The organism is Trinickia caryophylli, from assembly GCF_034424545.1.
GTDB classification, from domain to species: Bacteria; Pseudomonadota; Gammaproteobacteria; order Burkholderiales; family Burkholderiaceae; genus Trinickia; species Trinickia caryophylli.
Window position 1 is genome coordinate 805,675 of record NZ_CP139971.1, and the last position, 115,343, is coordinate 921,017.

At 64.4% G+C, this 115,343-nt stretch carries 90 protein-coding genes and 3 pseudogenes (2 of these 93 only partly in view); 36 read left to right on the forward strand and 57 right to left on the reverse strand.

Annotation, left to right across the window (positions count from 1 at the left end; all coding sequences use genetic code 11):
* The 7 genes and pseudogenes from U0034_RS29275 to bcpO form a co-directional block, all read right to left on the reverse strand.
* Positions 1-619: pseudogene (locus tag U0034_RS29275) on the reverse strand (cell surface protein); its annotated part reaches 347 nt to the left of the window's first position; the annotation flags it as partial.
* Positions 611-863: pseudogene (locus tag U0034_RS22820) on the reverse strand (IS5/IS1182 family transposase); the annotation flags it as partial. The pseudogenes U0034_RS22820 and U0034_RS29275, both read right to left, overlap by 9 nt.
* A gap of 413 nt (positions 864-1,276) precedes the next feature.
* Positions 1,277-1,399: pseudogene (locus U0034_RS29280) on the reverse strand (polymorphic toxin type 50 domain-containing protein); the annotation flags it as partial.
* 68 nt (positions 1,400-1,467) lie between these two features.
* A complete protein-coding gene (locus U0034_RS22825; RefSeq protein WP_199187131.1) occupies positions 1,468-1,761 on the reverse strand; it encodes a polymorphic toxin type 50 domain-containing protein in 294 nt (97 codons plus the stop codon).
* A 595-nt stretch (positions 1,762-2,356) separates the two neighbouring features.
* Complete coding sequence (locus U0034_RS22830; RefSeq protein ID WP_139831245.1) at positions 2,357-2,761, reverse strand: hypothetical protein; 405 nt, start codon at positions 2,759-2,761, stop codon at positions 2,357-2,359.
* Complete coding sequence (locus U0034_RS22835; protein ID WP_162801016.1) at positions 2,761-3,282, reverse strand: hypothetical protein; 522 nt, start codon at positions 3,280-3,282, stop codon at positions 2,761-2,763. The genes U0034_RS22830 and U0034_RS22835 overlap by 1 nt, the downstream gene beginning before the upstream one ends.
* Before the next feature lie 561 nt (positions 3,283-3,843).
* Positions 3,844-4,065, reverse strand: a complete 222-nt coding sequence (bcpO, locus tag U0034_RS22840) for a CDI system lipoprotein BcpO (RefSeq protein WP_085230874.1) — start codon at positions 4,063-4,065, stop codon at positions 3,844-3,846.
* Between the two features lie 329 nt (positions 4,066-4,394).
* Here bcpO and U0034_RS22845 point away from each other — a divergent pair.
* Positions 4,395-5,515 (forward strand): IS3 family transposase gene (locus U0034_RS22845; RefSeq protein WP_143795572.1). Its coding sequence is split into 2 segments (ribosomal slippage): positions 4,395-4,653 and positions 4,653-5,515, totalling 1,122 coding nucleotides; the frame shifts between segments, so codons are not numbered across the junction.
* Between the two features lie 10 nt (positions 5,516-5,525).
* On the opposite strand, the gene U0034_RS22850 is transcribed toward U0034_RS22845, so the two are convergent.
* From U0034_RS22850 to catA, 9 genes are all read right to left on the reverse strand, one after another.
* Positions 5,526-5,864, reverse strand: a complete 339-nt coding sequence (locus tag U0034_RS22850) for a hypothetical protein (RefSeq protein ID WP_139831206.1) — start codon at positions 5,862-5,864, stop codon at positions 5,526-5,528.
* 121 nt (positions 5,865-5,985) lie between these two features.
* Positions 5,986-6,342: a hypothetical protein gene (locus U0034_RS22855; RefSeq protein WP_085229611.1), complete on the reverse strand. Its 357-nt coding sequence runs from the start codon at positions 6,340-6,342 to the stop codon at positions 5,986-5,988.
* A 6-nt stretch (positions 6,343-6,348) separates the two neighbouring features.
* Positions 6,349-16,155 carry a hemagglutinin repeat-containing protein gene (locus tag U0034_RS22860; protein ID WP_085229612.1) on the reverse strand — a complete coding sequence of 3,269 codons (9,807 nt, stop codon included), beginning with the start codon at positions 16,153-16,155 and terminating at the stop codon, positions 6,349-6,351.
* A complete protein-coding gene (locus tag U0034_RS22865; protein WP_233212008.1) occupies positions 16,152-17,933 on the reverse strand; it encodes a ShlB/FhaC/HecB family hemolysin secretion/activation protein in 1,782 nt (593 codons plus the stop codon). Before U0034_RS22865 ends, U0034_RS22860 begins: the two co-directional genes overlap by 4 nt.
* Before the next feature lie 804 nt (positions 17,934-18,737).
* Positions 18,738-19,544, reverse strand: a complete 807-nt coding sequence (locus U0034_RS22870) for a 1,6-dihydroxycyclohexa-2,4-diene-1-carboxylate dehydrogenase (protein ID WP_085229614.1) — start codon at positions 19,542-19,544, stop codon at positions 18,738-18,740.
* Entirely contained in the window at positions 19,541-20,560 is a 1,020-nt protein-coding gene (gene benC / locus U0034_RS22875; protein ID WP_085229615.1) for a benzoate 1,2-dioxygenase electron transfer component BenC, read from the reverse strand. Before benC ends, U0034_RS22870 begins: the two co-directional genes overlap by 4 nt.
* Before the next feature lie 60 nt (positions 20,561-20,620).
* Positions 20,621-21,112 (reverse strand): benzoate 1,2-dioxygenase small subunit, encoded by a 492-nt coding sequence (gene benB / locus U0034_RS22880; protein WP_085229616.1) that lies wholly within the window; start codon positions 21,110-21,112, stop codon positions 20,621-20,623.
* On the reverse strand, positions 21,109-22,476 hold the full coding sequence (gene benA, locus U0034_RS22885) for a benzoate 1,2-dioxygenase large subunit (protein WP_085229617.1): 1,368 nt from the start codon (positions 22,474-22,476) through the stop codon (positions 21,109-21,111). Before benA ends, benB begins: the two co-directional genes overlap by 4 nt.
* Positions 22,477-22,511: 35 nt before the next feature.
* On the reverse strand, positions 22,512-23,432 hold the full coding sequence (gene catA, locus U0034_RS22890) for a catechol 1,2-dioxygenase (protein WP_085229618.1): 921 nt from the start codon (positions 23,430-23,432) through the stop codon (positions 22,512-22,514).
* 187 nt (positions 23,433-23,619) lie between these two features.
* Here catA and U0034_RS22895 point away from each other — a divergent pair, with 187 nt between their 5' ends.
* From U0034_RS22895 to catC, 3 genes are all read left to right on the forward strand, one after another.
* Entirely contained in the window at positions 23,620-24,537 is a 918-nt protein-coding gene (locus tag U0034_RS22895; protein ID WP_085229747.1) for a LysR family transcriptional regulator, read from the forward strand.
* Positions 24,538-24,687: 150 nt separating this feature from the next.
* Positions 24,688-25,842: a muconate/chloromuconate family cycloisomerase gene (locus tag U0034_RS22900; RefSeq protein ID WP_085229619.1), complete on the forward strand. Its 1,155-nt coding sequence runs from the start codon at positions 24,688-24,690 to the stop codon at positions 25,840-25,842.
* Positions 25,843-25,900: 58 nt separating this feature from the next.
* A complete protein-coding gene (gene catC, locus U0034_RS22905; RefSeq protein ID WP_085229620.1) occupies positions 25,901-26,179 on the forward strand; it encodes a muconolactone Delta-isomerase in 279 nt (92 codons plus the stop codon).
* Positions 26,180-26,199: 20 nt separating this feature from the next.
* On the opposite strand, the gene U0034_RS22910 is transcribed toward catC, so the two are convergent.
* The 9 genes from U0034_RS22910 to bcsB all read right to left on the reverse strand — a co-directional run bounded on the left by U0034_RS22910 (position 26,200) and on the right by bcsB (position 40,972).
* Positions 26,200-26,385 carry a hypothetical protein gene (locus U0034_RS22910; protein WP_085229621.1) on the reverse strand — a complete coding sequence of 62 codons (186 nt, stop codon included), beginning with the start codon at positions 26,383-26,385 and terminating at the stop codon, positions 26,200-26,202.
* The gene (gene bcsG / locus U0034_RS22915) at positions 26,382-27,935 is read right to left on the reverse strand and encodes a cellulose biosynthesis protein BcsG (protein ID WP_085229622.1); all 1,554 of its coding nucleotides are present in this window, start codon (positions 27,933-27,935) and stop codon (positions 26,382-26,384) included. Before bcsG ends, U0034_RS22910 begins: the two co-directional genes overlap by 4 nt.
* 62 nt (positions 27,936-27,997) lie before the next feature.
* A complete protein-coding gene (gene bcsA, locus U0034_RS22920) occupies positions 27,998-30,553 on the reverse strand; it encodes a UDP-forming cellulose synthase catalytic subunit (protein ID WP_085229748.1) in 2,556 nt (851 codons plus the stop codon).
* A 5-nt stretch (positions 30,554-30,558) separates the two neighbouring features.
* Positions 30,559-31,338, reverse strand: a complete 780-nt coding sequence (gene bcsQ, locus U0034_RS22925) for a cellulose biosynthesis protein BcsQ (RefSeq protein WP_085229623.1) — start codon at positions 31,336-31,338, stop codon at positions 30,559-30,561.
* Positions 31,335-31,544 (reverse strand): hypothetical protein, encoded by a 210-nt coding sequence (locus U0034_RS22930; protein WP_085229624.1) that lies wholly within the window; start codon positions 31,542-31,544, stop codon positions 31,335-31,337. The genes bcsQ and U0034_RS22930 overlap by 4 nt, the downstream gene beginning before the upstream one ends.
* Position 31,545: 1 nt before the next feature.
* The gene (gene bcsE / locus U0034_RS22935; protein WP_085229625.1) at positions 31,546-33,552 is read right to left on the reverse strand and encodes a cellulose biosynthesis protein BcsE; all 2,007 of its coding nucleotides are present in this window, start codon (positions 33,550-33,552) and stop codon (positions 31,546-31,548) included.
* Between the two features lie 86 nt (positions 33,553-33,638).
* Positions 33,639-37,538 (reverse strand): cellulose synthase subunit BcsC-related outer membrane protein, encoded by a 3,900-nt coding sequence (locus U0034_RS22940; protein WP_085229626.1) that lies wholly within the window; start codon positions 37,536-37,538, stop codon positions 33,639-33,641.
* Positions 37,517-38,737 (reverse strand): cellulose synthase complex periplasmic endoglucanase BcsZ, encoded by a 1,221-nt coding sequence (gene bcsZ, locus U0034_RS22945; RefSeq protein WP_085229627.1) that lies wholly within the window; start codon positions 38,735-38,737, stop codon positions 37,517-37,519. Before bcsZ ends, U0034_RS22940 begins: the two co-directional genes overlap by 22 nt.
* 3 nt (positions 38,738-38,740) lie before the next feature.
* Entirely contained in the window at positions 38,741-40,972 is a 2,232-nt protein-coding gene (bcsB, locus tag U0034_RS22950; protein WP_085229628.1) for a cellulose biosynthesis cyclic di-GMP-binding regulatory protein BcsB, read from the reverse strand.
* A 322-nt stretch (positions 40,973-41,294) separates the two neighbouring features.
* On the opposite strand from bcsB, the gene U0034_RS22955 reads away from it, so the two are divergent.
* The 7 genes from U0034_RS22955 to U0034_RS22985 all read left to right on the forward strand — a co-directional run bounded on the left by U0034_RS22955 (position 41,295) and on the right by U0034_RS22985 (position 47,537).
* Positions 41,295-41,726, forward strand: coding sequence for a diacylglycerol kinase (locus tag U0034_RS22955; RefSeq protein WP_085229629.1), 432 nt, complete (start codon positions 41,295-41,297; stop codon positions 41,724-41,726).
* A 413-nt stretch (positions 41,727-42,139) separates the two neighbouring features.
* A complete protein-coding gene (gene flhD / locus U0034_RS22960) occupies positions 42,140-42,460 on the forward strand; it encodes a flagellar transcriptional regulator FlhD (protein WP_085229630.1) in 321 nt (106 codons plus the stop codon).
* Positions 42,461-42,471: 11 nt separating this feature from the next.
* On the forward strand, positions 42,472-43,041 hold the full coding sequence (gene flhC, locus U0034_RS22965; protein WP_085229631.1) for a flagellar transcriptional regulator FlhC: 570 nt from the start codon (positions 42,472-42,474) through the stop codon (positions 43,039-43,041).
* A 324-nt stretch (positions 43,042-43,365) separates the two neighbouring features.
* Positions 43,366-44,361 carry a sugar ABC transporter substrate-binding protein gene (locus U0034_RS22970; RefSeq protein WP_085229632.1) on the forward strand — a complete coding sequence of 332 codons (996 nt, stop codon included), beginning with the start codon at positions 43,366-43,368 and terminating at the stop codon, positions 44,359-44,361.
* A gap of 78 nt (positions 44,362-44,439) precedes the next feature.
* Positions 44,440-45,438: an ABC transporter permease gene (locus tag U0034_RS22975; protein ID WP_085229633.1), complete on the forward strand. Its 999-nt coding sequence runs from the start codon at positions 44,440-44,442 to the stop codon at positions 45,436-45,438.
* A 28-nt stretch (positions 45,439-45,466) separates the two neighbouring features.
* On the forward strand, positions 45,467-46,261 hold the full coding sequence (locus U0034_RS22980; RefSeq protein ID WP_085229634.1) for an ATP-binding cassette domain-containing protein: 795 nt from the start codon (positions 45,467-45,469) through the stop codon (positions 46,259-46,261).
* Between the two features lie 67 nt (positions 46,262-46,328).
* On the forward strand, positions 46,329-47,537 hold the full coding sequence (locus U0034_RS22985) for an ROK family transcriptional regulator (RefSeq protein WP_085229635.1): 1,209 nt from the start codon (positions 46,329-46,331) through the stop codon (positions 47,535-47,537).
* A gap of 9 nt (positions 47,538-47,546) precedes the next feature.
* Here U0034_RS22985 and U0034_RS22990 read toward each other — a convergent pair whose 3' ends face one another.
* From U0034_RS22990 to U0034_RS23015, 6 genes are all read right to left on the reverse strand, one after another.
* Positions 47,547-48,068, reverse strand: coding sequence for an RES family NAD+ phosphorylase (locus U0034_RS22990; RefSeq protein ID WP_085229636.1), 522 nt, complete (start codon positions 48,066-48,068; stop codon positions 47,547-47,549).
* Positions 48,065-48,472, reverse strand: coding sequence for a DUF2384 domain-containing protein (locus tag U0034_RS22995; RefSeq protein ID WP_085229637.1), 408 nt, complete (start codon positions 48,470-48,472; stop codon positions 48,065-48,067). The genes U0034_RS22990 and U0034_RS22995 overlap by 4 nt, the downstream gene beginning before the upstream one ends.
* Before the next feature lie 176 nt (positions 48,473-48,648).
* Entirely contained in the window at positions 48,649-50,187 is a 1,539-nt protein-coding gene (locus U0034_RS23000) for an efflux transporter outer membrane subunit (RefSeq protein WP_085229638.1), read from the reverse strand.
* A 14-nt stretch (positions 50,188-50,201) separates the two neighbouring features.
* Positions 50,202-53,420, reverse strand: a complete 3,219-nt coding sequence (locus U0034_RS23005) for an efflux RND transporter permease subunit (RefSeq protein WP_085229639.1) — start codon at positions 53,418-53,420, stop codon at positions 50,202-50,204.
* A gap of 43 nt (positions 53,421-53,463) precedes the next feature.
* The gene (locus U0034_RS23010; protein WP_085229640.1) at positions 53,464-54,684 is read right to left on the reverse strand and encodes an efflux RND transporter periplasmic adaptor subunit; all 1,221 of its coding nucleotides are present in this window, start codon (positions 54,682-54,684) and stop codon (positions 53,464-53,466) included.
* Between the two features lie 42 nt (positions 54,685-54,726).
* A complete protein-coding gene (locus U0034_RS23015) occupies positions 54,727-55,575 on the reverse strand; it encodes an alpha/beta hydrolase (protein ID WP_085229641.1) in 849 nt (282 codons plus the stop codon).
* A gap of 181 nt (positions 55,576-55,756) precedes the next feature.
* Here U0034_RS23015 and U0034_RS23020 point away from each other — a divergent pair, with 181 nt between their 5' ends.
* Both U0034_RS23020 and U0034_RS23025 read left to right on the forward strand, forming a co-directional pair.
* A complete protein-coding gene (locus U0034_RS23020) occupies positions 55,757-56,761 on the forward strand; it encodes a LysR family transcriptional regulator (protein WP_085229642.1) in 1,005 nt (334 codons plus the stop codon).
* A 457-nt stretch (positions 56,762-57,218) separates the two neighbouring features.
* Complete coding sequence (locus U0034_RS23025) at positions 57,219-57,512, forward strand: DUF4148 domain-containing protein (RefSeq protein WP_085229643.1); 294 nt, start codon at positions 57,219-57,221, stop codon at positions 57,510-57,512.
* Positions 57,513-57,655: 143 nt separating this feature from the next.
* Here U0034_RS23025 and U0034_RS23030 read toward each other — a convergent pair whose 3' ends face one another.
* From U0034_RS23030 to U0034_RS23045, 4 genes are all read right to left on the reverse strand, one after another.
* On the reverse strand, positions 57,656-58,720 hold the full coding sequence (locus U0034_RS23030) for a purine-nucleoside phosphorylase (protein ID WP_085229644.1): 1,065 nt from the start codon (positions 58,718-58,720) through the stop codon (positions 57,656-57,658).
* Between the two features lie 298 nt (positions 58,721-59,018).
* Positions 59,019-59,423: an H-NS family nucleoid-associated regulatory protein gene (locus U0034_RS23035; protein WP_233212012.1), complete on the reverse strand. Its 405-nt coding sequence runs from the start codon at positions 59,421-59,423 to the stop codon at positions 59,019-59,021.
* A gap of 828 nt (positions 59,424-60,251) precedes the next feature.
* Positions 60,252-62,768: a mechanosensitive ion channel family protein gene (locus U0034_RS23040; RefSeq protein WP_085229646.1), complete on the reverse strand. Its 2,517-nt coding sequence runs from the start codon at positions 62,766-62,768 to the stop codon at positions 60,252-60,254.
* A 157-nt stretch (positions 62,769-62,925) separates the two neighbouring features.
* Entirely contained in the window at positions 62,926-67,788 is a 4,863-nt protein-coding gene (locus U0034_RS23045; protein WP_085229647.1) for an NAD-glutamate dehydrogenase, read from the reverse strand.
* A gap of 368 nt (positions 67,789-68,156) precedes the next feature.
* Between U0034_RS23045 and U0034_RS23050 the strand changes: the two genes are divergently transcribed.
* A complete protein-coding gene (locus U0034_RS23050) occupies positions 68,157-68,975 on the forward strand; it encodes an alpha/beta fold hydrolase (protein ID WP_085229648.1) in 819 nt (272 codons plus the stop codon).
* Here U0034_RS23050 and U0034_RS23055 read toward each other — a convergent pair.
* Both U0034_RS23055 and U0034_RS23060 read right to left on the reverse strand, forming a co-directional pair.
* Positions 68,962-69,735 carry an alpha/beta fold hydrolase gene (locus U0034_RS23055; protein ID WP_085229649.1) on the reverse strand — a complete coding sequence of 258 codons (774 nt, stop codon included), beginning with the start codon at positions 69,733-69,735 and terminating at the stop codon, positions 68,962-68,964. The genes U0034_RS23050 and U0034_RS23055 overlap by 14 nt on opposite strands.
* A complete protein-coding gene (locus tag U0034_RS23060; protein ID WP_085229650.1) occupies positions 69,732-70,772 on the reverse strand; it encodes a M14 family zinc carboxypeptidase in 1,041 nt (346 codons plus the stop codon). Before U0034_RS23060 ends, U0034_RS23055 begins: the two co-directional genes overlap by 4 nt.
* Positions 70,773-71,090: 318 nt before the next feature.
* On the opposite strand from U0034_RS23060, the gene U0034_RS23065 reads away from it, so the two are divergent.
* Positions 71,091-72,374: a 4-aminobutyrate--2-oxoglutarate transaminase gene (locus tag U0034_RS23065; RefSeq protein ID WP_085229749.1), complete on the forward strand. Its 1,284-nt coding sequence runs from the start codon at positions 71,091-71,093 to the stop codon at positions 72,372-72,374.
* Between the two features lie 25 nt (positions 72,375-72,399).
* A complete protein-coding gene (locus U0034_RS23070; protein WP_085229651.1) occupies positions 72,400-73,866 on the forward strand; it encodes an NAD-dependent succinate-semialdehyde dehydrogenase in 1,467 nt (488 codons plus the stop codon).
* Between the two features lie 152 nt (positions 73,867-74,018).
* Here U0034_RS23070 and U0034_RS23075 read toward each other — a convergent pair whose 3' ends face one another.
* The gene (locus U0034_RS23075) at positions 74,019-74,249 is read right to left on the reverse strand and encodes a hypothetical protein (protein WP_139831207.1); all 231 of its coding nucleotides are present in this window, start codon (positions 74,247-74,249) and stop codon (positions 74,019-74,021) included.
* Here U0034_RS23075 and U0034_RS23080 point away from each other — a divergent pair.
* The 4 genes from U0034_RS23080 to U0034_RS23095 all read left to right on the forward strand — a co-directional run bounded on the left by U0034_RS23080 (position 74,221) and on the right by U0034_RS23095 (position 77,403).
* Positions 74,221-75,003, forward strand: a complete 783-nt coding sequence (locus U0034_RS23080; RefSeq protein ID WP_085229652.1) for an ABC transporter substrate-binding protein — start codon at positions 74,221-74,223, stop codon at positions 75,001-75,003. The two genes, U0034_RS23075 and U0034_RS23080, sit on opposite strands and share 29 nt — an antisense overlap.
* A gap of 181 nt (positions 75,004-75,184) precedes the next feature.
* The gene (locus U0034_RS23085) at positions 75,185-76,300 is read left to right on the forward strand and encodes a M14 family metallopeptidase (protein WP_085229653.1); all 1,116 of its coding nucleotides are present in this window, start codon (positions 75,185-75,187) and stop codon (positions 76,298-76,300) included.
* Between the two features lie 262 nt (positions 76,301-76,562).
* Positions 76,563-76,817: a DUF2866 domain-containing protein gene (locus U0034_RS23090; RefSeq protein WP_085229750.1), complete on the forward strand. Its 255-nt coding sequence runs from the start codon at positions 76,563-76,565 to the stop codon at positions 76,815-76,817.
* Positions 76,818-77,019: 202 nt separating this feature from the next.
* Positions 77,020-77,403 carry a DUF6232 family protein gene (locus tag U0034_RS23095; protein WP_085229654.1) on the forward strand — a complete coding sequence of 128 codons (384 nt, stop codon included), beginning with the start codon at positions 77,020-77,022 and terminating at the stop codon, positions 77,401-77,403.
* Here U0034_RS23095 and U0034_RS23100 read toward each other — a convergent pair.
* Entirely contained in the window at positions 77,391-79,844 is a 2,454-nt protein-coding gene (locus tag U0034_RS23100; RefSeq protein ID WP_085229655.1) for a glycogen/starch/alpha-glucan phosphorylase, read from the reverse strand. The two genes, U0034_RS23095 and U0034_RS23100, sit on opposite strands and share 13 nt — an antisense overlap.
* 241 nt (positions 79,845-80,085) lie before the next feature.
* Here U0034_RS23100 and U0034_RS23105 point away from each other — a divergent pair, with 241 nt between their 5' ends.
* Positions 80,086-80,328, forward strand: a complete 243-nt coding sequence (locus U0034_RS23105) for a hypothetical protein (RefSeq protein ID WP_085229656.1) — start codon at positions 80,086-80,088, stop codon at positions 80,326-80,328.
* Positions 80,329-80,353: 25 nt separating this feature from the next.
* Here the strand turns inward: U0034_RS23105 and U0034_RS23110 are convergent, their stop codons facing one another.
* From U0034_RS23110 to U0034_RS23135, 6 genes are all read right to left on the reverse strand, one after another.
* Positions 80,354-81,076 (reverse strand): peptidoglycan DD-metalloendopeptidase family protein, encoded by a 723-nt coding sequence (locus U0034_RS23110; RefSeq protein ID WP_158243557.1) that lies wholly within the window; start codon positions 81,074-81,076, stop codon positions 80,354-80,356.
* A 311-nt stretch (positions 81,077-81,387) separates the two neighbouring features.
* Positions 81,388-81,735 (reverse strand): DUF4148 domain-containing protein, encoded by a 348-nt coding sequence (locus U0034_RS23115; RefSeq protein WP_085229658.1) that lies wholly within the window; start codon positions 81,733-81,735, stop codon positions 81,388-81,390.
* A 195-nt stretch (positions 81,736-81,930) separates the two neighbouring features.
* Positions 81,931-83,340 carry an NADP-dependent phosphogluconate dehydrogenase gene (gndA, locus tag U0034_RS23120; protein WP_085229659.1) on the reverse strand — a complete coding sequence of 470 codons (1,410 nt, stop codon included), beginning with the start codon at positions 83,338-83,340 and terminating at the stop codon, positions 81,931-81,933.
* A gap of 96 nt (positions 83,341-83,436) precedes the next feature.
* Positions 83,437-84,354, reverse strand: coding sequence for an NAD-dependent protein deacetylase (locus U0034_RS23125; RefSeq protein ID WP_085229660.1), 918 nt, complete (start codon positions 84,352-84,354; stop codon positions 83,437-83,439).
* Between the two features lie 159 nt (positions 84,355-84,513).
* Positions 84,514-85,176 (reverse strand): type IV pili methyl-accepting chemotaxis transducer N-terminal domain-containing protein, encoded by a 663-nt coding sequence (locus U0034_RS23130; protein WP_085229661.1) that lies wholly within the window; start codon positions 85,174-85,176, stop codon positions 84,514-84,516.
* Between the two features lie 384 nt (positions 85,177-85,560).
* On the reverse strand, positions 85,561-86,793 hold the full coding sequence (locus U0034_RS23135) for an NAD(P)/FAD-dependent oxidoreductase (protein WP_085229662.1): 1,233 nt from the start codon (positions 86,791-86,793) through the stop codon (positions 85,561-85,563).
* Positions 86,794-86,962: 169 nt separating this feature from the next.
* Between U0034_RS23135 and U0034_RS23140 the strand changes: the two genes are divergently transcribed.
* The 9 genes from U0034_RS23140 (at position 86,963) to U0034_RS23180 (ending at position 96,854) form a co-directional block, all read left to right on the forward strand.
* Positions 86,963-87,583 (forward strand): helix-turn-helix domain-containing protein, encoded by a 621-nt coding sequence (locus tag U0034_RS23140; RefSeq protein ID WP_085229663.1) that lies wholly within the window; start codon positions 86,963-86,965, stop codon positions 87,581-87,583.
* A 180-nt stretch (positions 87,584-87,763) separates the two neighbouring features.
* On the forward strand, positions 87,764-88,264 hold the full coding sequence (locus U0034_RS23145) for a (2Fe-2S)-binding protein (protein ID WP_085229664.1): 501 nt from the start codon (positions 87,764-87,766) through the stop codon (positions 88,262-88,264).
* 13 nt (positions 88,265-88,277) lie between these two features.
* On the forward strand, positions 88,278-90,677 hold the full coding sequence (locus U0034_RS23150; protein ID WP_085229665.1) for a xanthine dehydrogenase family protein molybdopterin-binding subunit: 2,400 nt from the start codon (positions 88,278-88,280) through the stop codon (positions 90,675-90,677).
* Between the two features lie 14 nt (positions 90,678-90,691).
* Complete coding sequence (locus tag U0034_RS23155; protein WP_085229666.1) at positions 90,692-91,492, forward strand: FAD binding domain-containing protein; 801 nt, start codon at positions 90,692-90,694, stop codon at positions 91,490-91,492.
* A 12-nt stretch (positions 91,493-91,504) separates the two neighbouring features.
* Complete coding sequence (locus U0034_RS23160; RefSeq protein ID WP_085229667.1) at positions 91,505-92,392, forward strand: AAA family ATPase; 888 nt, start codon at positions 91,505-91,507, stop codon at positions 92,390-92,392.
* 3 nt (positions 92,393-92,395) lie between these two features.
* Positions 92,396-93,670 carry a vWA domain-containing protein gene (locus U0034_RS23165; RefSeq protein WP_085229668.1) on the forward strand — a complete coding sequence of 425 codons (1,275 nt, stop codon included), beginning with the start codon at positions 92,396-92,398 and terminating at the stop codon, positions 93,668-93,670.
* On the forward strand, positions 93,657-94,226 hold the full coding sequence (locus U0034_RS23170; RefSeq protein WP_085229669.1) for a CoxG family protein: 570 nt from the start codon (positions 93,657-93,659) through the stop codon (positions 94,224-94,226). Before U0034_RS23165 ends, U0034_RS23170 begins: the two co-directional genes overlap by 14 nt.
* Complete coding sequence (locus tag U0034_RS23175) at positions 94,199-95,215, forward strand: XdhC family protein (protein ID WP_085229670.1); 1,017 nt, start codon at positions 94,199-94,201, stop codon at positions 95,213-95,215. Before U0034_RS23170 ends, U0034_RS23175 begins: the two co-directional genes overlap by 28 nt.
* Positions 95,216-95,405: 190 nt before the next feature.
* A complete protein-coding gene (locus U0034_RS23180) occupies positions 95,406-96,854 on the forward strand; it encodes a pyridoxal phosphate-dependent decarboxylase family protein (protein WP_085229671.1) in 1,449 nt (482 codons plus the stop codon).
* Between the two features lie 109 nt (positions 96,855-96,963).
* Here the strand turns inward: U0034_RS23180 and U0034_RS23185 are convergent, their stop codons facing one another.
* Positions 96,964-97,524, reverse strand: a complete 561-nt coding sequence (locus tag U0034_RS23185) for a TetR/AcrR family transcriptional regulator (RefSeq protein WP_085229672.1) — start codon at positions 97,522-97,524, stop codon at positions 96,964-96,966.
* 111 nt (positions 97,525-97,635) lie between these two features.
* Between U0034_RS23185 and U0034_RS23190 the strand changes: the two genes are divergently transcribed.
* Both U0034_RS23190 and U0034_RS23195 read left to right on the forward strand, forming a co-directional pair.
* Positions 97,636-98,430 carry an SDR family NAD(P)-dependent oxidoreductase gene (locus U0034_RS23190; protein WP_085229673.1) on the forward strand — a complete coding sequence of 265 codons (795 nt, stop codon included), beginning with the start codon at positions 97,636-97,638 and terminating at the stop codon, positions 98,428-98,430.
* 344 nt (positions 98,431-98,774) lie between these two features.
* Positions 98,775-100,013, forward strand: coding sequence for a DUF3103 family protein (locus tag U0034_RS23195; protein WP_085229674.1), 1,239 nt, complete (start codon positions 98,775-98,777; stop codon positions 100,011-100,013).
* A gap of 297 nt (positions 100,014-100,310) precedes the next feature.
* Here U0034_RS23195 and U0034_RS23200 read toward each other — a convergent pair whose 3' ends face one another.
* A complete protein-coding gene (locus tag U0034_RS23200) occupies positions 100,311-101,375 on the reverse strand; it encodes a fatty acid desaturase (protein ID WP_233212007.1) in 1,065 nt (354 codons plus the stop codon).
* Positions 101,376-101,569: 194 nt separating this feature from the next.
* The gene (locus U0034_RS23205) at positions 101,570-101,713 is read right to left on the reverse strand and encodes a hypothetical protein (protein ID WP_158243555.1); all 144 of its coding nucleotides are present in this window, start codon (positions 101,711-101,713) and stop codon (positions 101,570-101,572) included.
* A 245-nt stretch (positions 101,714-101,958) separates the two neighbouring features.
* Between U0034_RS23205 and U0034_RS23210 the strand changes: the two genes are divergently transcribed.
* The 4 genes from U0034_RS23210 (at position 101,959) to U0034_RS23225 (ending at position 105,657) form a co-directional block, all read left to right on the forward strand.
* Complete coding sequence (locus tag U0034_RS23210) at positions 101,959-102,501, forward strand: helix-turn-helix transcriptional regulator (RefSeq protein ID WP_085229677.1); 543 nt, start codon at positions 101,959-101,961, stop codon at positions 102,499-102,501.
* Positions 102,498-102,914, forward strand: a complete 417-nt coding sequence (locus U0034_RS23215; RefSeq protein WP_085229678.1) for a VOC family protein — start codon at positions 102,498-102,500, stop codon at positions 102,912-102,914. Before U0034_RS23210 ends, U0034_RS23215 begins: the two co-directional genes overlap by 4 nt.
* Positions 102,915-103,428: 514 nt before the next feature.
* On the forward strand, positions 103,429-105,102 hold the full coding sequence (locus tag U0034_RS23220; protein WP_085229679.1) for a methyl-accepting chemotaxis protein: 1,674 nt from the start codon (positions 103,429-103,431) through the stop codon (positions 105,100-105,102).
* A gap of 15 nt (positions 105,103-105,117) precedes the next feature.
* Positions 105,118-105,657 carry a chemotaxis protein CheW gene (locus U0034_RS23225; protein WP_085229680.1) on the forward strand — a complete coding sequence of 180 codons (540 nt, stop codon included), beginning with the start codon at positions 105,118-105,120 and terminating at the stop codon, positions 105,655-105,657.
* A gap of 256 nt (positions 105,658-105,913) precedes the next feature.
* On the opposite strand, the gene U0034_RS23230 is transcribed toward U0034_RS23225, so the two are convergent.
* The 9 genes from U0034_RS23230 to U0034_RS23270 all read right to left on the reverse strand — a co-directional run.
* Complete coding sequence (locus U0034_RS23230) at positions 105,914-106,990, reverse strand: protein-glutamate methylesterase/protein-glutamine glutaminase (RefSeq protein ID WP_085229681.1); 1,077 nt, start codon at positions 106,988-106,990, stop codon at positions 105,914-105,916.
* A 12-nt stretch (positions 106,991-107,002) separates the two neighbouring features.
* Positions 107,003-107,812: a CheR family methyltransferase gene (locus U0034_RS23235; RefSeq protein ID WP_085229682.1), complete on the reverse strand. Its 810-nt coding sequence runs from the start codon at positions 107,810-107,812 to the stop codon at positions 107,003-107,005.
* 82 nt (positions 107,813-107,894) lie between these two features.
* Positions 107,895-109,985 (reverse strand): chemotaxis protein CheA, encoded by a 2,091-nt coding sequence (locus U0034_RS23240; RefSeq protein ID WP_085229683.1) that lies wholly within the window; start codon positions 109,983-109,985, stop codon positions 107,895-107,897.
* A complete protein-coding gene (locus U0034_RS23245) occupies positions 109,982-110,305 on the reverse strand; it encodes an STAS domain-containing protein (protein ID WP_085229684.1) in 324 nt (107 codons plus the stop codon). Before U0034_RS23245 ends, U0034_RS23240 begins: the two co-directional genes overlap by 4 nt.
* A gap of 26 nt (positions 110,306-110,331) precedes the next feature.
* On the reverse strand, positions 110,332-110,700 hold the full coding sequence (locus tag U0034_RS23250) for a response regulator (protein ID WP_085229685.1): 369 nt from the start codon (positions 110,698-110,700) through the stop codon (positions 110,332-110,334).
* Between the two features lie 8 nt (positions 110,701-110,708).
* Complete coding sequence (locus U0034_RS23255) at positions 110,709-111,857, reverse strand: methyl-accepting chemotaxis protein (protein ID WP_085229751.1); 1,149 nt, start codon at positions 111,855-111,857, stop codon at positions 110,709-110,711.
* A 443-nt stretch (positions 111,858-112,300) separates the two neighbouring features.
* Complete coding sequence (locus U0034_RS23260; RefSeq protein ID WP_407702978.1) at positions 112,301-113,275, reverse strand: SphA family protein; 975 nt, start codon at positions 113,273-113,275, stop codon at positions 112,301-112,303.
* Between the two features lie 196 nt (positions 113,276-113,471).
* Entirely contained in the window at positions 113,472-114,239 is a 768-nt protein-coding gene (locus tag U0034_RS23265; protein ID WP_085229687.1) for a coniferyl-alcohol dehydrogenase, read from the reverse strand.
* A gap of 48 nt (positions 114,240-114,287) precedes the next feature.
* Positions 114,288-115,343, reverse strand: partial view of a benzaldehyde dehydrogenase gene (locus U0034_RS23270; protein ID WP_085229688.1) — the 3' portion only. Its footprint extends 423 nt past the window's final position; the window shows 1,056 of its 1,479 coding nt (coding positions 424-1,479); the start codon falls outside the window, past its right edge — the gene reads right to left on this strand; it ends in the stop codon at positions 114,288-114,290.

Genomic DNA, 115,343 nt, shown 5'->3' on the forward strand with positions numbered 1-115,343 from the left:
CTGCATCGAGCGCGTCATCCCGTTTCTTGTCCGCATAAGCACCGATGCCCTGCGCCACCGCCTGCCCTGCCGCCTGTGCCGCCTGCATCGTATCCGCCTGCTGCGACAGGATGTTCTGCACATCCGGCGTCTTCGACACCTTGCCGTTCGTATCGGTCGTATCCCGACTCAGGCTCGCAACGTCCTGCTGCTGATGCGACGAATCCGTCAGCGTGATCGTGCCCGCGCTCACCACACTGCGTGTCGTTGCGCTTTCGTCTCCACTTTCATTCTGGAACATCATCGGCGTCATACCACCCGAGCCACTCACCGACGATGGGCCCACCGCCTTTTGGCTCGGGCCAACTGAACCACCCGCGCTGAAACCACCGCTCGATGCGCTGTAATGCAAATGGTTTTGAATGTCGCTGTATGTCAACGTCGCGGTCGTCAGGCTGTTCTGCGACGCATCAGCCGTACTCTCGATCACCGCTCCCCTAAGATCGGTGTTGCCCTTCACCGTGATATCGAAGCCCCCCGCGCCGGCCTGAATACCCGCCTGCTCTTGCACCCCGGCATAGTTGCCGTCGGCATGACCATTTTGCGCGCTGAAGCTGGCGCCCGCGCCGCCTTGCTCCATCAGTTGGCGCTCTGAGCGAGTGCTGTAGAGCACTTGGATCAGCATGGCACCCACTTCTCCGGCGCGATGCTCGGCCGCCCACCTTGAATTCAGCCTCGTACATCCCGGCAAACAGCAGATCCATCGTCGTCAGTGCTTCGTTCGCCATCGTCCGGATCGAGCCCAATAGATGCGACTTCGGGGCGAACTCGTCCAGCTTGCGTATCGAAAACGAATTTTCGGTGAACGTGTCGGCGCCGCGCATGCTCTCCAGGAGCAAGTGAAAGGCATTCAATTAACGCTTCAGGGACCTTCCGCGATGACATGACCGTCGGTACTTCAACAGCCTGCCAAGCCATTACTTTAAAACCATTTATTTAAATTACTCCTTCCTCTCATAAACACGTAGACACAATAAGCGATCATAAAAAGGCTGCGGTGCATCGATCCGAATGCATTCCACATTGACCAACTCGTGATCAAAGTGCGACGCGAATTCGGACCCCACTTTCTCCATCGACCCTCGATCTTCGTCGGCTATATGCCCATCAAAAATCACTTGTACCGTTATATTTTCTTCCACGACAGAACAGCTCACCGCCCGGATATTCGAGCTGATGCACCCGAGAAGGGATGACTGTAGCGCAAGCAACAATCTAACTCTAAATTCATTACTCATTATGGCCTCCCGGGGACAACATGAACTCCATCCTTGCTATAGTGAATAATTCCGTTTGTTGTTGGCAACCTTTCGCCCGTGATCGGGTCAACATAGATCCCGATAACTGTTCCAAAGCTTACGCGCTCTCGATATCCCGGCTAACCAGGCGCAACATTGTTCGCCGGCTGCCCAGTTCCGGCATATTCATCTACAAGCTTTTGAGGATCAGGTACGACAACTCGCTTCGACCAGGAGTGAAGTTATTATGATCCGGCTGATGCTTACCCTGCTTGCCTGCATTAATTTCTGGCGTATCACTTCCCCCTCCATTTTCCGCAAACGTCGCATTACCCGGCTCGCGGCTCACTGTCCCCACCGAAGCATTCGCCACATGCCCCAACCCCGAATTTACCAGAACGGTGCCCCCGCTCGGCGTAAAAGGACCGCCGCCCTCGAAGAACAATATGCCACCCAACCCGTTCCTGATGCCCTGCAGGATCAAGTCCGTCCTCGACTGTGAGAGCTGGCTCGCGCTCCCGCCCTCCGCTGTCAGAAGGTCTGCATCCATTCCCGAGCTTTATGTCGGAAACGCTGCGGCTCCTTTATGCCGGAAACCCCGTGGCTCCCATATGGCGGAAGATTAGACGCGCATTGGCGCTGAGCGCGTAGCCCGTATCGGCAATACGCGCTGCAAACAGCAAGGAGTCCGCCATGACTCAGGTCAGTCAAGCCTCAGGTCAGTCAAGCCTGCCGCGTGATGGGGCACTCGAGCGACGGGTTCTGCCGATTTAAGGAACTGCACGGTCGAGGCGGGGAGGCCTCGCTGCAGGGCACCGCCAACCGCTGCTCAAGAACTGCGTAGACCCGCGGGTCGAGGCCGCCGAGGTCAAACTCACCTGGAATTTCCCGGCTACAGCCAGATCCGGATCGCAATGAAATCCTCAAACGGCATGCCCTGTCCGTTTCGCCGCAGGGGGACGGTAGCAGATGGCTGCCACGATCTGGAGACAATGCCCAAGCACCTGAAGGCGTTGGAAGTCAAATCCCCACAAGAGGGGCTGGTGCTGACCGAGGCATAGCTCGTTCGATTTTCGAATTTACTCAAACGCTAAGGCAAACACGTCGCCAGTTAATCGGCCATTCTTGTATTTATTTAACACAAGCTCGACTAGCTTTGCCGCCACAGTCACGGAACAAGCATCGTCAACGCCATCAATATAAAACGAGAAGACGGCCAAGGAGTTTTCAATTTCCCAAGAAACGAACATGTCATTGCTTGCCGAAAGCCAGAACTGAATATTTCTCACAGCACCCGACTTTATTTCGAACATCAACTTCTCTGTATCGATCACGAACTGCTCGCCTTCGCTCGACCAAGAGGTAATCCTCCCATTCCCCGGATTTGTAATCGACAGCCCTGCAGCAGTGAGGCAGCTCGCTACAAGCTCGAAAGTCAAATCGAGATCTTCAGGGATGGACACACGAAACATGCGAGATGCCATTATTCACTCCCAGAGAAAATCTTCACATTTCCCTCGCCAAGTATTTTGGTTGCTAGATTAATCGCGGACCGCGGCGTTCCTTCTGCGAAGTAGACTTGCGCCGACACGCCTCGCTGATTGGCAATAGCTTGATAGATTCGGAGCTCTTGCGCCAGTTTGCCAAGATTGTTTGCCTTCGCTGGTCCACCCACAGCAATCAAGTCGCCATTTCGCGCAACCACGTCGATGTCTGTCGACCCTATACCTGGAACAGCGACCTTTTCGCCGGAGGTCGAACCGTTGACAATATTGGCTACTTGTTCTTCACGCTCCTGTCCTGCTAAGCGCGCAGCGTCACCCGAAGCCTTGGGTCCCCCTCCTTGGGCGTCGCGACTCCCGCTGCTGAGCGTCGTATTTCCTGATGCATAACCTGCCACCTCCAACGAAACGTTTGCCGGCTGCCCCACCCCCGAATTTACCAGAACGGTGCGCCCGCTCGGACTGAACGGACCGCCGCCCTCGAAGAGGGATATGCCACCCAAACCGCACCTGACGCCCTGCAGGATCAGATCCGTCCTCGACTGTGAGAGTGGGCTCGTGCAACTCTGGCCGTGCCGGGCACCTGCTGCTCGAGCCATGAGGCAATCAATGCGCGGTGGACATCAAGCCCGGAGACAGTCGACCGAGCCCCGTGATGCACGGTATAGCGCCGCGGCGATCTCGGCGTCATCCGGTAACGGCGTATCGGGTTTAAGCCAGCCGCGTTGTTCGGCCAACGCCCGCAGTGCGGCGAGCTTTCGTCGGCCATGTAGCGACAGCGCGCCAGTTCACGCTCCGAACCCCGTGGCGCATACGCACGAGAACCTGTCGATATTGATGCACTCGATTCTCCGTCGGCCCATCACAGCCTCCTTTGGGGGGATCACCCCAACAAGCTGAGTCTGCAATGAGCATCACGATCGAGATGCTCGGCTCTTGCCCCGGCTCCTATATGTCGAAAACCGGCTGGCCCCTATATGCCGGAAACGAAGTGGCTCCTTTATGCCGGAAGTCCAGTGGATCCTATATGGCGGAAGATGACAAGCGCATTGCGCCACTTCGATCTATGGCTTTGGCGCCAGATGACCCGGCACCCAGATCCATTCGGAACCGCTCCATTTCCAATAGCCCATCACCCAGATCACGCTTGACCAGGACGGCAGTACCGGCTCCATTTCCGGCTTCCCGGGTGGACGCGGAGGTGCGTCGGGCGGCACCGACTCGCACGCGGGAAGAAATGCGAATATGACAACAGCCCCAAAAACCGACCATTTGGTTCTCTTCATCGTTATCTCAATGTCAATGACTTCGACCGATCACGTCTTAAACCATGCAACGGCCGGCCGGTCGACCAACTGCGAGAACTGCATTCAATCCTGCTGAGTGAATCTTCGCCGTCGTTCATGATTGCTCGGCCGGCGGTCACCCCAGCGCGGGGGCAAGCGCGTGACACTGCGCGACTCGCCCGACTACAGCATACCGACTTCGCCATCACCGTTCATGCCCTGGACGCAAGCCGCCGACCTCTGGCTCCACCGCGCAGGATTTGACCTGCCCCCATCAAACCGGGCCAGTCGGAACCTAGTAAAGTTCGTTTTCGGAGAGGAAGACGAACATGAAGAAGCGCTTTACGGAAGAACAAATCATCGGGTTTCTGAAGGAAGCCGAGGCCGGCATGCCGGTGAAGGAGCTGTGCAGGAAGCACGGCTTCAGTGACGCGTCGTTCTACACGTGGCGCGCGAAGTTCGGCGGCATGGAGGTGCCGGAAGCGCGCCGGTTGAAGGACCTGGAAGTCGAGAACGCGCGGCTGAAGAAGCTACTGGCCGAAGCGATGCTCGACATGGAAGCGCTGAAGGTGGTCGTCAAGGGAAAGCCCTGAGCCCACAAGCCAAGCGCGAGGCAGTGGCGGCGATTCGGGAGAAGGTCGACATCTCGGAGCGCCGTGCCTGCCGGCTTGTTGGGCTGTCTCGCAGCGTGTTGCATTACGAGTCGAAACCGGACCACGAGAACGAAGCGCTAACGGCGCGCCTGGTGGAACTGGCGCATGAGCGCCGGCGGTTCGGCTACCGGCGGCTGCATGCACTCGTGGAGCGCGAGGGCATTCACGCGAACCACAAGCGCGTGCCTCGCCTTTACCGTGAGGCTGGGCTGGCCGTGCGACGCCGTCGTCGGCGCCACGGCGTCATGATTGAACGTGAGCAGTTGGCTTTGCCGGGCGGTCCCAATGAGGTTTGGTCAATCGATTTCGTGATGGATGCGCTGTCGAACGGGCGGCGTCTGAAGTGCCTGACTATCGTCGATGACTTCACCAAGGAGTCTGTTGATATCGTCGTGGACCACGGCATGTCCGGCTTGTACGTCGCACGAGCGTTAGACCGGGCAGCACGTTTCCGGGGCTATCCCAAAGCGCTGCGAACGGACCAGGGACCGGAATTTACGAGCCGGGCGCTTGACCAATGGGCCTACGCCAGTGGCGTTACGTTGAAATTGATTCAACCGGGCAAGCCGACGCAGAATGCGTACATCGAATCGTTCAACGGCAAGTTCCGCGACGAATGCCTTAACGAGCATTGGTTCAAGAGCCTTGCACATGCCCGAGCGGTCATCGCGGCGTGGCGTCAGGACTACAACGAGGACCGGCCCCACAGCGCATTGAATTATCTTTCGCCAGCAGAGTTCGCGGCGAAACATCGGGCAACAGCGGATGCTCCTGCCACTTTCCAGGAGCTGGTTTAAAGGGACTTTGCTAGAAGCCGGTTGGCCCTACCGAAGGGGGCAGGTCAGCAGCACCCAATGCCCAAGCAGTCGCGATTCCTGGTGCGGCTCCGCCGAGAACCGTGAGACCCAGGCCCGCTGCTGCAACGTTGCCGGCACCAGGAACAGACTTGCCGCCAGGCATTGCCAGTTGCTCCGGCGTCGGCGATCCGTCTTTGTTCCCGAACATGAACGGATTGTTGTAGTACTGGTCTTTAGTGAACAGCCCGCCCGCGTTTTGCGTCAGGTACTGCGCCGCCGTCGCGTCGTAGCCAGTTCCTCCGCTCGCTGCTGCTGAATCAACTCTTATGTATCCGTTCGCAAGCAGCATGTTCTCCGCTTGGTCTTGCGTGATCTCCTTACCTATCGTTTTCTCATAAAACGCGGCGAAATCCTTGGCATGATCCTTCGCCCACTTCCGCTCATCCGGGTGGAGTTGCCGATTGTAAAGATCAGATCAACTTGAGAATCTTCAAGTCATGCTTGAATTGCTCAGCTTCTGCTTGTGGAACGCCTTGCAGGAGGTTGTCCAGGCCTTCCGCTAAGAATTGACCGGAGATCTTACCTCTCATGCTCTGCTCCGCCTCTGGATACCAGCCTCCCGATAGGACCAACTGAACAACACATAGCATTAAGTTCTCGACCTTGGACTCATACGTGCCCTCGAAGGCATAATCAACACTTCCAAGTACCTCCCGGTGAGACCATCCTCTCATGAGAGCATTGTCCCTGCAGGAATCAAAATAGGCATCAAGCGCCAACGCCTTGATGGTTTCATATGGAACTCGATCAACATTATCCTCAGTCATAGAGCTTCACCATTTGGTCGGCTTGATAACTCCACCATTATCCATCACATTAATCGTGATGTTTGGATATTTGGATTGGAACTGCTGAATCACGTTCGAACAGCTGGCGCAGGGCGCCCGTTCGGTAAGCAGATTGATAGTACCGCTAACCGAGGTGTTATCGCCAAGCTGCGCCGCGACGTTGTTCAATATCTTGGCCTCGGAATCAACGCTGCGGTTAAGAAGCACAGGATCATTCCCGCCCGTCCACACACTTGAACTACGGAATATTTCGGGAACTTGACCAACAAAGCCCAACGCCTTTTGAGCGTCTGTTGGGTTAGCGATTTGGCTGGACGCAGCCATTGTCGGTTGAACACCCGGAATGTTAATCTGCGCCACCCCCACATTGCCGCTGGTCTTCGCACTACCTGTCAGGGTCGCTCGCAAATCAGCAACCTGCTGAGTCAGACCGGATTGAATTTCCGCCTGCATGGCTTCTGCTGACTGCGGCACACCCCGCGCAGCAGCCTGCGCCGCCGCGTTATTGGCCGCGACAGTTCCGGCGGCTGCTCCCAGGTTGAGTCCAGCGTATGTCAGCGACGCTGCATATGGGCTCATTCCCAAACCTTGCAGCACCTGCTCCCCATATGTCGACGTCGGGCTACCGCTTACCATCTGCGTAAAGCCCGCCTTCGAGTAATCCAACGCCCCCGTAGCGGCTGTGGTAGCCAAGCCGCATGCAATGATCGTAGAACACCCCGCGCCAAGCGCTGCCACTGCGCTGGCTACGCCCGTCACGCCTTGTACCGCCCCAACGGTTCGGTACAAGATCTGATTGCGGTCATACCAATCATTAATACGGTCCGCTTTGCCATAACCGTCGAACGCGCCTGCATTCCTCAGCAACCCTTGCTCGTACGTGTAGCTCTGGCCTTCGTTCTGCAACCGCGTCAGAGCCGCCTTGTTTGGATCGTTGTCTGGCACACCATCCCCGCAATGCACCAACGCGCACTCGGCCGCAGCCAGCTTGTGTTGCTCCTCGGCGCTTTTACCGTCTTGCAGCTTCTTCAGCTTGTCCGATTCGCTTTGATGCAACTGCCGATTGTAAAGCTCATTATCAATCGCCGCCCCCGCACCAGCAAGCGCGCCGGACGACCCGCCACCCACGAGCGCCCCAGCCGCCGCACCGCCTGCGGTCGCCACAATCTCGTTCAGCGCATTACGCGCGGCAGATTGAGCACTCAACGGCAACTGGCTCACTGTCTGGTCGATGATCGGTTGCGCCAACGACTGCAACATATCTCCGGCCAACGAACCCGCGATCGCCCCACCAATATTCCCGCCCGAAAGCGCGGCCCCTATTGCCGCCACCGCTGCATGCAGCACATCTCGGCCCGCACCGCCCTCCCCGAACAGCGCCTTCATCTCCGGGCTGCTATTCGCGAGCTGCGTCGCCGCCTCCGCCACCGCGAAAGTGGCGACCTTACCGAACGCCTGCGCGAAGGCCATGTCGTTCTGAACCTTCTGCAGGTTGAACGTGTTCTGCACCGTCTGGTTCGCGTTCGCGGTATCACGCGACAGCCCCGCTGTACTATCCGTGCCGTTTTTCTCATCGGCCTTCACCACGATCGTCGCGGGGCTGACCGCTGCACGCGTGACGCCGCTCGCACTATCGCTCGTCTGAGCGAAACTCGGCCCACCTGAAGTCGAGAAACCTTCCGTCTTCCCAGAATACGACATCTTGTTCTGAATGTCGGTGAACCCGAGGCTGCCCGTCGTCAGCGTATTGCTGTCGGCCGGCGCGGCGCTCGCGATCTCTGCACCGTTGAGCTGGGTATGACCCGCCACGTTGACGTCGAATCCCTCCTTACCAGCAACAATTCCAGTTTGCTGATTCACCGATGCGTAATCCGCATCGACGCTCGTATGGCCGATCGACGCCTCCGCCCCGCCACCGTAGCCGAAGGTGAAGCTGCCGCTCACTCCCGTGTTGTGCTGATTGCTGCTGTAGTTCGACGTATCCTGACGGCTCGTCATCGTCAGCGCTCCACCTACGTCCACCTTTACCTTATCGCCGGACACCCGCGCACCGGAAAGCATCGTATCTCCGCCCGACGTCATCGTCAGCGTATTGCCAGCGGCCAACGTCGTGTTAGTTTGCGTGATGCCGTCACCATTACCCTGGCCGTGCGCGTTCGAGGCATTCGCGAAGACGCTGATCCCGGTGTTCTTTCCGACTCCGATCGCAACGCCCGCACTCCAGCCGCTTGAGCTGTTCGAGCTGGAATTCTGCTCGGTACTCTCCGCGCTTTGCAGCGTAATCGCGTTGTGCGCATCGAGTGTTACGTTCTTGCCGAGCACCGATGCGCCCGTCATCGCAATGTTTCCAGTGCCAGCCACCACGTTTCCGGTTGCGTCCGACGTGCCCGTCGCGGTGATCGAAACATTGCCATTGCCGATGATCGACGAGCCTTTCGCGTTCGTAATCGATGTCGTCGCATTGCTGCTGCTGTGGCTCGATCCGATGCTGATCTGCACCTGCACGCCCTTGGCCGCCTCGCTCACGTTGCCGTTCGACAGAGCATTCGCCGCATCTTTGATGCCGCCACGGTTCTTGTAAGCCTGTTCGGCCGCTGCCACGGCCTGCACCGCAGCGAGGCGCGAATCGCCCGAGTGCTGGCCTTGGTTGATCGCGCTCGCCATCGACTGCCCAAGTCCAACCAAGCCGCCGCCCAAGCCGACGCTCAATCCCGATTGGCTGAACTGCTGCGATTGAGCGTCCTTGTAGGTGTCATACGCGGCGTTCACCGTCACGTTCTGGGCTGCGATGCCGACGTTCTCGCCTGCAACAACCGTGCTGCCCGTAATCGTCGCATCCTTCCCGGCCTGGATCGTGAGGCTACCTTGTGACGACCCGATCACGCTCCCGTGATTCGTCACCGAGCTGTTCTCGTCTTGCTGCGCCATCGAGCGCGAACCTACCGTCACTGACAGGCCCCCATTGGTGAGCAGCCCCGTTTCCTTCTTCTCGTAGTAGCTGGACGACTGCGTCGTGTCTTGCGAGGTCGTGATGTTGACGTCGCGCGTCGCCCTCAGCGCTACATCGTTTGTGCCGACGATGTTGCTGCCCGTCACATTGATATCGTGGTTGCTGACAACGTTGACGCCGTCCGCCGATACGGTGCTGCTCTGACTATAGGTGGTCGCCTGATCGATCCCACTCGCAATCGCCGCACCACTCACCACATTACTGTGGCTGTGGGTCTCGTGGGAGTTCAGCTCATGAGTTTCGGTTGCCGCGCCGATGTTCACATCCCCGGCTGCAAGCAGATTCGCATTGCCCTTGTCGAGATTGACTGCGCTGCCGCTGATCGTCAGGTCCCTACCAGCCGCAATTGTAATGGTATCGCCGCCTTTGAGCATCGTCCCGGTCAGCGCCTGATCCGACGTATGCAATGTTTCCGTATAGCTGCCATGATGGTCGCTGCCCGAACTATTGCTATTCACTGTCGACGTTGCGCTCGCCGTGCCGAGCGTGACATTGCCGTTGGCAGCGATCGCCCCGCCCCCGCTGAGTTCGATCTGCGCACCCTTCGCCGTCAGATCGCCTCCGACGCCGATCTGCGAGATGCCGCCGATCTTCACCGAACTGCCTGTCGCCTGATTGATATCCGTGTTGGAGACACCGTTCGCGCGCTCGACAACCTTCTTCTCTCCTGTCTGGACAGCGCCGAGCGTCCAATCCCCGCCGATGTTCATCCCCAGATTGCCGCCAACGGTCAGGCTCCCCGCGTTCTGCTGAAAGTCGCCGCCCGTGATGATGGCCGCATCGCCCTCCACACTGATGCTCGCCAACGGCCCCAGCGTCGAATTGATCCGCGTGGCGCCGTTATCGTTGACCTGATTCGTCGTCTTCACCGCCGTATCGAGAATCAGATCGCCCCCGGCCTGCAGCGCGAGGCTCCCCGCCTTCACCGTCGCCGACGTCAGATCGACGTTACCCACCGTCGCGAGCGTCATGAGCCCGCCGCTTTGCAGCGTGCCGTTCTGGTTGTCGATGCTTTGACCGGTCAAGGTCAAGCTGTTCGACGCCACGACCGTGCCGCTATTCGTGAACGACCTCGTATCCTTCAGATCGATGTCCGTCGCCGCAATCACCGGCCCGCCGCTCATGTTCTGCTGGCTCGCCTTCGCCAGATACACCACGGGCACGAGCACCGACTGCCCGTCGACGACCTGCGTCTGCATGATCACCACGTTCGACGTGAGCTGCGATACCTGTTCGGCCGACAGCCCCATCCCCGGCGCCAACCCCAGCGACTTCGAAAGCTGCGCACCCGATGCCATCAACGCCTGAAACTCCGTCTGCGTGCTGGCGTAATTGGTCAGCACCGCCTTGCCCGTCAGCGCCATGATCTGGCTTTGTACGAGCTGCTGCTCATAGAAGCCATCTCCGAGCCGCTTCTGGATCTTTCCAGGGTCCATGCCGAGCTGCTCGAAGTAGTAATCGCTCGACATCCATTGGTGCAGGTTCGTAAACGCCGGGTTCGTCTCGATCAGATACGTCGCACCCGGTGCCGTGTCCTGCTTGAACAACCCACCCTGCGGCACCGTGATGTTGCTCAACACGGTCACCGCCGTGGCGCCCGCGATGATCGGGTCGTTCGCGCCGGCGACGCCAGTGCTCAGCGCGGTTCCACCGTTCACCGACTGCGCGCCGATACTCCGGCGCGGCCCACCCGCCACGCTGCCGCTGACCGAACCCGCGGACGCACCACCCACGGACTGCCCAGGCAGCAAACCGAGCGGCGTAACCGAAGCATTGCCGGCCGTATTGTTGATCGTCACGCCTGTACCGCTGAGCGTCCCGCCTCCCGCAAAGCTCGATTCGTAGGCAGGTAACGCATAGGTGCGGATATCCGCAGGCGCATTGCATCCGCTCGCGCAGAACGAATACGTCCAATCCGCGATGCTGCCGTCGTAGTTTCGGTAATGGTATTGGCCCGAATACGTCACCTGCACTTGCGGCGCCGACTGGCCCCGCCAGCTGTTCTGATCGAGCAATGCGGGCAGCCCGATGTTCCCGACTGCCGCCACCCGGCTCCAGTAGTTCTGGAAGGTATCGACCGACGATGCATCCAGATTTCCACCGGCGACGATCTGCGCCTGCGGGCTGATCGTCGTCACGGTGTTGGCCATTGCAACGCCCGTATACGTCGTGCGCTGATAGCCGCTGTTCCACTGCCCGCCGTGCGGCGGGTCTATGAACACCCCGCCAATGAGCGACGGGTCGGCGTTTGCCACGCTGACCCAGCCCACCACCTGGCCGCTGCAAGCCTCCATGTGGATAGCCGTGCAACCGGAAAGGCTGATCCCAAGGCTCGCCAGCAAACTCGGATCGACCGCAGACGTGAAGCCCGAGGTGCTCACCACGCGCCGCGTATTCGTCACCTGATTCGCGGCAATCGTCATATCGCCGCCCGATTGAATCAAACCCGACTGGTTGTGAACGAGCCCTGCCTTCGTGTAATTGCCGCTCGCATCCTTGCCACCGGCCAGAACGACGCGCCCAAGCCCATATATCGCGGTCATTGCAGGCGCATCAGTGGCCGTGTTGTCATCCCGGTTCTCGATGTCCGCCGAAAGCAGCTCGAGCTTGCCCGTGCTGTCGGTTGCACCGATGAGCGCCGACGTTCCGAGATTCGACAACGACTGCGAGGCGGCCAGAGAAACACTTCCCCCTACGATCGTCCCGGTATTGACGAGCGTATTCGAACGCGTGCTCAGCAGCCCGCCGGCCATCATCGTCCCGCTGTTGCCGATACTACCTGCGTTGATCGTCAGATCGTTGATGCCCAGCAGCGTGCCGCCGTTCGTAAACGTGCCCGGCAGCGTAAAACTGAGGTTATGCCCCGCGCTGAACGAATAACCGGGCGAGTTGGCAAAATCACCCTGCAGGTTCAGTGCGAGATCGCCGACGGCACTGTACGCGCCACCACCCGCCAATGTCGTGGCGGTCACCGCCAGATTGCGCGCGGCATTGATCTGCCCGCCCGCGTTGTAAACAGCCCCGGTCGTGCTGATGCCCACGTCACCGGCCGCATTGGCGGCATTGCCGATCAAACCGCCGTTGTTGTTCAAGCTCGATGCATTGAGTTGCAGGTTCGCACCGCTGAGCTGCCCGCCTTGCGTATTGCTCAGCGCAACCGTGGTCAGCGTGACATTGCCGTTGCCGGTAATCGCCCCCATGCCGGTCACGCCCAATGCGTTGCTGTTGCTGATCGACGAGGTGCCGTGCACCGCGGTCGCGCCGGTGCCGGCATTGCTGATGAGGCCGCTCGCGTTGTCGATGGCCGCTGCCGTGACGTTCAACGTCGAAGCATTGCCGTTACCCGCCGCCCCCGCGTTGATCTTGCCACCCGCGTTGGTCAGCGTTCCATTCGTCGTGGCGCTCAACGCGCCACCCGAACGCAGCGTACCGCTCGTATTGTTGAGCGCATTCGTCGCCGAAACGGAAAGCGCACCCTGTGCGGAAATCGTGCCGCCCGTATCGTCGAGCGAACTCGTCGTCAATGCCACTTCGCCGTTGCTGACGATCCTGCCGCCAACATTCGTCACTGCCGAACCACCACCCCCCGGAGCAATCGTCAACGTGCCGGTGCCTGCGTGCGTAATCGTGCCGCCGTTGTTGTCGAATGCGGCAGGCGTAATCGACAAGTCGGCGCTGTTCGTCTGAATCACGCCGCCGTTCGAGTTGTCGACGGTGCCGCTCACCCCGAGCGTCATCGCGCCGGTGCCAAGCTGCGTCACCACTCCGTGCTGATTCGTGAGCGTATTCGCGGTCAACGTCAACGCATTCGCGGTGATGTGCCCGCTGCTGTTGTCGAGCTGCGAGATCGTGAGCCCCACCGTATCGGCGCTGATCGTGCCGCCCGAGTTCCTTAACGAGGCGGCTTGTGCCGCGAGCGCGGCCGCGTTCAGCGTGCCGCCGCTGTTGTCGAGCGCTCCGTTCGTCGTGACGGAAAGCGTGCGGGCAGCCAGTATGTTGCCGCTGTTCGTGATCGTTCCGGCCGTAATCGACGTATCGTTGCCCGAGGAAACCGTTCCGGCCGCGTTGACGAATGCCCCGCCGGTCGTCACGCCAAGGTCCGCGTTCGAAATCAGCGAGCCGTTCGAGTTGTCGAGAGACTGTGCGGCATTCGCCGTCAGCCCGCCTCGTCCGCCGATCGTGCCGCCCACGTTGTCGAGCGTGCCGCTTTCGACGGTCGTGGCACCGTTGCTGACGATTTTGCCGCCCGCATTGCTCACCAGCCCTGCTCCATTGCCGGCATCGATCGTCAGCGCCCCTGTACCGGTGTGCGTGACCGTGCCGCCATCGTTGTCGAGCGTGGCCGGCGCCAGCGTCAAATCCGTGCTGTTGGTCTGGATCACGCCGCCGTTGGCGTTGTCGATGGCGTTGCTGACGTTGACCGCCATCGGCCCTGCGCCGAGCTGTGTCAACGATCCGCCCTCGTTGGTCAGATTCGTCGCGTTGAGCGCAAGCTGATCCGCACGAATCTTGCCGTGGCTGTTGTCGAGCTGCGCGATGTTCATCGATGCCATACCGGCGCTTACCGTGCCGGCCGCGTTCTTGAAGGCGTTCGCGCTCGCGTTCAGCGTACCGGCGCTGATCGCGCCGTTGCTGTTGTCGAGCGTTCCGCCCACGGTTGCGCCGAGCTGTTGCGCCGCCGTCAACGTGCCGCTATTGGTCAGCGATGCCGCGCGCAGATCGACGCCGCCGTTGCCGCCGATCACCCCGCCTTGCTCGCCTTGAGCCGTCGTTCCGGCCGCATTCGTAATCTGCCCCGTCGCGGTGACGGAGAGCCCATCGCCATTGAGCGATACGATCCGTCCGCCCGAGTTGCGAACGTTGGCCGCCGCCGCGTCCAGCCCACCGCCCGACACGAGGGTGCCTCGTGCGTTTTCGACGTCGCCGCTCGCCGCGAGCTTCATCTTCTGCATCGACGACAACGAACCCGCCGTGTTGTCGACAGACGTGGCGTTCACAGTGGCTGTCCCGTTCGCTCCGATGGTGCCGCCGCGATTGGCGAGCACGCCCGTGTCGATGCTGAGCGCACCTGTGCCCGCCGCCGTGATCTCGCCACCGTCATTGGTCAGGCTGCCCGAGCGAATGCGGGTGTTCTGCGCGTTGGTGGCCAGCGTGCCGCCTGTGTTGTCGAGCGCGCCCGTTACCGCAACGCTCGTCGTGCCGGTGCCGGTGCCGGTCTGCGTAAGCTTGCCGGCCCGATTGGACAGCGCCGAAGCCGTTACGTCGAGCTGCGCGCCGCTCAGTTGCCCGCCGTCGTTCGTCACTTGCCCGGTTGCCGTAAGCGCGACGTTGCCGCCCGCGCTCAACAGGGCGTTGTTCTGATCGATGTTGCCGACACTTCCGTTCGTACCGCTGGCGTTCAGCGAAACGTTGCCGCCCGCGCGCGTTCTTGCGCCGGCCATTTCGATACTGCCGCCCGACACGGAAGCGTTACCACCGGCCAGGTTCGTTCCCGTCGCGGCAACCGTGCCCGCTCCGGTCAGAGCAAGGCTGCCGCTGCCCGTCACGCGTCCGCTCGCGTCGATCCCCGCGCCAAGTGCGCCCGACGAATCGATCGAGGCGCCGGTAACCGTCGTATTGCCGGCTGCGGCCGTCGTCCCCGTGTTCGAAACGTGGCCATCCGCCGCCACCGTCGCACTCTGGCCGGCATAGACGGAACCCGCATTCGATACATCGGCGGCCGCATGAATATCGACGTTTCCGCTCGCACTCGTGCTGCCCGAAAGCGTCACTTTCCCCTGGCTGCTGAGCGAGACATTGCCTGCCTGGGCTTCGATGGTGCCGGCGCTGTTCACGCCTACGCCCTTCTCCGTGCCTACGAGCGTGATCTTGCCGGCATACATCCCGCCAAGCTGCGCAACGTCGATCGCGACGTCCGGCTGGTTCGCGTCGGGCGCGAGCGCCTGCGCGGCAAGCCCGTCATAGCGCACGTCGTTAGCCCCGGCGACCACGTTCAATTCACGGCCGGCCCACAGCTTGCCGTTCACCTGCACGCTGCGCGCGATCAAATCGACCTGATCGACGTTGCTGCCGTTCAAGCCGGCGCTGCCGATCTGAATCTGTCCGCCGGTGACGCGAAAGGCATCGAGGCTGCCGCTGCCGCCGAATACGGGCGTGCCGGTGGTCAGCACGCCACGGCTCGTATTGATAAAGCCGCAGCCGTTGCAATAGATGCCGGCCGGGTTCGCGATGACGACCTGCGCTTGCGCGCCGGCCACCTCGGTATAGCCGAGCAGTTGGCTCGGGCTGCCGCCCACCACTTGATTGACGATGATTCTCGCGCTGCCGTTGGACAGATACGGATTGCCCCCGACATAACCGCCTTGCTGCGTCTGCACGTTGCCGGGCGAGTTGTTGAGAATCAGGCCCTGTGTGCCAACGTTGTACTGCGAATACGAATTGTTCGACACGCCCGCGGCATTCGGCGTCGTAATCTGCACGAGCGGCACACCATTGGCCGTCACGCCGACAGCAGGTTTGTTGGCGGCCGGCGCACTCGGCGCTGCGACCACCTGGGCCTCCACCAGCACGGGCTGCATCCCGAGCAGGCAAAGTGCCGCGAATGCGACGCGGCGCATCTCGAGCAAATCGATGCTCTGCGATACCCGACCGTCGGTGGCCTGAGGACTGACGCTGCGTGTGCCCGGCGAGCTTCCGCGCCCGCCGCCGATTGCTGTTTCTTCAACGGCCATGAACAGTCCGCGCGCCGCATTGAAGATGATTCGATAGAGGAATCGATTCATATCTGGAAGCTCACACTGAAGCCCGCAACGGGCCATCGATTGGGAAACCGGGCGGGCTGATAGAGCGGGCCGCCGATGAAGACGTCGTAATATGCGTTCTTGAAGGGACTGCCGCGCAGCCCGACCACCGCGCCCACCAGCTTTCTGCCGAGCAGGTTCTGCGTGGCCGGGCCGAATACTTCACCGCCGTCGAGGCCCACGTACAACGTCTGGCCTGTGCGGAAGATCGGCATCTCGAGGTCGTTGCGAAGGTAGAAGCCCTTCTCGGCGGCAAGCATCGTGTTGCCGTCGAAGCCGCGTACGGTGTAGCGGCTGCCGATCGAGATATCCTCGGTCGGATAAAGCACGTTCGGCGAGTTCTGCGCGTGCAGCGTCGAGAGATAGCGCAACCGAACAGGGCCCAGCGCGAACGGCACGCTCAGCGTCGCATCGAGCGTTTCGATGTGGTAGTAATACGTGGGCGTGCCGGCCCCCGGCAAATCGGGCTGCGCGCCGAACCACGGCACACCCCAGCGATACGAGACGAGGCTGTCGAACTGCGCCGCGCCGAAGTAATGCCGGTGCGACCAACCCACTTGCGCATAGCTGTTGTCGCGGTGCTGAACGTCTATCTCCGAACCGTCGATGAACGCTTCGGCGTAGTACTTGCCCGTGCGGAATTCGATCGAATTTTTCTGGACCTGATTGCGATAGAACAGGTACTCGGCTTTGACTTCGAACGTCTTCGAAATGCCGCTCGACACGAAATTGGCAAACGCGCCGGCGATTTCCTGGTGATAGTGGTACTTGCTCGCCGTCGCCGTGAAAGTCCAGTTTCCCCACGGAATCGCGTAGAACGCGCTTTGGCCTCGCGTGCCGTAAAGGCCCGGATGTCCGTTGACGTCATGGCTGTAGCTGACATCGAGAATGTCGGACAGACCGAGCAGATTGCTCAGGCCCAAATGCGCGGTAGCCTGCAGTTGCCCGGTCGATTTCAGCCCGCTGTCGTCGACGCTGAGCGAGAACGTCCACGGTTTCTGGCGCTTCACGGCGATGACGACGTCGCTTTCGCCGGTATTCGCCCCCGGCACGATCTGCATGTCGACGTCCTGATTCGGCACCCGCTTCATCTGCTCGAGCCCTTGCTCGAGGTCGCGCAGATTCAGCAGGTGTCCGGCGTGGGTCGGAAATGCGTTGCGCCAGGTTCCATAGGTTTTGGGATCGGCGAAACGAATAGCGCCGATCACGCCCGGAATGAGACTCAGCGTGAGCTTTCCCGTCGAGATGTCCTGCTCGGGTATCACGACGCGTGTGGTCGTATAGCCCCTGTCCAGGATCAGCGCAGACACGCGGTGCACGATCAGATTGAGCCCGTCGCGGCCCACGCATTGGCCTTCATAGCGCTTCAGGTAATCGACGGCGAACGACAGTTGGCCCGGGAACAGCGGATCGGGCGAGAGCGCCCGCTCGCCGGCCGCACGCACTTTTTCGCTTAGACCGTCGGGCACCGCCAGCGTCAACCGATCCACCCGAAAACACGGCGTTTCCGCGGGTACGCGGCCGTCGTCGACAGGCTTGGCCTCGGGCTGCGGTTGGAGTTGGACGTTAGGCGCACGCTGCGCGCGCTCCCGTTCGAGCTGCTGCTGCTCCGCCCTGCGGCGCTGCTCCTGCTCGTCGAACGATCGCGTGGCTGGCGGCAACGGCGGCAACGGCGGCTGCGCGGCCGCCGCCTGCGCATGCACGATGCGTGGCAACGAAGTGAAAAAAATCGCGCCGCATACGAGCGCGATCGCTTTCAACGTCGATGCGCCGCGTGCTGTGCGGCCAAACCCCGTGTTTCCACGCCGCAACGGTTGCGCTGCGCGTGCTCTCTTATTGCTTTTCATTATTGGACGTCTGTTTCTTATCAACCGGCGCACGGCACGATCGTTCGCCTCGGCGCGATTGCGCGGAAAAGCGTGATCGAATCGTCTTGAAACCGGCTATTGCCTTTCAGGCCGACGCGGATAGCCGCTGTATCGGCCACCGTCGTCATTCGCCATTCCGATGAAACCAATCGGAGTGACGCGTCGAGCCATCGGGATCGCGAGGACCCCGAGTAACAAATGAGACGGCAAGGCCCCTAAAGAGGCAGCGCGAATATCAGGGGCGGAATGCGGGCTGCCGACCCGCCCCGGCGAAACGGACGTGTGACGCCTTCAGCGAAGGCCCACGTTAGAGATCGAAGAACAGCAACTGCGTATCGCATGTTCAGCCCCGGAAAAGCAGATTTTTATGATTGGATGCACCCCGAAATGCGCGGATGCCAGCGCGTGGAACCCGGCGCCCACGGCAAGCAGCCACGCATACGCGCGGTACATCCGTTGCTTATCGGCAGCTTTCCCGAAACCTTTAGGCGTTTTTTGTAACAAAGCCGAGAGCAAGCCGCCGATCCAGTTCCTAATGTAATTGCCGATTCGGACGTTTCCTGTCCCGACTAGCAATTCCGTTTAGGTAAGCGGATCGGTCGACTTTGGGACACACGATATGACCACGGAATTCGGCATCCCGCCGGCCACGGGCGGGCGTCCGAGCAAACAGCGCAAGCGCTGCGCGAGGCCAGCTCACCCCTGATCGCCGCCTCCAACGGGAAGCACGGTGCCGGTGATGTACGACGCCTCGTCCGATGCCAGAAACAGGATCGCGCCCACCTGTTCGTCGATCGAGCCGTACCGGTGCATAAAGCTCGTAGCCACGGTCTGTTCCACGATGGCCCGGTACCAGCGCGCTTCTTCCTCGGTGGGCTGTGCCGTGTTGCGCGGAACTCGCCGCGGCGGTGCCTCGGTGCCGCCCGTCGCGACCGCATTGACACGAATGCCGTGCCGCGCATGCTCGAACGCGAGGCTTGCCGTAAGCGCATTGACACCGCCCTTGGCGGCAGCGTAGGGCACGCGATGAATGCTGCGCGTGGCGACCGACGATACGTTGACGATTGCACCGCCACCCTGCTGCAACATCCGCGGCAGCACAGCCCTGCAGCACCAAAGCGTCGGGAACAACGACCGCCGCACCTCCGCTTCGATCTGCTCCTCTTCGTACGCCTCGTACGGCTTGGCCCAGATCGTACCGCCGACATTATTCACGAGCACATCGATGCGGCCCAGCGCATCGGTAGCGAAGCGCGTCATCGAAGCGGCACCGGCATAGGTCTCGAGATCGGCTTCGCAGGCGAGCGCACCCGCACCGGCACTGTCGATCGTATCGTTGATTTCCTGTACGGCCTCGTGGACGATCGAAGCGCGGTCGACGAGCACCACACGGGCGCCTTCCCGCGCAGCACGAATCGCGACGCCTCTGCCGATACCCTGCCCCGCACCGGTCACGATCATCGCCTTACCGGCGAAGCGGCTCGGAAAATGCGCCATGCTCATGCCACGGTGCTCGCCGAGAATTTTTCGTGGAAGAAGTTCGCGGGCGTCACCGCCGTATCGGCGAGCCAGCCGCGCACCGCATCGACCATGGGAACGGGCCCGCACAAGTAGACATCCACGTCACCGCCATTCAACCAGGCACTCTCGACATGCGACGTCACGTAGCCCTTGCGTTCATGCGGGCTTCGTTCGTCCGCCACGCAGGTGCGATAGGCGAAATCGGCCAGCCGATGTTGCGCCTGCTCGAGCCGGTCGAGCGCGACAAGATCGGTGTCGTTCGTCACGCCATAAACGAGGCGTATCGGCTGCGACACGGCTTTGCCCTCGATCGCCGCGAGCATCGACAGGAACGGCGCAATCCCGGTCCCACCGGCGAGAAACAGCATCGGGCGCACAGGCTCGCGCAGATAGAAACTGCCGTAAGGGCCCGAGAATGCCACGCGTGCGCCGGGTCGCGCGTCGGCGCACAGGTATTCGCTCATGCGGCCGCCGCGCACGTTGCGCACGACGAACTCGACACGCGGCGCACCGGGCGCCGAACTGAACGAGTAGGAGCGCGCCACGCCCAGGCCCGGAATCTCGACGTTGACGTACTGCCCGGGCAGAAAACGCACGCGCTCGGGATGATCGAGCTCGATCGAGAAATGCAGCGTGGAGTCTGAAAGCTTCCCCACCGACGCGAAGGCACCCTCGTGCCGGCCCACCGCCGTCTTGCAGGCAACCGACGATGCCGGCACATGAACGACACAATCTGAACGCGGCCGTGTTTGGCACGCGAGGATGAACCCGCGCGCGGCATCCTCGGACGTCAACGCCTCTTCGATATAGCTGGATTCGGGTAGGTCGTAGTCGCCCGATTCGCAATGATTGCGGCAAGTCCCACATGCGCCGTCGCGGCAATCGAGCGGGATGTTGATTTGCTGACGATAGGCCGCGTCGGCCAGGGTTTCGCCATCGCGGCAAGCTATGAAGCGCGTCACTCCGTCCTCGAAGCGAAGCGCGATACGGTGTTCCATGATCAATCTCCCGAGCGCACCGGCCAAGCCATTAATTCAGCCGTGAACTCAGTTGGAAACTCAAACGTGGTAGATATCGATCAACTGATTGATGTAGTCGTTCTTCAGCACGACATACTTGTTGACGATGAGTGGCCCTCCGCCGGAAAAATCGATGGCATAGCGCGACATGCCGAAATAAGTCACGGTCTCGCGGTGGCGAAAGCTCAGAGTATGCCAGTTGAACCGCACGGTGCACACGCCGCGTTCCTCGCGCTCCAACTCGATGTTGGCGAGGTTGTGCGACGTGCGCGTCTCGGGCATCGTCGCGCTCGAACGCTCCGTCTTGATTCGAAAAACGCGGTCTTCGAGCCCCTGGCGGTTCGGGTAGTAAATCAGCGAAATCTCGCGCTCGTGATCGGTAACGAGTTGCTCGTCGTCATCCCACGACGGCATCCAGAACTCGGCGTCGCGGTGATAGCACTCGAGCCATTCATCCCAGCATTTGTCGTCGAGAAGACGGCATTCCCGATAAAGGAACGACGCGACGTCGGCGTGCGAAATCGTGCTCATGGCGCCTCCTTGCCAGCCGCAATCGCTTTGCCGAGCGTTTGTACCCAATAGCGGTGCTGCACCGTGTACAAGCCCTCGTCTTCGGTCTTGAGGCCGCTCATCACCGGCTGAATCCCGATCTTGCGTGCCGCATCGTCCGGGCCTTCGATCCAATGCTCGGCGCCGCGGCACATGTCGTTCCATTCGAGCGCCCGCCCGGCATAACCGCGCTGACACGCACGGAACTCTTCGAGATCGTCGGGTGTGGCCATCCCGCTCACGTTGAAGAAGTCTTCATATTGACGAATGCGTCGCGCACGCGCGTCAGCGGGCTCGCCCTTCGGCGCGATGCAGTAGATCGTCACCTCGGTCTTGTCCACGGCAAGCGGGCGCAAGACGCGGATCTGCGAGCCGAACTGATCCATCAGATAGACGTTCGGGTAAAGGCAGAGATTGCGCGAATGGGCAATCATCCAATCCGCGCGCTCGGAACCGCAGCGCGCGGCGAATTCGTCGCGGCGCGCGAAATTCGGCCGGTCCTCGGGGTTCGCCCAGCGCGTCCACAGCAGCATGTGACCGTGCTCGAACGCGTAAAATCCGCCGCCTTGCCGGCCCCAGCTGCCCGCATCCATCGCGCGGACCTTGTCTTCGCGCGCCGCTTCCTGCTTGCGATGATTCGTCGTTGCCGCGTAATTCCAATGCACAGCCGATACGTGATATCCATCCGCACCGTTTTCCGCGGTTAGTTTCCAATTCCCTTCGTAGGTATAGGTGGATGCGCCGCGCAACACTTCGAGCCCCTCGTCCGATTGATCGACGATCATGTCGATGATGCGAGCGGCGTCGCCCAGATGCTCGACGAGCGGCAAGACATCGGGATCGAGGCTGCCGAACAGGAAGCCGCGATAGTTCTCGAAGCGGGCAACTTTGCGCAGATCGTGCGAGCCTTCCCGATTGAAGCACTCGGGATAGCCCGCGCCGTCGGGGTCCTTGACCTTCAGCAGCTTGCCGCTGTTGCTGAACGTCCAGCCGTGAAACGGGCAGGTGTAGGTCGACTTGTTGCCGCGCTTGCGCCGGCACAGCATCGCGCCGCGATGCGTACACGCGTTGACGAACGCATTGAGCTCGCCCTGCCGGTTGCGCGCAATGACGATCGGCTGCCGCCCCATGTAGGTGGTGTAGTAATCGTTGTTTTCGGGAATCTGGCTTTCATGCGCCAGGTAAATCCAGTTTCCCTCGAAAATATGGCGCATTTCGAGTTCGAAAAGCGCTTCGTCGGTAAATGCGCTGCGATGCAGGCGGTAGTCGCCGCGTGCGCGGTCTTCGACGAGGAAATCCTCGATGCGGGCAATACTGGGCCCTCGATCGGGAAAGATCGGAATCATACTGCCTCCACTGACGAATCGAACGACGTTTCGGCTCACGCCGCCGCGCGTCGGCGCTCGACGTCCACCGCCGGCATGTCCGGGCTGTCCGCGTGCAGACGAAAATCGAAATCGATCGAGGCAAAGGGCTTGTCCACACCGTTTCGTTCGATCGCCTCGCGCGACGCAATCCGTTCCACCGGCGGCACGAGGCCTGCCCGGCTCGCAAACGCGAAGTCGTCCCAGAGGTAGGCGTCGCCGTCGATATTGATCTGCGTCGTCAGCCTGCGATGGCCTTGCGCCGAGACGAAGAAATGAATGTGCGCGGGGCGGCGGCCGTGGCGGCCGAGCTTGTTCAACAACTGCTGTGTCGTGCCCTCGGGGGGGCATCCGTATCCCACGGGGACGATGCTGCGAAACCGGTAGCGTCCCTCGCTATCGGTGATGATCGTGCGGCGCAGGTTGAAGGCCGATTGAGTCTTGTCGAAAAACGAATAGTTGCCCAGCGTGTTCGCATGCCACACATCCACACGCGCCCCAGCAAGCGGCCGGCCGTTCCCGCCGTACACGGTACCCTGCATGAAGAGCACCTCGCCCTTGCCGTCCTCGCTGCCGTCGTCGAGCCGGGCAAACCCCTCGCTCTCGGGTGCCCCGGCCACATAGAGCGGCCCTTCGATCGTGCGCGGCGTGCCGCCGGAAAGGCCGGCTTTCGCCTCCGCCTCGTCCATCCGGATGTCGAGAAACCGTTCGAGCCCGAGGCCCGCCGCCAGCAGCCCCAGCTCCTGCGTTGCACCGGCCTGCGCCATGTACTCGATGCCCTTCCATACCTCCGTCGGGCTCAGATCGAGATCCTCGATCGCCTTGAAGAGGTCGGTCGCGAGCCTCAGCACGACCTGTTGGATGCGAGGGTCCGCTTCGCCCTTTGCCGTATCGGCGACGAACCGTCTCGCGAGCGCTTCGATGTCCGCATGATTCACTGTCTGCTCCTCACTCACTCGTTGATATGGGCGCATGGCGGCGCGCCGCGCACGCTTTTCGTTGCTCCACTCAATGCTCCGAAGGTATGAAACGCTGGGCGGGAACGGATGACTGAAGGATAATTAGCGCGAATCGGCTGCGTCCAACACCGTTTTAGTATCCATCCGATATCCGGGAGGTATGCTCATGGAGCTGCGTCACCTGCGCTACTTCGTTGCCGTGGCCGAAGAGCGCAATTTCACGCGCGCGGCCGCCCGGCTGCACATCGCGCAGCCGCCATTGAGCCGCCAGATCCAGCAACTCGAGGAGAACCTCGGTGTGCAGCTGTTCGAGCGCGACGCGCGCCCGCTCAAACTTACGGACGCCGGCCGTTTCTTCCATTCGCACGCCGTGCAATTGCTCGCGCAAATGTCCGAGCTGGAATCGATGACCCGGCGAGTCGGCAAGATCGAACGCAGCCTGTCGGTCGGCTTCGTCGGCACCACGCTCTACGGTCTGCTGCCGAAGATCATCCGGCGCTTTCGCGACGAAAACAGCGCCGTCGAGCTGAGCCTGCATGAAATGTCGACGATGGATCAGATGAAAGCGCTGAAGGAAGGGCGCATCGACGTCGGCTTCGGGCGCATCCGCCTCGAAGATCCAAGCGTGCGGCGCATCGTGCTGCGCGAAGAACGGATGATCGTCGCGCTCCCTGTCGGTCATCCGCTCGAAGCGGCCAGGCCGCTGCTCTCGCTGCGCGAGCTCGTCGACGAAACCCTGATCGTCTTCCCGAAAGCCCCACGCCCGAGTTTCGCCGATCAGGTGCTGGCCGCATTCCACGACCGCGCGCTCGAGCCGCGGCAGATCTACGAAACGCGCGAGCTGCAGATCGCGCTGGGCCTCGTGGCGGCCGGCGTAGGCGTCGCGATCGTGCCGAAAAGCGTTCACGGCCTCAAGCGCGACGACGTAACCTACAAGGACCTCGACGATCCGAGGCTCGTCTCGCCGATCATCATGAGCATGCGCATGCTCGACGAATCGGAAGATATTCGCGCGATGCTGAGCCTCATCTACGCACTTTATGCGGAGGAAGGCATCGAGCATCAGTTGCCGACCGGGCCCTGAACGCCCGTAGCATCGGCCCCAGGCGCCCGCCGATACCGCACGGGTATCGAACCAGACGACAACGGTCTTGGACAACGCGACGCCCCACAACGCATACTGCCGCCGAACGAATCCCCCCTCCATCGACGCTTTCGGCACCGCAGGCAACGTATGAACGCAACCGTCCGCTCCATCGAAGCAATCCTCGTCGACTTGCCGACCATCCGCGCGCACCAGCTCGCGATGGCGACCATGCAACGGCAGACGCTCGTGATCGTGCGTCTGCTGTGCAGCGATGGCGTGCAGGGCATCGGCGAGGCCACGACGATCGGCGGCCTCTCATACGGCGACGAAAGCCCTGAAGGCATCAAGCTCACGATCGATACCTATCTCGCGCCGGCACTCGCCGGTGTCGATGCCGCGAATGTCAACGCGGCCATGGCGCGGTTGAATCAGGTGGCGCGTGGCAATCGCTTCGCGAAATGCGCGATCGAGACGGCGCTGGTGGATGCGCAAGCGAGACGGCTGGGCGTATCGGTATCGACGCTCTTCGGCGGATCGGTGCGCACGGCCTTGCCGGTGCTTTGGACGCTGGCGAGCGGCGACACGCAGCGCGACATCGAGGAAGCCGAGCGGCTGCTTGCAGAGCGCAGGCACGATGCGTTCAAGCTCAAGATCGGCCGCCGCGCGTGGCGCGAAGACGTTGCGCATGCCGCGGCGATCAAGCGTGCCCTGGGTGAGCGCGCGCGCGTGAGCGTGGACGTCAATCAAGCCTGGAACGAAGCGCAGGCCGCCTGTGCCATCGCCGCACTCGAAGCAGCCGGCATCGATCTCGTCGAGCAACCGACGCCGCGCGAGCAGCGTGCGGCACTGGCCCGCCTTGCCGCGCGCTTCGTCGTCCCGATCATGGCGGACGAATCGTTGATGGGCCCCGAGGATGCGATCGAACTCGCGCGCGGCGCCGCCGCCGACGTGTTCGCATTGAAAATCGCCAAGGCCGGAGGCCTGCACGAAACGCTGCGCACGGCAGCCGTGAGCGATGCGGCCGGCATTGCGCTCTATGGCGGAACGATGCTCGAGGCGAGCATCGGCACTCTTGCGGCGGCCCATTGCTTCAGCACATTGCCGCGGCTTGCCTGGGGCACGGAGCTGTTCGGCCCTTTGCTGCTGACCGACGACATCGTGGCCGAACGTCCGCGGTATCGCGACTTCGCGCTACAAGTGCCGGACGGTCCAGGCCTCGGCGTCGTCATCGACGAAGAGAAGCTGGCTCACTACCGCCGCGACGCGAGCCGCATCGCGGTGCCCGCCGCCACGCCTGCATGAAGCGCGGCGTCCGTCTGTTCGAACACCGAATCGATAACGACAACAGCGAGGAAACGCGATGCTCTATCTGGTCAGAATGGATGTGACGCTGCCGGCCGATATGCCGCCCGCGCAAGCGGAGGAAATCAAGGCGCGGGAAAAAGCTTACGCGCAGCAGTTGCAGCGCGAAGGGAAATGGCAGCAGTTGTACCGCGTGGTGGGCGAGTACGCGAACTACAGCGTCTTCGATGTCGAATCGAACGACGCATTGCATACGCTGCTATCCGCGCTGCCGCTTTTTCCCTACATGAAGATTCGCGTCACCGCGCTTGCGCGGCACCCGTCGTCGATCCACTGAGTGCACACGCGCTGTGCGAGTCAACGCTCGTCGCCGGCGAGCCCCATCAGGCGCGCAAGCAACGGCCATTTGACGAGCGCATCGTCGAGCGCCTGCAGCGCCTGTTCGTCCACGTATTGCGCCGGATCGAATTCGGGCGCGTGGCGCGCAAGGCCGCCGATGTCGTCGGCGAGCGCCTCCGTGTGTCGCGCGCGTCGTTCGCTCATTTCTCCTCCACCCACACGCCGTCCGGCGTCTTCACGGCATAGCCCGACGCCGTCGGCATCGTGACCGTCCCTTCGTTTTCGCCGACCATGGCGGTTTGCGGCAGGCCGGATGCATACTGCGAGAGCACCGTGCCGGGCTTGAACGGGCTCGTCGAAACGAGATTCGAAAGCAACTGTGCTAGCGCGAGGAAACTCGTCGGGGAATCGACGACGGTCGTCGGCCCGTGCTCTTGCGCAAGACCGACGATGCGCACCCCCACGGGCCCGTGAATGATGCGTGGCGTCGGAATCTCGCGCAGGCCAGCCACCTGATTGCGGTCGCCGCGCAAGGCCGCGCCATGCTCGGGAACGAACACTATTACAGCGCGTCGGCCCGACTTCGCGATCAGATCGGCGAATGCATCGACTTCGTTCATCAACGTATTGACGCGCTGCGGATACGAATCGATGCTGGCAAGGCGCTCGTTGCCGACAAGACGGTTGCCGTCGTGCAGGCTGATCGTGTTGTAGTAGAGCGCGACGGGCCCGGCGGTATTCGCCCGCTGTGCGTACCAGCCCGAAAGCACCGAATAGTCGTCGCTCAGCGGCGATCCGTCGAATGCGTGCATCGAAACCGTGGCCTTGTCGTTCGACATCATCGCGGCATTGGGTGCGCCGATGTTCTCCTTCACCAGTTGCAGGAAGTTGTCGAAGTGCCCGTCGTGATTCATCAGCACCTGCGTCGTATAGCCGGCCTGCGCGAGCTGCGAGAACAAGTGGCACTGCTGCGGCGCATCCTTGTAGAGGTCCGCGTGCGCCTCCTGGCCACAGCTCGCACGCAATATGCGGATGGCGGCCGGGCCGCTGTAGCTGGCGGCCGTGCTGAAGTTCGTGAACAGATAGTCGAAGTGGCTCAGCATCGGGTTGTTGCGCGCTTTCGAGGCATCGAGATCGTCCCAGGAAAGCGAGCAGATGTGCAGCACGATCAGATCGAATTGCGCGTTCGGATCGCTGCTCAGGTGCCCGAACGCCACCTGCCGTTGCGCCTCTCGCGTGCGAAACGCCGCCAGCGCGGCGTTATGGTCGAGCGGCTGATCGACCACGGCGGTGCCGGCCGCGCCTGCGGCGTCACGCACCGTTGCCGGGGTGAGCGCGAGGCTCGCGGCGTTCCACACGGGCCATGCCACGAGCGCGAGCAACACGAAGGAGGCCACGCGCAGCCAGCGATTGACGACGAAGTAAAGCACCAGCGCGACGCCCGCCGAAAGCAGCAGCATCGGCGGCACGAAGCGCGGCAGGATTTCGAGCCAGTACTGCCACGAGAAGGCTTCGAGGCTCGAAAAGGTCTCGACTATTCGCGCGAACGGCGGCACGTTCGCCTCGTGATAAAGCAACGGAATGCCAATGGCGAGCCCGGCTGCAAGCCTGGCCGCACGCAGGGCGCGCCGCTTGAACGGGCTCGACAGTGCCAGCGCCAGCGCAAAGGCAATATTCGCCGTCCATATCGGCTGCAGATGCCCCGCCGCGAACAGGTACAGCTTCAGGATGAAATAAAGATTCCAGAACGTCATGGTTTGGTCTCCTCGTCAACCGGCACTTATGCGCCTGCCGGTCGACGGCGGGGGTCTTCTCGTCAATGCCGCGTGCGATCGAGTGCAAGCAGGCCAAGCAACAACTGGATGGCGCCTCTCATCAGGCGTGCGTATCCACCCACGCCCATCAGCACCACTTCCTTCAATCCGGCGAGCGGCACGTCTTCCTCGGTGCGGTCGTGCGCACCGAGCCAGGCATCGGCGCGCCCGAACGTGCACTGCACGAGACGTCGCTCGTCGTCGAGCGAAAGCGTCTCGAACTGCACGCCGAGATGCCGGCCGACATAGCGGCTCACGCGCACCGCAAAGTGAAAGAGCCTGTCGCCACGGCTCAGCGAAACGTCGAGCGTATCGCCCACCGCCAGCGGCAGCCGTGTGTCGGGCAGCTCGAGCCCGAGCCCGCCGGTGGAGTAGTCATGCGTCATGCACGCGAGCGTCGTGCCGTCGCGCAGCACCAGCGTGGCGGGCACGCGCATCGCGATCCGATGAGTCACGCGCACCTGCCTGGCCTCGCTCGCGACGCTCACGGCCGCGCCCAGCAGAATCAGGTTGTAGACGGTCCAGGCTACGTTGAGCACGATCGTCTGCGTTTCGTCGCCCGCGCCGAAGAAGAGCCGGTAGACACCGATCGCAAACGCCGAGGCGTTCATCGCGAGCAGCACGAGGTAGGGTTTCGAAACACCCCAGTCGAAGTAGCCCTCGTCGATGCGCCCGCCCTTGTCCGTCACGTTGAACTTGCCGTGCTTCGGGCTGAAAAAAGCAAACGTCGTGGGCAATGCGATATACCACGCCAGCACGGACTCGTACACCTCCGCCCAGAACGAATGCCGGTACTTGCCCTGCATCCGCGAATTGGCGATGTTCGCCAGCACGATGTAAGGCAGCACGAAGCTCGCCACCGCCGTGGCGGACGCGTTGATGAAGTAAAGCTGAAAGAAGAGGTACGCCATCGGCATCACGAGGAACACGAGACGCGGCACCCCATAGAAGAAGTGCAGCATCGCATTGCCGTAACAGATACGCTGGAAAAAGCCGAGCCCCTTGCCGAGAAACGGATTATCGATGCGAAAGATCTGCGCCATGCCGCGGGCCCAGCGCACGCGCTGCTTGATGTGTCCCGCGAGGCTCTCGGTCGCGAGGCCCGCGGCCTGGATCGTCGGCAAATAGGCGGTGGTGTAGCCGCGCCGGTGCAGTCTGAGCGCGGTATGGGCATCTTCCGTGACGGTCTCGACGGCAATCCCGCCCACCTCCTCGAGCGGCGCGCGCTTGATGATGGCGCACGAGCCGCAAAAGAACGACGCGTTCCAGAGATCGTTGCCGGCCTGCACGAGGCCATAGAAGAGCTTGCCTTCGTTCGGCACGCGGTGAAACGTCCCGAGATTGCGCTCGAACGGGTCCGGCGAGAAAAAGTGATGCGGCGTCTGCACCATCGCGCAGCGCGGATCGCGCAGGAACGTGCCCATCGTCGCTTGCAGGAACGAGCGCGTCGGCACGTGATCGCAGTCGAAGATCGCGATGTACTCGCCTTGCGTGCGCTTCAACGCGCGATTGATGTTGCCGGCTTTCGCATGGCGGTTGTCCTCGCGCGTGAGGTACCCGATGCCCGCGTCCCGCGCGAACGCCTCGAATTCGGGGCGCCGCCCGTCGTCGAGCAGGTACACGCGCAGCTTCCCGGTGGGCCAGTCGATCCCCTGCGCCGCGAACACGGCCGGGCGCACGACCGAAAGCGGCTCGTTGTAGGTCGGAATGTAGATGTCGACGCTCGGCCAGTCGTCGGGGTTGGCCGGCAGTTGCGCGATCGGTCGGTTGAGCGGCCATGCCGTCTGGATCAGCCCGAGCGTGAGGATCAGCCACGTATAGGCTTCCGCGCCGAAAAGCGCATAGCCGACGATGGCCTCGGTGGGCGTCCGGAAGTCGAGCGTCTGCGTGACGCGCCACCAGATGTAGCGGCTCATCGCGAGCAGCGACAGCGTCCCGAGCAGCAGGATCGGCAAGCGCCCGGGAAAACGCCGGATGATCAGCGCGAGCACGAGCGTGACCGCGAAGAACTGCAATTGCGGGCCCGGCTGCAACGGCGTCAAGCCTGCGCCCGTCCACAACAACATGCCGGCCACGACGACGATGGGCAGCAGCCAGCGCAAGTGCCCGATACGTTCCGTGCCGGCCTCGATGCGCTCGCCCCAGCGCTGCCATGGCAGCAGCCCAATGAGCGCTTCGATACGCCGCCAGATGCCGCGGATCAGAACGAAGCCCGGCACGAGCCAGCGATCGATCCAGTCGAGGGCCGCGCGCGCCCTTGCACGTGCCCTGACGTGCGCGGATTGCGCATGAAGACGCGGTGGGCGGACGAACGCACGCCAGAGCCACGCGCGCGCGCTGTGCGGATCGAGCACGCCCCACTCGCGCGCGAGCGCGAGCAGGCCCGCGCGCAGCATCCCGCGCGCGAAGTCGGGTTTGCCGTTGCGCGGCGGCTGAAAGAAGATCCGCACGATCCAGTCGAGCGGCGAGCGCTCAGCGGGCAGACCGAGGCCGAGCGCGATCCAGTCGATGAGCCGCCGGCGCCAGCCCTGCCGAGTACGATCGCCTGCGCCGTTCATCGTCGTCACTCCGCGCGGGCCGCAGCAGGCGCATGCCGGCCCTCGAGCCACGCGTCGAGCCAGTTGGCCACGCCGTGCAGATCGTGCGATGCCTGCGAGTGCGGTGCATCGTCGAAAAGCCAGCTTCCGCGCGCGAACGATTCGGGCATCGCCGCGTCCAGATGCACGCGCTGCGCGAGCAGCGGCACGGCGCCCGCCGCGGCGCGCAGCATCGCAAGCGCGTCGCGCTGCATGTCGCGTACGGGATTGAGGCGATTGACGACGATCGCGACCTCGGCCCCCGTTTGCCGCAGCACCGGCAGCCGCCTCACGAGCGTGGCGCATGCGGCGGGCTCGGGCGGCGTCACGCACAGGATCAGATCGGCGCAGCGCGCGGCCTGCACGGCCTGCTCGCTCGGGTAGCGCGGCGTATCGACGAGCACGACGCCACCCGCGGGCAGCGCGATCTGTGCAATCGCATCGGCGAGCCAGCCCGGTTGCGCCGCAAGCTTTGCATCGGCCTGAAAGCGCTCGCTGTCCGTGAGGTCGCCGTACGGCACGAACAACACGCCGTCCGCATTGCGCCACGTATGCGCGTGCCACGCGGTTTCGCGCCCGACGAGCGCGGCGCCGAGGCCTGCACGCGCGAATGCATCGAGGCCCAGATGCGCACCGAGCAGGTTCTGCGCGTCGAGCTCGAGCGCCACCACCTCGCGGCGCCGGCGTGCCAGCAAAACGGCCAGTGCGGCGGCAAGCGTCGTTCTGCCGGCCCCGCCCGCGGTCGATATGAAAGCGACGGTCTTCATCGCACGCGCCCCTCCTGCATCTCGGATTGCGGCAGCAAGCGGCCCTCCAGCACCACGGGCTCGATCTCGCAAGGCACGGCCTCGCGCGGATCGAACTCCCTGCTTACACGCAAACCGCGCCGCGAACCCGTGTGCTGGCGCACGATCCATACCGGAATGGCCAGCACGATTCCGGCTATGAACGAAATCAATAAAAGAGCGGCCATCTCATCTCTCCTCGACGGCGCGCAGCGGCATCGCGCAACGCTCGGCAAAGCGCCGCGGCGGAGCTGTGCGTAGCGGCACCGCGGCACCCGCAGCCACGCCGGCAGCCGCGGGAACAGGCGCCTGGGCCGGGTTCGCGCGTGCGTCGTCTATTGCGCGTTCCACCGCCTCCGGGCGGGCCTTCGTCTCGCCCGCGCCATTCGTTTCGGTGTCCTGAACGATGCCCGACGAGCGATTGCGCTCCGGAATGGCGGCGCTCGACAACGCACCGGGCTCAGCGGGCTCAGCGGGCTCAGCCGCGAAGAGATCGCTGTAATCGGCCAACGGCGACCGGCGGTCCGCTTCGGCCAGCGCCACCATCTCGCGCCCGATGCTGTCCTCGGCCAGGAACACGACCTGGTCCGACCACGTCCGTACGGGTGAATCGAAAATGCGTGCGAGCGCGGCGTCCGCATCGGGCAGACGGCAGGCAAACAGAAATACGTACATATGGGCGGCATCGGCCGTGAACACGTCGCCCGCGCGGCGCGGGGCGCAACGCCTCAGCGCATCCACGTGCGCAGCCGAGGCCAGCAGCGTCAGCTTGGCCAACACATGCGGCAGTTGCAGCATCGCGCCGCGCGCGAGCACGTCCTGCACACGCTCGCAAAATGCCTTCGCGGGCAGGTAACCGCGCACGTCGTCGGCGAGCGCCGCGGCAAGCGATGCCTTGTAGTCGGCGGCGATGGGCCGCGTATCGAGCTGCCCCTGGAGCGATCGCAGCAGCGACTGCATCCGCGAAAACGGCAGATCCCGGCCGAGCAGCAGGTTCGCGCCGAGGCTGAGCAGCAACAGCTCGTACTGATGACGCAACGCCTGCTGCCGCTCGACGACGACGATCTTCAGCGCACGGCCGCATTGCCGGCGCAGCGTGTGCACGGCCGCGCACAAACGCTCGAGCCCGGCGCCGTCGGTATAGTCGAGCAGCACCGTCGCCGCCACGGCGCCACGGCTCGTTTCGACGGCCGCGTCGATGTCGTCGACGATCTCCCACTCGTCCGGGACCCACGTCTCGTTCGACACGACGGCACGTGTCGCCACCATACGCTCTTCGTCACGCGCGAGCAGCGTCCCCATATGCCCGCGCCCGGCCCCGACCGCGTCGGGCGCGACCGTCAGCTCGCCGCTCTCCGTGAAGCGCAGCGCATGCACCTCCGCCGTGACGAGCGCCCGGCCCGCACGCCAGAAATCCGCGAACCACAGCAATTCGCCATGCGCGCGGCGCATGCGGGCAACACCGGCGCAGGCGCCATGAAATTCGCCTCGGCTCGAATGGCTGGCCTCGTCGTCGAACCGCTCCTCGCGCGCGATGACGTCCGCGTCGTCGAACGGCTGGGCGGGCGTGGGATGAACGATCAGCAAGAGCGTGACGCCGCGGCGCGCGCACCAATCGGCGAGCAGGCGCCCTTCGCGCGCGAGTGCCGCCGGGTCCTGCCAACTGAACCAGCGCTCGGCGCCCTCCACCAGATAAAGCGAGCCCGGCCGGAACCCGAACCGCTTGAGCGCGCGCAACGCACCGATCAGCCGCGCGAATGGCGGCGCGACACCGACGCGTGCGCTGCCCGGCGCGGGAGAAGATGCTTCGGCATCGGTTGCCGCCGCGGGAGGCATCGACAGCACGTTGAGCTTGCGCGGCCAGCCGCGGGCGGGCACCCCTTCCTCGAAGCCGAGCGCCCGCATGCGCTCGGCGATCTGCGCCTGCGTTCTGGCAAGCACCACCGTGACGTGGCGCGTTGCGGCGTGACGTGCGGTGTTCCAGATCAGCGCATCGCAAGGCTGCGTGCGCGGCATCGCATAGACCACATAGAAGCTGCCCGGCGCGAGCTGCGTCACGTCATCGGGAAGGTCCGCGATGGCAAGCCGCGAGCCTTTCGTCTCGCGGCGTGCGAACGCCTCGCCGGCGGCGGTGCGAAAGCTCGCGACGAGCCCCGTGCCGAGCGAGGATCGCGGCCGCTTGGATGCTTCGCTCATCGCGTGAGGCTCCTCGATGTGTCGTCCGCGCGGTGCGCCACGTTTCGGTATGAGCGGTCCATGAACAAGCTCCTCATTTTCGATCCTCAATAGCTCGAATAGAGCCGCACGGGTGCCGGCGAGAAACCGTTGTCGTCCTTGCGCGCGTCGAACGAGTAGCGCACATAGACCATGGCCGAGCTTGGCGCATAGTCGTGCGCATGATCGATTTCGACCCGCGCGCCTGCGACGAAACGCGGGCTGAAACGGTACTGGACGGTGCCCCTCACGCCATAGGAAAAACCGAGGCCGCTCGAGCCGCCGGCATAGAAGAGACTCGACAAGGTCTGGGCGGATGCGGCGCTCACCCCGCTCGGCAGCCCGTTCGGGAAATAGGGAGAATTGCGCTCGTACGAACTCGATACGCCCACCGTCGTCGTCAAATCCCATTTGAACCCGCCGTGGCGCCCGCTCCATTCGATCGGCACACCCAGCGACAGATAGCGCTGCGGACTGTAGTAGCCGCCCTGTCCGTAGCTGTAATAGCGCAAATTCTTCGTGTAATGCCATGCATTGCCGACGAGTCCCGTCGCTACGCGCATGTTCGCACGTTCGTAGACCGGCACGGTGAATCCCGTGCGCAGCGTCACTTCCTCGTTGCGCGCGACGTTGACGCCGGTCAGCACGCCGGCGCCCAGATCCGAAAACACGTTGACGCGGCCGATGTCGATGCCGGTGTGCCAGTCGATGCCGTCGCGCCGCACGCCGCCCCAGACGGCGTTCGTCCACGGGTCGCGCAAGCCCGCGTAGGACAGCTCGCTGCCCGTCTCCGGCCGCCGCGAGGCCGCGATCGAGAAGCTCGCGGGACCCGCGTCGAAGCGATAGCGCACACCGCCCACGAGGTAATGGACGGGAAAACCGATAGGCGTCGTCCCGAAATCGATGCGCCACGCATCCGACAGATAGCCGGCTCCCATGCCCACGCCATTGGCGCGCTGACGGGCGGTGAGCAGCTTGTCGCTCGTAGGCGCCGTCGCCCAGCCCGAGTACGTGCCGAACGTGGTCACGGCGTAGCTCGGCGAGTCGCTCATCTCGAGCGTGCCCGCATCGAGGTGCACGACGTCCGCATGGAAGAAGAAGTGACCGTCGTAGCGATACGGGATCTGCACGTAGACGGGCACCTGCTGTGCGTGATAGTCCGAGATGCCCGGATCGCCTGATTTGTAGGCGGGCAGCCAGCCCGCCTCGATCTCGGGATCGCGCCGCGCCTCGAGGCCGGCCAGTGCCGATTGCGCGGGCGTGCCGTCGGGCGCGCGCGAAAACACACCGGTCGCGCGTTCCTGCTCGAGCGACTCGCGATAGAGCGAGGCGGCCTCGTCGTAGCGCCCCATGTCCTCGGCCAGCCTGCCCTCCTCTACTGTCACGTCAGGGCGGGTCGGATAGGCCACGCGAAGCGGCGACACCACTTGCATCGCTTCCCTGGGGCGCTTCAATGCGGCGAGCCGCCGCGCCGCCGAAAGGCGCACGTCGACATCGTCGGCCGGCGATGCCTCGAGCACGCGCCGTACGATCGCCAGCGCCTCGCCATGCGAGCCGCTTTGCTCCAGCACGCGAGCGAGCGCGAGCTGCGCATCGGGATCGTCCGGCGTACGCGCGAGCACAGGCGCGAGCGCCCGCCGCGCGGCCGCGTAATGTCCCTGCGCGCGCTCGACGTCCGCGAGTTCGAGCGCGTACCGCTTGTCCCGCTTGGCCGCGGGGCTCGCGCGCTGCAACAAGCGGCGCGCGCGCGCAGGATCGCCGGCGTCGAGCGCGGCATCGGTTTCGCGAAGCACGAGGCGCAACGCCTGGTCTTCGAGCCGCACCATCTGCTCGGCATCGAGGGTCTTCTCGCGCCTGAGCGCGCCGAGCCACGCATCGAGCTCGTCGTTGCGTTGCGCGCTGCCCAGCAAGTCCCCGTATCGCAGCCGCACGTCGGCATCGGTCTCGCGCCGATGTGCGCGCATCCAGTCGTGCATGAGCGCCACGCCGCGCCCGGGCTCGCCCGCATCGATCCAGGCCGCCCCCACGGAAGCGGTGACATACGGGTCGTCCGCGCCGAGCACGCGTGCACGTTCGAGTGACGCCTCCGCGTCATCGTGGTCGCCGCGCGCAAGCTGCCGGCGCGCCTCGCCGAGCGCCGCCTGCGCGTCGAGCCGTCGCGACAGCGCCCGCATGGCGTCGGTGCGCGCATCGTCCGCGATCGGCGCGAGCGCCGCCTGTGCGCCGGCCGTATCGTCGATCGAGTTGAAGTAAAGGGCAGCCGCGTAGCGCATCTGCGCCGACGCATCGGCTACGAGCCCGTCGTCCATCACCGCGCGGCCCAGTTGCGGCAAGCCGATGTCGCGATAAAGGCGGGCCAGCGCGAAGCGCGTCCACGGCGCATCGGGGGCGAGCCGCAGCGACTGTTCGTAGCGCTCGGCCGCCGGGCCCTTCTTGCCTGCGGCCAGCAACCGCTCGGCCTCGTTCGTGAGCGTGTCGGCGCGCAATTGCGCGAGCTCCGAGCGCGCCTCGCGCATGTCGAAGCGCGCTTGCAAAGCGTCGAGAAACGACGCGACTTCGTTCTCGCGTCCCGTCGACAACAACAATTGCCGCATGCCGCGCGCCGCATCCATGTTCGGCTCGCGCGCCGCAAGCAACTCGCGCAGCAACGGCTCGGCAGCCGCCCAATTCCGCTGGGCGAGCCACGCATCGGCAAGCAGCGTCTTGGCCTGTGCGTTCGTTCGATCCATCGCGAGTGCCGCTTCGGCTGCGCGGGCGGCATCCGGGGCCCGTCCGGCCGCGGCCGCTTCGCGCGCCTCGGCGATCGTTCCCCAAAGCAGCGCCGTGCGCGCGAGGCTTTCCCATTTCGAGCGGTCGTCGGACGACAGCGCCGCCGCCCGCTGAAACAACGCGCGGGCCTCGGCATGGCGCGCCTCGCGCAAACGCACGAGGCCGAGCCCGCCCACCGCGTCGGCATCGCTTGCGCGCGCCTGCGCCGCACGCGACAGCAGTGCATCGGCCGCCGGCACATCGCCGCGCGCAAGCGCGCGCAGGCCCTGCTGCTGGGCGATATAGTCGGGATCGCGCTCCAGCCGCCGACGCGCCTCGATCTGCGCGTCCAGCCCGGCCAGACGTTCCTCGAATTCGCTATCGCCGGGTGCGAGCCGCAAATAAGCACGCAGCGCGTCTGCATAGACGACGTCCGCGCCGGCGGATTGCAGGACGTGGCGCCACAGGTTCATCGCGGCCGTATGATCCACGTCGTCGCGCCGCGCGAGACTTCCCGCGAGGCGGTTCGCTTCGGCCCGCGTCTCGCCACGTCGGTTGAGCAGCTCGGCCAGGACCAGCCCGGCGTCGGTATCGCCGGGATCGTCGGTCACGCGGCGCTTCAACGCGCTCACGGCTAAGACGTAGCCCTCGGGCGTACCGGCGACGATGCGGTAGTACTCGGCACCGAGCGCGCCAGGCGGCGCCCCGTGGGGGAACAATACGGCGAGTTTCTGTCCCGCTTCCTGCGCCCGGCCGCTGCGGGCCAGGAGCCTGACGGCGGCAAGCGCTTCGCGTCCGCTCGTCGCCGCGCGAAACTCGTCTTCGACCTGCAGCGTCGCAGGCGCGTTCGGCGCCTTCGTCTTCAACTGCTCGAGCAACACCAGCGCGCCGCGCGCGTTGCCAAGCCGCAAGTCGATGCGCAGCGCCTCGGCCACGAGCGCGGGATCGTCGGGCGCGACGAGCAGCGCTTTTTGGATCGCCTGCAGCGCGAGATCGTCGCGATGCTTGGCCGCCCACATGCGCGCGGTCGCGACGAGCCGTGCCGCAGCCGTGCGCGCGGCAGGCTGCGCATCGGGTGCCGGCACGGCACGCGGCGCCGGCATGACCCGGCCCGGCTGCGCGGCGGCGGCCTGCCCCGCCCACGCACCCAAGGCGAGCACGGCAATGCGCACGAGACGCACGATTGCGCAACGAGCGTTCAGCTTGACACCGCCGGACATGTTCCTTTCCATGCGACATCGAGCGAACCGTCGGCCGCGAAACGATAGCGGCCGTCGAGCCAACCGAGTCCGAAGAGCGTGAGCACGCTTGCGTAATAGCCGGGTGCGGATTGCGCGTTCATCGCGCGTGCGCGCTTCGCCTGCGCATCGGCGAGCGCCGTCTGCCCGCGTGCTGCCAGAAGCGGCGCGGCAGCCGCCGAGAACCCGGCATTGCCCGAATTGGGGCCGGCTTGTCCAGTCGTCGCGTCGACTTTCTCGGGCGGCGCCCCGTGCGCGGCGACGAAATCGGCGAGCGGCGCGAAGCGGGCCAGCAGGCCCGCGGCCTTGGGATCGCCGGCGTCGAGCATGCCGGCCCAGAGATAGACGCGAATTGCGTCATAGCTGCCTTCGGCGCGCGTTTTTTGATCGGGCGCGAAGCCCTGCCCGGTACGGTAAAGCGCCCAGTCCGGGGCGAAGCCTCGCGGCGCCGTGGCATCGAGCAATTGCGCGGCGCTCGCGGCGAGGCGCGGCCAACGCGTATCGTCCACGAGCCGCAGCCCGATGCCGCGCACGATCTGCAGCGGCAAGTAGCTCGGGTTGAGGCGCCAGAGGTCCGGCTCCGGGTGAAAGCCCCGCGGCCCCGGCAGCAGCATCGGGCCGAGCCCCGGCAGGTTCGCCGCCTCCTCGTCGAGTACGCGCTTGGCGAGCAATGTCCCGCGCGCCGTATAGCTGCGCTCGTGCCATAGCGCGCCCGCCTCGAGCAGCGCATAGGCGATCCAGAGATCGGCGTCGGAAGCCGCGTTCGAATCCAGCACCTGCCACTTGCCGTCGGGCGCGCGGCCCCAGAGCCAGGCAGGAAGGTGTGCGCTCAAATCACCTTGCGCAAGGTTGTTTTCGGTCCAGCGCAGGATCGTATCGAACGCTTTCCGGTCGTTCGCCACGAGCGAAAAGAAGAGCGCGTAGGACTGCCCCTCGGAGACCGTGCGGACATCGCTCGAGCCCACGTCGATCACTCGCCCGTCGTTCGAAACGAAATCGCGCTTGAACGCGTCCCAGTCCGGCCATGCCGCCCCGCACGCAGCCGCGGCGACCCCGGATGATGGTGCTTTCGTGCTGCCGGCCGCGCCCGCCGCGGCCGAGCTCACGCAAAGCGCGGCCGACAAGGCAAGCGTGAGGCGTGCGCGCTGGCGCGCGAAACGAGGCTGTGCGTATGCGGCCATCGGTCAGATTCCCCGGCGGCGCGCCGACAATTCCTGCAGCGCGGTGAATGCGCCGATGGCGAGCAGCAGGCCGCCGAGCGCGCCGAGCACGCCGAGCAGAATCGGATGCCGCATCGCACGCCCCCAGATCTGCGCGTACCAGGGCACGTAGCCAACCACATAGGTGTTGCCGGCGCGAATGCTTTCGATACGCCCGTCGCGCACGAGCGCAACATCGCCCTGGATCTGCGCGACGCGATCGGGTTTGTCGAACACGTCGAGCAGACTATCGAGGCGCGCGTCATCGGTGCCCGTCATCGCAACGACGCTGAGGCCCCGATTGCCCGGCTGCTCGAAGCCGACGAGCGCGGCGAGCGAACCGCTCTGGTCGAGCTTCGCACTGCCCTGCTGCACATACTTGCCGTTCGACCAATACTCCTTCACCGAAAACGATGCGGGGGCCAACGCGCCGCGGGCCTTCGTATCGATTTCGAGCGGAAGCGCAGCGCGCCATGCATCCGGCAATGCGCCCGAGCCGCTTGCGCCGATTACGAGCAAATCCTTCTTCAGTTGCGCCGCCTGCGCGGCCCGCGCGACCTGAACGCGTAGCGCGGGCAGTCCGGTCCACTGGCCCATGTGCCCGAGCATCGTCAGCATCGTCTCCAGATCCCGCGGGCTCGGCCGGTCCGGAACGATGACGGCCGTCTGCGAAAGATCGGCATAGCGTGTGAACGGAAAGCCGCTGTTGGCGAAGAACGCCAGATTCGGCATGCGCGCGTAATGGACGAAGTGCGAGAAGTCGATCGTCGAATCGGGATCGATGGCGGCGCGGGCCGGATTTTGCGCGACGCCCTGGCACAGCCCCGTTTTCTGCGAGCTCAGGTCGAAGCTCAGTTGCAGCTGGTTCGCGCTGCCCACGCGGAAGGCGGGAATGTCGAGCGAATTCGTCGATCGGCTTTCGAGGTTCGACATCAGCGGCAACTGCAGGCGCCCCTGTGCATCCTCGGCCTTCGCGGTCGGCAGCCGGAACGATTTCACGAGCTGATCGTTGATGGCCACGGCGAGCGCCGAATCGTTTTGAACGGTCGGCGCGGTGTAGCGGTATTTGAGGTCGAGCGGCACGCCTTGCCCGCTCCACGAGTACAGGTCGGCCGGCACCCGCAGGTTGACGCGAATGGAATCGGGCCGGCTGCCGCTCACCTGGAGCTGGTTCGGATCGTCCACGATCTCCTTGAACGAAACCGGGCGCCCGATCGGCAGCCAGCGTGGCGCGTCGTAAGGCTTGCGCGCCGGCCCGATGTCGACGTGGGCCACCCGCACCGAGCTGCCCGACATTGCCGCCTGACCGAGCACGAGCGCATCGGCGGCCTGGCGCACCTCAGCGTCGCTGCGCCCCGTCACCACGAGCAGCTTGCGCTCGGGTGCGGCGGGATTATCGGCGACGGTCAGCGTCGGCCCATCGACGGGCAGCAGTTTCAACTGCACCGGCAGTTGCGCGGCCGTACCCACGACCACGGCATTGCCGTCGGACGGCAGATCGGCGAGCGCGGGAAAGCGTGCGCCCCGATAATCGGCCAGCGAACCGAACCACGAGGCCACGATGCCGGCGCTTTCGAGCGTCGCGTTATCGGGCGATGGCGCGAGCACGAACGGCAGACGCAGGCGGCTCACGTCGCGCCGATCGAAAAACGGCGCGGGAACGAGCGCGAGATCGTTCGGCAGCCGGATCGGCATCGTATCGAGGATGACCTCGCTTTTCGGACTCACGTCGGCCCACAATGCCGAGTTTTCCGGATCCTCGCAGTGATCGATCGCGTAGTGGGCGATGAGCTGAACGCCAACCTGGTTGTAGTCGGTGAAAAAGCGCGGATCGAGCACGATGTCCTGCGTGATCATCTGCCCCGCATGCTCGCGATCGAACGGTACCGTCGCCACCGACTCGCCATTGATCGAGATCTTGAAATGGGAGAGCGGAAAGACGAGCGCCGGCGAGTAGCTGTAGCGCAGACGCAGCTTCGCCGCGGTCACGACCCGGTCGAGCCGCACACCCACGTTCACGGTGCGCGAATCCTCCAGACCTCGCAGGCGCAGCGGCCAGTACGCACCGAGCGCGGCAAAAGGAAGCGCAACGGTCGAAGCAGGCGGCGCCACCGCGGCAACGGGCGTGGCGGGCGGCGATGCGGCCTCGATCAAAGTGGAGTACATCGCGCCTGCAAGTGCGGCGAGCGAGAGAACGAACGATACGACAGGTTTCATTGATGACCCGGTTAAACGCCGATCGCCGGGGCCGATGGATCAAACCGGTAGGGCGACAATCCTTGCGCACGGCATACAAGAACATGGGATGCGGCGGGAGCAGTGCAACCGTACGCGCACGCTGTTTCTGTATACGGCAAAGCCATCGAAAACTTGATGACGCCCGGCTGCACGGCGCCGCAAAAAATGGGCCCGAGTGTGCCGGGCTGACGAATTCGATGCGCAACAGAAAAGAGGAACGGCGCGCAAAACGCGCGAAAGCGTAGCAGATTTTTGTGACACACTTCGCGGATTTCCGAGTCAATTCATCTGCCTCTCGCCCATGACCGATTCCATCCATCCGCGTGATTGCCCTACGCCTGCGAAGCGCAAAGGTTTGCGTCGTGCCTGGTTCGCGCTGCGCTACTCGTTGAACGGAATCAGGGCCACGCTGCGCACGGAAAGCGCCTTTCGCCAGGAAACGGCGGCGGCCTGCGTGCTGATTCCGGCGGCACTGCTGCTGCCGCTGCCGGCGCTCGAGCGTGTCGTACTCGTGCTGTCGGTGTTGCTGGTTCTGATCGTCGAACTGCTGAATTCGGCGATAGAAGCCGTGGTAGACCGCATCTCGCTCGATCGCCACGAGTTGTCGCGCCGCGCAAAGGATTGCGGCAGCGCCGCGGTGCTCGTTGCGCTGATCGCCTGCGCAACCGCGTGGGCGATGCTCTGCGCACCGCTTCTGATGCGCTGGCTCCACGCCCTCACCGCCGCGGCCTGAGCGCGCTTCAAAACCCGCCAAACAGCAACGCAAACATCAGATCAAATACCGCGTCGCCCTCGCTTTAAACACACTGCGGCGAACATGCGTTCCGACCCCGGAGGGGCCTCTGCGCGCCCAAGGGGCGTATAAATCGGGCTAGCTCGCGGTAAATCTTGCCTGTTACAAGTCCGTTACAAACACGGGAAAAAGTTGCCGAAAACCCTAATGTGTTTTTTTCCTACATTTTTTGGGAAGGGATTGCTTTCTGGGTTTTCGGTTCGTACAATGGCCTCCAACGGTTGTTACAAGATGTAACGTCTTGTATCAAACCAAAATAGAGAGTCAAGCAAACGTTTGGCATCTCCAAACTAGAAAAGATTACACGGTACAAATTACCGGGATCAATCAACGGGGCTTTGGAAGCGTGAGAAATGGACCGCAGCAGCGAGACGCTGGACTCTATCCGCGAAATTAATTTGTCGTACATCATGCTTGCGCAGCGCATGCTGCGCGAGGACAAGGCGATCGGCATGTTCCGTCTGGGACTGTCGTCGCAGCTGGCCGATTTGCTTGCCGGGTTGTCGCTCGCGCAGTGCGTGAAGCTGGCGTCGTCCGACCACCTGCTCTGCCACTTCCGCTTCAACGATCATTCGATGCTCACGGCGCTCACGCAGACCGCCAAGAACACCGATGTCGCCGCTACGCACGCCGCGATCCTGCTCGCGGGCCAGCCCGCCGAACAGTTCGCGTAAGAGGTACCGTCATGGCCCAGAAGAAAAGCCTCACCGAAGACGCGCAGGAAGTCTTCCGTGCGATCGCGCTGATCGAACTCGGTGCCCGCATGCAGGTGCTCGAGAGCGAACTGTCGCTCTCGCGCGACCGCATGATTCGCCTCTATCGCGAGATCAAGGGCGCGTCGCCGCCCAAGGGTATGTTGCCGTTCTCGGCCGACTGGTACATGACGTGGCTCGCGAACATCCACGCTTCGCTCTTCTACAACACCTATGTGTTTCTGCGTAACGAGGCCGGTTGCTCGCACCTCGATGCGCTGACCAAGGGCTATCGGCTTTATCTCGAGCACTGCAGGCATGGCGAATGCGAGCCGGTTCTGGACCTCACGCGCGCCTGGACCCTCGTGCGGTTTTTCGACGCGGACATGCTTCAATTGACGCCTTGCTGCCGTTGCAGCGGCAAGTTCATCGCGCACAAGCACGAACTGCAGCACAACGTCGTTTGCGGCGCCTGCCAACCGCCCTCGCGCGCCGGCAAGACGAAAAAGGCCGCCGCCAACAAGGAAGCGGCGGAATCGCTCGACGCCGCGCGCGCCGCCTGACGTCACCCACGCCTCATCTCCGCGATAAGCCCCGCAGGCTTGTCGCACCCGGTTCACGCTCCACTATTCGGCCCGCCCCTGCGGGCCGTTTTCTTATTCCCTCCTGATTTACCCCTAGAAGCGCGCCCGCGCTTGCGCGACGCAGCATCGACCTGCGCATCCATTCCATAAGGTGTGTAGCCGGCTCGCTCGCCTCGCCGTGCCGCAACGCACAATTTGTCGTTTCTTGACGACTCGCCGTGGTCCTGATGTACTAAATCTCACGGATTGATTTAGTCCGACACCCACAAGAATCGTTGCAATCCATCGGAGGAGGAGCATTCGATGAAGAATCGTCTCTATGCCACGGCCGCACGCATGGCCGTGCTGTGCGTAGCTGCGTCGGCGGCCTTCGGCGCGACCGTTGCGAGCGCCGCGGAGAGCATCGTGGTCGGTCTGATCACCAAGACCGACACGAATCCGTTTTTCGTAAAGATGAAACAGGGCGCGCAGGAGGCGGCGAAGAAGGACGGCGCCGAGCTGCGCACGGCTGCCGGCAAGTACGACGGCGACAACGGCTCGCAGGTGACCGCGATCGAAAACATGACGGCTGCCGGCGCGAAGGCCATCCTGATCACGCCCAGCGACACCAAGGCAATCGTGCCGGCGATCAAGAAAGCGCGCGCAGCAGGTGTGATGGTCGTGGCGCTCGATACGCCCACCGATCCGCAAGACGCCACCGACGCGCTGTTCGCCACCGACAACTTCAAGGCCGGCGTGCTGATCGGCGAGTACGCGAAAGCAGCGCTCGGCGGCAAGCCCGCAAAAATCGCCACCCTCGATCTCGCGCCGGGCATCTCCGTGGGCGTGCTGCGCCACAACGGTTTCCTCAAAGGCTTCGGCGTGAAGGAAGGCGACCCGAGCATCGTTTGCAGCCAGGACACGCGCGGCGATCGCGCGAAGGGTCAGGCCGCGATGGAAAACTGCCTGCAAAAAGCGCCGGATATCAACGTCGTCTACACGATCAACGAGCCGGCGGCAGCCGGTACCTACCGCGCACTGAAGGCGGCCGGCAAGGAAAAGAACGTGCTGATCGTATCCGTCGACGGCGGATGCGAAGGCGTGCGCAACGTCCAGGGCGGGCAGATCGCCGCCACGGCTCAGCAGTACCCGCTGAAGATGGCCGCGCTCGGCGTCGAGGCCGGTGTCGAGTACGCAAAGACCGGCAAGAAGACGTCGGGCTACAAGGACACGGGCGTCACGCTGATCACCGACAAGCCGCTGCAAGGCGTCGAGAGCAAGGACACCAAGTTCGGCCTGGCCAACTGCTGGGGCAACTGACGTCTGGATTGACCCGGGTGCTGGCGCGAGGAGCGCCCGCGCCCGCCCGTTCCACCCGCACTGACGAGAAGAGGCATCATGACGACTCGATCCGCTCCGCCGGTTGCACCGGCTCCCGCTTCCCGACTGCATCAGCACCGCATGCCGAGCATCGCCGAAGCCGGCCCCTTGATCGCGCTCGTTGCCGCGTGCGCATTCTTCATTTCGCAAAGCGACCGGTTCTTTTCGTTTCAGAACTTCTCGCTGATCCTGCAGCAGACGATGGTCGTCGCCGTCATCGCAATCGGGCAGACGCTTGTCGTACTCACGGCCGGCATCGATCTGTCGTGCGGCATGGTGATGGCGTTCGGCTCGATCGTCATGACGAAATTCGCCGTCGGCCTCGGCGTACCGCCCATTCTCGCGATTCTCTGCGGCCTCGGCGCGAGTATGCTGTTCGGGGTGCTGAACGGTTTGCTCGTCACGCGCATCAAGCTGCCCTCATTCATCGTCACGCTCGGCACGCTCAATATCGCGTTCGCGCTGACGCAGATCTACTCGAATGCGGAAACGGTATCGAGCCTGCCGGACGCCATGATGTTCCTCGGCAATACGTTTTCGATCGGGCCCGCCGAAGTCACGTACGGCACCGTGCTCGCGCTCTTGATGTATCTCGTCACCTGGTTCGTGCTGCGCAACACCGTGCCGGGCCGCCACCTTTATGCGCTCGGCAACAACCCCGAGGCGGCGCGGCTCATGGGGCTCTCGTCGCAACGTATTCTGATCACCGTGTACTCGCTGGCTGGCTTCATCTACGGCATTGCCGCGCTGCTGCTCGTCTCGCGCACCGGCGTGGGCGACCCGCAAGCAGGGCAAACCGAGAATCTCGACAGCATCACGGCCGTCGTGCTCGGCGGCACAAGCCTCTTCGGCGGCCGCGGCTCGATCGTCGGGACGCTGCTCGGCGCGCTGATCGTCGGCGTGTTCCGCAACGGACTCACGTTGATCGGTGTGTCTTCGGTGTACCAGGTGCTCATCACGGGCATTCTCGTCATTCTGGCCGTTGCGGCCGACAAGCTCTCGCATCGCCGCACGTAACGCCCCATTCATTCAGGAAGGAGCCGCCATGTCGCCCCCCTCTTCCCGCGCTGCAACGCCGGTACTGCAAGCCCGCGGTCTCGTGAAGCGCTACGGACAAGTGACCGCGCTCGACGGATGCGATTTCGAAGTCATGCCAGGCGAAATACTCGCCGTGATCGGCGACAACGGCGCCGGTAAGTCGTCGCTGATCAAGGCCCTGTCGGGTGCGCTCGTGCCCGACGAAGGCGAGATCCTGCTCGACGGCGAGCCCGTGCACTTTCGCAGCCCGCTCGATGCACGAGAAAAAGGTATCGAAACCGTTTATCAGGAACTGGCCGTTGCCCCGGCCATGACGATCGCGGAGAACCTGTTTCTCGGGCGCGAACGCCGCCTGGCCGGCTGGCGCGGCTCGGTCCTCAAGATGATCGACCGGCGCCGCATGCTCGAGGAAGCCACCGCCCACATGAAGGATCTGCAAATCGGCATTCGCTCGATGCGGCAGGCCGTCGAAACGCTTTCCGGCGGTCAACGCCAGGGCGTGGCCGTTGCACGCAGCGCCGCCTTCGCGCGCCACGTCGTGATTCTCGACGAGCCCACGGCCGCGCTCGGCGTGAAGGAAGGCAACATGGTGCTCGAGCTCATCAAGCGTGTGCGCGACCGGGGCCTGCCCGTCATTCTGATCAGCCACAACATGCCGCACGTATTCGAGATCGCCGATCGCATTCATATCCAGCGTCTCGGGCGGCGCGCGGCGCTCGTGAAGACGAAAGACATCCACATGTCCGAAGCCGTCGCGATCATGACGGGAGCGAAGGAAGCAGACGTGAAGGCTTACGCATGAGCCGCACCGCGCAGGCCCGCCATCGGTGGCGCCTGCGGCGCCCCCCGCGCTCGCGGCGCTTATCGACATGAATGCGAACCCGCATCCCGCCGCGACACGCCCCGTCGGCTCGAACCAGGTTGGCATGCGCCAATTCAACGAGCGGATCGTGCTTCAGGCGATCCGCTTGCACGGCCCGCTTCCGAAAGCCGAAGTCGCGCGGCTGACGCGGCTAAGCATGCAAACGGCGTCGATGATCGTCGACCGGCTCATCGACGACGGCCTGCTTATGAAACTCGCGCGTGTGCGCGGGCGGATCGGGCAGCCATCGGTGCCGATCGCGCTACGGCCCGAAGGCGCCTATACCATCGGCGTGAAAGTCGGGCGCCGCAGCCTCGACGTGCTCCTCATGGACTTCGCGGGTGCCGTGCGCAGCCGTGACGTGCTCGACTACGCCTATCCGGACCCAGGCGTACTTTTTCCCGCGCTCGAGCAAAAGCTCGCGCGCGTGACCGCCACGCTCGGCGATCAAGCATCGAAGATCGTCGGTGTGGGCGTGGCCGCGCCGCTCTGGCTCGGCGGATGGCGCGATTTTCTCGGAGCCCCGCCCACGGCACTCGAAGGCTGGAACGCCATCGACATCCGCGCGCGGATCGCGCAGATGTCGGGCCTGCCCGTCGAATTCGCGAAGGACACGACAGCGGCCTGCGCCGCCGAACTGGTCATGGGGCAAGGACGCGGCATCCACACGTTCCTTTATCTGTTCCTCGGCACGTTCATCGGCGGCGGACTCGTTATCGACGGCCGCTTGCATGGCGGGCCACACGGCAATGCCGGCGCGGTCGGCTCGATTCCGCTGCCGGCAAGCGGCGGGCATGCGCCGCGACAACTGCTGCATGCGGCATCCGGCTTCGTGCTCGAGCAGCGCATGGGTGCCGCGGGTGTGCCAGCCAACGCCGCGCACGATCATCGTGCGTTCGCCCCCGAACTCTGGCCCATCACGCGGCAGTGGCTCGACGAAGCATGCCCCGCCATCGCGAGCACCATCGCCACCTCGACCGCCTTGATCGATCTCGAAGCCGTCGTCATCGACGGCGAACTCGATCGGCAGCTCGTGCGCGAGATCATTCGCCGCACGCAACGCGAGCTGGACGGCGTCGAATGGGAAGGCATGGTGCGGCCTCAACTGCTCGAAGGCACGATCGGTTCGGATGCTCGCGCGATGGGCGGCGCTATCTTGCCGCTATACGCGCATTTCGCGCCGAAGCACGAGCTGTTCTTGAAAGAGGACCGCTGAGCGGCAGGCTCAGGACCACGAATCCTGGTTTTTCGGCAGCATACCGGCGGGATCGATCACTTCGACCAGATCGTGCGCATCGAGCTGATCGAGGTAGAGCACGAGATTCGTACCCGAAGCCGGCAGCGTCGAGCGGAACAGCAGGCCCTTGGCGCCAGCGGCCATGACCTCGTCCCCCAGCACCCAGCTCGGCGGCTCGATGCGCTCATCGAACCAGCAGGCGCGCCAATCGCAGAAAAACGACTCCCAGAGCGGCGGCCAGACCTCCTGGCGATAGCCGCCGGTGAAATCGACGACAGGCGCCACCGTCAGGCGATAGCTGACGAGCGTGCCGGGCGGCAGGAGCGTCGATACCTGCTTGTACTCGCTGATAGCCGTTTGCGGGTCGAGCGAAAGATAGAGCGCATTGATGCCGATGCGGTTCGCGCGGCCGCCATGCAGCGCCGCGCCCGTGCCGCTGATCGGCGCGACGGCCCATTTCGGCACGTGCATGCGGTAGACGACGACTTGATTGAGGGCGGTAACGATCATCCGGCGGCGCCCGCCTCGAGCGACGCGATATACCGGAGCAGATCTTCCGTGCGCCCCTCGGAAACCAGTTGCTCGGCCGTCTTGTAAGCGAACACCGCCAGCGGCTCGTTCCGATACCAGAAAAGCGCGTGGTTGACGTCACCGGAAACATCCGTTGCGGCGCAGATCACGCGCAGCGCCTCGCGCAAAAAGCGCTGCACGCTCTCCGACGCCGGCATGCGGCTCAACGTGTTGCGATGGACATGGGCCTGCTTCGCGAGCGTCTGCAAATCGATGTGCAACGCCTCCGAAAAGCGCCGCGCCGAAACGATCGGCCCGGGAAACTCCGGATCCTTCAAGGAGTTCATGAACTGCTCGAAGCTCACGCTTGGAGCCAGTTCGTCCACCGCTGCAGCCGGCCTCATCTTCCTTCCTCGCCTATGTCACGCACAATTTATGCACATTTATAGCACAGAAAACGCTGCCCCGCTACTACTGCGGCCCGACGCGAGCCCGCTCGCGCCCGGCCCGCAATGAAAACGCCGCCCGGCCCATGCAGGCGCGGACGGCGTGAAGAGCCGGCGGCAACGACCAGCGGTAATTACTGCTTCGCGACTTGCTGTTGCGGTGACGAACGCTCGCCGACGGTTGCGCCCGCCGGGGCCTCGCCCCATCCCCCACCGAGCGCGCGGATCAGATTGACCGTGGCAACCGCCTGCGCGCCGGCGAGCTGGCTCGCCTGCCGCTCCGCCGACAAGACCGAGCGCTGGCTGTCGAGCACGTCGAGATAGCTGACCTGTCCCTCGCGGTACTGCGTCTGCGAGAGATGCTCGGAACGCTGGGCCGAGCCGACGGCGTCGCCCTGCGCGCGGATCTGATCGTCGAGCAGTCGCAGATCGGCCAGGTTGTCCTCCACTTCGCGGAAGGCCTTGAGCACCTGCGAGCGATAGAGCGCGACGTCCTCGTCATACTGGGCACGCGCCTGCGCGAGCTGCGCCTTGCGACGGCCGCCGTCGAAGAGCGGCAACGTCAGCGCCGTGCCGGCAAACGGTCCGAGCAGGAAGGTTCGGCTCGACCACAAGAACAACTCGCCAAGCCCGGCCGACTCGTAGCCGAACGAGCCCGTGATGTCGAGCTTCGGGAAGAATGCCGACTTCGCAAGGCCCACGCGTGCGTTGGCAGCCATCATCGCGCGCTCGGCCGCGGCGATGTCGGGCCGCCGCTCGAGCAGGGCCGACGGCAGGCCGGGCGGCACGCGTGCGGCCACCGGCACGAGCGGCTGCTCGGCAAACGCGAATTCGGCCGGCGCCTTGCCGAGCAAGATCGCGAGGCTGTGCTCGGCCGCCGCGCGCTGACGCTCGACGCCGACGGCCTCGGCCTGCGTCGTCGCCAGTGCGTTCTTCGCCTGCGACAGATCGAGCTCGCTCACCTCGCCTTCGTCGAACCGACGCTGCACGAGTTTCACGCCCTCTTCGCGCAGCGCCACGGTGCGGCGGTACAGCGCGCGCTCGCTATCGAGCTCGCGCAGCGAGAAGTACGCGGCCGCGACGTCGGCCTGCAGCGCCAGCTGAACCGAGCGGAAAAGCGCTTCGCTCTGCTCCGAGTCGGCCCGCGCGGCCGACACGTTCGAACTCACGCGCCCGAACAGGTCCGCCTCGTACGAGGCGGTAGCCTGTGCACGCCACAACGTCATCGGCGGCACATAAGCGTCTTGCGGCAGCCCCTGAGAGGCCGGCGACAAGCGCTCGCGCGTCGGGCCGAACCCGGCATCGATCTGCGGGAACCACGCCGAACGCGCCGAGCCGAGCGCGGCACGCGCCTGCCGCACGCGCGCGGCGGCGGCCTGCAGATCCTGGTTCGCGGCGAGTGCCTGCTCCTCGAGCTTGTCGAGCGTCTCGTCGCCGAAGATCGACCACCACTGCCCGCGCGACATGGCATCCGAGGGCTGTGCCGCTTTCCATGTTCCGGCGGCCGCTTGCGCGTCCGCCTGCGGCGCTTCCTTGAAGGCGGCCGGCGCGCTTACGTCGGGCCGCTTGTAAGCCGGCTCGAGCGAGCAGGCCGCCACGAGCGCGATCAGAACGCTTCCTGCCAGCGCGCGCAGCGCCATGCCTGCCGCGCCGGATTGCTTGATTCGTTTCATCGTTTCTCCAGCACTCATGCGTCGGTGGACGACATCACCCGTACGTCCGCGTCGGCGTCGGCATCGTCTTTCGAGCCTTTGTTGTCTTTGTTGGCGACATGCACCTTGCCGCCGGCGAGCGTACGCAGCACGACATAGAACACCGGCGTCAGCAGCAGGCCGAACAGCGTCACGCCGAGCATCCCGAAGAACACGGCGACCCCCATCGCGTGACGCATCTCCGAGCCGGCGCCACTCGACAGCACGAGCGGCACCACACCCATGATGAACGCGATCGACGTCATCAGGATCGGGCGCAGCCGCATCCGGCTCGCCTCGATCGCGGCGGCCAGCGGCGTGCGGCCGTCATGCTCGAGTTCGCGGGCGAACTCCACGATGAGAATGGCGTTCTTCGAAGCCAGACCCACGAGCACCATCAGCCCGATCTGCGTGAAGATGTTGTTGTCGCCCCGCAGCAGCCAGACACCGGCCAGCGCGGAAAGCACGCTCATCGGAACGATCAGGATCACCGCGAGCGGCAGCGTCAGGCTCTCGTAGAGGGCCGCCAGCACGAGGAACACGAGCAATACGCTGATCGGGAAGACCCAGATCGCGGAATTGCCGGCCAGCACTTGCTGATAGGTCAGATCGGTCCACTCGAACTTCACGCCGCGCGGCAGCGTCTCCCGGGCAATCCTCTCGATCGCGGACTGAGCCTGTCCCGAAGAATAGCCGGGTGCTGGGCCACCGTTGACGTCGGCTGCGGTGAAGCCGTTGTAGCGCACCACCATTTCGGGGCCGAACGTCGGCTGCACCGTGACGAGCGACGACAGCGGCACCATCTCCCCGTTCGCCGTACGCGTCTTCAACTGCAGAATGTCGTCGGGCCGCGAGCGGAACGGCGCATCGGCCTGCACGCGCACCTGGTAGACGCGGCCGAACCGGTTGAAGTCGTTCACGTAGAGCGAGCCCAGATAAATCTGCATCGTGTCGAACACATCCGTCACGGGCACGCCCAGTTGCTTCGCCTTCACGCGGTCGAGATCCACGTTGAGCTGCGGCACGTTGATCTGGTAGCTCGTGAAGAGCGGGCCGAGCTCGGGTGCTGTCTGCGCGCGCTTGATGAATGCCTGCGTCGCGCGGTCGAGTTCCGTATAGCCAAGCGCGCCGCGGTCTTCGAGCTGGAGCTTGAAGCCGCCGAGCGTGCCGAGCCCGAGCACGGGCGGCGGCGGAAACACGGCCACGAATGCATCCTTGATACCGGCGAATTGCTGATTCAGCGCCCCCGCGATCGCACCGGCCGACAACGCGCGCGAACCGCGCTCCTTGAACGGCTTGAGCGTGACGAAGACGATGCCCGCGCTCGAGCTGTTCGTGAAGCCGTTCACCGACAGCCCCGGGAACGATACCGCGTGCTCGACGCCCGGCTGCTTCAGCGCCGCCTCGCCCATCTCGCGGATGACCTTCTCCGTGCGATCGAGCGTGGCGCCGTTCGGCAGTTGCGCGAACGCGATCAGGTACTCCTTGTCCTGCGCCGGCACGAAACCGCCCGGGACGACGCGCGCGACGAGCACGGTCAACCCGAGCAGCACCGCATAGACGACGAGCATCGACGACTTGTGCCCGAGCACGCCCCTCACGCCGCGCCCGTACGAATCGGAGCCGCGCTTGAAGACCTTGTTGAACCCGCGGAAGAACCCGCCGAACACGCGGTTCATCGCGCGCGTCAGCCAATCTTCCGGGGCGTCGTGTCCGCGCAGCAAAATCGCGCAAAGCGCCGGCGAGAGCGTAAGCGAGTTGAACGCCGAAATGACGGTCGAAATGGCGATCGTCATCGCGAACTGCTTGTAGAACTGGCCCGTCAGACCGCTCATGAATGCGAGCGGCACGAACACGGCAACGAGCGTAAGTGCGATCGCGATGATCGGCCCGCTCACCTCGCGCATCGCCCGCACGGTCGCCGCGCGTGCGCTGAGTCCTTCCGATATGTTGCGCTCGACGTTCTCGACCACCACGATCGCATCGTCGACGACGATACCGATTGCGAGCACCATGCCGAACAGCGATAGCGCGTTGATCGAAAAACCGAATGCGAGCAGCAGCGAGAACGTGCCGACGATCGAGACAGGCACCGCGATGAGCGGGATGATCGACGCGCGCCACGTTTGCAGGAACACGATCACGACCACGACGACGAGCGCGATTGCCTCGAGCAGCGTGTGGACGACGGCCTCGATGCTCGAACGCACGAACTGCGTCGGGTCATAGACGATGCTGTAATCGATGCCGGCCGGAAAGTCCTTCTTCAACTCGGCCATGTCCTTGCGGACCTGATCGGAAATCGCGAGCGAATTCGCGCCCGGCTGCTGGTTGATCGCCAGTGCGACGGCAGGCTTGTTGTCGAGCAGCGAGCGCAGCGCATATTCGGACGCCGAGAGCTCGACGCGCGCGATGTCGCGCAGGTACGTGACGGCACCGGTCGGCGAAGTCTTGACGACGATCGCCCCGAACTGCTCCTCCGTCTGCAGGCGTCCGCGCGCGTTCACCGACAACTGCAGCGGCACGCCTTCGGGCGCCGGCGAAGCGCCGATCACGCCCGCCGCCACCTGGACGTTCTGCTCGCGAATCGCGGCAACGACGTCGTTTGCCGACAAGCCGCGTTCGGCCACCTTTTGTGGATCGAGCCACACGCGCATGGCGTAGTCGCCCGCGCCCCAGAGCTGGACCTGACCCACGCCGGCAATCCGCTCGAGCCGATCCTTGACGTTGAGCACCGCATAGTTGCGCAGATACGTCATGTCGTAACGGTTGTCGGGCGAGATCAGGTGCACGACCATCGTCAGCGTCGGCGAGCTCTTGATCGTCGTCACGCCGAGGCGCTGCACGTCTTCCGGCAGGCGCGGCAACGCCTGGGACACGCGGTTTTGCACGAGCTGCTGCGCCTTGTCGGGATCGGTACCGAGGCGGAACGTGATCGTGAGCGTCATGTTGCCGTCGCTATTGGCCTGCGACTGCATGTACAGCATGTTTTCGACGCCGTTGATCTGCTCCTCGAGCGGCGAGGCCACCGTCTCGGCGATCACCTTCGGGTTCGCGCCCGGGTACTGCGCGTGCACGACGACCGACGGCGGCACGACCTCGGGATACTCGGAGATCGGCAGCTGGAAAAGCGCGATGACGCCCGCCAGCAGGATCAGAACCGATAGCACCCCTGCGAAAATCGGCCGATCGATAAAGAATTTTGAAATGTTCATATCGCGTTCTGTTTGATTGAGCGCTTCGTGCGCGTGCGGCCGATCACGAGCGTGCCGGGTCGCTTACGCCATTGGCGCGCGCGTCGGTCGAAGGCTTCGCCGCGTTCTCGTCGCTCTCGTCCATCGCCACCATGCGCGGGCGCACCGACTCGCCGGGCCGCACGCGCTGGATGCCGCGCACCACGATGCGATCGCCCGCGGCGAGCCCGCTCGCGATCACGCGCAGATTGCCGTGCTGCTCGCCGAGCGTGACCGGACGATAGGCAACACGCCCGTCGGCGCCCACGGCCAGCACGAACTTCTTGTCCTGATCCGTCCCGATCGCGGCTTCCTCGACGAGCAGCGCGCGATGGGGGGCACCGCCGCCCACCTTGATGCGCGCGTAGAGACCCGGCACGAGCGTACCGTCCGGATTGTCGAAGCGCGCACGCACGCGGATCGTGCTCGACGCCGTGTCGAGCCGGTTGTCGACCGATGCGACGGTGCCCGAGCGAGAATAGCCCGCCTCGTTCGCGAGACCGAGCTCGACCGGCACCTGCGTGCCGGTGCGCGCCCGGCTGATGTACTTGAGGTACGTTTGTTCGTCTACGTCGAACGATGCGTAGATCGGCGACACCGAAACGAGCGTCGTCAGCGCGGGAGCGGTCGAGCCGGCCGTCACGACGTTGCCGAGCGTCACCTCGGCGCGCGAGACGCGGCCGGACACCGGCGCCACGATCTTCGTGTAGCCGAGGTTGATGCGGGCGGCCTCGAGCGCCGCCTCGGCGGCCTTGACGTTGGCGGCCGATTCGACCGCAGCGTTCTTCTTCTCGTCGAAATCGCGCTTGGCGATAGCGTTGTCGGCGATGAGGCGCTGCGCGCGCTGCCAATCGGTCTGGGCGTAACCGTCGCGCGCCTTGGCCGCGGCGAGCTGCGCCTGGGCGCGATCGACTTCGGCCGCGTACGGGCGCGGATCGATCACGAACAGCACGTCGCCCTTTTTGACGAGCGAGCCGTCTTTGAAGTTGACCGAGACGATCGTGCCCGAGACGAGCGGGCGAACGTCCACGCGGTCGACAGCCTCGAGCCGGCCCGAATATTCCTGCCAATCCGTGACCGTTTTGTCGAGAACCGTCGCCACATCGACTTCAGGCGCCGCCGGCGCGGCCTGCGCCGGGGCATTCGCATTCACGCGCACCGCGGTGAGCGCGCCGGCACCGGCCAGCGCCACGAGGGCGACGGCCGCGTACGCGATGCGTGTACGGGAAAAACGCTGCTTGGACATAACGGAGCTCCGGGTGTGGTGATTGTTGTATGACGTTTGAACTCAAAATGCCGTGACAGCCGGCGGCGCGGTCATCCGGCACTGGAAAAAACAGACGGCGTCGTGAAGCGGCTTTGCCTCCTGGCCGATCTGCGCATGCGAGGTGCTCGGATAGCGCACGACGTGCGTCGGCACGCCGGCCGCAATGAGCCGCCCCGCGTAGGTCTCCGCCTCCACATGCAGGAGGTCGTTTTGCGCCGTGGCCAGAAACGTGGCCGGCAAGCCCGACAAACGCGACGACTCGAGCGGCGCGGCGTACGGGTGCATGCGCTGCGCCGCCTGCGGCAGGTACGCCCGATAGCTGGCGGCGCATTCGCGCGCGCTCAGATCGGACTCCACGCGCCGTTCGTCGGCGAGGCAGGTCATGCTCGGGTCGAGCATCGGGCTGAAGAGCGCCTGCGCCTCGATGCGCACGTCGCCGCGGTCACGCGCGACGAACGCGAGGCCATTGGCGATATGGCCACCGGCGCAATGCCCCGCGATCAGCAGCTTCTTGCCGTTTGCCCCGTACGTACGGCCCACCGCGTCCGCCCAGCGCGCGGCGCGGTATGCATCCTCCAGCGCGGTAGGAAACGGATGCCGGGGAGCGAGCGAGTAATCGACCGAGATGACCAGTGCCGGCAGATATTCCGCGAAATAGCGCGCGGCGGCGTCCGCATCGTCCAGCGAGCCGCGGGTGAATGTACCGCCGTGGAAATAAAGCAGCACCGGCAATGTGCGTGCACCGGTACGGCGATAAAGCCGCAAGCCGATGGGGCGCTCATAACCGGCAATCTGGATTTCGCTGACCTCGAGCGACGCCGGCGTGTACGGGCTACCGGCAGAATTGCTACGAGAGGGCGTAGTACGCATGATCGGGCGCGCAAAGCGCGGGCAGTTTCACAATGCTGCGAATTGTGGGTTCGGCAGGATTTCAGATAAATGCCTATAATCCGGCAACACAATTCACCGCTCCCGAACAATTCACTGCGCAGGCGGCGTAGCGCCACAAGCGCAAGCGCGACGCGGTGTGTCCTTTCCTCGGAGAAAAACGATGGATCGCCTCCAGGCCATGCAGGTATTCACGCGTGTGGTCGACACGAACAGTTTCACCAAGGCGGCCGAGACGCTCGATTTGCCGCGCGCATCGGTCACCACGATTATTCAGAACCTCGAGTCGCATCTCGGCGTGCGGCTCATGCACCGCACCACGCGCCGTCTGAGCTTGACGCCCGACGGCGCGGCCTACTACGAGCGCTGCGTGCGGATTCTGGCCGATGTGGAGGAAACCGAGAGCAGTCTGCAAAACGGCAGCAAGAAGCCGCACGGCAAGCTGCGCGTGGACATGCCGGGCGCGATCGGCCGCATGATCGTCATTCCGGCGCTCTGCGAATTCCACGACCGCTATCCGGACATCGACCTGCAACTCGGATTGTCCGACCGTCCGGTCGATCTGCTGCAAGAAGGCGTCGATTGCGTCGTACGCGTCGGCGCGCTGCAGGATTCGTCGCTCGTTGCGCGGCGCATCGGCCTGTTCGAAGGCGTGACCTGTGCGTCGCCCGAGTACCTCGCGCGTGCGGGCGAGCCGCGCACGCTCGAGGAATTGAGCCAGTTCAAGGCGATCAACTACTTCTCGAGCCGCACCGGGCGGATCATCGACTGGTCGTTCCTCGTGGACGGCAAGGAAGTCGAGGTCAAGATGTCGGGCTCGATCTCGGTCAACGACGCCGATGCCTACGTCACCTGTGCGCTCGAAGGCTTCGGGCTCATTCAGCCTGCGCTTTTCATGGTGCTGCCGCATCTGCGCTCGGGCGCGCTGAAAGAGATACTGCCCGAGTGGAAGCCGCTGCCGATGCCGATCTCGGCCGTCTATCCGCATAGCCGGCATCTGTCGCCGAAGGTGCGCGTGTTCGTCGACTGGGTGGCCGAGGTCTTCGACCGCTGCCCGCTGCTGAGCGGCCGGCAGAGTCTCGACAAAGCCTGCAGCAAGCGCACGTTCGAGGAACTCGAAAACGCGCCGCGCCTCGATACGCCCGTGCTCAGCGAGTGGGTCGCGTAACGCGATCGGCCTTCTCCTCGGCCGTATAGCGCCGGCCCGCCTCGCATCCGGGGGCCGGCGCTTTTCTTTTTCCGACGCAACAACTTGCGGCCGCAACGATCTCGCGCACCGCGCTTCCCCCGTCGATTTCACGCCCGACCGTAATCGAAGTGCAGCGTCGATCGACACGCCTCTCCGATTTCCGCGTCTTCGCAATCAATACCGATCCGCCGCAATCCGGGCTGCATGCCCTATGCTATTGCCCTCATTGAGGGCGCGGTTTTCATGCATCCACGAATTGTCTCGATGCTGCGAAAGCCTTGCGCATCAAAGCTTGGCGAGATTGTTCCGCACGGGCGACAAATCATTTCAGAATCGCGGATTTATCGCGCGGGGAGCCGCAACTACATTTGCACCTGTCCGGACGCCGAATCAAACCGAATGTCGGCACCGTAACCCATCGACAGGAGTACTCATCATGAAACGCACCACGCTCATCGCCGCACTTTTCGCTTCCGTGTTCGCCAGCACCGCCGCCTTCGCCGACGGCGGTATCGGCCACAATGGGTCTTATAACGATCAATCGTGGATCGGTGCCAGCACGAAGACGCGTGCGGAAGTCCGCGCCGAACTCGTTGCCGCCCGCAACGACGGCACGCTCGCCTCGATCAACAAGCAGACCTATCCGAACCTCGGGCTCGAAGGTCAAACGCAGGCCGCACGGGTAGCCGAACAGCACGGTGCCGAAGGCGTCGCGCTTGCCCGTCAATGAGCAGCCATTGAAAACGCAATCTCAACCGAGAGGAAAAGCCATGTTCGAGTCAGGTCTTTCGCTGCTCGACCATTGGGATAGCGACACGCCCGTGTGGAGGCCGTATTCGCCGCGGCAGTTGAGCGCCGCGGCGAACGCTGCCCTCAGCGCTGCGGCACTCCGCTGCGCCACTCGCCCCAATGCGTCGCGATATCCTGTACGAGCGGATTACCGGCTAGAAAAAGATTCGTGATCGCGGGCTGGAAGCCGCCCTGCGCCGCATAGTTGAGCAGATTGTCGGCACTCGTTTGCCCTGCATAGGGCCGATCGAAGTCGGAGCCCGAGCGCAGCACGGCCACCCGGCTCAGATCGACGCGATTCGCGCTCGCCGCGCGCGACAGCGCCTCGTAGGTCGAGTTATCTTCCTGCTGTGTCGTGCAATACACGCCCTTGCCGTCGGTCATGATTTTCGTCCATTGGCGCGCGCGCTCGCCGAGCAGCGTACCGGACCACCATGTATCGCCCGCCAGCGTGTCGCACTGGATCACCGTCGGCGGACGGTTTGCCGGCGCGTAGTTGTACTTGGCACGGGCCGCCTGCGCCTCAGGGCTATCGGAAAGCGTCACGCCGCGCGAGAGCGCGAACGCCGTATCGGCCAGCTTCGTATTGAGTTGGAATACCTCTGTCCGATAGTCGAGCGGCGGCTTTTGCGTCGGGTCCTTCGTGTTGATGCCCAGATATCCGGTAGTCCAGCCGGACGGTATTTCACGCCCGTCGAGTTCCCATTGAATGCCGAAGTCGACGAGATACTTCGCCCAGGCCGCCGAGCCGACCGTGCCTTGCGCCGGGTCGATGCCGGCAATGCCGGCGACGAGAAAATACGTTCGCCTCAGGTCGAAGCGCGGCGAGAATGCCAGCGCCATCGTCGAGGCCGCCGCATTGGTGTGCCCCATTCCGGTCGTCATGACGCAGACGTCCTGCCGGTTGCAATGGATCTCGGGATAATCGGGAGACAAGCCCGCAACCTTGATCGCTTCCCACGGGCCGAGACGGTCGAGCCATACCTGCCCTTCCGGCGCGAACATCGAAATGATCATGACTTTCACCGGCCGGCCGTGCGTGCGCGATTCCGCAAAGCTGCTGTTGTCGCTGTCCTGCGCATTGGAGGCGGTAGCCGCGCAGGCCGCCAGCGCCAGAGCGCCGATCGACAAAATGGAGCGAGTGAGCATAGGCGTTCCTTTTGATTCGTGATTGTGAAAGAAAACCGCTCGCTACTGCCGGCGCCGAATGTATTGCGGCGTCAGCGGGCTCAGTATAGGGCGCATTCAACGGGCCGTCGCGACACCATTAATAAGGGGGCGTTGTGTAGGAAAAGTGCACAGCGGGAGTATCCGTTGACGCGGCGAGCCGAGATCCCCCGCTCGCAGAGACCTTTTTACGGCTGACGCCTTCTCAAGAAATGACCGCTTTCGCAGCGTCGCTGCCTCTTCGAGCAGGAACCGCGACGACGGAGAGGTCAGGCGATCGTCATGTCACCTGCCCCCGCTTTGCGACCTCAGGCGCGAAAAATAAGTCGAGTTGCCGCGCATCGACGTTGCGCCCGGCACCCGCTCCCTGCTGCGGCGACTCAATGCGAAAAAAGTCCGGGCTTACGCCGGCATGCTTTGCGGCGAGCAGCCAATCGGGCATCGGGCCCTGCCCATTCCATTCGTTGCCGCGGGCATCGCGATAGCGCGGACGGTTGTCGAAATCGCGCTGAATCGAGTCCGCAATCGCTTCAGGCGTGATACCGAATTCCGCCATACGCCGGCGAATCCATATGATCAGCCGCTCGCGGGCTGCTTCATCTGGAATTCTTCCCTTCACCGTCATCAAGTGTTCCCTACCGTTGTCATTTGTCGATTGACAGTGCGCTCGCCAGCTGCCGCGCACCGCGAACAAGCAGATGCGGCTTACGCCGCACCGCATTCATTTGGCCCGTCGTTGCTTTGGTGCAAGATCCAGAAGAGGCTGCCCCGGAGTCCGGGCCGTTCTGACGTGGAAATTGCCGGTTCTCGAGGCTGCCCCGGAATCAGTGTACCGCAGCGCTTGGTACTCGCCGCTCCGTTTATAGCCGTCCGGGTTACCGCGTATTGAGACGAACGCCCGCTTCGACCTCCACGAGAGGGATGTCGCCTGCCTTCTGGCCGCTCGCACATCCACTTATCAATCGGGCAACTGCGGGCAACTGCGGGCAACGCCATAGCGAATCTTGCCCGTTGGACTGTGGCACAGACTGGGGTGGATTTTGGTATCTCGCCGCCAAATTTTCAAGCCCCGAACAAGCATATACGCTGCCGCCGCTGCGACTGTCCAAGCCGTTACGCCGTGGTCTCGAACCTGACGTGCAGCTTGGCTGATAACCGCTGACGCGAACGCTATTTCCGCTGCGCGATAAAGATATTTCAGCTTTCCCTTCAACCGATACATAGAAAGCGCTAAAGCACAAAGACCAGCGAATGCGGGTATTCGAAGTCCGGGGAAGCCGTAATCGACGTTTTTAGCAGCCGGTCGCCCAACCATGACAGCGACGCGGCCATGAGTGGTGCCACGAAAACCAGCCCAATGCTCTTGCGTAGGCCTCGCGTCGTTTACTCTCGCACAAACCACCAAACCGGAACGTCATCACTGGGCTCGCCCCCCGCCTTGCGCCATAGCCTCTCCCACTGCTTCGTAGAGCCACGGCGCCGGCGAGCGTCGGCCCACCTCGCATCATCCGCCCTACCCGCGATGAGGCGCATTGGGCTTGCCTTGCGGCGCCGCGCCGCCCTCCGAACGGGCGGGAGGCCCGCCATCGCCATCGTCGAGCCCGCCCTCGGGTTGCCCGGCGTCGCCGCGCACGACCACGGTGCGCAGCGGATTGGCGATCTGGATTCCGCGCTCGCGGAACCGCTTCAGAATGCGCCGGTTGAATTCGCGCTGCACGGGCCAGCGCGCCGTGTCGCGGCACTGCATCTGGCCAAGCAGCGTGACCGTTGCACCGTCGACCTGATCCACGCCCCAGAAACTGAAGTCCGACACGATACCGTCCTTGAACTGCGGATCTTCGCGCAGCGACGCACCGATTTCGCTCAGCGTTTGCACCGCGAAGTCGACGTCCTGATCGAACGCGATGGCGATTTTCACCGAAGCATTGCCGAGGCCGCGGTTCGAATTGTTGACCGTCGTCACCGAGCTGAACGGAATGGTATGGAGCGAGCCGTCGCCGGCGCGCAGGCGCACGGTGCGGATCGACAGGTACTCCACCGTGCCCGATACGCCCGCCACGGTCACCCAGTCGCCCACCTGCATCGCGTTTTCCATCAGCAGGAACATGCCGGTGATGAAGTCCTGCACGAGCTTTTGCGAGCCGAAGCCGATCGCTACGCCGAAAATGCTCGCGCCCGCAAGCAGCGGCCCGATATTCACGCCGATCTCGCTCAGGCCCGTGAGGCCGACCACGAGCGCGATGCCGATGAAAAGCATCGTGCGGAACATCGGCAGCAATGTACGCAGCCGCGCGGCCCGGATCAGATCGCCAGCCGCGGTCCATTTGCCGAGCCGGCGCTCGATCGAGACGTTGATCGCCTCCCAGACGACGATCGCCACCACAGCCGCGATACCAACCGTCGCGCAGGCCGACACGAGGCGCTTGCCCACGCCCTTCGCGAGGATCGCCTGCCAGGGATGAATGCCCCAGACCGAGAGCAGCAGATCGAGCGCGACGAGCACGATAGCGATCGAAATCGCCCGCCTCAGCAACGGGTAATACCGATGCGCGCGAGTCAGCGCGATCGAGCCCATCTGCCCGTCGCCATAGCGGAATATCCGGCCGAGCACGCCGAACGTGACGATCGCGACGAACCGCGCCCCGATCAGCACGGCCACCGACGCCCCACCCCGGCCGAGCAGCACGCGATAGCCGTCACGCACGTCGAGCGCCCATACGAACCACAGCGCCATGACCACGAATATCGCGAGGAAGGCCCAGGCGTCTGCAAGCCAGTGCCCGGCGAGCGACAGCCCACGCGAATGGGAGGTGGACGTGCGAATCCACTGCGCGACTGGCCGCCGTACCTGAAGAATCAGAAGCGCGACCATGATGTGGCCGATCAGGCTGACGGCCTTGACGATGCCGAGGTGCGCCTCGGCCGACAAGCCGAGCGGTACGGGCGCCTCCGCGAGCGCGATGCCCGTACCCACCACGACGACGAGGCGGTTCAGCCAGCGCTCGACCGACGCTGCCGAAGCGTCGGACATCGGCAGCAGACGCAGGCGCGGCGCATCGCAGGCGAACAACAATCCGCCGACGAGCATGATGGCGCGCGCGATCGCATACACCTCGATCAGGGTGTCGAGCACGCGCTCCTCGGCCGTGCCGTCATCGGTCAGAGCCGACATCGCGAGCACGGCAATGGCGATCGTCACCACCACCGGCACCGCCTTGAGCAGCGTATGCAGCAGCGCGAACGGCAGCCGCTGCAGCAGCGACCAATGGCGGCCCGCGTGGGCGGCGTTGCGCTGGCTGCGCGCCTCGCGCGCGGCATTCGGATCGATCGTTTGCGCGCCGGCCTGTTTGATCGCCTGTTCGGTTTCGGCGGCTGCCTGATCAGCCGCATCAGCCGCATCAGCCGTCTCGGCACTGTCGGCGACATTCGTTTCGTTCATCGCGCGCTCGCCAGCCAGCGCGTCGATTCGCTTTTTCATCAGGCGGCCAATGAAGATGCCTATGAGCCACGCGGGCAGCAAGGCCGCGCACAGCGTACCCGCGAGCGAGCGCAACTGCGCGCGGCCCGCCGAGTTCGAAAACTCGTTGCGCCACCACGCGCGCACCGAGTGCACGTCGAGCAAGGCCGCCATCGAGCGGCGCACGGACACGGCGGCATTGCGCAGGCTGACCGCCGTCTGGCGCGCGAGCTGAGACACGAGCCCGTTCTCGGAGATGGCCGCGAGCACCGCCGAGGCGCCGCTCGCGGGCGCCGCGGACGAGGCCGCGCTCGCCTGCTCCGGTGGCGCACTCAGCGCACCCGCCGCGGCAATGGCGCGCAGCGTGTCGGAAATACGCGCGCGCGACTTCGGATCGTTGATGGCGTCGAGCGCGCGCTTCGCCTCATCGGGCGTCAGCGTCACGGGCGAGGGATTGGACGCGCCGGCCGATGCCGCGGTGCCCGATGCCCCAGTGGGCGCGGAGGCGGCGGCAGCGTAGGCCACGACGGTCGACAGGAAAAAGAAAAATACGGCTGCGGTCAGTTTGCGCATAGACGTTCGGAACACGGCACGGAGGCGGCGGCGCCGCACGCCGTTTACTGCGCGCGGCGCCGCCCGGTATTTCGGTACGACCCCGGGTCGCGCCAGCAGTTCAGTGCAGCGCGCAAGGCAGCAAACACTGTGCCACCGCGGTATCGAATAACCGGGGCTACGTGCGCTCGAGCGTGGCCATTTCGCGCACGAGCACGAGCAGCATGGAGAGGCTCGCACCCGCCGTGGCCCGCTGCTCCGCGAGCACGCGGCCGTATCGATCGAGGGCATCGGCGTGCTTTTCCTGCCATAGGGCGACGATCGCCTGCGCATCCGCACGCGGCTCGACCTGCGCGAGCGCGCTCGCCGTCAGCGCCCGCTTGAGCCTCGCATACTCGGCCAGTGCCGAGGCGCGAGCGAGCACGTCCCAATGCGTATGGGCCGGTAGCGCGGCTGCACGCTCCACCACGAAGGCATCGCTCAGCATCGTGCCGAGGCAGAAATAGACGCCCGCGACGAGTTCGAGCGGATGGCCCGCAGTCGCCGCGATGTCGGCGATATCGAGCACTGAGGCGGCGATCCGGCCGTGCGCCACGCGCATCGCCAGATCGGCGTCCACCCCGGCCGCCTCGAGTGCCCGGCGCTGCTCCGCCAGCGATTCGCGCTGTGCCTCGGGCAGCAGCCGGTCCAGCTCCGGCCCGATGCGCGCCGCCGCGTCGCGGCAACGTGCGATCAGCTCCGCCGCGCCGTCTGCATCGCGCGCGGCCGCGTCCGCCTGCCAATGCCGCAGGAACCAGAGCGCCGAGCGCTCGACGAGCCCTGCCACGTCCACGAGCATGCCAGCCTGCACGTCGTCGGCCACCTTGTTGTCGAGCCCGTCTACCCGCTGCCAGACATCGTCGATATCGAACACGTCGCGCGCCATGATCGACGCGCGCACGATGTCGGCCGGCTTCGCATCGGTCTCTTCCTGAAGCCGGTGCACAAACGCACAGCCGACGCGATTCACAAGCGCATTGGCCAGATGCGTCGACAGAATTTCCCGCCGCAGCGGATGGCGTTCGCTCGTCTGGGCAAAGCGCGCTTGCAGCGCACGCGGGAAATACTCGCGAAACATGTCTGCGACGAGCGGGTCTTCGGGCAGCGCCGAGTCGAGCAACGCGTCATAGAGCCACATCTTGCTGTAGGCGAGCAACACGGCGCGCTCGGGCGACGTCAAGCCGGTCTTGGCCGATTGACGCTCGGCGATTTCCTCGTCGCCGGGCAGAAATTCGATCGCGCGATTGAGCCGGCCCGCCCGCTCGAGGGCGCGAATCAGCCGGACTTCGTCGTCCAGCAACTCGGCCGAGTAGCGGCGGGCGATCGACAGCGCCTGCGTTTGCTGATAGTTGTCGCGCAGCACGAGTTGCCCGACCTCGTCAGTCATCTCCGCGAGCAGCGTGTTGCGCTGCTTTTCGGTCATCTCACCGTCGGCCACTACGAGCCCGAGCATGATCTTGATGTTGACCTCGTGATCGGAGCAATCGACGCCGGCCGAATTGTCGATTGCATCCGTATTGATGCGGCCGCCCTTTTGCGCGAACTCGATCCGGCCCAGCTGCGTGAACCCGAGATTGCCGCCTTCGGCCACCACTTTCGCGCGCAGATCGGCTCCGTTGACGCGCACTGCGTCGTTGGTACGATCGCCAACCTGCGCGTTCGTTTCGCGCGCCGATTTCACGTAGGTGCCGATCCCGCCGTTGTATAGCAGGTCCACGGGCGCAAGCAAGATCGCGCGGATGAGTTCGTTCGGCGCGAGTGCCACGGCCTCGATGCCCAATACCGCGCGCACCGCCGGCGAAAGCGCAATGGTTTTCGCGCTGCGCGGGAACACCCCGCCGCCCGTGGAAAGGCGCGATGTGTCGTAATCGGCCCAGCTCGAGCGCTCGAGCGAGAAGAGCCGCGCCCGTTCCTCGAAGCTCGACACCGGATCGGGGTCCGGGTCCAGAAAAATGTGGCGATGATCGAATGCGGCAATGAGCCGGATATGGCGCGACAAGAGCATGCCGTTGCCGAACACGTCGCCCGACATGTCGCCTACGCCCACCACCGTGAAGTCCGTCGTCTGCGTATCGACGCCCATCTCGCGAAAGTGCCGCTTGACGGATTCCCAGGCGCCGCGCGCCGTGATCCCCATCTTCTTGTGGTCGTAACCCACCGAGCCGCCCGATGCGAAGGCATCGTCGAGCCAGAACCCGTAGTCGCGCGCGATCGCGTTCGCGTAGTCGGAAAACGTCGCAGTGCCCTTGTCCGCCGCGACGACAAGATAGGGATCGTCGCCATCGTGGCGCACCACGCCGGGCGGCGGCACGATCGCCCCCGCGCGCCGGTTGTCGGTCACATCGAGCAGCCCGCGCAGGAACATTTGATAGCAGCGTACGCCTTCGCGCAGCACCGCCTCCCGATCGCCGGCTGGCGGCGGGTTCTTGACGACGAAACCGCCCTTGGAGCCGACCGGCACGATCACGGCGTTTTTCACCATCTGGGCCTTCATGAGCCCGAGCACCTCCGTGCGGAAATCCTCGCGGCGATCGGACCAGCGCAGGCCGCCACGCGCGACGCGCCCGCCGCGCAGGTGGACGCCCTCGACGCTCGGCGAGTAGACCCAGATTTCGAACATCGGCTTCGGCTCGGGCAGCCCCGGCACACGCGCCGGATCGAGCTTGAAGGAAATGTACGGCAGCGGCTTGCCCGCCGCGTCGCGCCGGAAATAGTTCGTCCTGAGCGTGGCCGTCACCACGCCGAGGAACTGGCGCAGGATACGGTCTTCGTCGAGATTCGGCACCTGATCGAGGCCGGCCTCGATCTCTTTCTCGAGCATCTCGGTGCGGGCCTCGCGCGCCGCATCGAGCGAGGGATCGAAACGCGCGAGAAAGAGCTCCACGAGCTTGCGCGCGAGGCCTGCGTTGCCGGTGACGGCGCGCTCGATATAGGCATCGCTGAACGTGGAACCCACTTGCCGCAGATACTTCGCGTAGGCCCGCAGTATCGACACCTCCCGTGCGCCAAGTTGCGCGCGCAGCACGAGCCGGTTGAAATCGTCGTTTTCCGCTTCGCCAGCCCATACGTGCGCAAAAGCGTCCTCGAACAGCGACTTCGCGCGCTCGATGTCGAACTCCACCTCGTCGGTCAGTTCGAGGCCGAAATCGTGCACCCATGCCGAAGGCGCGCCTTGCGGCTCGATCAGATAGGGGCGCTCCTCGTCCACGCGCACGCCGAGATGCTCGAGCATCGGCAGGCTGCGCGACAGCGCAATCGATTGGCCCACCCGATAAACCTTGAAGCGGAACTGGCGCGGCGAGGCCTCGATGGGACGATACAGGTTCATCGAGAGCGCATCGGCGGCGCGCGCCGCCTCGACCAGCTCGATATCGCGCACGGCTGTGCGCGCCGCATAATCCTCGCGGTAGCCGGCCGGAAACGACTCGCCGTATTGCTGCAGCAGCAAGTTGCCCTGCTCTTCTCCGAAGCGTTCGAGCAGCGCGTCGGCGAGATCGTCCTGCCAGCGCCGTGTCACGTTGACGAGCCGCGCCTCGAGTTCGCTCGTATCGACTTGCGGCATCACACCCGTCCCCGTCCGCACGACGATGTGAATGCGCGCGAGCGGCGACTCGGACAGGAACGGCGTGAATTCGACGCTGGTACCGTTGAATGCGCCCGCGAGCAGCTTTGCCATACGCCGCCGCAAGTCGGTGTTGTATTTTTCGCGCGGCACGAACACGAGACAGGAGACAAAGCGCTCGAAGCGGTCGCGCCGAACGAAAAGCCGCGTGCGCTGATGCTCCTGCAGCCGCAGGATGCCGAGAGCGATATCGTACAGATCGTCCTCGTTGGCCTGAAAGAGTTCGTCGCGCGGGTACTGCTCCAGCACGGTGACGAGCGACTTGTGCAAGTGGCCCTTGGCCAGAAAGCCGGCGCGCTGCATGATGTTGGCGCACTTGCGGCGCACGATCGGAATGTCGGCGCTGGAGCCCGTGTAAGCAGTGGACGTGTAAAGGCCGAGGAAGCGGCGTTCGCCCACGATCTTGCCCGTCTCGTCCACGAGCTTCAGGCCCACGTAGTCGAGATACCCGGGGCGATGCACGGTGGCGCGCGAATTGGCCTTCGTCAGAAAAATCGGCATCGGCTCTTCGATGATGCTCGCGGCCGTGGCAGGCAGCGGCGTGACCTGCACGGCATCGGGGGGGCGCAGGTCGTCGCGCAGAATACCGGCGCCGGTGCCCGGGATCGGGCGCAGCCCGCGCCCTCCGCCGTCGAGATCGACGAGCGCGTAGTCGCGCTGGCCGAGGAACGTGAAATGGTCGGCCACCATCCATTCGAGGAACGCGCGGGCTTCGTTGCCGTCCGGCCCCAGATCGCGCGCGGACATGCGCTTGATGGTCTGCCGTGCGGTATCGATCATGCGCGGCCAATCTTCGACGGCCGCGCGCACGTCGCCGAGCACGCGTGAAATGTCGGCGCGCAGTTGCGAGAGGCGGGCCGCGTCGCCGCAACGGTCGATCTCGAAGTGAATGAACGATTCGAGCCGCGAATGACGCAGCGATTCGTCGTCGGGGCGGCCGGCGACCCCGGGCTCCACACGCTCGATCGCGCCCGTGGTGTCGCGCCAGACCCGAAACACGGGGTGAATGGCGGAGTGCAGCGTAAATCCGCAGCGATTGACCTCCATCGTGACCGAATCGACAAGAAACGGCATGTCGTCATTGACGATCTCGATGACCGTGTGGTCGGAGTGCCAGCCGTGCTCGTCCACCACCGGATTGTAGACGCGCAATACATGGCTGCCGGAGACGAATTTCCGGGCCGCCTGCCAATGCGCCATGGCCGCCCCATAGAGGTCGGCCAGACCGCGGCTTTGCAGATCCTGCGTATCGGCGAGTTCGTAGTAAAAGCGCAGAAAGGACTCGATGGGATCGAACGCGTCCGCGGGCCAGCGGCTCTTCGCGTATTCGACGACATCGGCCAGCAAATGCGCAACGGCTTCTTCGTTCTTCGCTTGCATGAGGTCCTCCGCAACGGGGGGCGTTCTGCTGGATTTCGGCCTGACGGCTGCGCCAACCGCATTATGCGCCGGGCAGTCCGGCGTGTCGCGGACCCTTCCCCCGGGGCGACGCCGGGCCAACCGGCACGCAATCGCCGTACCCAACGCCACACCCAACGCCGACGCTCGCGGCCGCCGCATGACCGCGATATGCCGCGCCGGGCAGCCCTCGCCAGCTTGCGCCCACGTATCTCAGAAAATTCGCCTGTGCCCACGCGCCGGTCGACAATACGCTCTTTGCCGACGCGTGCATCGGCTCCCCCTTCGGGGTTCCCCCATCGCTTTCGCATGAGCTGCCGCCGCCCGGTCCGCATCGAAGGAGAAAACCCATGCCGTATTTCACATCGGCCGATATCGATCAGTACTACGAAGTGCACGGGCAAGGCCAGCCCGTCGTGCTCGTTGCCGGCTACACCTGCGACCATACGTTCTGGAGCGACGTTTGCCGCGAGTTGCAGCCGCATCGGCAAGTCGTCGTTTTCGACAACCGCGCGGTGGGGCTCTCGAAGGACGGCGGCAGGCCGTTTTCCATCGACACGCTGGCCGGCGACACAGCCGCGTTGATTCGCCATCTGGGCCTCACCAAGCCGACCGTCGTCGGCCAATCGATGGGCGGAGCGATCGTGCAAACGATGCGCGCGCGCTTTGCGTCCTCGTGCGGGCCGAGCGTCATCGTCAACTCGACTCAGTTGTTCAGCCCGAAGGCGCAGCTGGCGCTGCGCTCGGCGCTTGCCTTGCGCCATGCCGGCGTCGACATCGATTTGATCGTCGACACCGTCCTGCCCTGGGTAGCAGGTAGCGCGTGGCTGGCCACCCCCGGCAACATCGAGGCATTCAAAACGGCGGTGAAATCGTCGCCGGCGCCGCAGACCGCGAGCGACCAGGCGCGCCAGCTCGCGGCCATCGAGGCGTTCGACGGACGCTCGCTCGACATTTCGCCCGCGCCGGCGCTCGTCGTCTCCTCGGCCGACGATGCACTGACACCGGTCGGGGAGGGCCGGCAACTGGCGCAGCGCCTCGGCGCGGCGTTCGTCGAAATCGAAGGGGGCCACGGCAGCGCCCTCGAGCAACCGGCACGTCTTGCCGAGCTGATCCTGACATTCTCCGAACGCTGGCAGGGCGAGCACCAAGGCGCTACGGCAGGCTGACCGGGCGCCGCACCGCACAGGCCCATTCGGCGATGGCGGTCGCGAGCCACCCGGCATCGTCATGCGGCAGATCGTGCCCGGCCCAGGAATGGATGCGATGCTCGGCATCCCAGGCTCGCGCGATCGCCGTGGAGCAGGCCGAGTCGACGAGCGCATCCTCGCGCGACGAAACGATCAGCACCGGACACGGCGGGGCCTCCCGCGACGCTCGAAACCGCGCCGCGGCCACCAGTTGCCGCAACGCGTTCGCGCGGCTGACGGGCGCGCTCCGGTAGATCGCAATCCACTGCGCGAGATCGGTATCGATCTTGTCGCGCCGCTCGCACGTGACGGCGTGAATCGCGGCTTCAGCCGCGCGGCGCGAGCGCCATCGCGCCGCCGCAAGCAGCAGCGCCGGCCACGCGCCGGGACGCAGCCGCGCGAGCGGCCCGCTGAACGGACGCAGGCTCGTATTGATGAGCACGAGCCGCTCGACCTCTCCCGGAAAACGCCGGGCCCAATCGACGGCGACCATGGCGCCGAGCGACAAGGCGACGAAGCGATAAGGCGGCGCGTATCCGCGAGCCGCCAGATCGCGTCGCACGAACTCGGTCATGCCGCCCACGGCCAACGGTGCCCTTACGGCGGCATGCTCGCCGCAGCCGGGCAGATCGACGCTCAGCACCTCGCCCTCGACGCCTGCCTCGCCCATCTGCCGCGGCAGCTCTGCCCAATGCCGCGCTTCGCGCGTCAGGCCGCGCACCAGGACCCAGGCGCTCATGGGCGGCGCCTCCTGTACCAATGCTCGATCGCCCGCGTCATCAACTGCTGGCGTCCGGCCCCTTCGGGCAGCCATCGTTGGGCCCCATAAGCGGCACGCGCGAGGAAGTCGAACAAATCGGCGTGGCGGCGCAGCACACGTTCGGTACGATGCGCCTTGATCGGATTGAAGATCCCTTCCCGCCGCAGGATCTGCATCGGATTCTTGCGGATCCAGAGCCACGAACCGAGCTCCAGCGTGAGCGGCAGGAAGATCGCGGGCGGCCGGGCGCGGTCGTATGCGTAGTCCCACAGGTCGCCATGCGCCAGATACTGCACGCTTTGCGGCTCGAACAAATAGCCGTGGTGCGGATGAGCGCCTTCGAGCATCGCCTTCAGCGCGAACATCTCGGGCAGATGTGCGATGTGCCGGGTGCATTTGGCATAGGGAAACCAGATGCTGTCGCGAAAGCCGTAGCCCGAATGACAGTCGAGCGCGAGACTCAACGGGCGAGAAATCAGTTCCTCCTCCACCACGCGCATGAGCAGCGCCGCCTCGTGCTCCATTGGGGCGCCATGCCGGCCGCGGTACCAGGGCAGCCAGGGGCCCAGGCGTTGCCCGCCCGCGAGAAACGGCACGCGCCCCTCGGCACTGTGCGGTGCGTTGCGCATCAGGTCGACCCCATTGGGATTGGAGCGCCGCATCGCCCACATGCCGCCGGGATTGACGATCGGCATGAACACGAGGCGAACCGATTGCAACTGCTCGTACAACAACTCGTCCCATTCGAGCCGGCGCAGCAGCACGCGCATGTAATCGAGCAGCAGTTGCGTACCGATCCGCTCGAGCCCATGGATTCCCGCGAAAAATCCGATGGCCGGCGCGCGCGGGTCGGTCGATCCCATCGTCGCGACGTGAACGGCGAACCGGCGGCCCTCCGCCTCCACTTCCCCGGCGATGCCGACTGCCATGTGCCCGCTGCCGGCGTCCAGAATGGCACGCAGCGCGTCATATTCCGCGAACGTCGTCTCGGGCAAGGAGGTAAGAATGGCCGTCATCGCATGAGCGCCGCGCGTCGGACTGACAGGTGCGGGCGCACCGCACCTCGATGCAATCAATATAGGTTGTCCGCGCGGCCATAGCGGTTCGTAGCCGAGGCATTTTTCGACGTCACGACGAAGGCGCCCGCACCGCGGCCGGCGATCCGTCCGAAGTAAGCCGCAGCCAGGGCTTGCGCCCACCAATTGGCTCCCTCGTTTTTTTGAAAATGGCTCTGATCGAAAGAGCCAAAGCTGGCTATAGTCCCCGTGACAGGCAACGCCGCGCAGGCTTGCCGCCGATTGCGACCGAGCAAACGCCAACGCGAGGAGAATACCGTGACGAATCTCGAACTGAAGGCCCGCAAAGACGCCGCGACACCGCGCGGCGTCGGTGTGATGTGCGATTTCTATGCTGCCCGCGCCGAAAACGCCGAACTCTGGGACATCGAGGGCCGGCGCTTCATCGACTTCGCGGCCGGCATCGCCGTCGTCAACACGGGCCATCGCCACCCGCGCGTCGTGGCGGCTGTGCGCGAGCAGCTCGACCGCTTCACGCATACCGCTTATCAGATCGTTCCTTACGCGTCGTACGTCGAACTGGCCGAGAAGATCAACCGCCGCGCCCCCGGCCAATTCGTCAAGAAAACGGCTTTCTTCACGACGGGCGCCGAAGCCGTCGAAAACGCGGTGAAGATCGCGCGCGCGGCTACCGGCCGCCCCGGCATCATCGCATTCGCGGGCGGCTTTCACGGCCGCACGATGATGGGTATGGCGCTCACGGGCAAAGTGGCGCCGTACAAGCTCAACTTCGGCCCGTTCCCGTCGGACGTGTTCCACGCACCGTTCCCCAACCCGCTGCATGGCGTGTCGACCGCCGATTCGCTGCAGGCGATCGAAACGCTCTTCAAGGCCGATATCGATCCCGCGCGCGTGGCCGCGATCATCTTCGAGCCGGTGCAAGGCGAAGGCGGCTTCTATCCCGCCCCGGCCGACTTCGTGCGCGGCCTGCGCCGCATCTGTGACGCGCACGGCATCCTGCTGATCGCCGACGAAGTCCAGACCGGCTTCGCGCGCACGGGCAAGCTCTTTGCGATGGAGCATTACGACGTGGCGCCCGACCTGATCACGATGGCCAAGAGCCTTGCGGGCGGCATGCCGCTTTCGGGCGTCGTCGGCCGTGCCGAAACAATGGATGCCGCCGCGCCCGGCGGGCTCGGCGGTACCTATGCCGGCAACCCGCTGGCCCTGGCCGCCGCGCACGCCGTGCTCGACGTGATCGACGAGGAAAAGCTTTGCGAACGGGCCGTCACGCTCGGCTCGCGCCTGAAAGCGCGCCTCGAAGCCTTGAAGGCCGACGTGCCGCAGCTTGCCGACGTTCGCGGCCCCGGCGCGATGATTGCCGCGGAGTTTCTCTCGCCGGGCACGCAGGCGCCCGACGCCGCATTTACCAAGCGCGTGCAGCAACTGGCGCTCGAGCGCGGCCTGCTGCTGCTCGTATGCGGCACGTACGGCAACGTCATTCGCTTCCTCTTCCCGCTGACGATCGAGGAGGCCGTCTTCGACGAAGCACTCGGGCTGCTCGAGGAAGCACTGAAGGACTGCGTCGGCGCGCTGGCGTAAGCGCTCGTTCTCGTTGGGAGTCGATATGCTCAATTTCGAATCGATCGAACTGAAGGACCCGTCCCTGCTGCGAACCAAGGCGTTCGTGGCGGGCGAATGGCAGGATGCGCAAGGCGGCGCGACGTTCGAAGTCCGCAATCCGGCCACGGGGCGGGTGCTGGCCACCGTGCCGAAGATGGGCGCCGCCGAAACGCGCCGTGCGATCGAAGCGGCAAACGCCGCGTGGCCCGCGTGGCGCGCGCAGCCGGCGAAGGCCCGCGCGGCCATCCTGCGCAAATGGTACGACCTGATGATCGCCCACGCCGACGATCTCGCGCAGATCATGACGGCCGAGCAAGGCAAGCCGCTTGCCGAGGCCAAGGGGGAGATCCAGTACGCAGCGTCGTTTCTCGAGTGGTTCGGCGAGGAAGCAAAGCGCGTCTATGGCGACACGATCCCGAGCCCCGCGAACGACAGGCGCATCGTGGTGGTCAAGGAGCCGGTCGGCGTCTGCGCGGCCATCACCCCGTGGAATTTTCCCGCTGCGATGATCACGCGCAAGGTCGGCCCCGCGCTCGCGGCCGGCTGCCCGATCGTCGTCAAGCCGGCCGAAGCCACGCCGCTTTCGGCGCTGGCACTCGCGGCGCTCGCCGAGCGCGCCGGCCTGCCCGCGGGCGTGCTGAGCATCGTGACGGGCGAGCCCAAGGAAATCGGCGGCGAGCTGACCGCCAACCCGCTCGTACGCAAGCTCTCGTTCACGGGGTCGACCGCGATCGGGCGGCTGCTGATGGCGCAATGCGCCGCCACCGTCAAGAAGGTCTCGCTCGAACTCGGCGGCAACGCGCCGTTCATCGTGTTCGACGATGCCGATCTGGACGCCGCCGTCACGGGGGCGATCGCCTCCAAATACCGCAACAGCGGGCAAACCTGCGTCTGCGCGAACCGCTTTTACGTGCATGAGCGCGTGTACGACGCGTTTGCCGAAAAGCTGCGCGCGGCAGTCGAACAGTTGAAGGTCGGGCGCGGCACCGAGGCCGGCGTCGTACAGGGGCCGCTCATCAACGAGGCGGCCGTGCAGAAGGTCGAGGCGCATATCGAAGACGCGCTCGCCAAGGGCGCGCACGTGGCTACGGGCGGCAAACGCCATGCTTTGGGCTACAGCTTCTTCGAGCCGACGGTGCTCACAGGCGTAACCCCGGCCATGCGCGTGGCGAAGGAGGAAACGTTCGGTCCGGTGGCGCCGCTGTTCAGGTTCGCGTCGGACGACGAAGTGGTCCGGCTCGCCAACGACACGGAGTTCGGTCTCGCAGCCTACTTCTACAGCCGGGACGTCGGCCGCGTCTGGCGCGTGGCCGAAGCGCTCGAATACGGCATGGTCGGCATCAATACGGGCCTCATTTCCAACGAGGTCGCGCCTTTCGGCGGCGTCAAGCAATCGGGCATCGGCCGCGAAGGCTCGCACTACGGCATCGACGAGTACGTCGTCGTCAAGTACCTCTGCCTCGGCATTTGACCCCGAGCCGCCAAGGCCGGCAGGTGGCGAAGCATTGGAAATGCCTTTGCCGCCGCCGGCCCGCGCTGCACCGATAGCCGACGACCCCTCCCCCGGCTGCGTCCATCGTTCCTGACTATCGACTCCGGCTGCGCTTTTTCGACACAGCCGGGTCATTCATTCGAAAAACGCCTCGAACCGAGCTGGAAACCGTTGCATTTCCACGCCAACCGGTGTTTTACTACCGCGGCCATCATTTTTGGCTTGGTATGCTTGGCGCCGCGCTCGCTGCCGACGCCGGCAGCCTTGAGAATCAACAGCCCCCGTGCGGCACGACCGCCATGGGGCACGACCAAACCGCTTCGAGGAGTCAACGTGAAGAAAATATTCGCCGCAGTAGCCATCGCCGCGCTCGCCGTTTCGGCGGGCGTTGCACAAGCGAAAGAATGGAAGGAAATCCGCTTTGGCGTGGACGCCAGCTACGCGCCGTTTGAATCGAAAGCCCCGGACGGCAAGCTCGTCGGCTTCGATATCGATCTCGGCAACGAAATCTGCAAGCGTGTGAATGCGAAGTGCGTGTGGATCGAGAACGACTTCGACGGCATGATCCCCGCGTTGAAGGCGAAGAAGTTCGATGGCGTGCTGTCGTCGATGTCGATGACGCCCGCTCGGGAAAAGGAAATCGCATTCTCGAAGAAGCTCTTCAATACGCCGACCGCCCTCGTGGCCAAGAAGGGCTCGCCGCTGAAGCCGACGGCTGACTCGCTCAAGGGCAAAACGGTCGGCGTCGAGCAGGGCACCATTCAGGAAACCTATGCGAAGACCTACTGGGAAAAGGCGGGTGTGAAGGTTACGCCGTACCAGAACCAGGACCAGGTCTATCAGGATCTGCTCTCGGGCCGGCTCGACGCCGCCCTGCAAGACAAGGTGCAAGCTGAAATCGGCTTCCTCAAGACGCCGCGCGGCGCCGGCTATCAACTCGTCGGCGAAGACCTCAACGATCCGAAGGTGCTCGGCGAAGGCGCCGGCATCGGTCTGCGCAAGCAGGACACCGACCTGAAGGCGAAGATCGACAAGGCGATCGACGAAATCCGCGCTGACGGCACGTACGACAAAATCCAGAAGAAGTACTTCGATTTCGACGTCTACGGCAAGTAATACGGCAAGTAATGCATCGCGGGCATTGCGGTACGGCTCGTCCGTGCCGCAACCCGGCCGCGCTGCTCGAGGCCCCGCGCGACGCGGGGCCTTTTCGTTTGTATGCGCCCGGCGGCGCACCGACGTACAATCGAATGCCTTGCGCTTTCATGTCCTTCGCGACCCCGCGGCGTCAGCAAACATGCAAACACGAATCCATCCGTTGATTTCCCCTTCGCTCGGCACCGGGCGCCATCTGCAAAGCTTCCATTACGGCCCGGGCGGTGCTCAAAAGGTATACATCCAATCGTCGCTGCACGCGGACGAACTGCCCGGCATGCTCGTGGCATGGGCGCTGCGGCGCAAGCTCACCGCACTCGAGGAAGCCGGCAAGCTGCGCGGCGAGATCGTCGTCGTACCCGTGCCCAATCCGATCGGACTTAGCCAGCACGTACTCGGCCAGATGATCGGCCGCTTTGAAACGAATTCGGCCAGCAACTTCAACCGCAACTTCTACGATCTGGCCGCGCTCGTAATGCCGCGCATCGAAAGCCGCCTCGGCAACGACGCCCGCGCGAACATGCAGGCGATCCGCGCGGCGATGCGCGAAGCGCTCGACGAGCAAAAACCGCGCACCGAACTCGAATCGCAGCGCCTCGCGCTGCAGCGGCTTTCGTACGACGCGGACATCGTGCTCGATCTGCACTGCGACTTCGAAGGCGCGATGCACCTTTATACGAACCCGGACCTCTGGGAGGACGTGGAGCCGCTCGCCCGCTATCTCGACGCCAAGGCTTCGCTGCTCGCCCTCAACTCGGTCGGCAATCCGTTCGACGAAATTCACAGCTTCTGCTGGTCGGAGCTGCGCGCGCGCTTCGGCGAGCGCCATCCCATTCCCAATGGCGGCATTTCGGTCACCGTCGAATTGCGCGGCCAAGCCGACGTCTCGTACGAGGATGCCGAGCACGACTCCCAGGCAATCATCGAATACCTCACGCAGCGCGGGATCGTCGAAGGTACCGCGGCGCCGTTGCCGCCGCTCGCCTTCGCGGCCACGCCGCTCGCCGGCACCGAGCCGCTCGTTGCACCGATGTCGGGCGTCGTCGTGTTCCGCGCGAACGTGGGCCGATGGATCGAGGCCGGACAGCCCGTGGCCGACATCGTCGATCCGCTCGCCGATCAAGTCGCCACCGTGACAGCGGGCACGCCCGGCGTGCTCTATGCGCGCCACCGGGCGCGCTTTGCCACGGCCGGCATGGAGATCGCGCGCATTGCCGGCGCAACCGCTTTCCGCACGGGAAGCCTGCTCTCGCCTTGAGCAACGCGAACGCGAACGCGAGCGAGCGGCGCGCGAACATACCGCGCCGGCATCGCAACGCACCGCACCGGTTACCCTCGGTAACAATCGGCCCGCTTTCAGCGGGCTTTTTTACGCGCCTCTTAAGTTTGGCTTAATTCTGCGCTGAGACTATGACCATCCATACCACCCCCTGTTGAGCCGCCGGAGTATCGGCGGCATCTTTTTGTCTTCTTCGTGCGGCGCCTGCTGGGCCCATGAGGTGTCGCAAACGGATACGGCGATGATAGAAGATTCCGTGTTCAAACATGTGCGCACGATGCTCAAGCGTCAGCATGCGTTGCCTGTGCAGAGCTGCCGCGTCTCGCAACCCGTGCAGCGCCCGTGGGGCCGTACCTATCGGCTCGTCGAATGGACGGTAACGAAAGATGCGCCGTCGCATCGGTGCGTCGTGCCGGCGGAACTCAGCGCGGCAGAAATCGCGCGCCACGTTGCCGCCCACATCCCCGGCCGCATCTACTTCGACGAACCGCGCTGACGCCGCTCACGCTGCATGCCAGTCCGTCCAGGCGTACGAACACGGCGATCCGTCGTGTCCGTGCCCAAAACCGTACGCGTCATCGGCGTCGCAGGCACCATGGGCGTCATGAGTGACATGTGCGCCGCGGTTTGAGCGGCGCGCGTTCTCTGCTACGCTTTCAGGCCGTAGTCTTCCACTTGGCCTGTCAGCACCTCATCCGATGGAAAATTCGTTCAACGAACGCGGCGTGACGATCACCCGCAACGGCCTCAGCGCGGGCGGCCAGCTTTTCGCGCTGCGCGACATTCAAGCACTGCGCGTCGTCACCGTTCACAAGAACAAGGCCTTGCCCCTCGTCGTCGCACTCATCGGTGCGGCAACGGCGGCCACCGGCGGCGTACTCGAGATGGGCTCGCTGCTCGTGATCGGCGTCATGCTCGTCGTCGTGGGGGCGCTTGCGTGGTACGTGCAGGACATCACGCACCGCCTGATGATTCGGACCGCAACGGGCGAACGCGAAGCGCTGACGAGCACCGACATCGAATTCGTCGAGCGCGTCGGCCAAGCCGTGCACGACGCGCTCGCGCGCACTCAATCGGTCTGAAGCGGCCTCACGCGCCAGATTTCGCGCGCATATTCGGAAATCGTGCGATCCGACGAAAACTGCCCCATGCCGGCAACGTTTTCGACCGCGCTGGCCGTCCACGCGCGCGGATCGCGAAAGCGCGCGTCCACGGCGTCCTGCGCCTGCGCATAGGCACCGAAATCGGCAAGCACCATGTAATGGTCGCCCCAGTCCACGAGCGTATGGAATATATCGGAGTAGCGATGCGAATCGCCACCCGAAAAGTAGCCCGTACGAATCTGATCGAGCGCGAGCCGCAATTCCTCGTTCTCTTCGTAGATCTGCCGCGGCCGGTAGCCTGACGCCCGCAGATCGCCGACTTCGCTCGCAGTGAGGCCGAAGATGAACATATTCTCGCGCCCTACGGCCTCGCAGATTTCGATGTTGGCACCATCCATCGTGCCGATCGTGAGCGCGCCGTTCAACGCGAGCTTCATGTTGCCCGTGCCCGACGCCTCGGTGCCTGCCATCGAAATCTGCTCGGACAGATCCGCCGCCGGAATCATGAGCTCGGCGACGCTCACGCCGTAGTTCGGCACGAACACGACCTTCAGCAGATCGCCGATCGCCGGATCGTTGTTGACCTTCTGACTCACGTCGCCAATGAGCCGGATGATCGTCTTGGCCATCTTGTACGCGGATGCGGCCTTGCCCGCGAAAACGATCGCGCGCGGCACCCAGTCGCGCTCCGGATGCGCGCGAATGCGGTTGTAGCGCACGATCACATGCAGCACGTTCAGCAATTGCCGCTTGTACTCGTGAATGCGCTTGACCTGCATGTCGAACAGCGCATCGGGATGGATCGTGCAGCCCGTGTCGTGCAACAGGCGCTGCGCCAGACGAATCTTGTTGCGCCGCTTCGCGGCACGAAATTCCGAGGCGAACGCGGGATCGTCCTTGAGCGTGCGCAACTGCGCCAGCTCGAACAGATCGGTGCGCCACCGCGTACCGATGCGGCTGTCGATCAGCGAGGAGAGCGGCGGGCTCGCCTGCGCGAGCCATCGCCGCGGCGTGATGCCGTTCGTCACGTTCGTGAAACGCTCGGGGAACATCCGTGCGAAGTCGCTGAAGAACTCGCGCTCCATCAATTGCGAATGCAGCTTCGATACGCCATTGACTTTCTGGCTCGCGACAATGGCCAGATGCGCCATGCGCACACGCCGCTGCCCGTATTCGTCCACGAGCGATATACGGCGAATGACATCGATGTCATGGCCGAAGTGCTCGCTCGCCACTTTGAGGAAATTGGCGTTGATCTCGAAGATGATCTCGAGATGTCGCGGCAAGAGGCGCGCGAGCATATCGACATCCCAGGTTTCCAGCGCTTCCGGCATCAACGTGTGGTTGGTGTAGGAAAACACCTGGTGGACCATCTTCCACGCGCGCTCCCACGGAATATGATGGACATCGACGAGCAACCGCATCAACTCGGGTATCGCGAGCACCGGGTGCGTGTCGTTCAGGTGAATCGCCACTTTCTCCGCGAAGCGGCCAAAGGTGCTGTGCGTGCGCTGATAGCGGCGGATGAGATCCTGCATCGTCGCCGAAACGAAAAAGTACTCCTGGCGAAGACGCAACTCGCGCCCTGCCGGCGTGGAGTCGTCGGGATAAAGCAGCCGCGAGACGTTCTCCGAGTATTCCTTCGCCTCGACCGCGCGCCTGTAGTCGCCCTGGTTGAACGCCGAGAGATCGAGTTCCTCGGTCGCGCGCGCCGACCACAACCGCAGCGTATTGGTCGCGCTCGTCCCGAACCCCGGGATCACCGTGTCGTATGCCATCGCGTTGACATGCTCGGTCTCGGTCCACTCGACACCATGCTCGCGCTGGACGGTGCGCCCGCCGAAGTGAACGACGTATTGCACCTCGGGGCGCGGGAACTCCCACGGGTTGCCCGCGCGCAGCCAGTAATCAGGGGTCTCCACCTGCTCGCCGCCCACGATCTGCTGACGGAACATGCCGTACTCGTAGCGAATGCCATAGCCGAAGCCGGGCACCGCGAGCGTCGCCATCGAGTCGAGAAAGCAGGCAGCCAGGCGGCCCAGGCCGCCATTGCCCAGTGCCGCGTCAGGCTCGAGTTCGGTGATGGCCGCGAGGTCCACACCGACGCTCGCCAACGCCTCGTGCATCTGATCATGGATCCCAAGTGCAAGCAGCGCGTTCGTGAACGTGCGCCCGATCAGGAATTCCATCGAGAGGTAGTAGACGCGCTTGACGTCCTGTTCGTATTGCTGCCGCGTGGTTTTCATCCATCTCGCGACGAGGCGGTCACGCACGGCAAACGCCGCGGCATTGAGCCAGTCTTGCGGGCGGGCCGCCACGGCGTCCTTGCCGACGCCGTACATCAAGCGGTTGGAGATGGAGCGTCTGAGTGCATCGACGGTGCTGTTGAGCTGATCGAATTCCAGGTCGACGGCTGTCATCGAATCCCTCCTGTCAGCGCGGCGGCATGCGCCTTGCTCTCGCCGGCAAAGACGAATGCACGAACCGCTGGGCGTTCAGGTTACGCCTTTTTGCCTGCGGACGGGGCGCCCGCCGCTGCGAAATAAATCGGCAAAAAATCTTCGCGGCGAGAGGCCCGGCGGCACGCGGGCGTGCTTGCGCATTGGCATGGCGCAGGCGCCGTGCCTAATATGAACAGGTCGGGTTATAACGGAGACGGCCATGACGACGCGCACGGACATTCACACGGTGCTCGGCACGATGCACTCGCACGAGCTGTTGATGCTGTCGCTGATCCGGGCGCTGCCGCCCGAAATTCGCCAGCGCGCGATAGACGACTTTCAGGCGCAGGTGGAACAGGCCGACCTGCCGCATCTGAGCGCTGACAGCGAGCGGGAAACGATCGATGCCTGCCGCGCGCATCTGCGCAAGATGTCGATCGTATTGAGCGCGATATCGTCGTAGCCGCCGCTATGCGGTTTCGGCCACTTCAGCGCGGCAGATAAGCGAGCGGATCCATCGGCGTGCCCTCGCGCCGGATCTCGAATTGCACGGTCGCACGGCCCGTCTTGTCGGTGCCCATCTGGGCGATCGACTGCCCCTTGCGAACCGTGTCGCCCTCTTTCACCGCGACGGGTCCGTTCACGGCATACGCCGTCACGAGCGAATCGCTGTGCTTGACGACGATCAGCGTCGCATACTGCTCCACCGCATTGCCGATATAGATGACGTTACCGTCCGCCGCCGCTTTGACGGGATCGTCGGCACGCCCCGCGATCATGATGGCTTTCGACGCCGCGCCCTGCGTCGGCTTCAGCACGTTCCCGTAAGCAGGCCACGCGAGACGGACGGCCGGGGCGCCCGAGACACTGGCATTCGCCCCGGTCGGCGGCACGACGCGCAGCACCTGTCCAGGAACGAGCAAAGCGGTCATGGGCAGCCGGTTCCATTCCGCGATGTCCTGCTGCCGTTGGCCGAAGCCGGCCGCGACGCTGGCGAGCGTATCGCCCGCGTTGACCCGGTAATAGCCGGGCTGCACGCCTGGCTGAGCGAGGCGCGCGTTCGATTGCGAGCCGGTGGACGAGGTGCCGAACCACTGATCGGTCGTCGTGCATCCCGCCGCGAGCGCGATGCACGCCGTCAGCGCGATATGGGTGAGTGTGCGCACCCGAATGGCGGGCACCGCAGCCGTTGTGTTTGTCGTTGTCATCATTTCCCCTCGATCGATGCGTTGCGCCCGTGCACGACCTCTCTTTTCGTGCACGCGACCCTCGCTGGTCGGACGCTGTTTGCTTCCTTGGCCGCGCCACGCGACTTGCGGGCGCCGCCCTGACCGGGTGGCCGCAAGCCATGCGGCACCAACTGGAGGGTCGAGGATCGCACATCTTACCGCCCCGAGGCAAAGCGAGGCCGAAATGAAACTGGCTCGCGCCCCGACAAAGGGCAGCGAGCCAGTTTCCTGGGGCATGCCGGCGAATCGTCAAAGGCGATCCGTCGGACTTCCCTCACACCGCAAGCTTGCGCTTAGCGGCCGAAGTAAAGCGGGTGCACACCGTCGACATTCATCGGACGGCTTTGTTGCGCCGAGCCCGACTGGCTGTTGTCGGCAGCCGAGCCACCATAGCCCGACGTATCGGCCGTAGCGGCCACCTGGGCGCCTTGCTGCGCGTCGACGCGTTGCTCGGCGGCCTGGATGTCGGCCGGATAATACGGATCCTGGCCGGTCGGACGGTAGCCCGCCTGTTCGAGGCGGATCAGGTCTTGCTTGACTTGCTCCCGCGTCACGGGGCCGTTCGATTGGGTTTGTGCCATCGAGACGAGCGGGACCGAAAGAGCGGTAGCGGCGATAAGGGCATAAGCGAGCGATTTCATGACTGACCTCCGTAATTTGTTTTCGCCCCGAACACCGTGTTCGGAAGCGATTGATCACAGTCTAGCCAGCGCATCACCTAGGGAAAACCACTAATTTGATGAAAGAGTTTTTCCCCGAGAGCAACAATAACGCCCTGTAACGATTCGTTACCGCCAAAAACAGTGACAATAGACCCTGCTGTCCACCGGGTCTTGCTACGCCCAATTAGCGTGGTAGCTGCCTTCCTTATCGATACGCTCGAACGTGTGGGCACCGAAGAAATCGCGCTGTGCCTGAATCAGGTTCGCCGGCAGGCGCTCGGCGCGATAGCCGTCGAAATAGGCAATGGCCGATGCGAACGCCGGTACCGGTACGCCCGCGGTCACGGCAGCGATCACGACCTCGCGCAACGCCGCCTGATATTGCTCGGCAATCTCCCGGAAATACGGGTCGAGCAAGAGGTTGGCGAGTGCGGAGTTCTTCGCGTAGGCGTCGGTGATTTTCTGCAGGAATCGCGCACGAATAATGCAGCCTGCACGGAAAATTTTCGCGATCGAACCAAATTCGAGATTCCAGCCGTATTCCTCCGAGGCGGCCCGCAACTGCGCGAAACCCTGCGCATACGAGATCACCTTGCTCAAGTAAAGGGCGCGCCGCACGGCTTCGACGAATGCGTCACGGCCCTCGAGCCGGGGCGCGGGGCGCGGCCCGGAGAGGATTTTGCTCGCCGCGACGCGCTGTGTCTTGAGCGACGACAGCACGCGCGCGAATACCGATTCCGTGATGAGGGGCAACGGCACCCCCAGGTCGAGCGCATTCTGGCTCGTCCACTTGCCGGTCCCTTTTTGCGCAGCCCGGTCGAGGATCACATCGACGAGTTCGCGGCCCGTTTCATCGTCCTTGCGCCCAAAGATCCTTGCGGTGATTTCGATCAGATAGCTGTCGAGTTCGCCTTCGTTCCATTCGGTGTAGACACGCGCGAGCTCGGCGTTCGTCAAGCCCGCCACTTGCTGGAGCACCGAATAGCTTTCCGCGATGAGCTGCATGTCGCCGTACTCGATGCCGTTGTGAACCATCTTGACGAAATGTCCGGCGCCGTCGGGGCCCATGTAGGCCACGCAGGGCTCGCCGTCGGGCGCCTTTGCGGCAATCTCTGTGAGGATCGGCGCAACGAGGTCGTAAGCCTCGCGCTGCCCGCCCGGCATGATCGACGGCCCCTTGAGCGCGCCCTCTTCGCCACCCGACACGCCGGTGCCGATGAAATGCAGGCCCGCCTTCGCCAGCTCCTGGTTGCGGCGAATCGTGTCGGTGAAATGCGTATTGCCACCGTCGATGAGGATATCGCCGGCGTCCAGCAACGGCTTGAGCGCCGCAATGGTCGCATCGGTTGCCTCGCCGGCTTTCACCATCAGCAAAATGCGGCGAGGCTTTTCGAGCGAAGCGACAAATGCTTCCAGCGTGTAGGCCGGCACGAGTTGGCGCCCCGGAAACTGCGCGAGCAGTTCGTCCGTTTTCGCGCGGCTGCGGTTGTAGACGGCGACAGTATGGCCGCGGCTCTCGATGTTCAGCGCGAGATTGCGCCCCATGACCGCGAGACCGATGACGCCGATGGCAGGTTTGCCCATTGTGGAATTCTCCTTGGAAGGCTGCCGCACGATCCTTATGCCGCACGGCGCGACAGTTCGCGCATCGAGCCGGGCATCTCGCCGGCCGAAACGCGCCTAAACAAAATGTGTCGTCACGTTTGCCGCGAGTGTCGCCAGCGCGTCGCCGCACGGGGCCTCGACTTTCAAGGCCAGCAGCGGATCGGCACGCGTGCGCCCGATATTGACGGCGGCAATCGGCGTTCCCGCCTTTTCGGCCCACACGCAGAAGCGATAGCCCGAGTAGACCATCAGCGACGAGCCCACCACGAGCATCGCATCGGCGGACTCGAGCGCGTGCACCGCCGCGTCCACACGTTCGCGCGGCACGCTCTCGCCGAAAAAGACGACCGCGGGCTTCAGCATCCCGCCGCACTCGGGGCAGCCCGGCACGCTAAACGCGTCGAGCGCCGCCCATTCGAGGTGGGCATCGCCATCCGCCGATGCTTCGGCGACGATTCCCGCCAGCTCCGGATTGGCGCGTTGGAGAAGCAGTTGGACCTCCGAGCGGTCATGACGCGCGCCGCATGCGAGGCAGGTGACCGCATCGATGCCGCCGTGCAGCTCGATGACGCCGGCGCTGCCGGCCCGCTGATGCAGGCCGTCGACGTTTTGCGTCACCAGCGCCGCAATACGCCCCGCATGACCGAGCTGCGCGAGCGCACGATGCGCCGCGTTCGGCTGCGCCGCGGCAAGTATCGGCCAGCCCACCATGCTGCGCGCCCAATATCGGCAACGCGCCGCTTCCGAACCGAGGAACGCCTGCAGTTGAATGGGTTGCGCGCGCATCCATTCGCCGTTTGCATCGCGGTAGCCGGGAATGCCGGAGGCGGTGCTGACGCCCGCCCCCGTCAACACGAAGAGCCGCTCATGACGCCGTACGAATTCGCCCAGCGCATCGAGCGCTTCGAGCGCTTCGGCGTGGGCGTGATCATGCGCGGGCGCCGCCAATGAAGCGGATGGAATAGAAGACAGCAAGGCATCGGTTTCGGTCATGGGCGGCAATACCCGGCCAAGCGTTGGACCCGGCCGGAAGCAACGTGACGCGACGACGCGCATTCTACGCCGTTCGCCGCAACGTTGCCCGCGGCTTGCCGCCTGCACGCGCGCTCGGGCGCCCGCGATGCATCAGTGGATGCTTCGCGCTTCAGCGCTTCAGCGCTTGGCCGCTTGCTGGCCGAGTACCGTCTGGATCATGCAATCCATTTCCTTGACGATATCGGAGAGAAGCGCGGTGACGACGGCGAATTCGCGCCCGTACGGACCGGCCCGCCCGGCGGAAATGCGTGCGTTGATCGCGACGATGTTCGCTTGCATCGAAATATGGCCGAGCTGCTCGGCCAGATCGGCATTGCGCTTTTTCGCCGCTGACTCGACCCCGCGCATTTCGTTCTGATAAGCGAGCGTGATCTGCTGGAGGAGCTCGAGCAGCGGCGTTGCCTGCGCGATGATCGCAGCGACTTCCTCGCCATCCGGACCTGCTCCGGCCGCGATCGAAGCAATAGCCGCCGTTGCGTCCGCAACGAATTGCCGGATGCGCTGATCGGCCCGGTGCGTGCCGAAGTAGAGCGCCTGGAGCGCATCGGAAAACACCCCCGGCAGGCGGTCGTTGCCATTGACGAGATCGGCATGCGCGCCCGAGAACGTCGCGAGGCACTCGCGCGCGATGGCGAGCGCGGCGGCATCGCCCTGCGCCGCGAGCAGCACATGCAGCACGATCCGTTGCGACAGCATGCGCTGCCGCCCGGCTACGTTGATGAGTTCGCCGATGGTTTGGCCCGAGACGGCACTTTGTTCTTTTTCTGCCAGTTGTTTCATATCGGTAGCGCCGCTCGATCGCTCGACGGCGCGGTTTCCTTGCTGAAGGACGCCATTGCCCTTCGTCAGCCGCCCGCAAACGGCGGCTTGCCGACTCCGACCCGCGGCAAAGCCGCCGTTGGCTCTGCCACGGCCGCTCACGCAATAGCCATGCCATCGCGCCTGCCGTGCGGCACCGCAACACCGCGCACGCAGCGGCAGCGCGGCGCAATGCGCGCGTGGGCACGGTCATGAGCACGTACACGACGGCGCACGTTGGTGCATCGCGGCACCCGACGCACCGGCACAGGGAAGTGGAGAACCGCACGGCAAGCTGCGCGCCGGTTTTCGAGAAGCGCTCCGCGAAGCATGCCGAAAGCCGCCTGGAAGCGGGCTGGAAGCGAACTAGAAGCGGTCGACGCGAAACGGCGCCGGGTCGACGAAAGGTACCGCGCCCGTCATCATTTCGGCAATGAGGCGGCCCGTCACGGGGCCGAGCGTGAGGCCGTGATGCGCATGGCCGAAAGCGAACCAGAGGTCCTTGTGGCGCGGCGCAGGGCCGATGACGGGCAGCATGTCGCCGGTACAGGGCCGCTGCCCCATCCACGGCTCGCTGTCCACCCGCTCGCCCAGCGGAAAGAGCGCCCGCGCGATCGGCTCGACGGCGGTAAGCTGATCGGGTGTCTTGGGCTCGTCGAGCAATCCGAGTTCCGCGCCGGTTGTGAGCCGCACGCCGCGCGCCATCGGCGTAATGAGGTACCCCTTCTCCGCATCGAGCACGGGATGATTGAGCCGCGCGTTCGCGCTGGAACGATAGTGCATGTGATAGCCGCGCTTGATGCCGAGCGTGAGCCGGTAGCCCAGGCGCTCGCTGAGCGGGGCCGACCAGGGCCCCATCGCCACCACCGCGCTCTTGGCCTCCACGGCGCCGGCTTCCGTGCGCACGCGCCACTTCGGCTCGAGCGTCGTCGCGTCGCCCGTCAGGAAACGCCCGCCGAGCGCTTCGAAATAGCGCGCGTAAGCCATCACGAGCGCGTTTGGATCGTCGACCGACACGGCTTGCGTGTAGTGCACGGCGCCGACGAGCGCCGGCGACAAATCGGGCTCGAGCGCATGCAAGGCAGCGGGATCGAGCGCGTCGTAGGCGACGCCGAACTCCGCCTTCCACCGTTCGGCAGTCTTCAATTCTTCCTCGAAGCGGTCCGGCGTACGGTAGACCCGCATCCAGCCGTTGCGGCGCAGCGAGCCCGCAACGCCTGCCGCTTCGGCCAGCGCATCGTGCTCGCTCACGCAATGCTCGATCAACGTGGCGTAGCGCCGCGCAATGGCCGCATGCCGTCCCGGCGCCGAATTACGCCAATAGCGGAACAGGAACGGTGCCAGCTTGGGCATGGCCGCCGGATGATAGCGAACGTCGAGCGCCTTGTTGCCGGCATAGTGCAGCAGCGCGCCCAGGCCGCGCGGAAAAGCGTAGGGATAAACGCCCTCGCGCTGGATGAGCCCGGCATTGCCGAACGATGTCTCGTTACCGGGCGGCTTGCGATCGATCAGCGCCACGGCCAGCCCGCGCTTTTGCAGATGGACGGCAACGGAAACGCCGACCATGCCGGCGCCAAGCACAAGAGTGTCGAATTTCATCGAAGCGAAGATCGAAAGGGGAAAGCGCCAGCGAAAACGAGGAGCCCGGCGGCGGACAGCCTCGTTATCATATACGAGAATCGACGATTTCTCGTATATGAGAATATTCGCCACCGCCTCCCTTCACCGCCTCCCTTTTTGCCGGGGGCTCCGCCCAAACGTTGCCGTCATGCCGAAGAAACCCGCCGCCCCGCCGCAGATCGACCACGCGCTCGTCGGGGAGCGCCTTCGCGCCGCGCGGAAGGCTCGGGGGCTCACGCTCGCGCAACTGTCGGAACAATCGGGCGTGGCCGTCTCGACGATTTCGAAAGCCGAGCGCGCCGATATTGCGCTCACCTACGACAAATTCGCCGCGCTCGCGCACGCGCTCGAGGTCGACTTCGCCGACCTCTTCGCGCAACCGGGCAAGGCCCGCACGCGGCGGATGACGCCCTGCTTCACGGCGGCCGGCACGCAGCCCGTCTACGATACGCCGAACTACGATTACGGCCTCATTGCCCACAGTCTGAGCGGCAAACGCATGGTTCCCATCCGTGCGCGAGTCCGCGCCCGCTCGCTCGCCGAGTTTCCCGACTACATCCGGCACGCGGGCGAAGAGTTCGTCTTCCTGCTGAGCGGCACGCTTCGGCTCGAATTCGAAAACGGAAGCGCCTATACGCTCGCTCCCGGCGACAGTCTCTACTTCGACAGCACCATCGGCCATGTCTATCTGAGCACGGGCGACGCGCCCGCGGAGGCGCTCGTCTGCTGCGTCGATACCGGCGCGCATCGCGGCGAAGGCGTCATCTAGGCCCGCTCGCGCCCATTGCAGACCCCTGGCGCCGCCATTCAGGGTGCGCCGCGAGAGCGCTCGCCGCCAAATTGTGCTTTACTTCCGGTGCAACTCGAAAAACAACGACGTATTGCCGAGCAAACCGGCACCGAGCGCATCGAGGAGTGCCGAGTCTCGATCCCCCCAAGGAGACAATCCATGGCGATCAGCATCAGCCTGACGGTCAACGGCGCACCCGTGACCGCCGATGTCGAAGCTCACACCCTGCTGGTTCATTTCCTTCGCGATCACTTGAGGCTGACGGGTACGCACGTCGGCTGCGATACCGCTCAATGCGGCGCTTGCACCGTGCATCTCGACGGCCGTGCGGTGAAATCCTGCAACGTGCTGGCCGTACAAGCCGACGGCACGCAGGTCACGACGATCGAAGGGCTCGCGAAAGACGGCGAGCTTCACCCGATGCAAGCCGCGTTCCGCGAGTGCCATGGGCTGCAATGCGGCTTTTGCACGCCCGGCATGGTGATGAGCGCGGCGGCGCTGATCGCGCGGCAACCCGACGCCACGGCCGACGAGGTACGCCGCCAGCTCGACGGCAACTTCTGCCGCTGTACCGGCTATCACAATATCGTCAAGGCGGTGCTCGAAGGCGCGGCGCAGATGAAAGCCGGCCACGCCGGGACGCCCGCGGCAGTTCGTTGAGGAGAGCGAAACAATGAACGCACCTGAAGAACGCCGCCTGATCGGCGCCTCGGTCAAACGCAAGGAAGACTATCGTTTCCTGACCGGCAACGGGCAATACACGGATGACGTCGTGCTGCCGCGGCAAGCCTACGGCGTATTCGTGCGCTCGCCGCATGCTCATGCCCGCCTCGGCACCATCGACGCAGAAGCGGCCAAGGCGATGCCAGGCGTCATCGCCGTATTCACCGGCGCCGATCTGGCGGCCGAGCACGTCGGCGGGCTGCCCTGCGGCTGGTTGATTCACAGCATCGACGGCTCCCCGATGCGCGAACCGGCGCACCCCGTGCTGGCCTACGGCAAGGTGCGGCACGTGGGCGATCCGGTCGCGCTCGTCATCGCCGAATCGGCGAAAGCGGCCAAGGATGCGGCCGAGGCGATCGACGTCGACTACGACGTGCTGCCCGCCGTGACCGATACGGCCGTGGCGGCCGACGGCAGCCAGCCGGCCGTGCACGACGAGGTACCCGACAACGTCTGCTACACCTGGGGCCATGGGGACAAAGCGGCAACCGATGCGGCATTCGCCAAGGCAGCCCACGTGACCACGCTCGAGATCGTCAACAACAGGCTGGTGCCCAATGCGATCGAGCCGCGCGCCGTCAACGCGAGCTATTCGAAGCAGGATGACAGCTACACGGTTTATGTGGCCAACCAGAACCCGCACGTCGAGCGGCTGCTGATGGCCGCGTTCGTGCTCTCGCTGCCCGAATCGAAGCTGCGGATCGTCGCGCCCGACGTGGGCGGCGGCTTCGGCTCGAAGATATTTCTCTACGGCGAGGATGTCGCGCTCACCTGGGCATCCAGGCACATCGGCCGGCCCGTGAAGTGGACGGCGGAACGCTCGGAATCGTTCGTGTCCGATGCGCACGGCCGAGATCATGTGACGAAAGCCGAGCTCGCGCTGGATGCCGACGGCCGCTTCCTCGCGATGCGCGTGCATACGATCGCCAACATGGGCGCGTATCTGTCCACCTTCGCTTCTTCGGTGCCGACGATTCTCTATGCGACGCTGCTTGCCGGCCAGTACGCGACACCCGCCATCTATGCCGAGGTCAAAGCCGTCTTCACCCATACCGTGCCTGTGGACGCCTACCGCGGCGCAGGCCGCCCGGAGGCGACCTACGTCGTGGAGCGGCTCGTCGAAACCGCCGCGCGCGAGCTGGGCCTCGATCCCGCCGAGATCCGCCGGCGCAACTTCGTTCGTGAATTCCCTTACACCACGCCCGTGGGCCTCACCTACGACACCGGCGACTACGAAGCCTGCCTCTCGCGCGCAATCGAACTCGCCGACGTAGCGGGCTTCGCCGCGCGGCGCGACGCGTCGAAGCAAAGCGGCAAGCTGCGCGGCCTCGGCTACTCGTGCTACATCGAGGCGTGCGGCCTCGCGCCGTCGAAGATCGCCGGGGCCCTCGGCGCGCGCGCGGGACTATTCGAAGCAGGCGAGGTCCGAGTGCATCCGACCGGCACCGTCACCGTCTTCACGGGCTCGCACAGCCATGGTCAAGGTCACGAAACAACCTTCGCGCAGGTGGTGGCCGACCGGCTCGGCGTGCCGCTCGAAAACGTCGAAATCGTGCACGGCGATACGGGGCGCATTCCGTTCGGCATGGGCACCTACGGCTCGCGCTCGATTGCCGTGGGCGGCGCGGCCATCATGAAAGCGCTCGACAAGATCGAAGCCAAGGCGAAGAAGATTGCCGCACATCTGCTCGAGGCCTCGGCGAACGACATCGAATTCAAGAACGGCGTATTCCGCGTGAGCGGTACCGATCGCACCAAGAGCTTCGCGGAGATTTCGCTCGCGGCATACGTGCCGCACAATTACCCGCTCGACGAACTCGAGCCCGGGCTCGACGAGAACGCGTTTTACGATCCGAGCAATTTCACCTACCCGTCCGGCGCGTACATCTGCGAAGTGGAGGTGGACCAGGATACGGGGGAAACACGCATCGATCGCTTCACCGCCGTCGACGATTTCGGCAACGTCATCAATCCGATGATCGTCGAGGGCCAGGTCCACGGCGGACTGGGCCAGGGCATCGGCCAGGCATTGCTCGAACGATGCGTCTACGACAACGAAACGGGACAGTTGCTTTCGGGCTCCTACATGGACTACGCGATGCCGCGCGCCTCCGATCTGCCGGACTTCACCGTGGAGACGGCCAAGGGCACGCCCTGCACGCATAATCCGCTCGGCGTGAAAGGCTGCGGCGAAGCCGGTGCGATCGGGTCTCCGCCCGCCGTCATCAACGCGCTCGTCGATGCGCTTGGGTCGCTCGGCGTCAAGGACCTCCAGATGCCGGCCACGCCGCATCGCGTCTGGTCGGCCATCCGGGCGGCACAGCAGGCCACGCAGCAAGCGGCCCATTAACGAAGGAGTCCTAAATGTATTCCTATTCGTTCGACTATCAGCGTGCCGCCGATGCCGCCGCGGCTGCCGCGCCCCTGAAGGCCGATGGCGATGCGAAGTACCTTGCCGGCGGGCAGAGCCTGCTGCCCGCCATGCGCCTGCGGCTCGCGCAACCGACGACGCTGGTGGACGTGACGCGCATCGCCGCCTTGAAGGCGATCCAGGTGGACGACTCGCTCGTGACGATCGGCGCGGCCGTCTGCCATGCGGACGTGGCCGAGCACGACGCCTTGCGACGCGTGCTGCCGGGACTCGCCGATCTGGCCGGTAACATCGGCGACCGGCAGGTACGCGCGCGCGGCACCCTCGGCGGCTCGCTCGCCAACGACGATCCCGCGGCCGACTATCCAGCCGCGGCCCTCGCGTTGGGCGCGACGATCGTGACCGACAAGCGGCGCATCGCAGCCGACGATTTCTTCGTCGGCATGTACGAAACGGCACTCGAACCGGCGGAGCTGATCATGTCGGTGGAATTCCCGGTGCCCGAAAAGAGCGCCTACGAAAAATTCCGCAATCCCGCGTCGCAGTTCGCGCTCGTCGGCGTATACGTCGCGCGGCACCGCGATGGCGTGCGCGTGGCCGTGACCGGCGCGGGCCCCTCTGTGTTTCGCTCGATGGACCTCGAAAAAGCACTGACGGCAAACTTCGCGAGCGCCGCCGCGCGCGCCGTATCGGTGCCGCCCGACGATCTGAACACCGATCTGCACGCGAGTGCCGAGTATCGCGCGCACCTGATACCGCTGCTGGCCGCGCGCGCCGTGGAGCGCGCCCGCTAGCGCCCTTTCGCGATGCAACCGGTATCGATCGACGACGCCCTCGCCCGGCTCGCGGCACACGGCTATTTCGCCAGCCGCGAACTGGCCGCCGCGCTCTACCTTTCCTTGCGCATGGAGCGGCCGCTTTTTCTCGAAGGCGAGCCCGGCGTGGGCAAGACGGAGCTGGCGAAAGCGGCCGCCGCCATGCTCGGCACCACGCTGCTGCGCCTGCAATGCTATGAAGGGCTCGACACGGCCAGCGCGCTCTACGAGTGGGATTACCCGCGCCAGATCATGGCGCTGCGATTGGCCGAGGCATCCGGCGAACGCCCCGGCAACGATACGCTTTATCGCAGCGAGTTTCTGCTCAAGCGGCCGCTCCTGCAGGCGCTTCTGCCGGACGAAGCGCACCCGGGCGCCCAGCGCGTACTGTTGATCGACGAAATCGATCGTGCCGACGAGCCGTTCGAAGCGTTTCTGCTCGAACTGCTCTCCGACTTCCAGGTTTCGATTCCGGAGTTCGGAACCGTGCGCGCCGAACGGCCTCCGCTCGTCGTCGTCACGTCGAACCGCACGCGCGAAGTCCACGATGCCCTCAAGCGCCGCTGCCTCTATCAATGGATCGGCTACCCCGAGCGCGAGCGCGAACTGGCCATCGTGGCGGCCCGGGCGCCCGAGGCCGGTGCGGTACTGCAGCGCCGTGCCGTCGCGTTCGTGCATCGGCTGCGTACGATGGATCTGTTCAAGGCCCCGGGCGTGGCCGAAACAATCGATTGGTGCCGCGCCCTGGCCGCGCTCTCGGTGCGCGAGCTCGATCCGCAATCGGTGCAGGACACGCTCGGCGTGCTGCTCAAGTACCAGGACGACCTGGCCCGCCTCGATGCGGAGCAGATCGCGCAGTGCCTGGCCGTGACGGAGTGATCGATGGCACCGCCCGAATGCGGCACCGGCGCCTTGCCGATATTCGCACGCAACGTCGCGCACTTCGTACGCGTGCTGCGCGCGGCGGGCTTGCCGATGTCCTCGGCACAAGCCGTCGATGCACTGCATGCCCTGACGCTGGTCGACATCGGCCGCCGCGACGACGTACAGGCGGCGCTCGCGGCGACGCTCGTCACCTCGCCCGACGAGCGCGCACTCTTCGACGCGGCATTCGACGTCTATTGGCGCGACCCCGATTGGGAAAACCGCCTGCGCGCGATGCTGCTGCCCAAAGTGCAGGGCGCGGCCCCTCCGCCCACGCGCAATAACCGTCTTGCCGACGCACTGGCGGCGCGCGAAGCCGATTTGCAGCGCCGGCGAAACGATCGCCCGGTACCCGACGGCGAGCAACAGGAGATGACCGCACGGTTCACGTTCAGCGCCGAGGAACGGTTGCGTCACCGCGACTTCGACACGCTGAGCGCCGACGAATGGCGTACGCTGCGCCACGTGATTCGCCAACGCCGCATCGCGCTGGCGATGGAGCCGACGCGGCGGCTGCAGCCCGCGTCGCATGGCACGCATGCCGATGTCCGCGCGAGCGCGCGGCAAGCCGTGCGCGCAGGCGGCGACTGGGTTCAATGGAAGTATCGCGGCCGTCGCCGACGCAAACCGCCCCTCGTGCTGCTGCTCGATATTTCGGGTTCGATGAGCAGCTATTCGCGTGCCGTGCTTTATTTCTGCCACGCGTTGCTGCAATCGCGCGAGCGGCTGCAAGTTTTTCTCTTCGGCACGCGCCTCACGAATGCGACGCGCGCACTGCGCGAACGGGATCCCGACGTCGCGGTCGCGACGCTCGCGGAGCGCGTCGTCGACTGGTCGGGCGGCACGCGCATCGGCGCGGCGCTGGCGGAATTCAATCGCCGCTGGGCGCGACGCGTGCTCGGGGCCCGCGCAACCGTCGTACTCGTGACCGACGGGCTCGACCATGAATCCATCGAGCTGCTCGAAGCCGAAATGGCGCGCCTCGCCCATTTCGCCCACCGCATCGTCTGGCTCAATCCGCTCTTGCGCTACGCGCGGTTCGAGCCGCTCGCGCGCGGCGTGCAGGCGATCCTGCCGCATGTGGACGCCCACCGCCCCGTTCATCATCTCGACAGCCTCAGCGCGTTCGCACGCGACCTCGCGAGCCTCGAGCACGCACGGCACGCGCGGCGCCCGCCGCACGCCCGCGCGTTCGCCCCGCCACCCGGAGGAATTCCCCATGGAACTGACTGAGCAGTACGTGTTGCCCGTCCCGCAGCATCGCGCCTGGGAGGCGCTCACCGATACCGCCGTGCTGCTGGCCGTCATTCCAGGCTGCGAAAGCATCGAGGCGGATGGAGAGAATACCTACAACGTCGCGATGCGCGCCGCCGTCGGGCCTGTCAAGGCGCACTTCAAAGGCCGCATGTCGCTGACCGACATCGATGCGCCGCACACCTACACCGTCGTCTTCGAAGGCCAGGGCGGCGTTGCCGGTTTCGCGAAGGGCAGCGCGCATGTCACGCTCGAAGCCGACGGAGAATCGGCAACGAAGCTATCCTATACGGCACACGCTCAAGTCGGCGGCAAACTCGCGCAGATCGGCTCACGCCTCGTGGACGGGGCAGCGCGCAAGATCGCGAGCGAATTCTTCAAGCGGTTCTCGGCCCATATGACGAATGGCGCGGCGCCCGGCGAAGCGGCCACGCAAGAGCCTGAGCCGTTGACCGATTCGGCGCCCGGGGAAACGGGCGCGGCGCCGACGGAAAAAGGAAAGAAATCATGGAAAGCATGGATCTCGAAGTCTTGAGCTCGAGTGCGCGATGGCTCGAGGAAGGCCATCGCGTATTGCTCGTGACGGTGGTGAAAACGTGGGGCTCCTCGCCGCGCCCGCAAGGCGCAATGCTCGCCGTGCGTGACGATGGCCTCGTGGTCGGCTCGGTATCGGGCGGCTGCATCGAAGACGATCTGATCGACCGCGTACGCCGCGCCGGAATAGGCGGCACGCTGCCGGAATCCGTGAAGTACGGCATCAGCGCCGAGGAAGCGCACCGCTTTGGCCTGCCTTGCGGCGGCACGATCGAACTCGTGTGCGAACCGCTCACCCCGGCAAGCGCAATCGCGGAACTGCACCAGGCCGTGGAGTCGGGCCGGCTCGTCGCGCGCTCGCTCGACATGCGCACCGGCCACGCTCGGATCGCACCGGCGAAAGCCGCGGACGGCCTCGAATTCGACGGCAACCGGCTGCTGACGATCCACGGGCCACGCTACCGCATGCTCGTGATCGGCGCCGGGCAGCTGTCGCGCTACCTGTGCAGCATTGCCGTCGGACTCGACTATCAGGTCACCGTCTGCGATCCGCGCGAGGAGTACACCGACGAATGGCAGGTGCCAGGAACGACCGTCGTGCGCACGATGCCCGACGACACCGTGCTCGACATGAAGCTCGACGAACGATGCGCCGTGGTCGCCTTGACCCACGACCCCAAGCTCGACGATCTCGCGCTCATGGAGGCACTGAAAACACCCGCGTTTTACGTCGGCGCCCTCGGTTCGCGGCGCAACAACGCCGCGCGGCGCGAGCGCCTCAAGGAGTTCGATGTGAGCGACGCGCAACTCGCGCGGCTGCACGGGCCCGTGGGCATCTACATCGGCAGTCGCACGCCGCCTGAAATCGCGATATCGATTCTTGCCGAAGTCACCGCTGCCAAGAACGGCGTTTCGCTGCCCACGCTGCTGCAGGTGGAAGGCGCGAAAGCCGCGCGCGAGGAAGATGCCCGGCGCGGCGTGCATGCCTGAGAATCTCGCCTTGCACATGGCAGCGTCAAGCTCGCCGCGCGATCGGCGTTTCGAGGTTGGCGTTTGCCCGCGTTGACGAGACGCGGTGCGCCCCTCGACGATGACGAACGCGAGCCGGCTCACGCCACCGCCTGCGCCCGCGCCTGCTGTTTTCCACGAACCGAATCGCTCATTTCCCTTCGGACGCCCGATGACCGATGCTTCTTTTCGCCCCGCCCTCGAACACGCCTTCGACCATGCACTCGTGCATCTGGAGAGCCTCGGACGCCAGCCGGTGGCGGCAACCGCCACGCTCGACAGCCTGCGCGAACGTCTGGCAAAGCCGCTCAATGCCCAGCCGCTGCCGCCCGAGCGCGTGGTCGACGAACTCGCGGCCGACACGGCGGGCGGCATCGTGGGCAGCGCGGGCGGCCGATTCTTCGGCTGGGTGATCGGCGGGGCGTTGCCGGCCTCGCTGGCAGCCGACTGGCTGACGAGTGCGTGGGATCAAAATGCCGCGTCGTATGCATGCGCCCCGGCCGAGGCTGTCGTCGAAGAGGTCTGCGGCGTCTGGCTGAAAGACGTGCTGCGCCTGCCGCCCGCGGCAAGCTTCGCGCTCACGAGCGGATGCCAAACCGCCCACGTCACGGCGCTGGCCGCTGCCCGTCACGCACTGCTGCAACGGCGCGGCTGGCAAGTCGAGCGCGATGGCCTTTTCGGTGCGCCGCGCATCCGCATCCTCACCAGCGATCAGTTTCACGGCAGCGTATTGCAGGCAGCGCGGCTGCTCGGCATGGGCACCGCCTCGGTGATCGGCCTGCCTTCCAACGAGCATGGGCAGCTGGATGCTCCGACGCTCGAGGAGGCACTGGTTGCCGATGCCGACGCCGCGACGATCGTCCTGCTGCAAGCCGGCGATCTGAATATCGGCGCTTACGATCCGTTTCCCGAACTGATCCCGCTCGCGCACCGCTACGGGGCCTGGGTCCACGTGGACGGCGCATTCGGCCTCTGGGCCAACGCGAGCGCGCGCCACCGGCATCTGCTCGAAGGCGTGGAGCAGGCCGACTCATGGGCCACGGACGGGCACAAGTGGCTCAACGTTCCGTACGACAGCGGTTTTGCGTTCGTCGCCGACAGTGAAGCCCATCGCGGCGCGATGGCCCATCAGGCCAGCTACGTGTCGTACAACGATCAGGTGCGCGAGCAAAAGGATTGGACGCCGGTGTGGTCGCGCCGCGGACGCGGCTTCGCCACCTACGCGGCGTTGCGCGAACTCGGGCGCGAGGGAATCGCATCGCTCGTGGAGCGTAATTGCGCGGCCGCCCATGCGCTTGCCACGCGCATCGGCGCGCTGCCGGGCGCCGAACTGGTCTGGGCACCTCAGATCAACCAGGGCCTCGTGCGCTTTCCAGATCCCCGGGCCGGCGCGACGCAAGACGACCACGACGCCTGGACCGATGCCGTCACGCAAGCCATACTCGCAACCGGCGAAGCGCTTTTCAGCAATACGACATGGCGAGGCATGCGTTGCATGCGGATTTCGGTCTGCAATTGGCAGACCGACGAAAACGACGTGGCCCGCGCGGTTGCAGCTGTGGAGACGGTGCTGCGTGCGAAGCATGCCGGTGCGGCGGACCGGTCGTCCGTCGCCGGGTAAATGCCGGTATGAGCGAGCACGCGCTAGCCTGCGCCCGCCCGTGCAGCCGCCCGCTGGTGACGTCCCGCAGACCGGCGAACTGGCGAATTGGCGAATTGGCGAATTGGCGCTACGCGCCAGCATGCTTCGTATGCTCGGCGATCCATGCATACGTTTCGCTCAACACTTCATCCGACAGCGCCGCGTCGTCGCTGAGACGCGCAAACAGCATCGCCCCCACCATCGCGGCCCAACTGCCGATCGCGGCACGGCGCGCTGCCGCAGGATCGGCCTCGGACATTTCGCGCGCGAAGCGTTCGATCTGGTTTTTCAATCCCGCCGCGAGCGCCGCGCGCGTTCCGGGCGTCTGCCGGGCCGCCTCGGCACCGAGTGCCGCAATCGGACAGCCTTGCGCGACATTGTCGCGATGCGCCGGCGACAGATAGCGCGCCGCATAGCGCACCAGATCGGCCTCCCCTTGCGCCCCCTGCGCCATCACATGCTCGAGCGTATGCGCGATCAGGTCGTCCTTCGACTTGAAGTAGCCATAAAAACCGCCGTGCGTCAGGCCAGCCGCATGCATCACGTCGGCCACCGTCACGCCATCGAAGCCCCGCTCGCGAAATAGCCGGCCCGCCACCGCAAGAATCTTCTGACGGTTCTCGGCAACCTGCTCTCGACTGACTCTCATCGCATTCCCCCAAGTCTCGCTTGACATTATACATGATGGCCATCATCATAAGGCGTTACATGATGATCATCATGTAAATGATGCCTGCCTCATTCCTCATTGGAGAACGAAATGTCGACGAAACCCACTGTCCTCGTCACCGGTGCGTCATCCGGTATTGGTGCAACGTACGCTGAGCGCTTCGCCCAGCGCGGTCACGATCTGGTCCTCGTTGCCCGAAATCGCGAGCGGATGCAGCAACTCGCCGAACGATTGCACGCGGACCACGGCGTCGGCGTCGAAGTGCTGCAAGCCGACCTGACGAATTCGGCCAATCTGTCGGAAGTCGAAGCCCGCCTGCGGGACGACGCGCGCATCGGGGTGCTGATCAACAATGCCGGCACCGCAGTGCCCGGATCTTTCGTCGAGCAGACGCCCGAAGCCGTTTCCAGCCTGATTGCGCTCAATGCGACGGCACTTGCCCGACTGGCTGCCGCAGTGGCCTCGCGCTTTGCGCGCGAGGGCGGCGGCGCGATCGTCAATATCGGCTCGGTGGTGGGGCTCGCGCCGGAGCTCGGCATGACCGTCTATGGCGCGACGAAGGCATTTGTCCTGTTCCTCTCGCAGGGCCTGCAGGTCGAGCTCGGGCCCAAAGGCGTCTATGTCCAGGCGGTACTGCCGTCCGCCACCCGCACGGACATCTGGAATCGCTCGGGCAAGGACGTGAACGAATTCCCAGCTGTCATGGAAGTGGGGGAACTCGTGGATGCGGCGCTCGTCGGGTTCGATCGGCGCGAAGCCGTTTCTATTCCGCCGCTGCCGGACGAGGCTCAGTGGAAAACGTTCGAAGGCGCACGGCAGGCTATGCTGCCGAACTTCCTTCAGGCTCATGCCGCAGCCCGCTATCGCGACACGGTCCAAGCTTGATAGCGTGGGCGGCCTGCGCCGCCCACGCCCGGCGGCGCCTCTCGAGTAAGCACACGGCATCACCCGCGGCGCGTAGGCCCGGCCGGCTGCGGCTGCGGTGAAATGCGGCATGAATCGATTTTCGTTTGAATCGATTTTTATCTTGAATCAATCGAAAACCATTCGTAAGATTCAACCGTCTCGCACAACCGCGATGACTCAATCGATTGAATAACCAGAATTACCCATCATTTATCGCAGGTTCCAAACTATTTGTGGCTTTAGAGCCATTAATCGACTCATGGAACTGCCGCATTGAACACGCCGGTGCTTTTTCGACGAAACCCGCTAAGGAGGCTTCCGGAATGATTCATCCGTCGTCTTTCAATCTCCCGGTTTTCCGCATACTGCGCGCATGCGCGCTGGCCATCTGCATACCCGTGGCGCACGCGAACGAGGCCGCATCGACGGCCAGTTCGAACACCATCGCGGCATCTGGCACCGTCGACAATGCCAAGCGCGAGGCGGCAGCCACCGTGACGCATCTGCTTGCCGATCCAGCGTTTGCGGACAGCTTATCCGAAGAGTTCGGCGGGGCCGCGGCAGGCAACGATAAAACGGCGTCATTGGCACGCGTGGCCCATCGATATCAAGCCAAGCTGGGACAACGGGCGCCAGGCCGCGATACGTCCATACAGAGCCGGTCGGCGCAAACGCTGCATCGCCTCGATCAATCGCTGCTCGCCTATAAGGGAATCGAAAAGCTCAGTGCGGGATTATTGCAGGTGCGGCTATATCGCCCGGCCGAGCAATCCATTGCGCCGATCGATCTCGCTCAAGTGCTGGTCGCATACGAGCCGCCCAACGACGACAAATATTGGCGCACGGTCGATGCTTATGACAGGCAAGGCAATCTTTATCGTCTCGATGCGCGTCGGGCGCCGGATTTTCCCGTTCTCGTCATCGGCGTCGATGGCAAGGAAGACTTGCGCGCCGGCCTGATCCTCGCGAACGAGACGCTGGCCGCGCAGGGGATGCAAGGCGCGCTTCGCGCGGGCGCTCGCGCACTCCAGGGCCGGCGCGCCGCCACGCCTATCGATGTCGCGAAACTGGACGCCGTTTCGTTGAGTAACGACGAGGAGCCATGGGTATCCGGCGCGGCGGAGGTCTATGCGCTGGTCTCGGGCGTGCAGCCATCGGCCGGAAAAGCCGAAATCCAACTCGTCGAACTACCGTACCTCCAGCACCCCAACAAGACCTACACGCCGAATCAGGTACTCGTCTACTGGGACGACTTCCGGTTCGGCGCCGCCAACGTGCAGTTGTACGAACACGACGACAATACCAACTACAAGGACTTGGCGCTCGCGCTCGCATCGGGCGTCACGCGCATCGTCGGCGTCTTCAAACCGGAATTCGGCATGGTCGCGGCGGTTGCGCAGGCCGTCGTGCAAGCCATGCCGAGCCAGTGGTTCACGAACGACGACGACTACCTCGATTCCTTTTATACGCTCGAGAAAGACCGCACATACGTCAACTATCCGGGCGCCGCGCGCAATGCCACAATAACGCTTACCCCTTATCGGCTTTCCTCCCGGTCATAGTGTCGATATCGGGAATAAAACCTCCGCAGGCCGGCGGCCCGTTCGTCGCCTGCGGCCGCCCCGCTGAGCCCGCGAATTCGCAGCGTGCGCCTGCCTTCAACGCAGGTTGGTTTTCATCAGTTCGACGAGTTCGTCGCCGCGGCCGTTGAGTACCGCGCGCAGCATGTAGAGGCTGAACCCTTTGGCATGCGCGAACTCGAGCTTGGGCGGCATCGCCAGCTCATGCGATGAACGGCTTGCCGCGCAGCGCGTGCACGACCGGAGCACCGACTGTCTCAGCCAATACGTCGGCAAAGCTCAGGCGGACGCCCGCCCGTCGAAGCCGGTCCACCGCGACGCGCGAAAATCATAGAGCTTGCAGTGCCGTGCTGTCGTGAAGTACCAACGCCACGAAAACGGCTGGATGACGATCCGCTGCGGCAGCAGTTCTTCGAGCTTCGCCTGCGCGTCCTTCAACTGGTAGAGAGGAATGCTCATGTCGAGGTGATGCGCCGTATGCTCCATGATGTGGTGCATGAGCGCGCCGAAGCGCCATCTGAACGTGAGGTGCACCGTGGTGGAAACGAACGGTTGCGCATTGGCCCACGCCGCCCGATCGTCGTACCAGCGAACGCGTTCGTGCGTGTGATGCACGTACACCACGAAACCGATCATCGAGCACCAGAACAGGAACGGAATCACGAAGCCGGCCAACAGCAGGAGCGACACCGATTGCCCCGTCGCCTGTGCGCCCCATACGAGTGCGGCAAGCCAGCAGGCCCAGAACACAGCAACGAGCCAGCAGTCTCGAAAAAATACGGGCCGGCGCGTGGGCATGGCGGCTTTGGTCGGAAAGAACATGCGGCGCCACCAGATCTCGATCATGTAATAGAGGCCGGGCGCCCACCCGCACCGATAAAGACGCTCGAGCCATTGGCGCGAGCGCGGCAGCGCATCGAACTCCTCCCGCGTGAGCGGCGCCCAGATGAAATCGAATCCTTTCAGGTTCGTATAGCCGTGGTGCACGACGTTGTGCCCGACTTCCCACAGGCTATAGGGCGTCAGTGACGGCAGGAACGCAATGCGGCCCAGCCACCTGTTGAGCGTGCGATGCGGAGTCAGGCTTTGATGGCAGGCATCGTGGCCAATAATGAAAAGCCGCCCGATGACGAAACCGGCGGCGAGCGCGGCGGCCAGCTTCACGACCAGGCTGTGAACCAGCACGATCACGGCCAACAATGCCGCGAAAAGTGCGTAATCCAATATCAGAAGCAAAATCGGCCGGAGTGTCGTACGTCCAGACCAGGGTTCAAGCCAACTGCGCAGGGTTTTCCGGTGCGGCAGCGGTGCGTCCGGCGGTACTGGCCGGCTAGGCATCGTCATTTCAAATCTTTCCCGTATCCTGGGCCGATCGCGTTGGAACAGGCCCCGTCGCCCGCGGCCCGGTGTCATCGGATGCGCGCGCACGACTCATGGTTCAAGCAATCCGACATGTTCGGCGCAGCAGCCGTGCGCCGGCTTGATTTATGTCAAGGCACATGCGCTCGTGCACGCGGCAAACGCCGCATACCTTCGCTTCAGTTCGCGTGGCGCAGCCAATCGATGATCTGCACCGTCCAGCCGGCAACCACGATGGCGAGCCCCGCTGCAAGGCGCACGTAGCGAAGGGCCGCCGTGCGGCGCCGGTGGTGAACGGCCCACGAGCCGGTTGGACGTAACATACGATCTCCGCACAGATAGCGCGACGCGCGTCAGTCGGTTTCGCGCGCAGCACGGCCCGTAACGGGCGCGGGGATGTGCGCGCAGTTCGTATCCTGCCATATAAATTCGAACAACGCTAATAATTCTCATTTACAGTCAGCCGCAGCGATACCCCCGTAACGCCGGCAGGCGGCAGGGCGTGGACGTGCCGGCATTCGCACCGAGCGTAAACTACGCCCCACACCGAGCCTTCCCCGTGGAACCCATGCCCTCTCGCGACGACCGCTCCCCGTTGCCGGCTGCCGCGCCCCGTAGCGTGGCGGGCGCCGATGCGCTGCAGGATCCCGCGCTACTGCGCCGGCTGCTACGCGCCAAGGACCGCATGGACGCGGCCTCGCACGAATCCTGGTCGGTCAAGCGCCTATCGGCAGTGAGCGGCGTCTCCGAAGCTCATTTTGCACGCTCGTTCAAGCGGGCCTTCGGTGTCCCGCCGCACCGGTACCTGCTCACGCGGCGCATCGAGCAGGCCATCGCACTGTTGCGCGACACCGAACTGACCATTACCGAGATCGCGTTCGCGACGGGCTGGGAGAGCCTGGGCACGTTCGGCCGGATCTTTCGCGACATCACGGGCCGCAGCCCGAGCGCGATGCGCGCCGAAACCCGCGCCGACATGCCAGACCTCGACCGCGTGCCGGCCTGCATTCTGAGGGCCGCTCAGCGCCCCGATCTCACGATCGCAGTTTTGGAGAAGCGCCGCAGAGCCACCGACGATAGAGTCGCGCCATCAACCAAGGAGGCAAAATGAACGAAGGTATCAACGTGGTGGGCCTGTACGTCGACAATCAGGACGAAGCGCTCGACTTCTACGTCGGCAAACTGGGTTTGCGCGTGCACACAGACGTGCGCAACGGCGATTACCGCTGGCTCACTGTCCAGCACCCGGATCAGCCTTCGTTCCAGTTGGGGCTCTTCAGACCGGGCTCACCCATTCATGACGAAGCCACCGCACAGATTCTGCTGGCGATGGTGGCCAAGGGTGCCATGCCGCCCCTCGTGCTTTATGTGGATGATTGCCGGGCCAGCTATGCGCAACTGAAAGCCCGCGGCGTCGAATTCACTCAGGAGCCGGTAGACCGCTATGGCAGCGTCGATGCCGGTTTTCGCGACCCTGCCGGTAACGGATGGAAGATGATCCAGGCGCCGAAGACAAGTACGTAAGCGCGAGGTGGCGGTGACGAGCGGGGCGACAAGCGGGCGACAAGCGGGGTCATGAGCGGCGCGCTCGTCGAAAGTCGCGCCCTTTTATCGAAACATACTGCCAGCCGCTTCTCCAACCCTTATTTCTCCGCCCAATAATCCCGCATTCCGGTATCGTTTTTATTCCGACCGCACCGCACAATTACTATCGATTCAAGCAAGGGCGAATCATAAATCGCTCCGTTACAAAACAAATGATCCCCTAGGGGTAAAGCCGCAGTAAGCGACGGCCGATATCCACACTTATACGTAGCGCCGCCTGCATCGCCCCCGATGCGCGAGGCGCCCGCGATGCCGCCGTCGGCATCGTGATTCCAATTAAAAAACTTGGGCAGCGTGAAGTGACGCTGAATCCGGCGCTTTTCCCTCGCCGATGGAAATACGGTGCCTCAACGCATCGCATATCTTGTCCGCCGGGTTTCGCCTGAGGATCCGTCCCTTTCCGTGAATACATTCTTCGAGGGAAATTTTCATCATGCTCGGTAACATCAAGATCGGCATTCGGCTGGTCGCAGCGTTTCTCATTGTCGCCGCCGCCAGCGGCATCGTCGGTATGGTCGGCATCAGCAATGCCGGCAAGATCAACGATCTGGCCGATCGAATGTACAGCCGCGATCTGCTCGGCGTTTCCTACCTCAAGGAAGCCAATATCGATCTGATTTACATCGGGCGCGCGCGCGGCAACGCACTGCTGGCCACCACGCCGGAAGACCGCGCAAAGTTCATCGGCGTGATGAACAAGTCGGTCGAGCTGCTGAAAAGCAACCTGGAGAAAGCCCGCCCGCTCATCACCTCCGAAAAAGGCAAACAGATACTGGCCAACTTTTCGCGCACGTGGGAAGACTACCTGCGCGATCAGGCGACGTTGGTCTCGCTGATCGACACGGCCAAACTGGCCCAACGCGACCCCGCGCTCACGAAGGCGATGGAAACCGTACGCGAGAAGGCCACGTCGCTCGACGACATGATGACGGACCTCTCGCAGTTGAAGGAGGAATCCGCCAAACAGGCGTCCGACGAAACCACCCAGTTGTATGAGCAAAGCCGCTCTCTGATGATCGGCACGATCGTGGCCGCACTGGTGCTCGGCGTTCTGCTTGGCTTCAGCATCAGCCGCGGCGTCAGCAAACCATTGGGGGTGGCGCTCGACGCGGCCAACCGGCTCGCCGAAGGCGACCTCACGGTCCGCATCGAATCCAAGAACAAGGACGAGGTCGGCCAACTGCTGCGCGCGATGCAAAACATGATCGCCAGGCTTTCGCAGGTCGTCGGCGAAGTCAACAGCGGCGCCGAAGCCATCGCCGGAGCTTCCGAGGAAGTCAGTGCGACCGCCCAGGCACTCAGTCAGGCCTCGAGCGAACAGGCCGCCGGCGTCGAGGAAACGAGCGCGTCGATCGAGCAGATGACCGCGTCGATCACGCAGAACACCGAGAACGCGAAGGTGACCGACGGCATGGCGCAGCAAGCCGCGAAGGAAGCCTGCGAAAGCGGCGAAGCGGTCAAGGCTACCGTTGCCGCGATGAAACAGATCGCACAGAAGATCGGCATCATCGACGACATCGCTTATCAAACCAACCTGCTGGCACTGAATGCCGCCATCGAAGCAGCCCGCGCCGGCGAACACGGCAAGGGCTTCGCAGTGGTCGCCGCCGAAGTGCGCAAGCTGGCGGAGCGCAGCCAGATCGCCGCGCAGGAAATCGGCACGGTCGCCGGCTCAAGCGTCGAGTTGGCCGAAACGGCCGGTGCTCTGCTCGACTCGATGGTCCCCAACATCAAGAAGACCTCCGAGCTGGTGCAGGAGATCACCGCGGCCTCGGAGGAGCAGTCGTCCGGCGTCGGGCAGATCAACGTGGCCGTCAGCCAACTGAGCCAAACCACGCAGCAAAACGCCTCCAGCTCCGAGGAACTCGCGGCCACCGCCGAGGAAATGAGCGGCCAGTCGGAGCAATTGCGGCAAGCCATGACCTTCTTCCGTCTCGCATCGGGGCCCGCGCCCGCACGAGCCGGCGATTCCGGCAACGCGCGTACTGCTGCCGCCCGCACGCGCGCGCGCAGCGCCGCGAAACCCGCAGGCGGCATCGCCTTCGCGCCGGGGCTCACGCTCGCCGGCCCCGACATGCCCGACGAATCGCAGTTCTCGAAGTTCTGAGCGGAGCGCCGAATCATGAACCCGACTCCTGCTTCTTCCGGATCGCGGGCGCTGATTGCGACGCCCGCGGCCAACGCCGCCGAGCCGGCGCAAGTGCTGACTTTCATGCTGGCCGGCGAGGCCTACGGCATCGGCATTCTGTCGATCAAGGAAATCATCAGCTACACCGCGCTGACGACGGTGCCGATGATGCCGGCATTCGCGCGCGGCGTCATCAACCTGCGCGGTGCCGTGGTACCGGTCATGGATCTGCTGTCGCGCTTCGGCAAGCCCTCGTCGGAAGTCACCAGGCGCACCTGTATCGTCATCGTCGAAATCCAGGTCCAGGGCGAGCGGCAAGACATCGGCATCGTGGTCGATGCCGTCAACGAGGTGCTCGACATTCCCACGTCCGAGATCGAACCGCCGCCGGCCTTCGGCTCGCATATCCGGGCCGACTTCATTCGAGGCATGGGCAAGGTGCGCGGCCGGTTCGTCATCCTGCTCGCGCTCGAGCACGTGCTGTCGACCCACGACATCGTGGCGCTTCAAAGCGCAGCGGACGCCTCACACTGACGACGGCCGCAAAACCGAAAAGCCCCGAAACCCAAAAACTCAAAAACCGAAGATCGAGCCGCAACGGTTGACGCCGTTGCGGCTCGATGCATTCTATGTGTCGAAATTTCGCCCACCCTCGATGCACTCAACCGCGCGTGAAGACGATAACCGCCTGCGGCAACACGCCGGGGGCAGCCCGATACCGTGCAGAAAACGAAGAGAGCGGCGAGATCGAAAAGCGAATGCGCCGCACGCGGTGCACGCGCCGAGTCGCTCACGAGCGGTGAGCTTGAACCGATGAAATTTCCTGGCTGATCGCGCCGAGCGGAATGACCTTGTCGACACCGCCGCGCTTGATCGCTTCTCGAGGCATGCCGAATACGACGCAGCTCTCTTCGTCCTGAGCGAGCGTACGCGCGCCGGCCGCATGCATTTCGGCGAGCCCGGCCGCGCCGTCGTCGCCCATGCCCGTCATGATGATCCCGAGCGCATTGCGGCCGGCGCAACGCGCGGTCGAGCGAAAGAGCACGTCGACCGACGGGCGATGGCGATTGACGAGCGGACCGTCGATAACGTCGACCATGTACTGCGCGCCGCTGCGCCGCAGCGTCATATGCTTGCCTCCGGGCGCAATCAGCGCGCGCCCCGGCGTTACCCGGTCGTTCGGCGCGGCCTCCTTCACCTCGATCTGGCAGATCTGGTTGAGACGCTCGGCAAACGCGGCGGTGAACTTCTCCGGCATATGCTGCACGATCACGATGCCGGGCGAGACGCGCGGCAGCGCCGTCAATACCACTTCGAGCGCCTGCGTACCGCCCGTGGAGGTGCCGATCGCCACGATCCGCTCCGTCGTTTGCGACAGCGCGCCCGCCACGCCCGGCGGCAGCACCGCATCGGCCGTGTTCTTCGGCACGGGCGCGGCAACGGGATGCCGGCGCGCGAGCCGCGCGATATTGACGCGCGCGGCGGCGCGAATCGTCGACGTCAATTCGTCGGCGGCCTCGAGCAGAAACTGCTTGAGACCCAGCCGCGGCTTGGCGACCACCGATACCGCGCCGGCCGCCAGCGCATCGACGGTCGTGCGCGCGCCTTTTTCGGTCAGCGTCGAGCAGATGACGACGGGCGTCGGACGCTCGGCCATGATCTTCTTGAGAAACGTAATGCCGTCCATACGCGGCATCTCGATGTCGAGCAGAATGACATCGGGCCAGCCGTTCGCAAGACGGCTCATCGCGGCGATCGGGTCCGAGACCGCATCCATCACCTCGATGCCGGCCGCCTTCAGCATGCCGGATACCACCTGCCTGACGACTGCCGAGTCGTCCACAATCAATACACGGATTCGCGTCATCGTGGCGTAGCCTCAGTTCCCGGCACGGCCGGGCTTGCGATAGATCGACGGCGAAACCGGAATCAGATCGATGCCGAGGTCGTGCAAGGTCTCCGAATGCCCGATACAAAGATAACCGTCGGGCCTCAACAGCGACGAAACGCGCTGGACGACCTCGCGTTTCGTGGCCGCGTCGAAATAGATCATGACGTTGCGCAGGAATGCCACATCGAAGCGCCCGAGATCGGGCAAAGGCGCGACGAGATTCGCCTGCGCGAAACGCACGTGCTGGCGCAGCCCGCGCTCGACGAGCAGTGTGCCTTCTTGTGCGCCCATGCCGCGCAAACAGAACCTTTTCCGGTAATCGCCCGGCATGAGCCGCGCGCGAATGTCGGGATAATGCGCGCGTTGCGCCGCATGCAGCATGCGCGTGCTGATGTCGGTACCGATCACCTCGAAAGGCCTGCCCGCGAGACGGTCGGCCAGCACCATGGCGATGCTGTATGCCTCCTCCCCGCTCGAACAGGCGGCGCTCCAGGTACGAAACATCGAGCCGCGCGCCTCGGACGCAACCGTGGCCAAGAATTCGAAGTGCTTCGGCTCGCGAAAAAAATACGTTTCGTTCGTCGTCAGCAAATCGATGGCGACCTGCCGCTCCGCCCGATGCGCATCGCTCGATATCAGCGAAAAGTAGGCACCGTAGCTCTCGAGCTCGCACGCACGCAATCGCTTGGCCAGCCGGCCGCTGACGAGCGCCTTCTTCGCCGGCGCGAGGCTGATTCCGGCCGCGTCGAAAATAAAAGCCTGAAACTGCCGGAATTCGGAATCGGTGATCGCATCCATCGGTGTCGCTACGTGGTTCGTCAATACAACAGCTTCATCGGGGCGCTTGGGCCGCGATTCGACTCAGGTGCCAAGGCCCGGCCTAGCAGGCTGCGAGTGCCGGGCTGCCGGAAACCGTTCCGGCGGGTCCGGCCATGGCCATCAGATCGGCAATGTCGAGAATCAGGGCGACGTCGCCGCTACCGAGAATCGTGGATCCACTCACGCCGCGCACTTTGCCGAACATCTTGGAAAGCGGCTTGATGACGGTCTGGGCTTCACCGAGCAGGCGATCCACGAGCAGCCCGAAGCGCTGGCCGGCGTGCTTGACGACGACGATGTTCGGACGCGCGCTTTCCGGGCCCTCGAGTTCGAAGCGCTCGCGCAGCCGAATGAAGGGCAGTACTTGCCCACGCAAATCGGTGTAGTCGTGCTCACCGCTCGACGAGAACTCGACACACTCTTCCACCGCATCGAGCGGCAAAATGAAGATCGAATCGCCGACGCAAACCTGAAACCCATCGATGATCGCGAGCGTGAGCGGCAACCGCACCGAGATCGTGGTGCCGATCCCTGCACGGCTGTCGATACCGATGCTGCCGCGCAGCGCCGTGATGTTGCGCTTGACCACATCCATGCCGACGCCGCGCCCAGACAGGTTCGTCACCCGTTCGGCCGTGGAGAATCCCGGCTCGAAGATGAGCGCGTGGATTTCGTCGTCGGAAAGCGTGGCGTCGTGCGGCACGATCCCGCGTTCTACCGCCTTGGCTAGGATGCGATCGCGATCGAGCCCGCCGCCGTCGTCGCTGACCTGAATGACGATCGAGCCGGAATCGTGGAAGGCGTTAAGCGTCAGCGTGCCCTGCTCCGGTTTCCCGCGTGCGCGCCGGACCTCGGCGGGCTCGATGCCGTGGTCCATCGAATTACGCACGAGGTGCGTCAATGGATCGCCGATCTTCTCGACCACCGTCTTGTCGAGTTCGGTTTCTTCGCCCTCGACCACCAGTTCGATGCGCTTGCCCAGTTCCTGAGCCACATCGTGCACGACCCGGCGAAAACGATTGAACGTCGCACCGATCTTGACCATGCGCAATTGCAGCGCGCTGTCCCTCACCTTCTGAATCAGGCCGGTCAGCGTTGCCGCGGATTCGCGCAACTCGCTGTTCTGAGCCTTGCGCGCCGCGAGCTCGGTACTCGCAGAGGCGGTAATGAGCTCTCCCACGAGGTCGATCAGATGATCGAGCTTGTCGGCGTCGATACGAATCGAGTGAGAATCGGCCGCTTTGCCCTCGCGCGCGGGGGCGCCGCTGCGTGCGGATCCTGTCGCCGATGCGGTTGCGGTATCGGCGTTGGCAGCGTGGAGGGCGGCCGGCGGCCGTCCATCGTCTTCGGCCATCGCGACCGGCTCGCGGGAGACTACGACGGCCGGCTCCTTCGGCAGATCCGCAGGCTCGCCGTCGGCAGCCGTTATTTCCAGCGTGCAATCCTCGCGGATGAACTCGAACGCACCTTCCACGGCCTGCCTGCCCGCATCGCTGAGCAGCTCGATATGGAACGCCAGATAGCAGGCCTCGGGGTCGAGCGCCTCGAGCGAGGGGACACCATCGACGTTCGTCGCGATGCGTGTGACCTCGCCAAGCCGTGCAAGGTAATGGATGATAGAGAGCGGGTCCATCCCGTTGCGCAACACCGGCTCGCCGCATTGCAAGGAAATGAGCCAGCGCTGCATGCCAGGCGTTGCCGCCGCATCGCTGCCGTTGTCCGTGCGCGTATCGGGAGCGGGTTGCGAGCCGTCCCCGGAGGCGGCCAGATAGCGGCCGAGCGCGCCCACGAGGGGCTGCGCCTGCGCGAGCAGCGCTTCGTCGGCGCAATTCCCGGTTTCCGCCGTGAGCTCCACGAGCAGCCCGATATGATCGCCGCACGCGAGCAGCAACGAGATCAGCGATTCGTCGATGCGGATTTCGTTGTCGCGCACGCGATCGAGCACACTTTCGACCACGTGCGTAAACGCCACGATTCCGTCGATCCCGAAAAGCCCCGACGAGCCCTTGATCGTATGCGCCGCGCGAAACACGGCGTTGATCTCGTCGCTCGGATCGGCGCTGTCTCGCATGCTGAGCAGGCCGTTTTCCATCAGTGCGAGCAACTCGCGGCTTTCCGCGATGAAGGTCTGCAGTGCGTCGTCGATATTCATGAAGCGCTCTCTGGAAATGCCGGCAGCGTCCCGCCAGACGGTTCGGCTTGCATCAATGCCTGCGGCAGGCCCAGCAGTGCGAGCGTTGCCCGCACGGCATCGCCGGCACCGACGAACTCGCAGGCTTGCGCGCGATCCGCCGCGCTGCGTCGCGCGGCAACGAGCAGTTGCACACCGGCACAGTCGATTTCGGGCACGGCGGACAAGTCGAAACGCACGCTGCCGCCCTGCTCGAGGGCAGCGAACATGCGCTCCTTGAGTTCTGCGGCGTGATAGATCGTCAGCGGGGTCTCGACGCGGACGGTAAGAAGGGCATCCATTGCCGGTGCTCCGTCGCCAGCGAGCTTCAAGGTAACACCAGCTTTTCCACAGCGGCGAGCAGTTGGGGCGGCTGGAACGGTTTGACGACCCACGCCTTTGCACCCGCCAACTGCCCTTCGCGTTTCTTCGCGTCCTGACTTTCCGTCGTCAGCATCACGATCGGCGTGAACTTGTAGGCGGGCATCTGTTTGACGGCCTTGATGAAGGCAATGCCGTCCATGTTCGGCATGTTCAGATCGCTGATCATCAGATGGACCTTTTGTCCCTGCAGTTTCGCCAGCGCATCCTTGCCGTCGCATCCTTCGATGACTTCGTAGCCCGCGCCGCGAAGCGCGATGCCCACGACCTGCCGCACCGATGCCGAATCGTCGACGATCAAGATGGTCTTTGCCATAACAGCCCTCAAAAGAAAGTAATGTCGGAATTCGATTCAGCCGCTTGCGTGCTGGTTTTCGCGTCGCCCTGATGCAGCGCCCGCTCTTCGGCCATGGCGTATGTCTTTTCCAGCTCGCCGAGCAGTACGTTGGCCTCGATGGGCGGCGGCGCCGCGCCCTGACCGTATTGCGCGCAGTGTTGGTCGACCACCTCGGGAAGACGTTCTATGTTGGCCTTCACGTGCTGCATGATCTGACTCACGCGATCCTGGAACTGCAGTTGGACGAGCGCCTCGTAGACTTCCACTTTGATACTGCGGCTCTCGTCGCGCAGTAATTCGGCGGACGCTTCGAGCGACGAAGTGAAGTCGCGGAATCGGACGAGCACCTGCTCGATGGAACGCTGCGAATCGGACATGGCAACGGTGTCGTGCTCGGCCGTCCGCTCCGCGGCGTGGCACGCGCAAACGATTGCGTCACGGATCGTTTCGATCTTCGCGGCGATGTTCGCTCCCGTTTCGCTCGATTTGCGCGACAGGGCGCGCACCTCCTGCGCGACGGTGGCAAATCCGCGCCCGACGTTGCCTGCGTGTGCGGCCTCGATCGCCGCGTTGATCGCGAGCAGATTCGTCTGTTGCGTGATGAGCCCGATCGCCTCGACCATGCCGCGCAATTCGTCGACGAAGCCGTGCAGTTGGCGCACCTGGCCGAGCATTTCCGCTTTGCTGTCTACCGCGGCGCGCAGCCGTTGAACGACGGCCTGCAGTTCGTGTTCGCTGGCCGAATAAACGTCATTGCCGCCCGGCGCGCCGGCAGCGCCGCCGGAGGAAGCACCCAGCACGGTATCGAGCCGCGAGGCGATGCCGCCAAACCGGCCGCTCAGCGCCGTAATCGCGGTTTCCATTTGCGAGCGCGAGGATTCGATGTGCCGCGCCCAGACGGGCGCAAGATCCGCGCTGAAGGCGCGCTGACTCTCGAAGTACCGCTGCAACTCGCGCACGATGCGTGCGTCGGCCGTGCGCTGTCGCCAACCCAGCGCGACGCCAGCGAGGGCGAGGGCCAGGCCCAGCGCCGCACCGCCCATGCTGAACGACGATAGGGCCAGGCAAGCCAGCGCGGCCACGCAGCCCAGTAACGGGCTTGCCAGCCAAAGAAACTTATCTTGCGTATGCGTCATGAAAATCGAAATGTTTTCCTGCGGCGATAAAATCAGTGCCACACCGTCTTCGGAAAACAAAATAACGGGTATGAGCGCGTTTACGTTCGCTGCGGGTTTTTCTTGATGGGAGTGACCCGAAAACCCGCGAGGCGAACGCGGCAAAATCGCATGGCGTGGCCGCATGGGCTTGGGGATCTTTTCTTCATATGGGCAAAACAGGAAACGTCCTACTCAAAGCAGCGGCCTCCCTTCACATGCGTTGCTTACTTCGGCCTGGACTGCGGATTTCCTTTGGCCGTGCCGAAACACTCACCCGAACGTTCCGCTTTCATTTTCTTCGCAGAGATCACCCTGATTAAGGGTTCGATAAGGGTTAATCGATTTCAATCGATGGATAAAGGCAAACGAGCCCGCCGTTTCCGGCGTGCTCGCTTCCTTGTCCTCCAAGCGAAAGGCGAGCTTTAGAAATGATGGTCGTATCGGATCTGGAACTTGTTACCCTCGGTTCGATTGCGCACCGCGAACTCCCTGTAGTAATTGACGAACAGGAAGTCCTTCGGCGAGAGGGCCACCATGGCGGCGGGTCCGAGCCCGACCACCTGCTCGCGCCGGCCCGGCACCTCGGTACCGTTCACCTTCGTGTCGGTGATCTGCCTGAGCCAATAGCCGCTCAGGCCCGCAACGAGGCCCTTTTTGAACTCGTATTCGAGCGCCACGTTGGCGTGCAGCGCCTGCCCCGCCTGAGTGGAGGTCGCTTCGGTGCCGAAGGCGGCGTTCGGCTCGCTGTTTCGCGCATTCCACAAATAGTTGAAGCGGCCGCTGAGGCTCAGCTTCGGCGTGGCCCAGAAGGTGAAGGCCCAGTAGGGATCGAGCGACCAGAAGTTGCTGCCCGGGCTGACAGAGGCCGTCCGGTCGTAACGCCCCGTAGGCGCGATCACCTGTAATTCGAAGCGCTGCGAAAACAGCGGCCCCTGCGCGCCCATGATCGGATCGAACTGCAGCGAGACACCCACGGTTACGTCACCGATGCCCCGGGTGCCTTTCAACACGCTGTTGCCCATCCCGTCATCGACATGAGCCGACGCCACCCACGGCACGAGCAACTGAAAACCAAGCTGCTTGTTGCCCCACTTGGCGCCCTGCGGCACATAGAGGAATTGAGTGACCGGGACGAACAGATCGAATTTTTGCTTCGGCGGAAAAGCCGACTGATTGCCGCCGTTGTCCATCAACTTGCTGGCCGAATAATAAGTCAGGTATTCGATCATGTAGAAACCCGGGCCGCCGGGCAGCGGAGCGCCATCGAAAAAGCTCGTGCCGCCCATGTTGACGGACGGCTCATCGAAGGCCCGGGCGGTCTGACAAGCAGCAGCGACGCAGCTCGCGAGCAGCAGCGTCCTGATGTGCTTGATGCACTTGATACGGTCGATCTTCACAAAATGTCTCCTGCATGGTCCGATCGCGCGGCGCGCACGCGCCCCGGCCGCGCGCATGGGGCGGCAAGTGCGTCGATCGAAACCTTGTCGATGTTGCGATGAATGGTCGGAACACCGCTCGCCAGCCGGATGGCGGGCAAAGCGCGGCCGTTCCGTCACGCGGCCGTCCAACGTCGAAAGCGATGTCGCGCTAGTGCTAGTAATAGGTGGAGGCAAGCCCACCGTCGACGGGCACGTTGACGCCGTTGACCCAGCGTGTTTCGTCGGCGCACAACAGCGCGATGACCGGTGCGATCTCGTCCGGATACGCGGGACGCTTCATCCGGTGCGCGTCTTTCTCCACCCGCTCGGCGCCGAGCATCGCGACGAAGTCGCCAAGGATTGGCGTGAATACCGGCCCCGGTGCCACGCAGTTCATGCGCACGGCACGTTGCAGGAAGAGCTTTTGCGCCTGCGTCAGCGTCCAGACGATCAGGGCTTCCTTGAAGTACTGATAGCAGGTCGCTTGCGGTACCGGGTGCCCTTTCAGCCACGCTTCCCCAGCCTCGAAGCCGCGCGTTTCGGCCAGTGACTTATGCAGGTCGATGCGCTGAGGCCACTCGGCGCCGAGGATCGATGCCACGTTGACGATGGCACCGCCCTCGGGCATGCGCGGCAACACGCACTCCGTCAACTGCCGCAAGCCGAGATAGTTGACGCGCGCGACGAGTTCCACCGAAGCCGTGCCCGGCACGCCGGCGATGTTGCACAACCCGTCGATTTGCGCCGGCAACTGCGCGACCGCCTTGTCGATTCCTTCCATGGTCGAAAGGTCGGCCTGAACATGGCCGTCGAGGCTGATGCCCGGCGCGTTGCGGTCCACACCGATCACACGCGCGCCATGAAAGCGCAGCAGGCGCGCGGTCTCGGCTCCGATGCCCGACGAGGCACCGGTCACGACGATGGTCTTGTCGTTCAGTTTCATGCTTGTCTCCTCCTTCGATTTATTTCGATGCCGTCAAGCAACGTCTTTTCACAACGGATACTGCGGCGCGCGTGCCTTGACGGTGGTCCATTGCCACTGCGTGTACTCCTCCCAGTCGGCCGGGCCGCCCACGCTCGTGCCGTTGCCGGCAATGCCGGGGCCACCGAACGGGTTCACGCAGTCGTCGTTGACGGTCTGGTCGTTGATGTGAACCATTCCGACGCGCAAGCGCTGCCCGAGCGCCATGGCGCGCCCGACCGACGCGGAGATAACGCCGGCCGACAGCCCGCCCTGACTGTTGTTGGCCAGTTCCACCGCTTCGTCGTCACTGTGGAAAACGATGATGTTCGCCACCGGCCCGAAGACCTCCTCCTCGAACACGCGCATGCCGGGCCGCACGCCCCCGAGCACGGTAGGCCGATAGAACAGTCGTTCGTACGTGCCGCCCGCCAGCAGTCGCGCCCCGGCGGCCACGCTGTCCTGCACGAGCGCATGTACCCGCTGCAATTGCTTGCGATCGATCAGCGGCCCAAGCGCCGCTTTTCCGCTCGCGCCGTCGCCCACCGGAAGATGCCGCGCCTTGTCGACTAGCCGTGCTGTCAATTCGTCCGCCAGCGACGCGTGTACGAGAATGCGGTTGGCCGCCATGCAGATCTGCCCCTGGTGCAGCCATGCGGCCCAGGCAGCGTTGCTGACGGCGAGATCAAGGTCGGCGTCGTCGAGGATGATCAGCGCGTTGGCGCCGCCCAATTCGAGCGAGACTTTTTTCAGGTGGCGGCCCGCCAACTCGCCTATGCGGCGGCCGACTGCCGGCGAGCCGGTAAACGCGATCATCGGTACCCGCGGATGCGCGACGAGCGCCTCGCCCGCCTCGGCACCGCCCGGCAGCACGTGCAGCAGCCCGGCCGGCAAGCCGGCTTCCGCGAAGATGCGGGCGATGAGATAGCCGCCGGACACCGGCGTGCGCAGATCCGGCTTGACCACGACGGCGTTGCCGGCCGCGAGCGCTGGCGCCACCGAGCGCAGCGTCAGAATGAGCGGGAAATTGAACGGCGAAATCACACCCACCACACCGAACGGCGCCCTGCGCGCGTAGCTGAGGCA

Coding starts and splice junctions, on each gene's coding strand:
- U0034_RS22830 (WP_139831245.1), bottom strand. CDS start 2,761: ATGGCATCTCGCATGTTTCGTGTGTCCATCCCTGAAGATCTCGATTTG.
- bcpO (WP_085230874.1), bottom strand. CDS start 4,065: ATGAAGAGAACCAAATGGTCGGTTTTTGGGGCTGTTGTCATATTCGCA.
- U0034_RS22850 (WP_139831206.1), bottom strand. CDS start 5,864: ATGCTGCTTGCGAACGGATACATAAGAGTTGATTCAGCAGCAGCGAGC.
- U0034_RS22855 (WP_085229611.1), bottom strand. CDS start 6,342: ATGACTGAGGATAATGTTGATCGAGTTCCATATGAAACCATCAAGGCG.
- U0034_RS22860 (WP_085229612.1), bottom strand. CDS start 16,155: ATGAATCGATTCCTCTATCGAATCATCTTCAATGCGGCGCGCGGACTG.
- U0034_RS22870 (WP_085229614.1), bottom strand. CDS start 19,544: ATGAGCATGGCGCATTTTCCGAGCCGCTTCGCCGGTAAGGCGATGATC.
- benC (WP_085229615.1), bottom strand. CDS start 20,560: ATGGAACACCGTATCGCGCTTCGCTTCGAGGACGGAGTGACGCGCTTC.
- benB (WP_085229616.1), bottom strand. CDS start 21,112: ATGAGCACGATTTCGCACGCCGACGTCGCGTCGTTCCTTTATCGGGAA.
- benA (WP_085229617.1), bottom strand. CDS start 22,476: ATGATTCCGATCTTTCCCGATCGAGGGCCCAGTATTGCCCGCATCGAG.
- U0034_RS22895 (WP_085229747.1), top strand. CDS start 23,620: ATGGAGCTGCGTCACCTGCGCTACTTCGTTGCCGTGGCCGAAGAGCGC.
- U0034_RS22900 (WP_085229619.1), top strand. CDS start 24,688: ATGAACGCAACCGTCCGCTCCATCGAAGCAATCCTCGTCGACTTGCCG.
- catC (WP_085229620.1), top strand. CDS start 25,901: ATGCTCTATCTGGTCAGAATGGATGTGACGCTGCCGGCCGATATGCCG.
- U0034_RS22910 (WP_085229621.1), bottom strand. CDS start 26,385: ATGAGCGAACGACGCGCGCGACACACGGAGGCGCTCGCCGACGACATC.
- bcsG (WP_085229622.1), bottom strand. CDS start 27,935: ATGACGTTCTGGAATCTTTATTTCATCCTGAAGCTGTACCTGTTCGCG.
- bcsA (WP_085229748.1), bottom strand. CDS start 30,553: ATGAACGGCGCAGGCGATCGTACTCGGCAGGGCTGGCGCCGGCGGCTC.
- bcsQ (WP_085229623.1), bottom strand. CDS start 31,338: ATGAAGACCGTCGCTTTCATATCGACCGCGGGCGGGGCCGGCAGAACG.
- U0034_RS22930 (WP_085229624.1), bottom strand. CDS start 31,544: ATGGCCGCTCTTTTATTGATTTCGTTCATAGCCGGAATCGTGCTGGCC.
- bcsE (WP_085229625.1), bottom strand. CDS start 33,552: ATGAGCGAAGCATCCAAGCGGCCGCGATCCTCGCTCGGCACGGGGCTC.
- U0034_RS22940 (WP_085229626.1), bottom strand. CDS start 37,538: ATGTCCGGCGGTGTCAAGCTGAACGCTCGTTGCGCAATCGTGCGTCTC.
- bcsZ (WP_085229627.1), bottom strand. CDS start 38,737: ATGGCCGCATACGCACAGCCTCGTTTCGCGCGCCAGCGCGCACGCCTC.
- bcsB (WP_085229628.1), bottom strand. CDS start 40,972: ATGAAACCTGTCGTATCGTTCGTTCTCTCGCTCGCCGCACTTGCAGGC.
- U0034_RS22955 (WP_085229629.1), top strand. CDS start 41,295: ATGACCGATTCCATCCATCCGCGTGATTGCCCTACGCCTGCGAAGCGC.
- flhD (WP_085229630.1), top strand. CDS start 42,140: ATGGACCGCAGCAGCGAGACGCTGGACTCTATCCGCGAAATTAATTTG.
- flhC (WP_085229631.1), top strand. CDS start 42,472: ATGGCCCAGAAGAAAAGCCTCACCGAAGACGCGCAGGAAGTCTTCCGT.
- U0034_RS22970 (WP_085229632.1), top strand. CDS start 43,366: ATGAAGAATCGTCTCTATGCCACGGCCGCACGCATGGCCGTGCTGTGC.
- U0034_RS22975 (WP_085229633.1), top strand. CDS start 44,440: ATGACGACTCGATCCGCTCCGCCGGTTGCACCGGCTCCCGCTTCCCGA.
- U0034_RS22980 (WP_085229634.1), top strand. CDS start 45,467: ATGTCGCCCCCCTCTTCCCGCGCTGCAACGCCGGTACTGCAAGCCCGC.
- U0034_RS22985 (WP_085229635.1), top strand. CDS start 46,329: ATGAATGCGAACCCGCATCCCGCCGCGACACGCCCCGTCGGCTCGAAC.
- U0034_RS22990 (WP_085229636.1), bottom strand. CDS start 48,068: ATGATCGTTACCGCCCTCAATCAAGTCGTCGTCTACCGCATGCACGTG.
- U0034_RS22995 (WP_085229637.1), bottom strand. CDS start 48,472: ATGAGGCCGGCTGCAGCGGTGGACGAACTGGCTCCAAGCGTGAGCTTC.
- U0034_RS23000 (WP_085229638.1), bottom strand. CDS start 50,187: ATGAAACGAATCAAGCAATCCGGCGCGGCAGGCATGGCGCTGCGCGCG.
- U0034_RS23005 (WP_085229639.1), bottom strand. CDS start 53,420: ATGAACATTTCAAAATTCTTTATCGATCGGCCGATTTTCGCAGGGGTG.
- U0034_RS23010 (WP_085229640.1), bottom strand. CDS start 54,684: ATGTCCAAGCAGCGTTTTTCCCGTACACGCATCGCGTACGCGGCCGTC.
- U0034_RS23015 (WP_085229641.1), bottom strand. CDS start 55,575: ATGCGTACTACGCCCTCTCGTAGCAATTCTGCCGGTAGCCCGTACACG.
- U0034_RS23020 (WP_085229642.1), top strand. CDS start 55,757: ATGGATCGCCTCCAGGCCATGCAGGTATTCACGCGTGTGGTCGACACG.
- U0034_RS23025 (WP_085229643.1), top strand. CDS start 57,219: ATGAAACGCACCACGCTCATCGCCGCACTTTTCGCTTCCGTGTTCGCC.
- U0034_RS23030 (WP_085229644.1), bottom strand. CDS start 58,720: ATGCTCACTCGCTCCATTTTGTCGATCGGCGCTCTGGCGCTGGCGGCC.
- U0034_RS23040 (WP_085229646.1), bottom strand. CDS start 62,768: ATGCGCAAACTGACCGCAGCCGTATTTTTCTTTTTCCTGTCGACCGTC.
- U0034_RS23045 (WP_085229647.1), bottom strand. CDS start 67,788: ATGCAAGCGAAGAACGAAGAAGCCGTTGCGCATTTGCTGGCCGATGTC.
- U0034_RS23050 (WP_085229648.1), top strand. CDS start 68,157: ATGCCGTATTTCACATCGGCCGATATCGATCAGTACTACGAAGTGCAC.
- U0034_RS23055 (WP_085229649.1), bottom strand. CDS start 69,735: ATGAGCGCCTGGGTCCTGGTGCGCGGCCTGACGCGCGAAGCGCGGCAT.
- U0034_RS23060 (WP_085229650.1), bottom strand. CDS start 70,772: ATGACGGCCATTCTTACCTCCTTGCCCGAGACGACGTTCGCGGAATAT.
- U0034_RS23070 (WP_085229651.1), top strand. CDS start 72,400: ATGCTCAATTTCGAATCGATCGAACTGAAGGACCCGTCCCTGCTGCGA.
- U0034_RS23075 (WP_139831207.1), bottom strand. CDS start 74,249: ATGGCTACTGCGGCGAATATTTTCTTCACGTTGACTCCTCGAAGCGGT.
- U0034_RS23085 (WP_085229653.1), top strand. CDS start 75,185: ATGCAAACACGAATCCATCCGTTGATTTCCCCTTCGCTCGGCACCGGG.
- U0034_RS23090 (WP_085229750.1), top strand. CDS start 76,563: ATGATAGAAGATTCCGTGTTCAAACATGTGCGCACGATGCTCAAGCGT.
- U0034_RS23095 (WP_085229654.1), top strand. CDS start 77,020: ATGGAAAATTCGTTCAACGAACGCGGCGTGACGATCACCCGCAACGGC.
- U0034_RS23100 (WP_085229655.1), bottom strand. CDS start 79,844: ATGACAGCCGTCGACCTGGAATTCGATCAGCTCAACAGCACCGTCGAT.
- U0034_RS23105 (WP_085229656.1), top strand. CDS start 80,086: ATGACGACGCGCACGGACATTCACACGGTGCTCGGCACGATGCACTCG.
- U0034_RS23110 (WP_158243557.1), bottom strand. CDS start 81,076: ATGATGACAACGACAAACACAACGGCTGCGGTGCCCGCCATTCGGGTG.
- U0034_RS23115 (WP_085229658.1), bottom strand. CDS start 81,735: ATGAAATCGCTCGCTTATGCCCTTATCGCCGCTACCGCTCTTTCGGTC.
- gndA (WP_085229659.1), bottom strand. CDS start 83,340: ATGGGCAAACCTGCCATCGGCGTCATCGGTCTCGCGGTCATGGGGCGC.
- U0034_RS23125 (WP_085229660.1), bottom strand. CDS start 84,354: ATGACCGAAACCGATGCCTTGCTGTCTTCTATTCCATCCGCTTCATTG.
- U0034_RS23130 (WP_085229661.1), bottom strand. CDS start 85,176: ATGAAACAACTGGCAGAAAAAGAACAAAGTGCCGTCTCGGGCCAAACC.
- U0034_RS23135 (WP_085229662.1), bottom strand. CDS start 86,793: ATGAAATTCGACACTCTTGTGCTTGGCGCCGGCATGGTCGGCGTTTCC.
- U0034_RS23140 (WP_085229663.1), top strand. CDS start 86,963: ATGCCGAAGAAACCCGCCGCCCCGCCGCAGATCGACCACGCGCTCGTC.
- U0034_RS23145 (WP_085229664.1), top strand. CDS start 87,764: ATGGCGATCAGCATCAGCCTGACGGTCAACGGCGCACCCGTGACCGCC.
- U0034_RS23150 (WP_085229665.1), top strand. CDS start 88,278: ATGAACGCACCTGAAGAACGCCGCCTGATCGGCGCCTCGGTCAAACGC.
- U0034_RS23155 (WP_085229666.1), top strand. CDS start 90,692: ATGTATTCCTATTCGTTCGACTATCAGCGTGCCGCCGATGCCGCCGCG.
- U0034_RS23160 (WP_085229667.1), top strand. CDS start 91,505: ATGCAACCGGTATCGATCGACGACGCCCTCGCCCGGCTCGCGGCACAC.
- U0034_RS23165 (WP_085229668.1), top strand. CDS start 92,396: ATGGCACCGCCCGAATGCGGCACCGGCGCCTTGCCGATATTCGCACGC.
- U0034_RS23170 (WP_085229669.1), top strand. CDS start 93,657: ATGGAACTGACTGAGCAGTACGTGTTGCCCGTCCCGCAGCATCGCGCC.
- U0034_RS23175 (WP_085229670.1), top strand. CDS start 94,199: ATGGAAAGCATGGATCTCGAAGTCTTGAGCTCGAGTGCGCGATGGCTC.
- U0034_RS23180 (WP_085229671.1), top strand. CDS start 95,406: ATGACCGATGCTTCTTTTCGCCCCGCCCTCGAACACGCCTTCGACCAT.
- U0034_RS23185 (WP_085229672.1), bottom strand. CDS start 97,524: ATGAGAGTCAGTCGAGAGCAGGTTGCCGAGAACCGTCAGAAGATTCTT.
- U0034_RS23190 (WP_085229673.1), top strand. CDS start 97,636: ATGTCGACGAAACCCACTGTCCTCGTCACCGGTGCGTCATCCGGTATT.
- U0034_RS23195 (WP_085229674.1), top strand. CDS start 98,775: ATGATTCATCCGTCGTCTTTCAATCTCCCGGTTTTCCGCATACTGCGC.
- U0034_RS23200 (WP_233212007.1), bottom strand. CDS start 101,375: ATGACGATGCCTAGCCGGCCAGTACCGCCGGACGCACCGCTGCCGCAC.
- U0034_RS23205 (WP_158243555.1), bottom strand. CDS start 101,713: ATGTTACGTCCAACCGGCTCGTGGGCCGTTCACCACCGGCGCCGCACG.
- U0034_RS23210 (WP_085229677.1), top strand. CDS start 101,959: ATGCCCTCTCGCGACGACCGCTCCCCGTTGCCGGCTGCCGCGCCCCGT.
- U0034_RS23215 (WP_085229678.1), top strand. CDS start 102,498: ATGAACGAAGGTATCAACGTGGTGGGCCTGTACGTCGACAATCAGGAC.
- U0034_RS23220 (WP_085229679.1), top strand. CDS start 103,429: ATGCTCGGTAACATCAAGATCGGCATTCGGCTGGTCGCAGCGTTTCTC.
- U0034_RS23225 (WP_085229680.1), top strand. CDS start 105,118: ATGAACCCGACTCCTGCTTCTTCCGGATCGCGGGCGCTGATTGCGACG.
- U0034_RS23230 (WP_085229681.1), bottom strand. CDS start 106,990: ATGACGCGAATCCGTGTATTGATTGTGGACGACTCGGCAGTCGTCAGG.
- U0034_RS23235 (WP_085229682.1), bottom strand. CDS start 107,812: ATGGATGCGATCACCGATTCCGAATTCCGGCAGTTTCAGGCTTTTATT.
- U0034_RS23240 (WP_085229683.1), bottom strand. CDS start 109,985: ATGAATATCGACGACGCACTGCAGACCTTCATCGCGGAAAGCCGCGAG.
- U0034_RS23245 (WP_085229684.1), bottom strand. CDS start 110,305: ATGGATGCCCTTCTTACCGTCCGCGTCGAGACCCCGCTGACGATCTAT.
- U0034_RS23250 (WP_085229685.1), bottom strand. CDS start 110,700: ATGGCAAAGACCATCTTGATCGTCGACGATTCGGCATCGGTGCGGCAG.
- U0034_RS23255 (WP_085229751.1), bottom strand. CDS start 111,857: ATGACGCATACGCAAGATAAGTTTCTTTGGCTGGCAAGCCCGTTACTG.
- U0034_RS23265 (WP_085229687.1), bottom strand. CDS start 114,239: ATGAAACTGAACGACAAGACCATCGTCGTGACCGGTGCCTCGTCGGGC.